The organism is Rhizobium sp. 2MFCol3.1, from assembly GCF_000377565.1.
Lineage (GTDB): Bacteria > Pseudomonadota > Alphaproteobacteria > Rhizobiales > Rhizobiaceae > Rhizobium.
Genome location: NZ_KB898360.1, coordinates 1 through 111,557 on the forward strand (window position 1 = coordinate 1; position 111,557 = coordinate 111,557).

At 62.7% G+C, this 111,557-nt stretch carries 115 protein-coding genes, 1 other RNA gene and 1 riboswitch (1 of these 117 running past the window's edge); of the genes, 59 read left to right on the plus strand and 57 right to left on the minus strand.

Annotation, left to right across the window (positions count from 1 at the left end; genetic code table 11):
- The coding region (locus tag D460_RS0116095; RefSeq protein ID WP_018899602.1) for an IS110 family transposase at positions 1-363 on the plus strand (363 nt) is incomplete at its 5' end.
- A 152-nt stretch (positions 364-515) separates the two neighbouring features.
- Here the strand turns inward: D460_RS0116095 and D460_RS0116100 are convergent.
- A complete protein-coding gene (locus D460_RS0116100) occupies positions 516-2,600 on the minus strand; it encodes a bifunctional diguanylate cyclase/phosphodiesterase (protein WP_018899603.1) in 2,085 nt (694 codons plus the stop codon).
- Positions 2,601-2,794: 194 nt separating this feature from the next.
- Positions 2,795-3,217, minus strand: coding sequence for a helix-turn-helix domain-containing protein (locus D460_RS0116105; protein WP_018899604.1), 423 nt, complete (start codon positions 3,215-3,217; stop codon positions 2,795-2,797).
- Between the two features lie 83 nt (positions 3,218-3,300).
- Between D460_RS0116105 and D460_RS0116110 the strand changes: the two genes are divergently transcribed.
- The 3 genes from D460_RS0116110 to D460_RS35990 all read left to right on the plus strand — a co-directional run bounded on the left by D460_RS0116110 (position 3,301) and on the right by D460_RS35990 (position 7,068).
- Positions 3,301-5,601 carry a heavy metal translocating P-type ATPase gene (locus D460_RS0116110; RefSeq protein WP_018899605.1) on the plus strand — a complete coding sequence of 767 codons (2,301 nt, stop codon included), beginning with the start codon at positions 3,301-3,303 and terminating at the stop codon, positions 5,599-5,601.
- A 213-nt stretch (positions 5,602-5,814) separates the two neighbouring features.
- Positions 5,815-6,588 (plus strand): hypothetical protein, encoded by a 774-nt coding sequence (locus D460_RS35985; RefSeq protein WP_026283218.1) that lies wholly within the window; start codon positions 5,815-5,817, stop codon positions 6,586-6,588.
- A 159-nt stretch (positions 6,589-6,747) separates the two neighbouring features.
- Entirely contained in the window at positions 6,748-7,068 is a 321-nt protein-coding gene (locus D460_RS35990; protein ID WP_155947768.1) for a dynamin, read from the plus strand.
- Between the two features lie 70 nt (positions 7,069-7,138).
- On the opposite strand, the gene D460_RS0116135 is transcribed toward D460_RS35990, so the two are convergent.
- From D460_RS0116135 to D460_RS0116150, 4 genes are all read right to left on the minus strand, one after another.
- Positions 7,139-7,291 carry a hypothetical protein gene (locus D460_RS0116135; RefSeq protein WP_018899610.1) on the minus strand — a complete coding sequence of 51 codons (153 nt, stop codon included), beginning with the start codon at positions 7,289-7,291 and terminating at the stop codon, positions 7,139-7,141.
- A 153-nt stretch (positions 7,292-7,444) separates the two neighbouring features.
- Positions 7,445-9,040: a phosphoglycerate dehydrogenase gene (serA, locus tag D460_RS0116140; RefSeq protein ID WP_018899611.1), complete on the minus strand. Its 1,596-nt coding sequence runs from the start codon at positions 9,038-9,040 to the stop codon at positions 7,445-7,447.
- Between the two features lie 85 nt (positions 9,041-9,125).
- Positions 9,126-10,307 carry a phosphoserine transaminase gene (locus D460_RS0116145; protein ID WP_018899612.1) on the minus strand — a complete coding sequence of 394 codons (1,182 nt, stop codon included), beginning with the start codon at positions 10,305-10,307 and terminating at the stop codon, positions 9,126-9,128.
- 207 nt (positions 10,308-10,514) lie between these two features.
- Positions 10,515-11,363 (minus strand): outer membrane protein, encoded by an 849-nt coding sequence (locus tag D460_RS0116150; protein ID WP_018899613.1) that lies wholly within the window; start codon positions 11,361-11,363, stop codon positions 10,515-10,517.
- Between the two features lie 376 nt (positions 11,364-11,739).
- Between D460_RS0116150 and D460_RS0116155 the strand changes: the two genes are divergently transcribed.
- Positions 11,740-11,943, plus strand: a complete 204-nt coding sequence (locus D460_RS0116155) for a hypothetical protein (RefSeq protein WP_018899614.1) — start codon at positions 11,740-11,742, stop codon at positions 11,941-11,943.
- A gap of 77 nt (positions 11,944-12,020) precedes the next feature.
- On the opposite strand, the gene glmM is transcribed toward D460_RS0116155, so the two are convergent.
- From glmM to ybgC, 12 genes are all read right to left on the minus strand, one after another.
- The gene (gene glmM / locus D460_RS0116160) at positions 12,021-13,373 is read right to left on the minus strand and encodes a phosphoglucosamine mutase (RefSeq protein ID WP_018899615.1); all 1,353 of its coding nucleotides are present in this window, start codon (positions 13,371-13,373) and stop codon (positions 12,021-12,023) included.
- Between the two features lie 240 nt (positions 13,374-13,613).
- Positions 13,614-15,542 carry an ATP-dependent zinc metalloprotease FtsH gene (gene ftsH / locus D460_RS0116165; RefSeq protein ID WP_026283219.1) on the minus strand — a complete coding sequence of 643 codons (1,929 nt, stop codon included), beginning with the start codon at positions 15,540-15,542 and terminating at the stop codon, positions 13,614-13,616.
- Between the two features lie 98 nt (positions 15,543-15,640).
- Positions 15,641-17,191, minus strand: a complete 1,551-nt coding sequence (gene tilS / locus D460_RS0116170; protein WP_018899617.1) for a tRNA lysidine(34) synthetase TilS — start codon at positions 17,189-17,191, stop codon at positions 15,641-15,643.
- Positions 17,192-17,203: 12 nt separating this feature from the next.
- Positions 17,204-18,250: a tol-pal system protein YbgF gene (gene ybgF, locus D460_RS0116175; RefSeq protein ID WP_018899618.1), complete on the minus strand. Its 1,047-nt coding sequence runs from the start codon at positions 18,248-18,250 to the stop codon at positions 17,204-17,206.
- Between the two features lie 180 nt (positions 18,251-18,430).
- Entirely contained in the window at positions 18,431-18,961 is a 531-nt protein-coding gene (pal, locus tag D460_RS0116180; RefSeq protein ID WP_026283220.1) for a peptidoglycan-associated lipoprotein Pal, read from the minus strand.
- Between the two features lie 156 nt (positions 18,962-19,117).
- Complete coding sequence (gene tolB, locus D460_RS0116185; RefSeq protein ID WP_018899620.1) at positions 19,118-20,428, minus strand: Tol-Pal system beta propeller repeat protein TolB; 1,311 nt, start codon at positions 20,426-20,428, stop codon at positions 19,118-19,120.
- 22 nt (positions 20,429-20,450) lie between these two features.
- Positions 20,451-21,578 carry a cell envelope integrity protein TolA gene (locus D460_RS0116190; RefSeq protein WP_018899621.1) on the minus strand — a complete coding sequence of 376 codons (1,128 nt, stop codon included), beginning with the start codon at positions 21,576-21,578 and terminating at the stop codon, positions 20,451-20,453.
- A gap of 7 nt (positions 21,579-21,585) precedes the next feature.
- Positions 21,586-22,044, minus strand: a complete 459-nt coding sequence (gene tolR, locus D460_RS0116195; protein ID WP_026283221.1) for a protein TolR — start codon at positions 22,042-22,044, stop codon at positions 21,586-21,588.
- 24 nt (positions 22,045-22,068) lie between these two features.
- Complete coding sequence (gene tolQ / locus D460_RS0116200; RefSeq protein ID WP_026283222.1) at positions 22,069-22,788, minus strand: protein TolQ; 720 nt, start codon at positions 22,786-22,788, stop codon at positions 22,069-22,071.
- 427 nt (positions 22,789-23,215) lie between these two features.
- Positions 23,216-23,623, minus strand: a complete 408-nt coding sequence (locus tag D460_RS0116205; RefSeq protein ID WP_018899624.1) for a type II toxin-antitoxin system MqsA family antitoxin — start codon at positions 23,621-23,623, stop codon at positions 23,216-23,218.
- Positions 23,620-23,928 carry a type II toxin-antitoxin system MqsR family toxin gene (locus tag D460_RS0116210; RefSeq protein ID WP_018899625.1) on the minus strand — a complete coding sequence of 103 codons (309 nt, stop codon included), beginning with the start codon at positions 23,926-23,928 and terminating at the stop codon, positions 23,620-23,622. The genes D460_RS0116205 and D460_RS0116210 overlap by 4 nt, the downstream gene beginning before the upstream one ends.
- A gap of 59 nt (positions 23,929-23,987) precedes the next feature.
- Positions 23,988-24,446 carry a tol-pal system-associated acyl-CoA thioesterase gene (ybgC, locus tag D460_RS0116215; RefSeq protein ID WP_018899626.1) on the minus strand — a complete coding sequence of 153 codons (459 nt, stop codon included), beginning with the start codon at positions 24,444-24,446 and terminating at the stop codon, positions 23,988-23,990.
- Positions 24,447-24,565: 119 nt separating this feature from the next.
- Here ybgC and D460_RS0116220 point away from each other — a divergent pair, with 119 nt between their 5' ends.
- From D460_RS0116220 to D460_RS0116245, 6 genes are all read left to right on the plus strand, one after another.
- Positions 24,566-25,786 carry an NAD-dependent epimerase/dehydratase family protein gene (locus tag D460_RS0116220; RefSeq protein ID WP_018899627.1) on the plus strand — a complete coding sequence of 407 codons (1,221 nt, stop codon included), beginning with the start codon at positions 24,566-24,568 and terminating at the stop codon, positions 25,784-25,786.
- Between the two features lie 275 nt (positions 25,787-26,061).
- Positions 26,062-26,880, plus strand: a complete 819-nt coding sequence (locus D460_RS0116225) for a glycosyltransferase (protein ID WP_018899628.1) — start codon at positions 26,062-26,064, stop codon at positions 26,878-26,880.
- Positions 26,877-27,767, plus strand: coding sequence for an NAD(P)-dependent oxidoreductase (locus tag D460_RS0116230; protein ID WP_018899629.1), 891 nt, complete (start codon positions 26,877-26,879; stop codon positions 27,765-27,767). Before D460_RS0116225 ends, D460_RS0116230 begins: the two co-directional genes overlap by 4 nt.
- Before the next feature lie 96 nt (positions 27,768-27,863).
- Positions 27,864-28,451, plus strand: coding sequence for a 5-formyltetrahydrofolate cyclo-ligase (locus D460_RS0116235; protein WP_026283223.1), 588 nt, complete (start codon positions 27,864-27,866; stop codon positions 28,449-28,451).
- Between the two features lie 2 nt (positions 28,452-28,453).
- Positions 28,454-29,278, plus strand: a complete 825-nt coding sequence (locus D460_RS0116240; RefSeq protein ID WP_026283224.1) for a TIGR00282 family metallophosphoesterase — start codon at positions 28,454-28,456, stop codon at positions 29,276-29,278.
- A 113-nt stretch (positions 29,279-29,391) separates the two neighbouring features.
- Positions 29,392-30,237 carry an MBL fold metallo-hydrolase gene (locus tag D460_RS0116245; RefSeq protein WP_018899632.1) on the plus strand — a complete coding sequence of 282 codons (846 nt, stop codon included), beginning with the start codon at positions 29,392-29,394 and terminating at the stop codon, positions 30,235-30,237.
- A gap of 17 nt (positions 30,238-30,254) precedes the next feature.
- Here the strand turns inward: D460_RS0116245 and D460_RS33185 are convergent, their stop codons facing one another.
- From D460_RS33185 to D460_RS0116260, 3 genes are all read right to left on the minus strand, one after another.
- A complete protein-coding gene (locus D460_RS33185) occupies positions 30,255-30,446 on the minus strand; it encodes a hypothetical protein (RefSeq protein ID WP_018899633.1) in 192 nt (63 codons plus the stop codon).
- Entirely contained in the window at positions 30,443-30,703 is a 261-nt protein-coding gene (locus D460_RS0116255) for a CopG family transcriptional regulator (protein WP_018899634.1), read from the minus strand. Before D460_RS0116255 ends, D460_RS33185 begins: the two co-directional genes overlap by 4 nt.
- 137 nt (positions 30,704-30,840) lie before the next feature.
- Positions 30,841-31,344: a pyridoxamine 5'-phosphate oxidase family protein gene (locus D460_RS0116260; protein ID WP_018899635.1), complete on the minus strand. Its 504-nt coding sequence runs from the start codon at positions 31,342-31,344 to the stop codon at positions 30,841-30,843.
- A gap of 115 nt (positions 31,345-31,459) precedes the next feature.
- On the opposite strand from D460_RS0116260, the gene D460_RS0116265 reads away from it, so the two are divergent.
- The 4 genes from D460_RS0116265 (at position 31,460) to D460_RS0116280 (ending at position 34,168) form a co-directional block, all read left to right on the plus strand.
- Complete coding sequence (locus D460_RS0116265) at positions 31,460-31,903, plus strand: DUF6636 domain-containing protein (RefSeq protein ID WP_018899636.1); 444 nt, start codon at positions 31,460-31,462, stop codon at positions 31,901-31,903.
- Positions 31,904-32,015: 112 nt separating this feature from the next.
- Positions 32,016-32,762: a YebC/PmpR family DNA-binding transcriptional regulator gene (locus D460_RS0116270; RefSeq protein ID WP_018899637.1), complete on the plus strand. Its 747-nt coding sequence runs from the start codon at positions 32,016-32,018 to the stop codon at positions 32,760-32,762.
- A gap of 236 nt (positions 32,763-32,998) precedes the next feature.
- Positions 32,999-33,505, plus strand: coding sequence for an invasion associated locus B family protein (locus D460_RS0116275; protein WP_018899638.1), 507 nt, complete (start codon positions 32,999-33,001; stop codon positions 33,503-33,505).
- 45 nt (positions 33,506-33,550) lie between these two features.
- Positions 33,551-34,168, plus strand: coding sequence for an SH3 domain-containing protein (locus D460_RS0116280; protein WP_018899639.1), 618 nt, complete (start codon positions 33,551-33,553; stop codon positions 34,166-34,168).
- Between the two features lie 50 nt (positions 34,169-34,218).
- On the opposite strand, the gene D460_RS0116285 is transcribed toward D460_RS0116280, so the two are convergent.
- On the minus strand, positions 34,219-35,214 hold the full coding sequence (locus tag D460_RS0116285) for an LLM class flavin-dependent oxidoreductase (protein ID WP_018899640.1): 996 nt from the start codon (positions 35,212-35,214) through the stop codon (positions 34,219-34,221).
- 260 nt (positions 35,215-35,474) lie between these two features.
- Between D460_RS0116285 and D460_RS0116290 the strand changes: the two genes are divergently transcribed.
- Positions 35,475-36,671 carry an MFS transporter gene (locus tag D460_RS0116290; protein WP_018899641.1) on the plus strand — a complete coding sequence of 399 codons (1,197 nt, stop codon included), beginning with the start codon at positions 35,475-35,477 and terminating at the stop codon, positions 36,669-36,671.
- Positions 36,672-36,734: 63 nt separating this feature from the next.
- Here D460_RS0116290 and D460_RS0116295 read toward each other — a convergent pair whose 3' ends face one another.
- From D460_RS0116295 to D460_RS0116305, 3 genes are all read right to left on the minus strand, one after another.
- The gene (locus D460_RS0116295; RefSeq protein WP_018899642.1) at positions 36,735-37,613 is read right to left on the minus strand and encodes an aldo/keto reductase family oxidoreductase; all 879 of its coding nucleotides are present in this window, start codon (positions 37,611-37,613) and stop codon (positions 36,735-36,737) included.
- Positions 37,614-37,724: 111 nt separating this feature from the next.
- Positions 37,725-38,927, minus strand: coding sequence for a tetracycline resistance MFS efflux pump (locus D460_RS0116300; RefSeq protein WP_026283226.1), 1,203 nt, complete (start codon positions 38,925-38,927; stop codon positions 37,725-37,727).
- Between the two features lie 426 nt (positions 38,928-39,353).
- Positions 39,354-41,666 (minus strand): methyl-accepting chemotaxis protein, encoded by a 2,313-nt coding sequence (locus tag D460_RS0116305; RefSeq protein WP_018899644.1) that lies wholly within the window; start codon positions 41,664-41,666, stop codon positions 39,354-39,356.
- A 243-nt stretch (positions 41,667-41,909) separates the two neighbouring features.
- Here D460_RS0116305 and ruvC point away from each other — a divergent pair, with 243 nt between their 5' ends.
- From ruvC to D460_RS0116360, 11 genes are all read left to right on the plus strand, one after another.
- Positions 41,910-42,422, plus strand: coding sequence for a crossover junction endodeoxyribonuclease RuvC (gene ruvC, locus D460_RS0116310; protein ID WP_018899645.1), 513 nt, complete (start codon positions 41,910-41,912; stop codon positions 42,420-42,422).
- Positions 42,423-42,476: 54 nt separating this feature from the next.
- Positions 42,477-42,740, plus strand: coding sequence for an AbrB/MazE/SpoVT family DNA-binding domain-containing protein (locus D460_RS0116315; protein WP_018899646.1), 264 nt, complete (start codon positions 42,477-42,479; stop codon positions 42,738-42,740).
- On the plus strand, positions 42,721-43,140 hold the full coding sequence (locus D460_RS0116320; protein WP_018899647.1) for a type II toxin-antitoxin system VapC family toxin: 420 nt from the start codon (positions 42,721-42,723) through the stop codon (positions 43,138-43,140). The genes D460_RS0116315 and D460_RS0116320 overlap by 20 nt, the downstream gene beginning before the upstream one ends.
- Before the next feature lie 25 nt (positions 43,141-43,165).
- Positions 43,166-43,783: a Holliday junction branch migration protein RuvA gene (gene ruvA, locus D460_RS0116325; RefSeq protein WP_018899648.1), complete on the plus strand. Its 618-nt coding sequence runs from the start codon at positions 43,166-43,168 to the stop codon at positions 43,781-43,783.
- A gap of 59 nt (positions 43,784-43,842) precedes the next feature.
- Positions 43,843-44,145 (plus strand): AbrB/MazE/SpoVT family DNA-binding domain-containing protein, encoded by a 303-nt coding sequence (locus tag D460_RS0116330; RefSeq protein ID WP_018899649.1) that lies wholly within the window; start codon positions 43,843-43,845, stop codon positions 44,143-44,145.
- Complete coding sequence (locus tag D460_RS0116335; protein ID WP_018899650.1) at positions 44,142-44,540, plus strand: PIN domain-containing protein; 399 nt, start codon at positions 44,142-44,144, stop codon at positions 44,538-44,540. Before D460_RS0116330 ends, D460_RS0116335 begins: the two co-directional genes overlap by 4 nt.
- Positions 44,541-44,672: 132 nt before the next feature.
- The gene (locus D460_RS0116340) at positions 44,673-44,951 is read left to right on the plus strand and encodes an AbrB/MazE/SpoVT family DNA-binding domain-containing protein (protein ID WP_018899651.1); all 279 of its coding nucleotides are present in this window, start codon (positions 44,673-44,675) and stop codon (positions 44,949-44,951) included.
- Positions 44,948-45,355, plus strand: a complete 408-nt coding sequence (locus D460_RS0116345; RefSeq protein ID WP_018899652.1) for a type II toxin-antitoxin system VapC family toxin — start codon at positions 44,948-44,950, stop codon at positions 45,353-45,355. The genes D460_RS0116340 and D460_RS0116345 overlap by 4 nt, the downstream gene beginning before the upstream one ends.
- A complete protein-coding gene (ruvB, locus tag D460_RS0116350) occupies positions 45,352-46,392 on the plus strand; it encodes a Holliday junction branch migration DNA helicase RuvB (RefSeq protein ID WP_018899653.1) in 1,041 nt (346 codons plus the stop codon). The genes D460_RS0116345 and ruvB overlap by 4 nt, the downstream gene beginning before the upstream one ends.
- A 48-nt stretch (positions 46,393-46,440) precedes the next feature.
- On the plus strand, positions 46,441-46,659 hold the full coding sequence (locus D460_RS0116355) for a DUF2945 domain-containing protein (RefSeq protein WP_018899654.1): 219 nt from the start codon (positions 46,441-46,443) through the stop codon (positions 46,657-46,659).
- Positions 46,660-46,712: 53 nt separating this feature from the next.
- The gene (locus tag D460_RS0116360) at positions 46,713-47,276 is read left to right on the plus strand and encodes a DinB family protein (RefSeq protein WP_018899655.1); all 564 of its coding nucleotides are present in this window, start codon (positions 46,713-46,715) and stop codon (positions 47,274-47,276) included.
- On the opposite strand, the gene D460_RS0116365 is transcribed toward D460_RS0116360, so the two are convergent.
- The 6 genes from D460_RS0116365 to D460_RS35170 form a co-directional block, all read right to left on the minus strand.
- Entirely contained in the window at positions 47,273-48,655 is a 1,383-nt protein-coding gene (locus D460_RS0116365) for an AcvB/VirJ family lysyl-phosphatidylglycerol hydrolase (RefSeq protein ID WP_026283227.1), read from the minus strand. The genes D460_RS0116360 and D460_RS0116365 overlap by 4 nt on opposite strands.
- Complete coding sequence (gene mprF / locus D460_RS0116370) at positions 48,652-51,255, minus strand: bifunctional lysylphosphatidylglycerol flippase/synthetase MprF (protein WP_018899657.1); 2,604 nt, start codon at positions 51,253-51,255, stop codon at positions 48,652-48,654. The genes D460_RS0116365 and mprF overlap by 4 nt, the downstream gene beginning before the upstream one ends.
- A 248-nt stretch (positions 51,256-51,503) precedes the next feature.
- Positions 51,504-53,657: a mechanosensitive ion channel family protein gene (locus D460_RS0116375; protein ID WP_245267763.1), complete on the minus strand. Its 2,154-nt coding sequence runs from the start codon at positions 53,655-53,657 to the stop codon at positions 51,504-51,506.
- 134 nt (positions 53,658-53,791) lie between these two features.
- Positions 53,792-54,811, minus strand: coding sequence for a phosphogluconate dehydrogenase (NAD(+)-dependent, decarboxylating) (gene gnd, locus D460_RS0116380; RefSeq protein ID WP_018899659.1), 1,020 nt, complete (start codon positions 54,809-54,811; stop codon positions 53,792-53,794).
- Between the two features lie 221 nt (positions 54,812-55,032).
- Positions 55,033-55,620, minus strand: coding sequence for a YigZ family protein (locus tag D460_RS0116385; RefSeq protein WP_026283228.1), 588 nt, complete (start codon positions 55,618-55,620; stop codon positions 55,033-55,035).
- A gap of 177 nt (positions 55,621-55,797) precedes the next feature.
- Positions 55,798-55,941 (minus strand): DUF1127 domain-containing protein, encoded by a 144-nt coding sequence (locus tag D460_RS35170; RefSeq protein WP_018899661.1) that lies wholly within the window; start codon positions 55,939-55,941, stop codon positions 55,798-55,800.
- A 554-nt stretch (positions 55,942-56,495) separates the two neighbouring features.
- On the opposite strand from D460_RS35170, the gene D460_RS0116400 reads away from it, so the two are divergent.
- Positions 56,496-56,954 (plus strand): hypothetical protein, encoded by a 459-nt coding sequence (locus D460_RS0116400; protein WP_018899662.1) that lies wholly within the window; start codon positions 56,496-56,498, stop codon positions 56,952-56,954.
- Positions 56,955-57,012: 58 nt separating this feature from the next.
- Here the strand turns inward: D460_RS0116400 and ssrS are convergent.
- The 3 genes from ssrS to D460_RS0116415 form a co-directional block, all read right to left on the minus strand.
- Positions 57,013-57,171: non-coding RNA, 6S RNA (gene ssrS / locus D460_RS35175), on the minus strand.
- Between the two features lie 87 nt (positions 57,172-57,258).
- On the minus strand, positions 57,259-57,636 hold the full coding sequence (gene zapA / locus D460_RS0116410) for a cell division protein ZapA (protein ID WP_018899663.1): 378 nt from the start codon (positions 57,634-57,636) through the stop codon (positions 57,259-57,261).
- A gap of 15 nt (positions 57,637-57,651) precedes the next feature.
- The gene (locus D460_RS0116415) at positions 57,652-57,927 is read right to left on the minus strand and encodes a DUF4164 domain-containing protein (RefSeq protein WP_018899664.1); all 276 of its coding nucleotides are present in this window, start codon (positions 57,925-57,927) and stop codon (positions 57,652-57,654) included.
- A gap of 360 nt (positions 57,928-58,287) precedes the next feature.
- On the opposite strand from D460_RS0116415, the gene tkt reads away from it, so the two are divergent.
- From tkt to D460_RS0116460, 9 genes are all read left to right on the plus strand, one after another.
- Complete coding sequence (gene tkt / locus D460_RS0116420; RefSeq protein ID WP_026283231.1) at positions 58,288-60,261, plus strand: transketolase; 1,974 nt, start codon at positions 58,288-58,290, stop codon at positions 60,259-60,261.
- A 72-nt stretch (positions 60,262-60,333) separates the two neighbouring features.
- A complete protein-coding gene (gene gap / locus D460_RS0116425) occupies positions 60,334-61,344 on the plus strand; it encodes a type I glyceraldehyde-3-phosphate dehydrogenase (protein ID WP_018899666.1) in 1,011 nt (336 codons plus the stop codon).
- 195 nt (positions 61,345-61,539) lie between these two features.
- Positions 61,540-61,668: a hypothetical protein gene (locus D460_RS37085; RefSeq protein ID WP_018899667.1), complete on the plus strand. Its 129-nt coding sequence runs from the start codon at positions 61,540-61,542 to the stop codon at positions 61,666-61,668.
- Between the two features lie 82 nt (positions 61,669-61,750).
- Entirely contained in the window at positions 61,751-62,065 is a 315-nt protein-coding gene (locus D460_RS0116435; RefSeq protein ID WP_018899668.1) for a hypothetical protein, read from the plus strand.
- A 319-nt stretch (positions 62,066-62,384) separates the two neighbouring features.
- On the plus strand, positions 62,385-64,235 hold the full coding sequence (locus D460_RS0116440; RefSeq protein WP_018899669.1) for a potassium/proton antiporter: 1,851 nt from the start codon (positions 62,385-62,387) through the stop codon (positions 64,233-64,235).
- Positions 64,236-64,307: 72 nt separating this feature from the next.
- Positions 64,308-65,510, plus strand: coding sequence for a phosphoglycerate kinase (locus D460_RS0116445; RefSeq protein ID WP_018899670.1), 1,203 nt, complete (start codon positions 64,308-64,310; stop codon positions 65,508-65,510).
- 318 nt (positions 65,511-65,828) lie between these two features.
- Positions 65,829-66,725 (plus strand): fructose bisphosphate aldolase, encoded by an 897-nt coding sequence (locus tag D460_RS0116450; RefSeq protein ID WP_018899671.1) that lies wholly within the window; start codon positions 65,829-65,831, stop codon positions 66,723-66,725.
- A gap of 142 nt (positions 66,726-66,867) precedes the next feature.
- Positions 66,868-67,785, plus strand: a complete 918-nt coding sequence (locus D460_RS0116455; RefSeq protein WP_018899672.1) for a PhzF family phenazine biosynthesis protein — start codon at positions 66,868-66,870, stop codon at positions 67,783-67,785.
- A 71-nt stretch (positions 67,786-67,856) separates the two neighbouring features.
- A riboswitch (Fluoride riboswitch) is annotated at positions 67,857-67,937 on the plus strand.
- A 90-nt stretch (positions 67,938-68,027) separates the two neighbouring features.
- Positions 68,028-69,386 carry a voltage-gated chloride channel family protein gene (locus D460_RS0116460; RefSeq protein WP_018899673.1) on the plus strand — a complete coding sequence of 453 codons (1,359 nt, stop codon included), beginning with the start codon at positions 68,028-68,030 and terminating at the stop codon, positions 69,384-69,386.
- 54 nt (positions 69,387-69,440) lie between these two features.
- On the opposite strand, the gene D460_RS0116465 is transcribed toward D460_RS0116460, so the two are convergent.
- Positions 69,441-71,243: a chloride channel protein gene (locus tag D460_RS0116465; protein ID WP_018899674.1), complete on the minus strand. Its 1,803-nt coding sequence runs from the start codon at positions 71,241-71,243 to the stop codon at positions 69,441-69,443.
- Positions 71,244-71,399: 156 nt separating this feature from the next.
- Between D460_RS0116465 and D460_RS33190 the strand changes: the two genes are divergently transcribed.
- Positions 71,400-71,843 (plus strand): helix-turn-helix domain-containing protein, encoded by a 444-nt coding sequence (locus D460_RS33190; protein WP_018899675.1) that lies wholly within the window; start codon positions 71,400-71,402, stop codon positions 71,841-71,843.
- A 27-nt stretch (positions 71,844-71,870) separates the two neighbouring features.
- Here D460_RS33190 and D460_RS0116475 read toward each other — a convergent pair whose 3' ends face one another.
- Positions 71,871-72,269 (minus strand): VOC family protein, encoded by a 399-nt coding sequence (locus tag D460_RS0116475; RefSeq protein ID WP_018899676.1) that lies wholly within the window; start codon positions 72,267-72,269, stop codon positions 71,871-71,873.
- 115 nt (positions 72,270-72,384) lie between these two features.
- Positions 72,385-72,549 carry a hypothetical protein gene (locus D460_RS36425; RefSeq protein ID WP_018899677.1) on the minus strand — a complete coding sequence of 55 codons (165 nt, stop codon included), beginning with the start codon at positions 72,547-72,549 and terminating at the stop codon, positions 72,385-72,387.
- 175 nt (positions 72,550-72,724) lie between these two features.
- Between D460_RS36425 and D460_RS0116485 the strand changes: the two genes are divergently transcribed.
- From D460_RS0116485 to D460_RS0116495, 3 genes are all read left to right on the plus strand, one after another.
- Positions 72,725-74,002, plus strand: coding sequence for an MFS transporter (locus D460_RS0116485; RefSeq protein WP_018899678.1), 1,278 nt, complete (start codon positions 72,725-72,727; stop codon positions 74,000-74,002).
- 57 nt (positions 74,003-74,059) lie between these two features.
- Positions 74,060-74,251 carry a DUF1192 domain-containing protein gene (locus tag D460_RS0116490; protein WP_018899679.1) on the plus strand — a complete coding sequence of 64 codons (192 nt, stop codon included), beginning with the start codon at positions 74,060-74,062 and terminating at the stop codon, positions 74,249-74,251.
- Positions 74,252-74,631: 380 nt separating this feature from the next.
- The gene (locus D460_RS0116495; RefSeq protein WP_026283232.1) at positions 74,632-75,147 is read left to right on the plus strand and encodes a DUF1465 family protein; all 516 of its coding nucleotides are present in this window, start codon (positions 74,632-74,634) and stop codon (positions 75,145-75,147) included.
- A 161-nt stretch (positions 75,148-75,308) separates the two neighbouring features.
- Here D460_RS0116495 and rpmE read toward each other — a convergent pair whose 3' ends face one another.
- Positions 75,309-75,530 carry a 50S ribosomal protein L31 gene (rpmE, locus tag D460_RS0116500; RefSeq protein ID WP_018899681.1) on the minus strand — a complete coding sequence of 74 codons (222 nt, stop codon included), beginning with the start codon at positions 75,528-75,530 and terminating at the stop codon, positions 75,309-75,311.
- A gap of 203 nt (positions 75,531-75,733) precedes the next feature.
- On the opposite strand from rpmE, the gene D460_RS0116505 reads away from it, so the two are divergent.
- The 4 genes from D460_RS0116505 to D460_RS0116520 all read left to right on the plus strand — a co-directional run bounded on the left by D460_RS0116505 (position 75,734) and on the right by D460_RS0116520 (position 78,508).
- The gene (locus D460_RS0116505; protein ID WP_018899682.1) at positions 75,734-77,524 is read left to right on the plus strand and encodes an ABC transporter transmembrane domain-containing protein; all 1,791 of its coding nucleotides are present in this window, start codon (positions 75,734-75,736) and stop codon (positions 77,522-77,524) included.
- 79 nt (positions 77,525-77,603) lie between these two features.
- Positions 77,604-77,897, plus strand: a complete 294-nt coding sequence (locus D460_RS0116510; protein WP_018899683.1) for a BrnT family toxin — start codon at positions 77,604-77,606, stop codon at positions 77,895-77,897.
- The gene (locus tag D460_RS33195) at positions 77,878-78,219 is read left to right on the plus strand and encodes a CopG family antitoxin (RefSeq protein WP_018899684.1); all 342 of its coding nucleotides are present in this window, start codon (positions 77,878-77,880) and stop codon (positions 78,217-78,219) included. The genes D460_RS0116510 and D460_RS33195 overlap by 20 nt, the downstream gene beginning before the upstream one ends.
- 97 nt (positions 78,220-78,316) lie before the next feature.
- Positions 78,317-78,508, plus strand: a complete 192-nt coding sequence (locus D460_RS0116520) for a YegP family protein (RefSeq protein WP_018899685.1) — start codon at positions 78,317-78,319, stop codon at positions 78,506-78,508.
- A gap of 105 nt (positions 78,509-78,613) precedes the next feature.
- Here the strand turns inward: D460_RS0116520 and D460_RS0116525 are convergent, their stop codons facing one another.
- The 3 genes from D460_RS0116525 to D460_RS0116535 all read right to left on the minus strand — a co-directional run bounded on the left by D460_RS0116525 (position 78,614) and on the right by D460_RS0116535 (position 81,647).
- Positions 78,614-79,645 (minus strand): peptidoglycan -binding protein, encoded by a 1,032-nt coding sequence (locus D460_RS0116525; RefSeq protein WP_018899686.1) that lies wholly within the window; start codon positions 79,643-79,645, stop codon positions 78,614-78,616.
- A 3-nt stretch (positions 79,646-79,648) separates the two neighbouring features.
- Positions 79,649-80,746 carry a hypothetical protein gene (locus tag D460_RS0116530; RefSeq protein WP_018899687.1) on the minus strand — a complete coding sequence of 366 codons (1,098 nt, stop codon included), beginning with the start codon at positions 80,744-80,746 and terminating at the stop codon, positions 79,649-79,651.
- Positions 80,747-80,846: 100 nt separating this feature from the next.
- On the minus strand, positions 80,847-81,647 hold the full coding sequence (locus tag D460_RS0116535) for an inositol monophosphatase family protein (RefSeq protein ID WP_018899688.1): 801 nt from the start codon (positions 81,645-81,647) through the stop codon (positions 80,847-80,849).
- Positions 81,648-81,858: 211 nt separating this feature from the next.
- Between D460_RS0116535 and D460_RS0116540 the strand changes: the two genes are divergently transcribed.
- The gene (locus tag D460_RS0116540) at positions 81,859-82,437 is read left to right on the plus strand and encodes a TetR family transcriptional regulator (RefSeq protein WP_018899689.1); all 579 of its coding nucleotides are present in this window, start codon (positions 81,859-81,861) and stop codon (positions 82,435-82,437) included.
- A gap of 76 nt (positions 82,438-82,513) precedes the next feature.
- Positions 82,514-83,254 (plus strand): 3-oxoacyl-ACP reductase family protein, encoded by a 741-nt coding sequence (locus tag D460_RS0116545; RefSeq protein ID WP_018899690.1) that lies wholly within the window; start codon positions 82,514-82,516, stop codon positions 83,252-83,254.
- Between the two features lie 58 nt (positions 83,255-83,312).
- Here the strand turns inward: D460_RS0116545 and D460_RS0116550 are convergent, their stop codons facing one another.
- The 10 genes from D460_RS0116550 to D460_RS0116595 form a co-directional block, all read right to left on the minus strand.
- Positions 83,313-84,407 (minus strand): chemotaxis response regulator protein-glutamate methylesterase, encoded by a 1,095-nt coding sequence (locus D460_RS0116550; protein ID WP_018899691.1) that lies wholly within the window; start codon positions 84,405-84,407, stop codon positions 83,313-83,315.
- A gap of 12 nt (positions 84,408-84,419) precedes the next feature.
- Entirely contained in the window at positions 84,420-85,274 is an 855-nt protein-coding gene (locus tag D460_RS0116555; protein ID WP_026283234.1) for a CheR family methyltransferase, read from the minus strand.
- Positions 85,275-85,300: 26 nt separating this feature from the next.
- Positions 85,301-85,777: a chemotaxis protein CheW gene (locus D460_RS0116560; protein WP_018899693.1), complete on the minus strand. Its 477-nt coding sequence runs from the start codon at positions 85,775-85,777 to the stop codon at positions 85,301-85,303.
- A gap of 1 nt (position 85,778) precedes the next feature.
- Positions 85,779-87,617, minus strand: a complete 1,839-nt coding sequence (locus tag D460_RS0116565; RefSeq protein ID WP_018899694.1) for a methyl-accepting chemotaxis protein — start codon at positions 87,615-87,617, stop codon at positions 85,779-85,781.
- Between the two features lie 181 nt (positions 87,618-87,798).
- The gene (locus D460_RS0116570; protein ID WP_018899695.1) at positions 87,799-89,736 is read right to left on the minus strand and encodes a methyl-accepting chemotaxis protein; all 1,938 of its coding nucleotides are present in this window, start codon (positions 89,734-89,736) and stop codon (positions 87,799-87,801) included.
- A gap of 219 nt (positions 89,737-89,955) precedes the next feature.
- Positions 89,956-91,650 (minus strand): methyl-accepting chemotaxis protein, encoded by a 1,695-nt coding sequence (locus D460_RS0116575; RefSeq protein ID WP_026283235.1) that lies wholly within the window; start codon positions 91,648-91,650, stop codon positions 89,956-89,958.
- A 30-nt stretch (positions 91,651-91,680) separates the two neighbouring features.
- Positions 91,681-92,181 (minus strand): chemotaxis protein CheW, encoded by a 501-nt coding sequence (locus D460_RS0116580; RefSeq protein WP_018899697.1) that lies wholly within the window; start codon positions 92,179-92,181, stop codon positions 91,681-91,683.
- On the minus strand, positions 92,178-94,253 hold the full coding sequence (locus D460_RS0116585) for a chemotaxis protein CheA (protein ID WP_018899698.1): 2,076 nt from the start codon (positions 94,251-94,253) through the stop codon (positions 92,178-92,180). The genes D460_RS0116580 and D460_RS0116585 overlap by 4 nt, the downstream gene beginning before the upstream one ends.
- A complete protein-coding gene (locus D460_RS0116590; RefSeq protein ID WP_018899699.1) occupies positions 94,250-94,618 on the minus strand; it encodes a response regulator in 369 nt (122 codons plus the stop codon). Before D460_RS0116590 ends, D460_RS0116585 begins: the two co-directional genes overlap by 4 nt.
- Positions 94,615-94,944 (minus strand): STAS domain-containing protein, encoded by a 330-nt coding sequence (locus D460_RS0116595; RefSeq protein ID WP_018899700.1) that lies wholly within the window; start codon positions 94,942-94,944, stop codon positions 94,615-94,617. The genes D460_RS0116590 and D460_RS0116595 overlap by 4 nt, the downstream gene beginning before the upstream one ends.
- A gap of 344 nt (positions 94,945-95,288) precedes the next feature.
- On the opposite strand from D460_RS0116595, the gene D460_RS0116600 reads away from it, so the two are divergent.
- Positions 95,289-97,025 (plus strand): hypothetical protein, encoded by a 1,737-nt coding sequence (locus D460_RS0116600; RefSeq protein ID WP_018899701.1) that lies wholly within the window; start codon positions 95,289-95,291, stop codon positions 97,023-97,025.
- A gap of 15 nt (positions 97,026-97,040) precedes the next feature.
- Here the strand turns inward: D460_RS0116600 and D460_RS0116605 are convergent, their stop codons facing one another.
- Positions 97,041-98,123: a tetratricopeptide repeat protein gene (locus D460_RS0116605; RefSeq protein WP_018899702.1), complete on the minus strand. Its 1,083-nt coding sequence runs from the start codon at positions 98,121-98,123 to the stop codon at positions 97,041-97,043.
- Positions 98,124-98,133: 10 nt separating this feature from the next.
- Positions 98,134-98,787 (minus strand): thiamine phosphate synthase, encoded by a 654-nt coding sequence (locus D460_RS0116610; protein WP_018899703.1) that lies wholly within the window; start codon positions 98,785-98,787, stop codon positions 98,134-98,136.
- Between the two features lie 107 nt (positions 98,788-98,894).
- Between D460_RS0116610 and D460_RS0116615 the strand changes: the two genes are divergently transcribed.
- Both D460_RS0116615 and D460_RS0116620 read left to right on the plus strand, forming a co-directional pair.
- Entirely contained in the window at positions 98,895-99,659 is a 765-nt protein-coding gene (locus D460_RS0116615) for a sulfite exporter TauE/SafE family protein (RefSeq protein WP_018899704.1), read from the plus strand.
- Positions 99,660-99,727: 68 nt separating this feature from the next.
- On the plus strand, positions 99,728-99,988 hold the full coding sequence (locus tag D460_RS0116620) for a metalloregulator ArsR/SmtB family transcription factor (RefSeq protein ID WP_018899705.1): 261 nt from the start codon (positions 99,728-99,730) through the stop codon (positions 99,986-99,988).
- 156 nt (positions 99,989-100,144) lie between these two features.
- Here D460_RS0116620 and D460_RS35180 read toward each other — a convergent pair whose 3' ends face one another.
- The gene (locus D460_RS35180) at positions 100,145-100,318 is read right to left on the minus strand and encodes a DUF465 domain-containing protein (RefSeq protein ID WP_018899706.1); all 174 of its coding nucleotides are present in this window, start codon (positions 100,316-100,318) and stop codon (positions 100,145-100,147) included.
- Between the two features lie 229 nt (positions 100,319-100,547).
- Between D460_RS35180 and D460_RS0116630 the strand changes: the two genes are divergently transcribed.
- The 7 genes from D460_RS0116630 to ggt all read left to right on the plus strand — a co-directional run bounded on the left by D460_RS0116630 (position 100,548) and on the right by ggt (position 106,375).
- Positions 100,548-100,751 carry a YdcH family protein gene (locus tag D460_RS0116630; RefSeq protein ID WP_018899707.1) on the plus strand — a complete coding sequence of 68 codons (204 nt, stop codon included), beginning with the start codon at positions 100,548-100,550 and terminating at the stop codon, positions 100,749-100,751.
- Between the two features lie 16 nt (positions 100,752-100,767).
- Complete coding sequence (purE, locus tag D460_RS0116635) at positions 100,768-101,262, plus strand: 5-(carboxyamino)imidazole ribonucleotide mutase (RefSeq protein WP_018899708.1); 495 nt, start codon at positions 100,768-100,770, stop codon at positions 101,260-101,262.
- On the plus strand, positions 101,259-102,332 hold the full coding sequence (locus D460_RS0116640) for a 5-(carboxyamino)imidazole ribonucleotide synthase (RefSeq protein WP_018899709.1): 1,074 nt from the start codon (positions 101,259-101,261) through the stop codon (positions 102,330-102,332). The genes purE and D460_RS0116640 overlap by 4 nt, the downstream gene beginning before the upstream one ends.
- Before the next feature lie 177 nt (positions 102,333-102,509).
- Entirely contained in the window at positions 102,510-102,635 is a 126-nt protein-coding gene (gene ykgO, locus D460_RS0116645; RefSeq protein WP_003566454.1) for a type B 50S ribosomal protein L36, read from the plus strand.
- A 107-nt stretch (positions 102,636-102,742) separates the two neighbouring features.
- Positions 102,743-103,375 (plus strand): hypothetical protein, encoded by a 633-nt coding sequence (locus tag D460_RS0116650; RefSeq protein WP_018899710.1) that lies wholly within the window; start codon positions 102,743-102,745, stop codon positions 103,373-103,375.
- 93 nt (positions 103,376-103,468) lie between these two features.
- A complete protein-coding gene (locus D460_RS33205; protein ID WP_018899711.1) occupies positions 103,469-104,557 on the plus strand; it encodes an alpha/beta hydrolase in 1,089 nt (362 codons plus the stop codon).
- Between the two features lie 72 nt (positions 104,558-104,629).
- Positions 104,630-106,375 carry a gamma-glutamyltransferase gene (gene ggt / locus D460_RS0116660; protein WP_018899712.1) on the plus strand — a complete coding sequence of 582 codons (1,746 nt, stop codon included), beginning with the start codon at positions 104,630-104,632 and terminating at the stop codon, positions 106,373-106,375.
- A 29-nt stretch (positions 106,376-106,404) separates the two neighbouring features.
- Here the strand turns inward: ggt and D460_RS0116665 are convergent, their stop codons facing one another.
- Positions 106,405-107,112: a hypothetical protein gene (locus D460_RS0116665; RefSeq protein WP_018899713.1), complete on the minus strand. Its 708-nt coding sequence runs from the start codon at positions 107,110-107,112 to the stop codon at positions 106,405-106,407.
- 158 nt (positions 107,113-107,270) lie between these two features.
- Here D460_RS0116665 and D460_RS33210 point away from each other — a divergent pair, with 158 nt between their 5' ends.
- Together D460_RS33210 and D460_RS0116675 are read left to right on the plus strand one after the other, a co-directional pair.
- Positions 107,271-108,380, plus strand: a complete 1,110-nt coding sequence (locus D460_RS33210) for an AraC family transcriptional regulator (RefSeq protein ID WP_018899714.1) — start codon at positions 107,271-107,273, stop codon at positions 108,378-108,380.
- 69 nt (positions 108,381-108,449) lie between these two features.
- The gene (locus tag D460_RS0116675) at positions 108,450-109,424 is read left to right on the plus strand and encodes a threonine/serine dehydratase (RefSeq protein ID WP_018899715.1); all 975 of its coding nucleotides are present in this window, start codon (positions 108,450-108,452) and stop codon (positions 109,422-109,424) included.
- Positions 109,425-109,698: 274 nt separating this feature from the next.
- Here D460_RS0116675 and D460_RS0116680 read toward each other — a convergent pair whose 3' ends face one another.
- Together D460_RS0116680 and D460_RS0116685 are read right to left on the minus strand one after the other, a co-directional pair.
- Positions 109,699-110,511, minus strand: a complete 813-nt coding sequence (locus D460_RS0116680; RefSeq protein ID WP_018899716.1) for a phytanoyl-CoA dioxygenase family protein — start codon at positions 110,509-110,511, stop codon at positions 109,699-109,701.
- Positions 110,512-110,727: 216 nt separating this feature from the next.
- Positions 110,728-111,557, minus strand: partial view of a LysR substrate-binding domain-containing protein gene (locus tag D460_RS0116685; protein WP_018899717.1) — the 3' portion only. 112 nt of this gene lie beyond the right edge of the window; 830 of the gene's 942 nt are visible here — the last part of the coding sequence; its start codon lies off the right edge, out of view; it ends in the stop codon at positions 110,728-110,730.

Genomic DNA, 111,557 nt, shown 5'->3' on the forward strand with positions numbered 1-111,557 from the left:
ATCAAGGGGATCGGGGTGCGCAGCGCGCTTTGCCTCGTCATCCGCATGCCCGAGCTCGGCCATGCCGGCCGCAACGAGGTCGCCGCTCTTGCCGGTGTCGCACCCTATGATGACGACAGCGGCAAGCATCGCGGCAGGCGCAGGATCCAGGGCGGTCGCGAAAGGCTGCGCAAGAGCCTGTTCATGTGCGCCTTCACCGCCCGCCGGCACAATCCGGATCTGGCGGCCTTCTACAAGCGGTTGCGCGGCAACGGCAAGGAGCACCTGTGCGCGGTCATCGCGGTGGCCAGAAAACTCGTCATTCTCGCCAACACAATCCTCACCAGGCAGACCGAATGGACGCCGAAATATGTGAAAGGATGAGACATGGTTGCTCCCCGCTGGGGCGAAGGGAAGATGGAGCGAGTGGCCGGCTCCGAGTCTCTTCTCCCCAGCGGGGAGAAGGTGCCGGCAGGCGGATGAGGGGGCCACTCGGCACACCCTCTCCAAAACCACACCGAACTCACCACTCCCCCTCAAGCCGCCGTCGAAGCCACCAAGCCCCCGCCCGCAATCAACCGCTCCGCCTCCGCAAGCGGCATCGGCTTGCCCAGCAGATACCCCTGAACCTCGTGAAACCCCTCCTGGCGCAACCGCAGCAGTTGCGCGTCTGTCTCGATCCCTTCGGCCAGCGTCGTCGCGTTGAAGCCGGAGCCGATGCCGACAACGGCGCGCACGATCGCCAGGTTGCCGGGATCGGTGTCGATGCCGGCGATGAAGCTGCGATCGAGCTTGATCTTGTCGAAGGCAAAGGCGCGCAGGTAGCTGAAGGAGGAATAGCCGGTGCCGAAATCGTCGATGGCGATGCGGATGCCGAGTTCCTTCAGCGCCTTCAAGAGCGGCAGGCTCTGGCCGACATCGGCGAGGAAAACCGATTCCGTGATCTCGATCTCCAGCCGCTCCGGCCGCAACCCGCTCTCGTCGAGCGCCGAGACGACGCTGGCAAGCAGGCTGGTGTGGCGAAACTGGCTGACCGAGAGATTGACGGCCACCTTGAGCTCAGACGGCCAGCGCGCCGCCGTGCGGCAGGCCTCGCGCAGCACCCATTCGCCGATCGCGACGATCAGCCCGGTCTCTTCCGCAACGGGAATGAACTCCATCGGCGGCACCAGCCCGCGCTCCGGATGGTTCCAGCGGATCAGCGCCTCGAAGCCGCCGAGCCCGTCATTTTCCAGCTGCACGATCGGCTGGTAGTAGAGCTCGAACTGGTTCCTCTGCAGCGCCTCGCGCAGCTCCACCGTCAGCATGTGCCGGCGCTCGGCCTCGAGCCGCATCGAGGGCTCGTAGAAGCGATAGGTCGAGCGGCCGCTTTCCTTGGCGGCGTAGAGCGCGAGGTCGGCATGGCGCATGAGAACATCGTCGTCTTCCGCATGATCGGGCGCCAGCGCGATGCCGATGCTGCAGGTCACATGCTCGTTGACGCCATCGAGATCGAAGGGCGAAGACAGCGACGCAAGCAGCCGCTCGGCGAACCGCTCGATGCAACCGGCCTCCCGGAAGCCGACCACCAGCGCGAACTCGTCGCCGCCGAGACGCGCCACGAGATCGCCGTCGTCGGCAAGACCGGTCAGCCGCGCGGCCACCTGGCAGAGCAGCGCATCGCCGGCCGCATGGCCCTTGCTGTCATTGATATGCTTGAAGTGATCGACATCCAGATAAAGCAGAGCAACCGGCTTGTCGGCGGTGGCAAGCGAAGAGACGCGCTTGATGTGGTCGGCGAAGAAGGCGCGGTTCGGCAGGCCGGTCAGAACGTCGTGCATGGCCATATAGGCGAGCCGCGCCTCGACCGAGCGTTCCTCGGTTACATCCTGCGAGATGCCGAGCAGGTAGCGTGGGGCGCTGCCATCCGGCGACGGCAGAGCGCGCTTGACGGTTCTGAGGATACGCTGCTGACCATCTGAGCGCTGCATCGTCTCTTCGAAACTGATCGCCGCAGGCGCCGCGAAGGCCCGGGCATCCTGCTCGCGAAACGCTTCGGTCTGTTCGTCGTCGAAAAAGGTGCGATCGCTGCGGCCGACCACGTCGAGAGAATGGCGGCCGATGATGTCGCCGCAGGCTTCGTTGAAGAGAATATAAAGACCATCCGCGTCCATGTCCTTGACGAACACGCCGACCGGCAGGTTGTCGACGATGCTGTCCAGGAGCGAGCGCGTGTCGCTGACCTCGCGATGCGCGGCATTCACCTCGGTCTGGTCCTGCACGATGGCAAGGATCGCATCACGGCCGTTGAAGCGCACGCCGCGGCCATAAGTCAGCACCTCGAGCATCGTGCCATCGGCCTTCAGATGCGTCCAGCGCTCGGCCCGCTCCATGTCGGACCGCGCATGCACGGCTGTCAGCATTCGCTGGCGCTCATGCGCAGGACGGATGTCGAGCACGGTCATGCCTTCATAGGCCTCCCGTGAATAGCCATAGAGATCGATGGCGGCATTGTTGACGATCAGGAAGCGCAACGTGTCGGGGTCGTAGACCCACATCGGCGACGGATGGGTTGCGAAGAGAGACTGGAAATCATCATTGGGAGTATCGGTCGAAACGAATGCTCTCTGAATACCTGTCATAGGCAATATCACAATCACATGAATCTGATGGCTGATTCCGACGACTATAGTGAAAAAAACTAAATAAAATCAGAATCATAGTTCGCACAAACTTTAGGCGAACCGCCTTCGCTGTGTGCAGTACTAACCGCTTGTTATGATGTTTCGCGGCTTTTCTTCACACACTGGAAAGGTCTGCACAAAGATCGGCCAGATCAGTGATGGTTATGCGCGCACTGCCCGTGGTCGGCCAGAACCTCGATCACCCGGCACTGATCGACCCGCCCGTGACCGCACCCGGCGACCATCGCCTCCAGTTCCACCTTCAGCGCCATCAGGCTGCGGATGCGCTGCTCGACATCGATAAGCCGCGCCTTGGCGATCGCGTCGGCCGAGGCGCAGGACTGGTTCGGATCGTCCTGCAGGATGAGAAGCGTGCGGATGGCATCGACTTCGAAGCCAAGTTCGCGGGCGTGGCGGATGAACACCAGGCGGCTGATGTCGGTGGGCTCGTAGGAGCGCTGATTGCCCTCGCTGCGACTTGGCGCGCTCAGCAGGCCGATGCCCTCGTAATAGCGGATCGTCGGCACCTTCACGCCGCTTTGGCGCGATGCTTCGCCGATGGTGATTTTTTTCATCATTTCCCCCTTGCACCTCTAGTCGCTAGAGGATGTAGGAAGGATGCTCGTCAATGACAAGGAAGCCCATAAGGAAGCCGATGATGAGCGACAGGATCGAGAAGCGCTACAGGGTCGAAGGCATGGATTGCGCCAGCTGCGCGGCCAAGATCGATACCGCCGTGCGCCGCGTCTCCGGCGTCGAGGACGTCTCGGTGTCGGTAACCTCTGGCACCATGACCGTGCGCCACGACGGCAGCAGCGACCTTGCCGCGATCGAAAAGAAGGTCATCGGCCTCGGCTACGGCCTGCGCCCGTTGGCGACCACCGAGACACCCCGCCCGAGCGGCCACGGCGCCGAGCATGTGCACGGACCGGACTGCGGCCATGATCACGGACACAGCCACGCGCGGGACCACGTGCATGACGACCACGATCATGATCACCATGACCACGCACACGATCATGGCCACGACAGCCAAGGCGCCCCCGCCGAAATCGAAGGCCTGCATGGTCACGACCACGCGCCCATGTCCGGCCCATGGTGGCAGAGCCGCAAGGGCCGCCTGACGATCCTCTCGGGCGCCGCCCTCGTCATCGCCTACATCGTCGGCCATCTCGTCCCATCGATCGCGCCCTATGCCTTTATCGCCGCGATGCTGGTCGGCCTCGTCCCGATCGCTCGCCGCGCGGTCATGGCCGCGCTGTCGGGCACGCCCTTCTCGATCGAGATGCTGATGACCATCGCCGCCGTCGGCGCCGTCATCATCCATGCCGGCGAGGAAGCCGCGACCGTGGTCTTCCTGTTCCTGGTCGGCGAACTGCTGGAAGGTGTGGCATCAGGCAAGGCGCGCGCCAGCATCCAGTCGCTAACGACGCTGGTGCCGAAAAGCGCCCTTCTCGAAGAGGGCGGCGCAACCCGTGAGGTGCCGGCCGAAACGCTTGCCGTCGGCTCGACCATTCTCGTGCGCCCCGGCGACCGCATCTCCGCCGATGGCATCATCCTCTCCGGCGAAAGCACGATCGACGAGGCACCGGTAACAGGCGAAAGCACGCCGGTGCGCAAGGGCGAAGGCGACGTCGTCTTCGCGGGAACGGTCAATGGCGACGCGGCATTGCGCGTCACGGTGACGGCCGCCGCCGCCGACAACACCATCGCCCGCGTCGTGCGCCTCGTGGAGGAAGCGCAGGAGAAGAAGGCGCCGACCGAGCGCTTCATCGACCGCTTCTCGCGCTATTACACGCCAGGCGTGGTCGTCGTTGCCGCCCTCGTCGCCATCCTGCCGCCGCTGGTTATGGGCGGCGCATGGGACGAGTGGATCTACAAGGGCCTTGCGATCCTATTGATCGGCTGCCCCTGTGCGCTCGTCATCTCCACGCCCGCCGCCATCGCCGCCTCGCTGTCATCAGGCGCGCGGCGCGGCCTGCTGCTCAAGGGCGGCGCGGTTCTTGAGACGCTGGGCAAGATCAACGCCGTGGCGCTCGACAAGACCGGCACGCTGACCGAGGGCAAGCCTGTTGTCACCGACATATTGAGCTTCGGAAAGCCCGAGGCCGAGGTGCTGACCTATGCCGCGGCACTCGAGACCGGCTCCAGCCACCCGCTGGCGCTCGCCATCCTCGGCAGGGCCGCGCGCGACGCCATCGCCATTCCGCAGGCAACCGACGCCAAGGCGCTGGGCGGCAAGGGCGTGATCGCCACTGTGGCCGGCCAGCCGGTCTTCCTCGGCTCCCCCAAGGCCGCCGCCGAAATCGCGACACTCTCAGACGAGCAGCAGGCGCGCATCACGGGGCTCAACGACGAAGGCAAGACCGTCTCCGTGCTTGTCGTCGGCAACCAATTGGCCGGTGCCATCGCCATGCGCGACGAGCCGCGTGACGACGCCAAATCGGGCCTGAAGGCGCTGACCGACGCCGGCGTCAGGATCGTCATGCTGACGGGCGACAACGCCCGCACCGCCAACGCCATCGGCAAGGAGCTCGGCATCGAGGTCCGCGCCGAGCTGATGCCCGAGGACAAGCAGCGCATCGTCGGCGAGTTGCAGAAGAGCGGCCTGAAGGTCGCCAAGGTCGGCGACGGCATCAACGACGCGCCGGCGCTGGCTGCTGCCGATGTCGGCATCGCCATGGGCGGCGGCACGGATGTGGCGCTGGAAACCGCCGACGCCGCGATCCTTCACGGCCGCGTCTCCGACATCGCCGCCATGATCGCGCTGTCGAAACGCACCATGCGCAACATCGGCGAAAACATCTCGATCGCGCTCGGCCTGAAGGCCGTCTTCCTGGTCACGACGATTGCCGGCATCACCGGCCTCTGGCCCGCCATCCTCGCCGACACCGGCGCCACGGTGCTGGTGACGATCAACGCATTGCGATTGCTGCGGCCGGTTTCATCACAGGCTTAAGACTATGTTAACAGCACGCGTGGCGCGCATTTTCCCTTGAATTTTGAGGAGTGAAGAGCGCCACGCTCCGCAGGGCGTGTATTCGCTATGCAATTCAACGAGATACAATTTTAGATCATTAAATTTTTCTTAAAGAGCGACGGCTGTTTGAGAGATTTTCGCAACGGGTTGCCTCTATCCGGCGCGAGTCATTCAATTTTCAAGGCTTCGCATATGTTACTAGACGGCATATTTTATCCCAATCAATCCTCCGGAGCATCGAGTTCCACCACAAGCCCATCGCAAAGCGCCTCGGAAACATCGCCCCCATCCGAGCAATCCGCCTCCCCTTCCCCGGCAAGCAATGAGCCTATCAGCTACCCGCCGGAGGAAACGGACGACCAGACCTACACCGCCCAGCCGCAGACCGAGCCTGAGCCCGAAGCATCGGCTCCGGCCGAACCTGACGCGCAGCCAGCACCCGCGCCTCAGGCATCGGCTGCCGACGATACGCAGCAGGCAGCCTCCACGAAGCCAGCAAGCGATCCGGTGACCACAGCCAAGGCCAGCGAGCCGGCTGGACAACCGGCACCGGAAAGCCAACCGGCTTCCGCCGCCGAGCCCACACCGACAGAGCCGCAGCAGAACGCGGCCGCCACGCCCGCCAACGACAACAGTGCCTCGGCACCGGCTTCCGGTACCGGCGCGACCAGCGGCACTGCTCCCGTTGCAACACCGTTGCCGACGTCTCCGACGCACACCGCAAGCGCCTCGGCCTCGAAGGCATCGACGACACCATCAAGCACCGCCACCAAGGGCGACGATATCGACCTCACCGATCTGCTGAAGAAGCAGGCGGAACAGACAAGCCAATCCGAGCGGCTCCGGTCGATGTTCGCGGACGGTTCGACCGGCGCGGCCTCGCCATTCCTGTCGCTCTTCGGCGTCGAAGCAGGCAGCGAGCAGAGCCGCGTCAACGCCGTCACGCTTCTCTACCAGCAGTTTTGACGGTTTAGCCGCGGGCTCCCGCCGCCACCGATGACAAAGCCCGGCGCAGCCTTCCGCGCCGGGCTTTCGCGTTTCGGCGCTGCAACCGGAAAGTGGCGCCTGCCACATTCTGGAACCTATCTCTTCTTCACGCGTTAGTGATTGAGGAGGAGAAGCACCATGACCAATGATTTCAATCGTCCGAATGCCGCGAACACCCCACCGGCGAAGAGTTCGTCGAAGACGATGTGGGTTGCAATCGCACTTCTGGTCGTCATCGTCGCCCTGGCGGCAACCTATTGGCCAAGGGGCGCTTCGGCTCCCACGGCAACCGCGCCGAGCGTAACGGCACCCGTGACCAAACCCGCGGCACCGGCAACGCCGCCCGCCTCGCAGGCCACCCCGCCGGCTGCAACACCGCCGGCAGCGACACCTGCCCCGGCAACACCAGCGCCCACGACCCCGGCTCCCGCAACGCCGGCTCCCGCGAACCCGCAGTAAAGCCGGTTCGATCGCAGATAACGAAAAGCCCGCCAGTTCAGGCGGGCTTTTTTGCATGCGTGACCGATGCTTAGTTCTGGCCGGCCTTCAGCACCCGGTGCGTGCTGTCATCGACGGCATTACCCATCTGGCGGCCGTCCTTTGCAAGGCCGTTGGCGGTGTTGGCGCAGGACGACAGCGCCAGCAGCGAGGTGAGCGCAATGGCAACGGCAAATCGTGTCATGAAAATCTCCCTAATGATCGGCCGGAGCGGCACGCGATCAGGTAGATAGCGCCGGCCCGCCTGTGATCAACGCCGCCACGCAAGCCTCAAAACAGAAAACCCGGCACAGTCGCCTGCGTCGGGTCTCTTCACATCTTCCCTGGGAGGAAAGCCTCAATCAACAGCAAATACGAGCGGCTTGGCCTGTCGGATTGCTGGGTTGGCGGTCAATTTTCCAAGCACGTCGTCGCTGACGGGGCCATCGACGTAAAGCAGCGCGATCGCGTCACCGCCCTGCTCGCCACGGCCGAGCTGGAAGTTGGCGATGTTGACGCCGGCCGCACCCAGCGTCGTGCCGATGAAGCCGATCATGCCGGGAACGTCGGTGTTGGAGATGTAGACCATGTTCGCGCCGACATCGCCGTCGAGGTTGATGCCCTTGATCTGGATGAAGCGCGGCTTGCCGTCGGAGAAGACGGTGCCGGCAACCGAGCGCGTCTGCTTGTCGGTCTTGACCGTCAGCTTGATGTAGCCGTCGTAAACGCCGGTCTTGTCGCGCTTGACCTCGGAAAGAACGATGCCCTTTTCCTTGATCATGATCGGAGCCGAAACCATGTTGACGTCGGCGACCTGGTTGCGGATGAGGCCGGCGAGCAGCGCAGACGTCAGCGCCTTGGTGTTCATCGTCGCGGTCGCGCCGTCGAACAGGATCTCGATTTCCTTGATCGGGTCTTCCGAGACCTGGCCGACGAACGCGCCGAGAACGTCGGCGAGCTTGATGAACGGCTTCAGGATCGGCGCTTCTTCAGCGGTGATCGAGGGCATGTTGATGGCGTTGGAAACGGCACCCTTGACGAGGTAGTCCGACATCTGCTCGGCAACCTGCAGGGCGACGTTTTCCTGCGCTTCCGTGGTCGATGCGCCCAGATGCGGCGTGCAGACGACGTTGGGCAGGCCGAACAGCGGGCTTTCCTTGGCGGGCTCGACTTCGAAGACGTCGAAGCCGGCGCCGGCGACGTGGCCGGACTTGATGGCTTCGGCAAGCGCTGCTTCGTCAACCAGGCCGCCACGGGCGCAGTTGATGATGCGAACGCCGGGCTTGGTCTTGGCGAGGTTTTCCTTGCCGAGAATGCCGCGCGTCTTGTCCGTCATCGGAACGTGCAGGGTGATGAAGTCGGCCTTGGCGAGCAGCTCGTCGAGCTCGACCTTGGTGACGCCCATCTCCTGAGCGCGCTCGGCCGAGAGGAAGGGGTCGTAGGCGAGAACATGCATGCCGAGGCCAATGGCCTTCTTGCAGACGATGCCGCCGATGTTGCCGGCGCCGATGACGCCGAGCGTCTTGCCGGTGATCTCGACACCCATGAACTTCGACTTTTCCCACTTGCCGGCCTGCGTGGAGGCATCGGCTGCAGGCAGCTGGCGGGCAACGGCGAACATCAGAGCGATCGCGTGTTCAGCGGTTGTGATCGAGTTGCCGAACGGGGTGTTCATGACGATGATACCGCGGCGCGAGGCGGCCGGGATATCGACGTTGTCAACGCCGATGCCGGCGCGGCCGATGACCTTGAGGTTGGTCGCAGCCGCGATCAGCTTTTCCGTCGCCTTGGTGGCGGAGCGGATGGCGAGACCGTCGTAATTGCCGATGATTTCGGCGAGCTTGTCCTTGTCCTTGCCGAGCTGCGGCTGGAAATCGACTTCGACGCCGCGATCACGGAAGATCTGGACGGCGGTTTCCGACAGTTCGTCGGATACGAGAACGCGAGGTGCCATTGGGGGCTTCCTTCAAAAGGTTCAACGATGGAATGTATCGGGATTGCGAGGCTCCGCCTTTTCAGCGGAGCCGGATGCGATCAACTCAGGCAGCGGCCTGGGAAAGCGTTGCCTTCTGGGTCGCAAACGCCCAGGAGAGCCACGGCATCAGCTTCTGCATGTCTGCAGTTTCGATCGTGGCGCCGGCCCAGATGCGCAGGCCCGACGGCGCGTCGCGGTAATGGCCGATGTCGTAGGCGACACCTTCCTTGTCGAGCAGGCTGACGATGCCCTTGGCGAAGTTCGCCTGGCCGTCGGCGTCGAGCGCCAGAACGTCCTTGTCGGTGATCTTCAGGCAGACCGAGGTGTTGGAAGCCGTCTCGGCCTTGACGGCCAGGTTGGCGATCCAGTCATTGGCGGCAACGAAGTCGGCGATGACCTTGGCGTTGGCGTCGGCGCGGGCCATCAGGCCCTTCAGGCCGCCAACGTCCTTCGACCACAGCAGCGCATCGATATAGTCCTCGACGCAGAGCATGGACGGCGTGTTGATGGTTTCGCCGGTGAATATGCCCTCGATCAGCTTGCCGCCCGAGGTCATGCGGAAGATCTTCGGCAGCGGCCAGGCCGGTGCGTAGGTGGTGAGACGCTCGACAGCACGCGGCGACAGGATGATGACGCCATGAGCGCCCTCGCCGCCGAGAACCTTCTGCCAGGAGAAGGTGACGACATCGAGCTTGGCGAAATCAAGGTTCTGCGCGAAGGCGGCAGAGGTCGCATCGCAGATCGTCAGACCCTTGCGGTCGGCGGGAATGAAATCGCCGTTCGGGACGCGAACGCCCGAGGTGGTGCCGTTCCATGTGAAGACGACGTCGCGGTCGAAATCGATGGTCGAGAGATCGGGCAGTTCGCCGTAGCCAGCTTCGATCTTGCGAACGTCTTTCAGCTTCAGCTGCTTGACGACGTCGGTGACCCAACCGGCGCCAAAGCTTTCCCAGGCGACCATGTCGACGCCGCGCTCGCCGAGCAGTGACCAGAGCGCCATTTCGACGGCGCCGGTATCGGAAGCGGGCACGATGCCGATGCGGTAATCCGCCGGCACTTCGAGAACTTCGCGCGTGAGATCAATGGCTTGCTTGAGCTTCGTCTTTCCGATTTTCGCACGATGCGAACGGCCGAGCGGCGCGTCGGAAAGGGCTTCGAGCGACCAACCGGGGCGCTTCGAGCAAGGACCAGACGAAAAATGGGTGTTGTTCGGACGTACGTCCGGCTTCGCGGTGGCAGTGGCCATATGTATACCCTTCCAGGTAATTAGCCTCTCGTTGGGGAGAGGTGTCCCGCCGCCGTTGATACAGATGTGGCCAGATATCGTCAACTTACAAATGTCGCGCTTTGAGGAATTATTGACGCAGGAGCGACGTGGCGGGAAACGAGAAAAGCCGCCCCAAGGGACGGCTTTCCAAGATGTGGAGACAATGTCTCGTTTGAATACAGGCGCTTACTTATAGACCGGCTGCTGCAGCGGAATTTCCGGAGCAGGCTCGTAGGACGCCGTCTGGCAACCGCCGAACAGGTAGCGAGCGCCGACGCGTGCTTCATGAACGTTGAAGCCCTTGTCGCGGCCCGGGCCGCCGTTTTCGTTGTAGCCGAACATGTCGCCGCCGTTGACGTGCAGGAAGCGGTAGCCGACGTCGGCCTTGACGTTGCAGGTCACGTCGATCGACGCACCGGCCATCAGGCCGTAGCTGAAGCGCCAGCCGCCCTTGCCGCCGTGGATGACCGTGTCATCGCAACCATTGCCGCTGCCGCTGGTGTCGCAAGACGTGTTGCTCAGGTCCTTCCACTTGACGTAGGTGCCGCCGATGCCGGCGCCGACGTAAGGCGTGACGTAGCCGTAGGTGCCGAGATCGACATAGGCGTTGGCCATCAGCGACCATGCGGTCAGCGAGGAAAGATCGGTCGAGGAGCAGGTAACCTGGCAGGCGCCGAATTGCGAGCCGCCGCCATTGGTCGAACCGTGGAAGTCGGACTTGCCGAGATAATCCAGCGTCACGTCGGTGCGCAGATAGTTGTTGATCTGGTAACCGACACCGCCGCCGATGGTCCAGGCGTCATCGAGATCGGCGCGGTCGAAGCTGGCTTCGCTTGCGCTGCTGCCGCCCTGGAAGAATTTCGCGCCACGCAGGTCGTTGAAGCCGTAGCCGACATCGCCGCGCAGATACCAGCCGGTCGCTTCGGTCACGGTGACCTCGGGAGCGGCGATCGGTTCGGCGGGCATGAGGTCCGCGGCATAAGCATTCGAGGTAATGAGCAATGCGGCGAAGACGCCAGACAAGCTTCTCTTCATGGATCCCACTCCAAGGTTCGACGCCTGGCAGGATCGAGCTCCGCCAGTTGAATACGTTTCGGTAAGGATAATGAAGTGGAAACGTTAAGCGCTGCTTAACTGTAATTGTCAAACATCGCCTTTTACTCAAAGGCACTGGCAAACCGCTGATTTGGTTCGGATTTTATTGCCTGAACACGCATCGGGCGGGTGCGGTCAAAGCCTGCGGATATCACCGTCCGCGCGTCGCTGCCACGCTAATAAAAAGCGCCCGACTTAACAAAGTTAATAGCGGTTCTGGCCGTAAGCGCGTAGGGTGCATTGTCGGTCAGGACTTTTAAGGCAATGACCGCTTGGGAGTTACTAAGCGCTTCCGCCCCTTTATGGAGGTGCGCCCATGTCCAAGCTCAACAGAGCTATTTCGTTCGAAGAAGATCTATCGCCCGTTTTCGAGGCCCTGTCGCTTTGGTGCAGGGAGCAGAGATTCGGGCCCGACAGCCTGCAAGGCTGTGCAGCCGCATCGAGGCTGCTCGACTTCTTCGAAGACGGTGCCATCACGACACCAGCGCTTCTCGACCTCATGCGTCGAGAGGTGATCTGACAAAATCGCGATGTACGAATGAGAATGCCCAGCCAAAGGCTGGGCATTGGAAGCTTGTGGACGGTGCCTGACGAAAATCAGGCGGCCGTGCGCACGCTTGAGATCGTGCCGATCAGGTCGTTAACGATGCGCTCGATCTGGCTGCGATCGTCGCCTTCCGCCATCACGCGGATGAGCGGCTCGGTGCCGGACGGGCGAATGACCAGACGGCCGCTCTTGGCAAGCTCGGCTTCGGCCTCGGCGATCGCCTGCTGCACATGCAGGTCTTCCAGCGGCTTGCCGCCGGAATAGCGCACGTTGCGCAGGAGCTGCGGCACAGGCTCGAAACGGCGGCAGATTTCGCTGACCGTCTTGCCGGTGCGCTTGACCGCGACCAGGATCTGCAGCGCGGCCACGAGGCCATCGCCGGTCGTGCCGTAATCCGACAACACGATATGGCCCGACTGCTCCCCACCGACATTGTAATTGTTGTTGCGCATGTGCTCGACAACATAGCGGTCGCCGACAGCCGTGCGCACGAGACCGAGACCCTTGCCCTGCAGGAAGCGCTCAAGCCCGAGATTGGACATGACGGTGGCGACGATGCCATCGCCGCGCAGCTGCTGGCTCTCGGCATAGCTCTCAGCGATGACGGCCATCAGCTGGTCGCCATCGACGATCGCGCCGTTCTCATCGACGATGATCACGCGGTCGGCGTCGCCGTCGAGCGCGATGCCGATATCGGCGCGCACTTCATCGACCTTCTTCTGCAGAGCTACCGGGCTGGTGGAGCCGCAGTTGAGATTGATGTTGGTACCATTCGGCTCGTTGCCGATGACGACGACATCGGCGCCCAGTTCCCAGAGCACGGCCGGTGCCACCTTGTAGGCTGCGCCGTTGGCGCAATCGATCGCGATCCTGAGCCCCTGCAACGTCACGTCGCGCGGCAGCGTGCGCTTGGCATGCTCGATATAGCGGTCATGAACGCCATCGACGCGCTTGGCGCGGCCGATATCGTCGGACTTGGCGAGCTGCGCGCTCATGTCCTTCTCGAGCAGATCCTCGATCTGCATTTCCAGATCATCCGACAGCTTGTAGCCATCGGGACCGAAGAGCTTGATGCCGTTGTCTTCGTATGGATTGTGCGAGGCGGAGATCATCACGCCAATATCGGCGCGCAGCGAGCGCGTCAGCATGGCGACGGCAGGCGTCGGGATCGGGCCGAGAACGAAGGCATCGAGGCCGGCGGCGGTGAAGCCCGCGACCATGGCGTTTTCGAGCATGTAGCCGGAAAGCCGGGTGTCCTTGCCGATAACGACCCGGTGGCGGTGGTTGCCGCGGCGGAAGATCGTGCCTGCCGCGATACCGACCCGCATCGCGAGATCCGGCGTCATCGGAAACACATTGGACTGACCGCGAATACCATCAGTGCCGAAATAGCGTCTTTTCATATGCACCCCTGTGCCTTGAGCGCGCGTTACGCTGCGCATCGTCGTGTCTTGCAAATTGCACGCCTGCGCGTGTTCCCTCGCCAGAGAGGCCTTCATTGAGGCCACCTTATGTCAGCGGAATGCCACAAAACGCGGCAACCATCACGTCAATTAACGAGAAAATCGATTATATCCCGTTACCAACGAAAAAGGCCGGACACCATTTCGGGTGTCCGGCCTTTTCATGATTTCCAAAGAAAATCAGTGCGGTTGCGGCTCCATGCCACCTTCGGCCTCATCGCCCTTGGCAGGACGCGTGCCGGTCTTCGGCACGGCCGAACCACGGCTCGGAGGCGTATCGTCACCGAGATCACGCGACGGCTTTTCACCGCGAATCAACGCCTTGATCTCTTCGCCGGTCAGCGTCTCGTATTCGAGCAGGCCTTCGGCGATGGCCACGAACGCGTCATGGTCGTCGGTCAGGATGCGGCGCGCTTCGGCATAGGCTTCGTCGATCAGCTTGCGAACTTCCGAATCGATGGTCATGGCCGTCGCTTCGGACACGTTCTTCGACTGCGAAACCGAGTGGCCGAGGAAGACTTCCTGCTGGTTTTCACCATAGGAAACCTGGCCGAGCTTGTCGGAGAAGCCCCACTGGGTGACCATCGCACGGGCAAGCTTGGTGGCCTGCTCGATGTCGGACGATGCGCCCGATGTGATGTTCTCCTTGCCGAAGGTCAGTTCTTCGGCAACGCGACCGCCCATCATGATGACGAGGCGCGAGACCATCCACTTGTAGCTCATCGAGTAGCGGTCGCCCTCGGGAAGCTGCATGACCATGCCGAGTGCACGGCCGCGCGGAATGATCGTCGCCTTGTGCAGCGGATCGGCCACCGGAACCTTGAGCGCCGTGATGGCGTGGCCGGCTTCGTGGTAGGCGGTCAGCTTCTTTTCGGCTTCGGTCATGGCGGACGAGCGGCGCTCGGCGCCCATCATGATCTTGTCCTTGGCGTCTTCGAATTCCTGCATGGTGACGACGCGCTTGTTGCGACGCGCGGCCATCAGGGCAGCTTCGTTGACGAGGTTCATCAGGTCGGCACCGGAGAAGCCGGGCGTACCGCGAGCCAGAACCTTGAGATCGACATTCGGCGCCAGCGGCACGTTGCGGGCGTGAACCTTGAGGATGCGCTCACGACCGACGATATCGGGGTTCGGAACGACGACCTGGCGGTCGAAACGGCCCGGACGCAGCAGCGCCGGATCGAGAACGTCGGGACGGTTGGTCGCCGCGATCAGGATGATGCCTTCGTTTGCTTCGAAGCCGTCCATCTCGACCAGCAGCTGGTTCAGCGTCTGCTCGCGTTCGTCGTTACCGCCGCCGAGACCGGCGCCACGATGGCGGCCGACGGCGTCGATTTCGTCGATGAAGATGATGCACGGCGCGTTCTTCTTGGCCTGCTCGAACATGTCGCGGACGCGGCTTGCGCCGACACCGACGAACATTTCGACGAAGTCGGAACCCGAGATCGTGAAGAACGGAACGTTTGCCTCGCCTGCGACGGAGCGTGCGAGCAGCGTCTTACCGGTACCGGGAGGGCCGACCAGAAGCACGCCGCGCGGAATCTTGCCGCCGAGACGCTGGAACTTCTGCGGATCACGCAGAAATTCGACGATTTCCTCAAGGTCCTGCTTGGCTTCGTCGACGCCGGCGACGTCATCGAACGTGACGCGGCCATGCGCTTCGGTAAGCAGCTTGGCCTTCGACTTGCCGAAGCCCATCGCGCCGCGCGAACCACCCTGCATCTGCCGCATGAAGAACAGCCAGACGCCGAGGATGAGAAGCATCGGCAGCAAGGTGCCGAGATAGCTCAGGAAACCGGAAGAACCGTCGGTTTCGGGACGTGCCGAAACGAGAACATTCTTCGTCTGCAGGCGATCGAGCAGATTGTCGTCGACCACAGGCGTATAGGTTTGGAAGGTGGTGCCATTTTCAACATAGCTGCCGGAGACGCGGTTACCCGTGACGACGACTTCCTTGACGCGGCCCGCATCCACTTCACGCAGGAACTGCGAATAAGGGATATCGCGGGAGCTGGTCTGCGCCGGCGACGTCTGGAACATACTGAAGAGGGCAATCAGCAAAAGCGCTATGATTGCCCACAAGGCGAAATTACGTAAGTTAGGGTTCATCGAACTCCCCAGCACTGGAACGACCGCCTCATGGCGACCGCTTTATTTGGCTTCTAACATAGGATTGCGTCAGGCGGTTGCCAAGGCAAACCCATCAGTTAGATGGTTTTTCCGTCAATAAGACCTAAAGGCGGTTTTGGATAGGGGCGTGTTCCAAAGGCTGCCGCGAGGCTGGTCGCGAACTTGACGTCCAATCGTGTCAAAAAACGGTCGAAGGGCGCGAAATATGGCACGACGTCGATGTCATCGGCGAGATCGGGCGACGGGTCGGCGGCGACGATGCGCGCTTGCGCCGCACGGGCTCGGGCGAGCGTGCTTTTGGGGAGGTTTTCGGGTGTTGGCATGGCGGCAGGTCCATCGCCGGCTCTGCCATTGCTTTCTTGGCGTCTAGCTGTTTCGGCGCCGCCCTCCTGTCCACCCTCATTCCTGTGCTTGTCACAGGAATCCAGCGTGCCCAAGTCCTTGGGCACAAAAGAGTCCCTCACGGCGCGGACGCGCCGTTGCTGGATTCCTGTGACAAGCACAGGAATGAGGGAGTGTGAGTTAGGCGCTTGGTGCCCTACTGCAGCGTCGGCACTCGTCCCCGCAGCCCCAACGGTCACCTCAACCTCAGACCTGTTCACCACCACATACCGCCCATCCCACACACCACGCTCGCCGGCGCCGACCGTCAGCGGCACCAGCCCCCGCGTCTCCCGCGCCAGATACAGCCCATCGCGCCTTAGATCGAACACCACCCGCCCCGCCGTCATCCGACCAGGCCGGCCCGCTTCGACAAACTCGACCACCGCGCCGATCTGCTCCGCCCCCAGCGCAAACGCCTGCCCACCGATCACAGCCGCCAGCCGCGCAAGCCCATGCCCAAGCACCGCCCGATCAACTGAAAGACCAGCAACGCCAACCCGCAACAGCATTCCCTCATGCACATCGACATGCGCATCAAGCCACCCGGCCGCAGCCTCATCGAGCGCCATCCGCGAAGCCGTCATCGCCTCAATCTCGCCGACCGAGATCCCCTCGCCCGCCAGCGCCTGGCGCGTCCGCACCCGCTCGTATTTCACATCCTCGTTGCTCGGATCATCGCTCCACCCGATACCGCGCAGCTTAAGCATCGCGCGAATATCCGCCCGCAGCGAAGACAGCAGCGGCCGGGCGACCCAGATGCGACGATCGAACAGAACCAGATCGGCGATCCCAGTCGTGGTGGCGGCCGAGCGTTGGCCGCGCATGGCAAATGTCTCGCGCTGATCGTCGAGCGTATGGCCGGTCACGATAATGTCAGCGCCGAGCTCGACTGCTGCCTCGGCAAGCAGCCCGTAGCGGGCATCGCGCGCGGCGGCCATGATGCCGGCCTTCGGCTTGGTGCCCTGCCAGATCTTGGTGACGTGAGGAATATCGAGCGATCGGCAAAGAGCAGCAACATCGCGCGCTTCATCGGCCGATTGTGGGCGCAGCGCGTGGTCGACGGTCGCGGCGCAGAGGGAAATTTGGGGATTGGGCTCGGCCTTCAGCGCATCGTAGAGCGCGATCAGCAGGCCAGTGGAATCACTGCCGCCCGAAATCGCGACGAGAATGCGCGAGGGCTGGTCAAGCGAGGAGAGAAAGCGGCGTGTCGCCGTCTCTGGGGAGAGGATGCCGTCCGGGCGCAAGACCGGAAAGCCTTAGCAGGAGAGACGCTTCTGTTCACTCGCGACCTTGGATATGACGGCGCGGGAAGCCTTGGGATAACGCTTCGGCACTTCGCGCAGCGTTGCGCAGGCGGTTTCCGTATTGTCGAGCGCGGCCAGCGACATGCCGAGCTTCAAGAGCATTTCCGGCGCCTTTTCCGACGTGCCGTACTTCTGGTGCGCGTTCAGGAAGGTCTTGGCCGATTCGTTGAACTTGCCCTGCGAATAGAGCGCTTCGCCAAGCCAGAAATTGGCATCCGCCGCGCGCGCGCTGTTCGGATACTGGCCGATATAGGCGTTGAATTCCTTTTCGGCGGTCGAGTAGTCGCCTGACAGCACATGGCCGTAAGCAGCCTTGTACTGATCGGCTTCGCTGCCGAGCGACGCGGTCTGCGAGCCTGCGGCACCGACCGGCGGCAGCGGGCTGGAGCCGACTTCGGCGCCCGGATTGACCGAGCCACCGATCGGATTGCCGTTCTGGTCGAACTGCATGGAGCCGAGCTGCTGCGGCGGCTGGCCGAGACCGGTGTTCTCAGGGACGTCGGTCGAGGGCGACGTTTCAGGTGCCCTCGAGGTCTGGATGGCGCGGGCGACATCGTCGCCACCGCCCTGTCCCATTGCCTGACCTTGGCCCATTCCCTGACCTTGCGCCGTCTGGTTGGAAGCCGGGATATCGGCTTCGCTCTTCTTCATCGGCTTGGATGCACCACCGGCGCTGCCGCCACCGCCGCCGCTCTTTTCCAGTTCCTGAAAGCGGAATTCATTGTCTTCCTGTGCCTTGCGGATGGTCTCCTGCATCTGCAGCAGCTGGAAGCTCATTTCCTCGATGCGGCCGTTCAGCTGGCGCAGCTGATCTTCGAGCTGCTGGATGCGCACTTCCGCGCCGCCGGCCTGCACGTTGACGACGGGCGCCTGCGCCGGTGCCTGGCTGGCCGTCTTGTTTCCGAAATGCAATCCGAATAGCGACGACGCGTTCGCCGATTGGCCAACCCCGGCCACCGTTGCGAGGCAGAGCATGCCCGCCACGACAAATTTCTTCATTTGGTTCGTCCTGTCCCAGTGATTCTTCGCGCCTCGATGGCACGAACAGGAGATTTTTCCAATTGCTTTCAAAAAGCAACGGAGTTCGGCCAAAGTGTGTTCAAAAAGAAAAGGCGGCCCGCGATGGAGCCGCCTTTCCAATTTGTAATAAAACCCGGCTTTTTATCGCCGGATCGGCAATTACATGCCGGCGCCACCGAGAACGGTAACGGCGCGGCGGTTCTGCGACCAGCAGGAGATGTCGTCGCAAACGGCGACCGGACGTTCCTTGCCGTAGGAGATCGTCTTCATGCGCTGAGCCGGAACGCCGCGCGAAGCGAGGTAGTCCTTGGTGGCAGCCGCACGGCGAGCGCCGAGAGCGAGGTTGTATTCGCGCGTGCCGCGTTCGTCGGCATGGCCTTCGATCGTGATTGCGTACTTCGGATAGCGGCCGAGCCACTGCGCCTGACGATCGAGCGTCTGGGCGGCGTCGGCGCGAACCGAGGTCGAGTCGGTGTCGAAGAAGATGCGGTCGCCAACGTTGACGGTGAAGTCCTGGGCCGAACCCGGGGTCGCAGCGCCGGCACCGAGGCCGAGATCACCGGCGCTGTTGGCCATGTTCTTCTTGTTGGCGCAGCCTGCGAGTGCGAGACCGGCGACGAGCGCGATCATGACCGGGTTGCGGGCGAAGTTCTGCATGCGGCTCATTGCCGGGGTATGAATTCGGCTCATGGCCGGTCTCCTTGCGACTTGATTAAGGTTGCCGGACTGTAACCGTTCTCGGTTAATCGGCTTTCAAGAACTATGGTTAACGAATGGTTGATTTGGCCCTCTGTCGCCCCATTCGTAGATTTTTGAGGCGACAAGAAGGCAGGCATGCGGACTTCCCTACTCCAGAAGCGGCGACCAGGCCGGGTCGGAAGCGTAAGCGGGGGTCTTGATCATCTGCTCGTTGTAACCGCTCAGATCGATCGAATAGAGCTGTGGGCCACCTGCACCCGCCGCCTGGCGGAAGAACATGATGACGCGGCCGTTCGGCGCCCAGGTCGGGCCTTCATTGTGGAAGCCCGTGGTCAGGATGCGCTCGCCCGAACCATCAGGTTTCATCACGCCGATCGAGAACTTGCCGCCCGACTGCTTGGTGAAGGCGATCAGATCGCCGCGCGGAGACCAGACCGGCGTGGAGTAGGAACCGTCGCCGAAGGAGATACGCGTCTGGCCGGAACCGTCGGCGCTCATCTTGTAGAGCTGCTGGCGGCCGCCGCGGTCGCTTTCGAACACGATCTGGCTGCCATCAGGCGAATAGGACGGCGAGGTATCGATTGCGGCCGTGGACGTCAGGCGTGTCGTGGTGCGCGAACGCAGGTCCATCGTGTAGATATTGGCATTGCCTTCCTGCTGCAGGCTCATCACCACCTTCTGGCCATCAGGCGAGAAGCGCGGCGAGAAGGTCATGCCCGGGAAGTTGCCGACCACTTCGCGCTGTCCTGTTTCCAGCTGCAGCAGGTAGACGCGCGGCTGCTGGTTGGCGAAGGACATGTAGGTGACTTCCTGCCGGTTCGGCGAGAAGCGCGGGGTCAGAACGAGGTCGCTGCCATTGGTGAGCATGCGCACGTTGAAGCCGTCCTGGTCCATGATGGCGAGCTGGCGCTTGCGCTCCTGCTTGCTGCCGGATTCGGACACGAAGACGACGCGGGTGTCGAAGTAGCCCTCTTCACCGGTGATCTGCTTGTAGATCGCGTCGGCGATGATGTGGGCCACGCGGCGCCAGTTTTCAGGCTGCGTGTAGAACTGCTGGCCGGTCATCTGGCTGCCGGCAAACGTGTCCCACAGGCGGAACTCGGCGCGAAGACGACCATCGGCCTCCTGCGTGACGCGGCCGGTGACCAGCGCCTGCGCGTTGATGACCTTCCAGTCCTCGAAGCGCGGAGCGGCATCCGGGTTGGAGATCTTCTCGATGAAGGCATTCTTGGCGATAGGCTTGAACAGGCCAGAGCGCTGCAGATCCGCGGCGATAACCTGCGAGACCTGGGCGCCCATGTCGCCCTGCAGGAAGTCGGTGATCGCGATCGGCAGGGGCTCGACATTGCCCTTGTTGATGTTGATTTCGACAAGCGCATGCGCCGGCGTGGCGATGACCGCGGTGGTCATCATGCCAACGGCGACCATCAGGGCGCGGAAAAGGGAACACTTGGACATAGAGGACAAGCCTTTCAGCATTTTAAAGGGCTAGATCGCTGGGGTCGAAATTGACGATGACTTCGCCCCAGGCGTCGTATTTGTCTTTCGGCAGATTGGTGAACGGCGACGACTTCATGACGGCGCGCTTGGCGCCGCTGGCGAGCGCCATGCGGGTCGATTCGTTGGTGCCGCCGATGGCTTCCACTTCGGGAGCGCCAATGATGTTGCCGTCAGGGTCGAGCTTCATGTGGACCCTGATGCGGACTTCGCTGGCGCCTTCCATGCCGGGAATGACCGACCAGTTGCCGGCGATCGCGCTGCGCAGTGCATCCATTTCGCTCATCGACAGCTTGGAGCCGCCGGTCGCCTTCTTGGCGCCGAGCGAGGCAACTTCGGTCGAGCTCTTGGCGCCGCCATTCGACGGATCCTGCTTGTTCAAGAGTGCGGCGATGTCATCGGCGTTGAAGTCGCTCTTCTGCGCGGAAGAGGCTTTGGCCTTTTCCTGCTTCTTGTCGGACTTCTTCTTGTCAGACGGCTTCTCGTCGGTCTGCGCCTTGTCTTCCGTCTTCTTCTCCGCGGGCTTTTCAGCCGGCTTCTGTTCCGGCGGCTTCGGCTGCGGCTTGATTACGGGTGTCGGCACCTTGTCCGGCAATGCTTCCGCATCCGGCTTCGGCGGCTCGGGCATGTCCTGCGGCTTCTCTTCAGCCTTCGGAGGCGTCGGCGCGATTTCCGGCTTCGGCGGCGTGATCGACGCGACCTGGCTCGGCTCCACCGCCGTATCTTCCTTCATGATGTCCTTCACCTCGTTGGGCACGGGATCATTGTCCGGAAGCGGCTTTTCGGAGGCCTTCGGTGCTGCGGCCGACTCGTTGTTGTTTGGCTTGGCGTTCGGGATCGGCGGCGTCTTCAGGTCGACCTTGTTCTCGCCCATGTTCTCGGCGTTGGCCACATTGGTCGGCTTGGAGGTCGGCTTCGGCGCCGGCTTGTCGCTCGGCTTGGCCGTCTTGTCTCCCTGCTGCAACTGCGTCAGGTCCTCGACAGGCACGAGGTTGACGGGCATGGCCTCGAAATCCTCGACCTTGAACTCCGACGGGGAGCCGATCGAAATCAGCGCCCAGGCGAGCAGAGCACAGTGCAGTACAGCAGATGAGACAATACTGGCCTTCATAGCTCTACTACGGGCCCTTCTTCTCTTGGGTGACGAGACCGATGTTCTTGAAGCCCGCACCCTGGATGCGTGCCATGACATCGGCGATCACGCCGTAAGGCGCGGCCGAATCGCCACGAACGAAGATGCGCTCATTGTAGCCGGTGGTGGCGATCGCCTCGAGCTTGGCGGCGATTTCCTCGACCGGGATCGGCGTTTCCTGCAGGAACGCGGTACCGTCGTTCTTGACGGAGATCGTGATCGGCTGCGTTTCGGAATTCAGCGCCTTGGCCTGCGTTTCCGGCAGGTCGATCGGCACGCCGACCGTCATCATCGGAGCTGCGACCATGAAGATGATCAAAAGCACGAGCATGACGTCGACCAGCGGCGTCACGTTGATTTCGGAAATGGCGCCACCTCTGTGGCCACCGCGACGACGCCGACGGTTTCCACCGCCTCCGCCACCGCTTGGAGCACCCATACCCATGTCGTTCTCTCCGTTTCCGTCGGATTACTGCGCGGCCTGACGCGGCTGCAGCTTCTCGTCGATTTGGCGCGAAAGAATGGCGGAGAATTCGTCCGCGAAGCCTTCCATGCGTGCCGAGAGCTTGCCCGCATCGGCGGAGAACTTGTTGTAGGCGATAACCGCCGGGATAGCGGCGACAAGGCCGATTGCTGTTGCGAGCAGCGCTTCGGCGATACCCGGCGCGACGACCGCGAGGTTGGTCGACTTCGAGCCGGCGATTGCCTGGAACGAGGTCATGATACCGACGACGGTACCGAACAGACCGATGAACGGGCCGGCAGAGCCGATCGTCGCCAGCGAGCCGAGACGGGCCGAGAGCCCTTCGGATTCGCGAGCAAGCGTCACGTCCATGGCGCGGTCGATACGCATCTGCAGGCCGATCGGCGAACGTGCGCCGCGCTCGAACGACTTCTTCCACTCGCGCATGGCGGCGACGAAGATTGAGGCGAGGCCCGTGTTGTTACGCTCCGACAGCGAGCGGTAGAGTTCTTCCAGCGACTGGCCCGACCAGAATACCTGCTCGAACTTGTCGAACTGCCGGCGCGCGCGGCCGAAGGCCAGATATTTGTCGATGACGATCGCCCAGGTCCAGACGGACGCTGCGATAAGACCGAGCATAACGAGCTTGACGACGAGGCCAGCCTGCATGAAGAGCGACCAGAGACTGACGTCCGTGTGAGCCGCTGCCAAACCTACTTGTTCCATTGATCCAAAATCCCCGAATCCAAACGCCCGGCACTTGACCGGGCGGCACAAAGTGATCTCGCAAGATATGTCTGGCTGCCGCCGCCCAAAGCCCTGGTCAAGCTTCCAAGCTCTTATCCGCCTTCCTTGCCGTCAAATTTGGTCAAAGGAAGGCGTGCACCGCACAAACTCTGACAATCCGAGTAAGACACTATTATCGTTAATAGTTCGTTAGCGCCGGATCATAAAAGGCTGACTATTGGCGAGAGGTTGATCCCTTGGAATACTTGGCCAGATCTCAGATCGATGACCAAAACAGCACAAACCTTGCGCGCGGCAATTCCTTCACATGAAAGTCATGTTTTTGCAAGGGCTGGTTGGCCATATCCGTGCATGGCGGCAATGCGGTAACGGAAGAGCTCTTCACGAATACCAGTTAGCAGGACGATCACGCCCGCTTCAATTCCTTGATCGCACCGGGATCGCGATCGAGCAAACGGAAGAGATTGACGACGGCGGGCGTCGGCATGACTTTGCCGGTCTCGTAGCGCGAAAAGGCATTGTGCCCCCCACCCGTCAGCTCGGACGCTTCGACCTGATTGATGCGGAGTTTCTTGCGGATGCGACGCAACTCGCTGCCGAGCGCTTTGCGCGCCTCAAGCAACAAGGCGTCGCCGGCGGCCGCATAACGCTCGGCGCTTTCCTGATCATATTCAATCTCACCGCAGGCGCCGCAGCGGAAACCGGACAGGCCCTCCACATCAACCTTCAGATCCCGAAAGACGACCTGATGTGTTTCATTGGCAAAGGGCACCATCTCGCGCTCGGCCTCGCAGCAAACACACAGCTTGGTCATGAACCCAACTCCTTGAACTGTATCACCGGCGCGCCATCGGCCCGAAGCGTCACCTTCACATAGGCCATGCCGGCCGGCGTGTCGGCATGGTAGACGTCCTGCCATACGGAACTGTCGGCGTAGGTGGTCATCGACTTGTAGAGATCTTTTCTCTTCAGACCGCAGATCACATCGATCATCTCCGAGATCGTCAGACCCATCGCTCTGCCGCCGTCGATCGCGGTCTTGGTGAAAGCTGCAGCGCGGCGGGCTCTCACCACCACGACAATCGCCGCAAGATCGTAATGCGCCGTCCGTTTCTCCATACCCAATATTACCCTTTGAGGGTAAAAATTCAAGGATGCCGCCGGGCGATTGGCCTAGACTAGACCTCGATCATCATCTGCTTCGCCAACCCTTCCGGCAGCCGCCGGGGACGACCGCTGGCATTGATGACGGCGATGATCACCTTGGCGGCGATCAGCAGCGTGTCGTCGCGGCGAATCTCCTGCGTGAGCACCATCTTGGCGCCGCCGGCCTTTTCCGTACGCGTCGTTACTGTCAGGATATCGTCCATGCGCGCCGGCGACTTGAAATCGATCTCCATGCGATGGACGACGAAGACGAGGCCCTCTTCATCGGCGGTAATCAGCTCGCGCTGCTCGACGCCGAGGCAGCGCAGATAGTCGGTGCGGCCGCGCTCGAGGAAGTGCAGGTAGCGGGCGTGGTAGACGAGGCCGGAGAAATCGGTGTCCTCGTAATAGACCCGCTGCAGCAGGCGATGGCCCGCTTCCGTCAGTTCGCCCGAGATCGAATGAGAGATCGAATGCACACCGTCCGCCATAATTTTCTCCAAAGTCGCGCGCCCTCTTTGGCTGAAGACATTCCGCCTTGCAAGCATTGAACAATTGTCACGCTTTCTAAGTAATCCTCGATAGCGAAGGCCAACAAGGAGACGACACCATGAAGATTGCGGTGATGGGCGGAGATGGATTTATCGGCTGGCCAACATCATTGCATCTGTCGGACGCCGGCCACGATATTCACATTCTCGACAACCTCTCGAGACGCTGGATCGACACCGAACTCGGCGTACAGTCGCTGACCCCGATGGACTCGATCCAGGAGCGCACCCGCATCTGGCACGCCGAGACCGGCCGCCGCATCCACTTCAATCTGATCGACCTCGCGAGGGATTACGAGCTCCTGAAGAAATGGCTCGCCGAAAACCGGCCCGACGCCATCATCCACTTCGCTGAGCAGCGCGCCGCGCCCTATTCGATGAAGAGCGACCGCCACAAGAACTACACGGTCAACAACAACATCAACGCCACCCACAATCTCTTGAACGCACTCGTCGAACTGCAGCTCGACGCGCATCTGATCCACCTCGGCACCATGGGCGTCTACGGCTATTCGACGGTCGGCGCCGCCATACCCGAGGGGTATCTCCCCGTCGGCATCGAGACGACGAGTGGCGAAACAGTAAGCCAGGAAATCCTCTACCCGGCCAATCCCGGCTCGATCTACCACATGACCAAGTGCCTGGATCAGACGCTTTTCCACTTCTACGCCAAGAACGACGGCCTCCGGATCACCGACCTGCACCAGGGCATCGTCTGGGGCACCCACACGGAGCAGACACGCCGGCACGAGCAACTGGTCAACCGCTTCGACTATGACGGCGACTACGGCACCGTTCTGAACCGCTTCCTGATCCAAGCCGCGATCGGCTATCCGCTGACCGTCCACGGCACCGGCGGCCAGACCCGCGCCTTCATCCACATCCAGGATTCCGTGCGCTGCATCGAGCTGGCCTTGAAGAACCCGCCGACCCGCGGCGCCCGCGTCGAGATCTTCAACCAGATGACCGAAACCCACCGCGTCCGCGACCTCGCCGAGATGATTGCGAAGCTGACCGGCGCCGAGATCGCCTGGCTCCCCAATCCGCGCAAGGAAGCGCCGGAAAACGAGCTGATCGTGAAGAACGACAAGTTCCGCAATCTCGGCCTTGATCCGATCACGCTGAAGACGGGGCTGATGGGCGAGATCGTCGACGTCGCGAAGAAATTCGCCTACCGCGTCGATCGCAGCCGCGTACCGGCGGTGTCGGCATGGACGAGGGATATCGCGCCGACGATCAACCACGATCCCGAGGGCAAGCGATTGAAGTCGGTGTCGTGAGACGTGGCGAGACATGGGAAGCCTAGAGCGGTGAGCCCCCTCATCCGCCTGCCGGCACCTTCTCCCCGTTGGGGAGAAGAGACTCGTTGCACCCTCTCGACCTCGTCTAACCTCACCGTTCCTGCGATAGGGCAGAAAGCCCACCACCTGCCCCTTCTCCCCAACGGGGAGAAGTGCCGGAGCGCCAGCGAGGCGATGAGGGGGGCGAGGTCCGCCGAGCGGCCTGAGCGGCAAGCGAAGGCCAACATCACAGCCCTCCCCGAGACCCACGCAAGATGACCTCCCGCAACGCCTACGTCACCCTCGTCACCAACGCCGACTACGCCATGGGCGCCACCGCGCTCGCCCGCTCGCTGCGCATGACCCACACCACCGCCGACATCGTCGTCCTCCACACCGGCGGCGTCACCGAAGCTGACCTCGCGCCCTTGAGCACCCTCGGCTGCCGTCTCATCCCCGTCGAACATCTGCCGCTGTCGGACGCGTTCAACGAACGCCACGCGCGCGGCCAACTCCACGCGGCAGCCCCCTTCACCAAGGGCCGCAAGCCGCTCTTCCACTCGCCGCTCGACAATTTCTGCAAGCTGCGCCTCTGGGAACTGACCGAATACGCAAGCTGCGTCTTCATCGACGCCGATGCCATCGTGCTGCGCAATATCGACCGGCTCTTCGCCTATCCCGAATTCTCCGCCGCCCCGAATGTTTACGAATCGCTCGCCGATTTTCACCGCATGAACTCCGGCGTCTTCGTCGCAAAGCCCTCGAGGGAAACATTCAGCGCCATGCTGGAGCGCCTGGATCAGCCGGAAATCCTGTGGAAACGCACCGACCAGACCTTCCTGCAGGCGTTTTTCCCGGAATGGCATGGTCTACCGGTCTATTTCAACATGCTACAATATGTCTGGTTTACCATGCCTGCGCTTTGGGACTGGAACAGTATTTCCGTCCTGCACTACCAGTATGAAAAGCCATGGGAAACAGATCATCCGAAGGCGGAAAGCCTGAGGCCGCTGATCGACCTGTGGCAGGCATTCTACATGGGCAAGGACGTGCCGGACATATCGGCCATGGCCAATCCGAAAGGGGCAGCATGAAGGTACTGGTATCGGGTGGAACAGGACTTGTCGGTCGCTATATCGTCGAGGAACTGCTTGCAGCCGGATATTCGGTCATCATCGGTGGCCGCCATGCCCCGCTGCCGCGCGCCTTCTCCCGCCCCGTCGACTTCGCGCCGCTGTCGCTTGACCCCGAAAAGGACCATGTCGAGGCCTTCGACGACGCCTATTTCTTCGTGCACGCCGCCTTCCATCATGCGCCCGGCAAATATCGCGGCGGCGAAGGCGACGATCCCGAGACCTTCAAGCGCTTCAATCTCGACGGCACCGTGCGTCTGTTCGAGGCCGCCAAACGCGCCGGTACGCGCCGCTGCATCTTCATCTCCAGCCGTGCCGCCTATGGCGAGCATCCGCCGGGAACCACGCTGACGGAGGCGACGCAGGAGAAGCCGGAAACGCTTTACGGCCAAACCAAGCTCGACGCCGAACGCAGCCTAGCGCATCTGGCCGCCCCCGGCTTCGCCACCGCCAGCCTGCGCCTCACCGGCGTCTACGGCAATCTGCGCCCCAACAAATGGGACAAGCTGTTCGGCGATTACCTGAGCGGCCGACCGATCCCCGCACGGGCCGGAACCGAAGTGCACGGCCAGGATGTCGGCAAGGCCGTGCGCGTCATGCTCGAGGCCGATGCCGGTCGCATCTCGGGCGAGACCTTCAACGTCTCCGATCTCGCGCTGGACACCTGGGATATTCTCGAGCCGATCCGCTGGGAGCACGATTGCGCCAACCGCCTGCCTGTCGCCGCCGACAAATCGCTGCTGACGCCGATGGACACGACCAAGCTGCAAGCGCTGGGCTGGCAGCCAGGCGGACTGCCGCTCTTCGAAGAAACCATCCACGCGCTCGCGACACAGCCGGCGGCCTGACGCACGAACGTCGCATTCGCGCGTTGCTTTTGCATACGCGCGTTGCATTGCGCGCCCGGCGTTCTATTGTCCCGCCACAAGAGCAAGGCGGACATCATGAACGCAAAAGACATCAAGGCCGGCATGCGCGCCGAAAGGCTGGCGCTGAGAGATGCCATTCCCATGGAGACCAGGGCCGCGATGAGCCTCGCCATGGCCGAACACGCCGGCGAGGCCATCGCGTTTGCGCCCGGCACCATCATCTCCGGCTTCCTGCCGATCCGATCGGAAGCGGACCTTCGCCCGCTGATGGCGCGGTTTCGCGCACGCGGCGCTAGGCTCTGCGTCCCCGCCATTCTCGACCGCCAGACCATCGTGTTTCGCGAACTCGTCGATGGCGCGCCACTGGTCTCCACCGGCTTCGGCACATCCGGCCCCGGCCCTGACGCACCGGTTCTCGACCCCGAGATCCTGCTGGTGCCGTTGTCCGCCTTCGACGGACGCGGCCACCGGATCGGCTACGGCGCCGGTCATTATGACCGCGCGATCGACCGTTTGAGGCAAAAAGGCATGCATCCGAAACTCATCGGCATTGCATTCGACTGCCAGGAAGTGGCACATGTGCCCGACGAGCCGCACGATGTAAGCCTGGATGCCATCCTGACAGAAAGCGGCCTGCGCTTTTTTGCCTCTTGGATTGGATAGCAATGCGACTGCTTTTTTTGGGTGACATGGTCGGCAAGACGGGACGCACGGCGGTGTGGGATCGCCTCCCCGGCCTGATATCGGACCTGAAGCTCGACTTCGTCGTCGTCAACGGCGAAAACGCCGCCGGCGGCTTCGGCATCACCGAGGACATCTTTCTCGAGACCATCAACGCCGGCGCCGACGTGGTGACGACCGGCAATCACGTCTGGGACCAGAAGGAAGCGGTCGCCTTCGCCGGCCGTAACGACCAGTTCCTGCGCCCCGCCAACTATCCCCAGGGCACGCCCGGTCGCGGATCGGGCCTGTTCTACGCCCGCAATGGTGCCCGCGTGCTGGTTGCCAACGTCATGGGCCGCGTCTTCATGCATCCGGAACTCGACGACCCCTTCAAGGCGGCCGAGACCATTCTGGACGCCTGCCCGCTGAAGGAGCAGGCCGATGCGATCATCTTCGATTTCCACGCGGAAGCCACCAGCGAGAAGCAGTGCTTCGGCCACTTCGTCGATGGCCGCGCCTCCTTCGTCGTCGGCACCCACACGCATGTGCCCACCGCCGACCACCAGATCCTGAACGGCGGCACCGCCTATCTCTCCGATGCCGGCATGTGCGGCGACTATGACAGTTCACTCGGCATGGACAAGGAAGAGCCGCTGAACCGCTTCATCTCGAAGATGCCGAAGGGCCGCATGGAGGCCGCCACCGGCCCCGCCACCATCTGCGGCGTCGGCGTCGAGATCTCGGATGCGACGGGTCTTGCGGAAAAGATCGCGCCGCTGCGCCTCGGCCCGAGACTGTCGGAAACCATCCCGGAATTCTGGCGCTAAACCGGGCATTTGTCTGCCATGACGTAAAAGTGAGCATCGCGGTCCGGATTTGATCTGGACCGCTGCCGACCCTTGCCGCATCCTTTTGCCAGTGAAAGCGCTGGGGACGTGGCATGAAGCTGCATTTTCTTGTCTTCGCAATGACCACACTCTCCGGCCTGCTGCCGGGCTGGCTGGGTTCTGACGCCGCGCAAGCACAGGAAGCGCGCCGCAACGTCAGCCAATGCCAGGCGATCGCGCAATCCATTCCCAAGGCGACATTCGCGAGCTTCTCCGGTGCCGTCCCGATCGCGGGCGCCGCGGACAACGAGACGGTGACGCTCACCTACATCGGCCACTCGACCTTCCTGATTGAGACGCCCGGCGGCGTCAGCATCGCCACCGATTACAGCGGCTGGTATACGCCGCCGCGCATGCCGATGGTGGCGACGATGAACCGCGCCCACTCCTCGCACTACACGCTGACCCCTGATCCGGCGATCAAATACGTCCTGCATGGCTGGAGCGATGTGCCGGGCGAGAAGGCCAAGATCGATTTGACGGTCGGCGACACCTACATCCGCAATGTCACCACCGATATCAGGGGCGGCTATGGCGCGCCGCAGGCCGACGGCAATTCCATCTTCATCTTCGAGGTCGCAGGCCTCTGCATCGGCCATCTCGGCCACCTGCACTACGAACTGACCGACGCCCATTACACCGAGATCGGCCGGCTCGACATCGTCATGGTTCCCGTCGACGGCGGGCTGACCATGGGCGCCGACAGCATGAGCCGCATCATCAAGCGCCTGCGCTCCTCGCTGGTGCTACCGATGCACCAGCCACGCCCGCTCGCCAACTTCCTCTCCATGTTCGGCCCCGACTTCGACGTCGTCTACGCCTCGGGCAACAGCATCGACGTCTCGATGCGCACCCTGCCGAAGAAGCCGCAGATCTATGTGGCGAAGGGGATGCAGTAGAGGGGTGCCTGCGTCACTCAAGGCGACGGGAATATTGGGCGGTTCTTTTCGTCATAGGCTTCGACAAGATCGCCCATGCGCGACGCTAGCAAGGCGAGCGGATGATCCTCGTCATCACCGACCTCCGCAAGGATTTCGTCGAGTTGGCCGACAAGACGATCATACTCTGTCTCGTTCGCCGGCATCGTGAGAAGCGGCGCTACCTTCACGTGACGGCACCTTTCACGATGGCATCAACCTCGTCGATCACATCGTCCAGGTCATGTCCAAGGCCTGCGTCGATATCCTTGCGTGCCTGATCCAACTCAATGATTTGTCGGCCTTCCGACGCGAGATAGGATTTCAGAGCGCGCACGAACACCCAGCTGCTTTTCCGGTCACAAATACCAGCGATCTGCTCGATCCCCGCGAGCACATCGGCAGGCAGACGCATGGTGATCGGGTCTGAAAGCTCATGACTGCTCATCGCCTTACCTCCGATTGCAATGCAAGCTACGTCACACCAGTAGACGCGTCAAACCTCCCACCCATGCAGCCTAAGCAACAAAAAAGCCCAGGAGCCAAAGCTCCCGGGCCTCGATCGACCTCGCTACAAGGCCCAACTCAAGCAAACTGCAGATGCTGACGCACGCCGACGTCGGGCATCTTGTCCTCGTCGAGATTGGCCTTGGCGATTTCCCAGCCGAATTTCAACTTGCTGCCGGTCGACACCCAGATTTCGGCGTCGTCGACATGCATAGCGAGCATCGTGAGTTTCGGGTCCTTCTTGCCATCCTCGTACCAGGCGGCCACGACCGAGTTCCAGTATTCCTCGATCTTGGAGGCATCCTGGCGAACCTCGATCTTGCCGGCGAGGCAAGCGTGATAGTCATGATCCTTGCCGACCACGCAGAAATGCGCCCGCGTTCCGGGCTTGATCGCCCGCACGATCTCCGCGTCCGACTTGGTGTAGAACCAGATGGTATTGGTCTTGGGATCGGCGTTCGGCGCCATGGGCTGCATGTGCATGTCGGCGCCATCGACGCCGAGCATACCGGCATGAATGTCGTTGACCTGATCCCAGAGCTGGCGTGCCGGGTGTTCCCGTGCCTCGTTGAAACTAGCCATAGCGCTTCCTTCCGTTTCGAATGGTCCGTGTTTGAAACGTCATCTCGCGGGCTTTGTTCCCCAAAGTGAAAACAGATGCTACGCTCCTGGTATCGTGGGGATATGGGGGATCGTCATGCGCATAGCGGCATTGGTCACGCTGGGCTTCGCCTCGGCATTGTCTCTGGCATCGGCCTTGCCCGCCGACGCCGCCGACCGCAGCTTCATGCCCGACGAGAACGGCCAGATCGTCTTCGTCACCCCATCGAGAAACATCGGCTGCACCTATATCCCGAAGGGCGGCACGGAGATGTATAAGCCCGATGACGGCGGCCCCGAGCTCGGCTGCGACCGCATCGAGCCGAAATATATCCGACTGATCTTGTCGGCCACGGGCAAGGCCTTCGTCTTCGAGATGGAGGGCGACACCGCCTGCTGCGACGATGTCAACGTGCTGAACTACGGCGATCGCTGGAAGGCGGGACCGTTTACCTGCATGTCCGATGAAAGCGGCCTCACCTGCCGCCGCAAGGACGGCCACGGCTTCTTCGCGAGCCGCAACAAATACACCGTCGATTGACGCCACGCCCCGACGCCGCGGCCATCCGGCACGCCTGTTTTCCCTTGAACGCGCCCCGTTTCACTCTTATAAGGCGGCCCATTCCCAACAATAAGACGTGAACAGGGGTGCCATGGCTGGCCATTCACAGTTTAAAAACATCATGCATCGCAAGGGCCGTCAGGATGCCGTGCGGTCGAAAATGTTCTCCAAGCTCGCGCGCGAAATCACCGTTGCCGCCAAGGCCGGTCTGCCCGACCCGACGATGAACGCCCGCCTGCGCCTGGCGATCCAGAACGCCAAGGCCCAGTCGATGCCGAAGGACAACATCGACCGCGCCATCAAGAAGGCTGCCGGCGCCGACGGCGAGAACTACGACGAAGTGCGCTACGAAGGCTACGGCCCGGGCGGCACCGCGATCATCGTCGAAGCGCTGACCGACAACCGCAACCGCACCGCCTCCAACGTCCGCTCGATCTTCACCAAGGCCGGCGGCGCACTGGGCGAAACCGGCTCGGTTTCCTTCTCCTTCGACCATGTCGGCGAGATCACCTACAAGCTCTCTGCCGGCGATGCCGACAAGATGATGGAAGCGGCGATCGAAGCCGGTGCCGACGACGTCGAGACCGACGAGGAAGGCCACTACATCACCTGCGGTTTCGAAGCGCTCGGCGAAGTCGCCAAGGCGCTGGAAGCTTCGCTCGGTGAAGCTGAAACCGTCAAGGCCGTCTGGCGCGCCCAGAATAACGTGCCTGTCGACGAAGAGCGCGCCCAGTCGCTGCTGAAGCTGATCGACAGCCTCGAGGACGACGACGACGTGCAGAACGTCTATTCGAACTTCGAAGTCTCGGAAGAAGTTCTGGCCAAGCTCTCGGCCTGATCGCTTCCGATCGCAATCTGAAAAAAACCGGCCCCGGAAACGCGGCCGGTTTTTTGTTGTCCACAGGTCTATCCGCGTGAGCCCTCACATACTGCCCCCAGGCGGTAACACGTCCGTGAACACGGGGTGTTTGTTAAGGCCTCGGTAACCCTGGCCGCTTTGAATGCCGCCCATTCGCTCCAGCCGGTCTGCCTCAAGGCCAGCCTCACTTCATACTCTCGGCGGGAAAACGACCCATGAAAAGACTATCCCTTTCGCTCTCCATCGCACTTGCAGGCACGCTCGCAGGCGCGGTCACGGCTCATGCGCAGCCATCCATGGTCAAGCAGTTCGACGATTGGGGTGTCTATTCCTACGACCGCTCGGGCAAGACGGTGTGCTATATTCTGACAGTGCCGAAGACCATGCAGCCCGCCGCCGTCGATCATGGCCGCAACTATTTCGTGGTCGGCCGCGCGCCGGGCCGTGGCACGAACTACGAGCCGCAGGCGATCATGGGCTATGATCTGAAGCCCGGCTCGCGCGCCAAGGTGGAGATCGGCGGCAAGGAATTCACCATGTTCACCAAGGGCTCCTCGGCCTGGGTGCTGGAAGAGACCAAGGAGCCAGACCTGATCGACTCCATGCGCGGCGGCAGCGACATGACCGTCGACGCCGTCTCGCGCCGCGGCACCGCCACCAGCTACACCTACTCGCTGAACGGCGTCACCGCCGCGCTGAAGCGCATGGCCCAGTGCAACTGAGCCGATCGCAATGTGTAAGACAAAACTGACGAAGCGCATCTCGGCATGAGGCGCGCTCGAAAGGACGGCATCCGCGTGCCGTCCCCTGCCCGCCTTGCCCGCGGCTGGAAGCGCACGGCCGCGATCTGCCTTGCGGGCATGGCGTTGGCCTGCACCTCGATCGCCGCCAATCCGCTGCTGTCGCAGCCCGCGCCCGTTGCGGCCAAGGCCGACAATGGTCCCAAGGGCCGCGAGACCGGGCTGAAGGTTCCTCGCTTCGTGTCGCTGCGGTCGCGCGAGGCCCGCATGCGCGTCGGCCCCTCGCTCGATTACGGCATCGCCTGGATCTACCGCGTTCCCGGCCTGCCGCTGGAGATCACCGCCGAATACGGCAACTGGCGCCAGGTGCGCGACAGCGACGGCGTCTCCGGCTGGATGCACCGCGCGCTGCTGTCGAGCAACCGCACCGCGATCGTCGGGCCGTGGCTATCAGCACACGTGCCCCTTCGCGACGGACCGAGCAGTTCGGCTCGCAAGCTGGCCTCGCTGACCCCTCGCGTGCGCGTCGCGATCAGCGATTGCGACGGTAGTTGGTGCAAGGTGGATGTGACCGGCCACGATCTGGACGGCTTCATCAGGCAATCGGCGCTCTGGGGTGTCTATCCCAATGAGACGATCAAGTAGAGGCTCAGACCACCGCCCTCAGGCGGCGACCTGCATCCCGGTTGCTGCCGTCAGGCAGCAGCCTGCATCAACGTGTTGAGCCCCGCGAACAACTCGACCGACTTCAGCCGCGCCTCGATATCGTGGATCGGCATCGAGATGATCAGCTCGTCGGCCTGCGTGTCGCGCAGGAATTCCGCGAGCTTCGCCTCAGCCGTCTTCGGTGACCCGACCACGGCGTAGCGCAGCGTATGCTCGACCGTCATCTTCTCCATCGGCGACCAGAAGCTCTCCATATCCTGGAGCGGCCTTGGGAACTGGCCGCGCACGTTGCGGCGCAGGTTCACGAACTGCTGCTGCGCCGAGGTGAAATGATACGCGGCCTCCTCGTCGGTCTCCGCCACCGATCCCATGACGCCGACCATCGCATAGGGCTTGTCGAGCACGGCGGATGGCTGGAACCGGTCGCGATAGATATCGAGCGCCTCCATCAGCGAATCCGGCGCGAAGTGCGAGGCGAACGCATAGGGAAGGCCGAGCATGCCGGCGAGCTGCGCGCTGTAGAGACTGGAGCCGAGCAGCCAGATCGGCACGTTGCTGTTCATCCCAGGCACGGAGAGGATCGCCTGGTTTTCGACCGGCGCGCCGAGCAGCTGCTGCAATTCGACGACATCGTTGGGGAAGCTGCTGGCATCGAGATTGCGCCTCAGTGCCTGCGCCGTGCGCATGTCGGTGCCCGGCGCCCGCCCGAGCCCAAGATCGACGCGCCCCGGAAACAGCGCCTCCAGCGTGCCGAACTGCTCGGCAATCACGAGCGGCGAATGGTTTGGCAGCATGATGCCGCCCGATCCGATCCTGATCCTTTTCGTCGCCGCCCCGACATGCCCGATGACCACGGCGGTGGCGGCACTGGCGATCCCCGGCATGCCGTGGTGTTCGGCCAGCCAGAAGCGGTTATAGCCGAACGCTTCGGCCCGCTGCGCCATCCGCGCCGAACTCTCCAGCGACTGCCTGATGGTGCTGCCTTCGGCAACCGGTGAGAGATCGAGGATCGAGAAGGGAACCATGGCGCGGCCTGTCGGTGGTTGGATTGGACACCCTATGTAGGTGCTTGGATGAGCGCCCCAAAGGGCCGCAGGCGAAAAACACCGACCGCAACACGGAGAGGCAGCGCTCGCATTGACAGCCCGCCGGCGGTTGTCTAAGCATGCCTCATACCGGCTGACCGGTCGTAAGCGTCTAACGTCAAGCAACGCACTTATCGATCCTCGTCGGTCGGAGTGCGTTTTTTTGTGCCCGTTGGACGAGGAATAGCCAGGAGGTTACCGTGGCTTTCCAGACTTTTCGTGATCCGCAGCAGCGCCGGCTGTATCTGCTGGCAGCGATCCTCTTCATCTCCTATCTCTGCATCGCGATCGCGCTTCCCGTGATCCCTGTTTACGTCACCGGCACGCTCAAGCTTGGAAACATGTGGGCTGGCCTCGGCGTCGGCATTGCATTCCTCTCGACCATCGTCAGCCGCGGCTATGCCGGCGGAATGAGCGACCAGCGTGGCACCAAGGTTGCCGTGCAGCGCGGGCTTGCGCTCTACGTGGTTGGTGCGCTGGTGTCACTGATCTCGGGCCTGCTGTCGCAAATGCCGTCCGCCGCTTATCTTGTGCTCATTGCCGGGCGGCTGCTGCTCGGGCTTGGCGAAAGTCTCGTCGCGGTCGGTATCATCTCTTGGGGTATCGGCATCGTCGGGCCGCAGCGCTCCGGCAAGGTGCTCGCCCTCGTCGGCGCCGCCATCTATGGCGCGCTGGCCGTCGGCGGCCCCATCGGCCTGCTGCTGCTCGCCCATCTCGGCTTTGCCGGAACCATGGCGGTCGGCGCGATCCTGCCCCTGCTCGGGCTTATCGCCATCAGCAGGGTTCCAGCAGTTCCGGTGCACGCCGCACAGCAGCGCCCTCCCCTCCTCAGCGTGATCGGCCGCATCTGGCTGCATGGCGCGGTCATCTGCCTGCAGGGCATCGGCTTTGCCGCGATCGGCGCATTCTTCACGCTCTACTTCCAGAGCAAAGGCTGGGCGTTCGCCGGCCTCGGTCTGACGGCCTTCGGCGTCGGCTTCGTCATGGTGCGCATTCTCTTCGGCCACCTGCCGGATCGGTTTGGCGGACTTGCCGTGGCCATGGTGTCGCTTGCCGTCGAGGCGGTCGGCCAGACTTTGATCTGGAGCGCCGGCGACCCCAGCGTCGCGCTGATCGGCGCCTTCATGACCGGCCTCGGCTGCTCGATGATCTTTCCGGCCATGGGCCGCGAGGTCGTCCATCTCGTCGCGCCGCATCTGCGCGGAACGGCGCTCGGCGGCTTCTCGGCATTCCAGGATGCGTCTTACGGGCTGACGGGACCGCTTGCCGGTCTCCTCGCCGACCGGGCCGGCTATGACAGCATCTTCCTAGTCGGCGGCACCACCGCCACCTTCGGATTGCTGATCGCCACCGCCCTGCGCCGCAGAACGGCCCGCGCGGCGCTGCCCGAGGGATAATGACCCGACCGACCCCGCTCATGCCGGCGCCAACGCCGGCATGAGCCTGTTGTGGTCGAGAGATCAACCAGCCTTCGCCGATCCGATACCGTCAAGCTTGGCGACGGCATCGGCGGGCAGCACGAGATCGGCGACCGCGAGGTTTTCCCGCAGATGCCCGCGCGACGAGGTGCCGGGGATCAGCAGGATGTTCGGCGCGCGCTGCAGCAGCCAGGCCAGCGCCACCTGCAACGGCGAGGCACCCAGCTCGGTCGCAACATCCGACAGCGTCGAGGACTGCAGCGGCGAGAAGCCGCCGAGCGGGAAGAAGGGCACATAGGCCGTCCCCTCGCTCGCAAGCTTTTCGATCAGCGCATCGTCCTCGCGATGGGCGAGATTGTACTGGTTCTGCACGCAGACGATCTCGGTGATCTTGCGCCCGTCTGCGATCTGCCTAGCTGTGACGTTGGAAAGGCCGATATGCTTGACGAGGCCCTGGCGCTGCAGATCCGCCAGTACGGTGAGCGGCTCTTCCAGCGAGCCCTCGGCCGGGCCGTGCACATCGAACATGGCGCGCAGGTTGACCACCTCGATCGCATCGAGGCCGAGGTTCTTGAGGTTGTCGTGGATAGCCTGCGTCAGCGCCTCCTTCGAAAAGGCAGGGTTCCAGGACGCATCCGCCCCACGCACCGCCCCGATCTTGGTGACGATCACGAGGTCGTCTTTATAGGGATGCAGCGCTTCCTTGATGATCTGGTTGGTGACGTGCGGGCCGTAGAAATCGCTAGTGTCGATATGATCGACACCGCTCTCGACGGCCTCACGCAGCACCGCCACCGCTTCCGCGCGATCCCTCGGCGGCCCGAAGACGCCCTTGCCGGCGAGCTGCATGGCCCCATAGCCGAGCCGTTTGACGATGCGGTTGCCGAGTTTGAATGTTCCAGACTTTTCAAGATTGGACATGATCTTTCTCCGTTTCGATCAAGACGAGAAATAGGTCAGTCTGGTTCCATCGATAAGCCAAGACAATCCGCACGGGCTGTTCGGAATCTCGGACAGTGACTTGGCATCCGCTCATGTCGAAGCCGGAACGGGGGCAGCCTCAGGCTTGCCGAACCGCAATCCGCAGACAAGCGGCACGCTGACCGCGTAGACGACGATGACGGACAACCAGATCGCGCCCGGCCATTGCGCCCTGACCAGAAAATAGACGCTGGAGAAACCGAGCGGCGTGACGATCGAGGCAAGGCTCACCGCCGAGGACAATACGCCCTGAAACCGCCCCTGCTGGCTCTCGTCGACCTGCCGCGTCGCCAGCGATTGCAACGCCGGAACGCCGATGCCGCCGAGCGCGAAGAGCGGCATGATCGCAAAGATCATCCATCCCCGCGTGGCAAACGCCATGACGACGAGCGAGAGACAGGCGCTGGCGACACCGGTGAGGATGGCGCTGCGTTCGCCGAGCAGCTTGACGGCGGGCCCCGGAAGGAAGGCCTGGGCGAGCGTCTGGCAGACACCGAAGGCGCCGAGCGAGAGGCCGACCCAGAGACCGTTCCACTGGAAACTGTCCGCGCCCCAGAGCGCCCAGCAGGTGCCGTAGACCTCGCCCGTGGCGCTGAAGATGAAGAAGATGACGACGATGGGCAGCAGGCTCTTCATGGAAAAGAGCCAATGAAGCGGCCGCAGCGGGTTCAGTGCCGCGAGATCGACCTTCTCCCGGCTGGGCTTGCGCGATTCCGGCAGCATGAGGAAAGCGAGAAGCAGGTTGCAGCCATTCAGCACCGCCGCCGCGATGAAGGGTAGCCGCAGCCAGTAATCGCCCAGCGCGCCGCCGAGCACCGGGCCGACAATGAAGCCGGCCCCGAACATCGCATTGATGAGGCCGAAGCGGCGGGCGCGTTTGTCCTCCGGCGATATGTCGGTGATATAGGCCGACGCGACGGAGACATTGGCGCTGGTGAGCCCGGCGATGGCGCGGCCGAGAAGCAGCATCCAGAGGCTGGGTGCGAAGGCGAGGAACAGATAATTGATGGCCGCACCGCCAAGCGAGATCAAAAGCACCGGCCGCCGGCCGAGCAGGTCGCTCAGCGAGCCGAGTACAGGGGCAAAGATGAATTGCATGGCCGCGTAAAGCGCGGTCATGATGCCGATGGTGGAGGCGACGTTGTCGGCGTGGGTGACGTCCTTGAGCAGTGCGGGAAGAATGGGAAAGATAAGCCCGATGCCGACGGCATCGAGAACGATGGCAGTGAAGATGACGAGAAGTGGTCTAGTCACAGATGGCGTGGTCATGGATTGTGTAGGCATGGCGTGTTCCGATCGAACGCGAGCGCACGAACGCACGCGGCGCCGATGGCTCACGATAGGGCCTGGCGATGCAGGCGATGATGTTTGGGAACGCTGGCCGATCGATGCCTGAGGCGGCATGGATGGCGTGTGCTTGACCGCATGGACGACAATTCGTCCACCTGTTTTACTCCGCCACTGAGCGGATCAAGGAAAGCGGTCGCTTTTCGCGATGCGCTTATTTACGCCAATCGCGCGCTGGCGGCAAGTGGCGTGCTGTTGGCTTCAGCCGGACGGCTGGCTGACTGGAGAAGAACATTCGCGATAGCGCTGATATCGCCCGCAGCCGACCCTTGAGCATACGCAGGTCCGGCACCGCCGCTTCAACCATGAGAAGCGGCGGCCTCGATGCGTGTCTTATCCACGCCGCCGCAGCACATGCACTTCGGCGCTGTGCTGATGCTCACCCTGCGCCAGCGTGAAATTGGCGAGCTGGCGATCCATCTCGACCGCTTCGGTGGCGAGCAGATGGATGGCGGCCGTGCTTTCTTCAACCATCGCCGCGTTCTGCTGCGTCATCTGATCAAGCTCGGCAACCGCCGTATTGATCTGGCGCAGCGTCTCCGCCTCCTCGCGGGTGGCGTCCATGATCTCGCTGATCTGGCCGTTGATCGCCTCGACATGACCGCCGATCCCCGTCAGCGCCACGCCGGCCCGCTCGACCAGCGACACGCCGGCCTCGACCTCATGCGTGGATTTCTGCAGGAGATGCGAGATCTCCTTGGCAGCACCCGACGAGCGCTGGGCAAGCTCGCGCACTTCGTGGGCAACGACCGCAAATCCCTTGCCGGCTTCCCCGGCGCGCGCCGCCTCGACGCCGGCATTCAGCGCGAGAAGGTTGGTCTGGAAGGCGATGGAATCGATGACCGAGATGATCGAATTGATCTGACGCGACGAAGACTGGATCGCCTCCATCGCTGCGATCGTATCGCGCATGATCTGGCCGGAGCCCGATGTCTCGCGCTTGGCGTCGCGGGCGATCCGCTCGGCCTCTTCGGCGCGCGCAAGCTGCGAGCGGACCGACTGGGTGATCGCGTCGATGGCGCTCGCCGTCTCGGTGATCGACGCCGCCTGCCGCTCGGTGCGGCCGGCAAGATCGTCCGAACCGGCGCGCATCTCTTCCGAGCCCGAACGCACCGCCGCCGAATTGCCGCCGATCGCCGTCATCGTGTCGCTGAGCGTTGCCAGCGCCTGATTGAAATTGTGGCGCAGCCCCTCGAGCTCGTTCGGGAAGCGCCGGTCGATCTGATAGGCGAGATCGCCGTTCGCCAGATGCAGCAGCCCTTCGTCGATCGCCTCGACCACTTCCTGCAACGTCTTCGCCTCCGCCTCGCGCTCGGCCATGTGTTGCTGTCGGTCGCGGTCGGCGCGTTCGCGCGTCTCCGCGCTTGCCGCTTCCAGCGTGCGGCTGTCGATGAGCGACTGCTTGAAGCGCGCAAGCGCCTTGGCCATAGTGCCGATCTCGTCGTGGCGGTTCTGGCTGCCGATCTCGACCTCAAGATCGCCATCGGCCACCGCGCGGGTGACGCCCGCAAGCTTGGCGAGCGGCGAAAACAACATCTTGGTGATGATCCCGGTCGCGATAGCCATGACCACGAGCACGCCGCAGCCGATCATCGTCAACAGCATCGCGATTTCGAGCGATCCGGCATTGATCTCGCTGAGACGCATGCTCTCGACCACCAGATAGCGCGCACCCTCATAGTCAACGGGCTTCACATAGGCCCGCGCGGCGCCATCGGCGCGGCTGAAATCGTTGACCGACATCGCGGGATTGGCAAACGCGTCCTTCAGGAAGGTGAAGGGCGCGGTATCAAGCGTCGCCAGCCGGCCGGCTTCGTTGACCGTGACGGCCGACCCATCCTCGGAAACGATCGCCGCCTGCGCCGTGCTGCCGGCAACGATACCCTTGGAGAGGATGCTGGCGACGACATCGTCGCGCACCTTAAACAGCATCACGCCCTTCGGCTGGCCGAGCTTGACGATAGGCACGGCATAGAAGATCGCCGATGCACTGTTCGCGTCTACCCGCAGGCCGGAGAAACCGGCGGGCGCGCCATCGTCGGTCGCCTTGGCGGTGTTTTCGATCGCCTTGGCAAACGCCAGACCGGCGCCGGTCGATTTCCACGCATCCGACTTCAGGTTTTCGGCGAAATCGTCGTTCTTCTTGTAGGAATAGAGCACGAAGCCATCGAGATCGGCGATCAGGAGGTCGCTGAACGGCGTATTCTGCAGATCGCGCGCGACTTCGCCTTGGGTTTTCTCATGGTTGGAATAATAAAAGCCGCTCGGCGCATCCGGCTTCACCAGCTTCTCGCGCTCGCCGGCCGGGTTTGGATTGTCGGTGATGAACACCTTCTTGAGCTCGGCGCGCACATCGCCCGAGGTCTTCTCGATCGTCTTCCAGCCGCTCTTCAGGCTGGTGATCGACATCTGCAGCGCCTCGATGCGGGCGATCGAATTGGCCTGATTTTCCAGCTGCGCCAGCTGATCATGCAGCATGTCGCCGCGAAAGATCAGCACGCTCTCCTTGGCCTTCAGCGCCTGCTCGCCGGAAATGCGGCTGCTGGCGAAATAGGCGAGACAGTTGATGGCGGCGATGGAAAGCGCCGTCAGCAGAATGAAAGTAGCAATGACCTTGAAGGACAGCGACTGGAATCTCTGAACCATGAAAAAACTCGAACCCCTTCCGGAACAGCTGATACCGACGGGGCTGGCGCCCCACAGGCAGGCCTGAAAACAGAACACGGGAAGCCTTCGCTCAAGAAAGCTGGCTCCTCTCATCTCTTGTGGATCATAAGTTACCGAGGGAATTTAAATTCCCGTAAATATGGTCCATCAAAAACGATGGCATGTTTTTGTTTTGTTCACATATCGATGGCAGTTATCGCTGATCTGCAATAGGATTACCGCATGCAAAGCGCGATTCGTATCATCGGCATCGACCCCGGCCTGCGCCGCACCGGCTGGGGCGTCATCGAGACGCTCGGCAATTCGTTGCGCTTCGTCGCCTCCGGTACGGTCACGTCCGATGGCGACATGGACCTCGCCTCGCGCCTTTGCCAGCTGCATGACGGCCTTGCCGACGTCGTCCACGTGCATCAGCCCGATGAAGCCGCCGTCGAGGAGACCTTCGTCAACAAGGACGCCGTCGCCACGCTGAAGCTTGGCCAGGCCCGAGGCATCGCCATGCTCGTTCCCGCTCGCGCCGGCCTGCACGTCTCGGAATACGCACCGAACGCAGTGAAGAAGGCTGTCATCGGCGTCGGCCACGCCGAGAAGAAGCAGATCCACATGATGCTGAAGATCCTGATGCCGAAGGCCGAGTTCAAGGGCGACGACGCCGCCGACGCACTCGCCATCGCCATCTGCCACGCCCACAACCGCGGCGGCGCTCGCATGCGCATGGCCGCGCTTGCCGGCTAGCTTGTTCTTGACTTGTTCTCGTTTCGTGGTAAGTAATACCCGAGAGGTATTACCATGCGTGTAACCGAAAAAGGCCAGGTGACGATCCCCAAGGAGATCCGCGACCGATTGAACATCGGCCCGGGGTCGGAGGTGGATTTTGTCGCAGACGAGAAAGGCGCTCGGCTTGTGGTCGTCGCCGAAGGTAAATCCACATCGGACGAAGAATTCGCGACGTGGCTGAAAAGTGTGTCCGGTACATTCGACACGCTCGGCATGACCACGGATGAATATATGGAATGGCTGAGGGGGCCGCGCGATGACCTCGGTCCTCGTTGATACCAACGTTTTCATCGACGTTTTTGGGCCGGAAACGCAATTCAAGGAGTGGTCGTCGGAGATGATCTTGAGGCTGCGCCCGCAAGCGCAGTTCATTCTCACACCGATCGTCTGGGCTGAATTGTCAAGCATGGCGCCGAGCGAGGATCAGCTCATGTTCATGCTGGCGCGTCTCAATCTGGTGCGCGAAGCGGTACCCTTTCCTGCAGCCTATCAGGCCGGACTGGCCCACATCGCCTACCGCCGCGCCGGCGGCGCGCGCGAACGCACACTCCCCGATTTCCTGATCGGCGCCCATGCGTTCGTTCGCTCCCATCGCCTACTCACCCGCGATCCCGGGCGCTACCGAGCCTACTTCCCGGCGCTCGACCTTATCACGCCCGAAACCCACCCCATCTGAACTCTTAACCGGCGGACCACCAAACATGATCGGCAAGCTCAAAGGCACCATCGACGAAATCGGCGACGACTATGTGCTCGTCGACGTGCACGGCGTCTGCTACGTGGCCCATTGCTCGGCGCGCACCCTGTCGCGCATCGGCTCGGTGGGCGAAGCCTGCATTCTCTTTATCGAGACCTATGTGCGCGAAGACCAATTGAAGCTCTTCGGCTTCATGAGCGCGCTCGAGCGTGAATGGTTCAACCTGCTGCAGAGCGTCCAGGGCGTCGGCGCCAAGGTGGCGCTCGCAGTGCTTTCAACCCTGACGCCGGGCGAACTCGCCAATGCCATCGCCCTGCAGGACAAGACATCGATCTCCCGCGCCAACGGCGTCGGCCCCAAGGTTGCCGTCCGCATCGTCACCGAACTGAAGAACAAGGCCCCCGCCTTCGCCGGTGAGGCATCCGCCAATATTGGCCTGAAACAGGAACTCGGCGAAGGCGTCGCCTCCGCCCCTGTCGCCGACGCCGTCTCGGCCCTCACCAACCTCGGCTACAGCAGAGACCAGGCCGCCAACGCGGTTGCCGCCGCGATGAAGACGGCGGGAGAAGGCGCTGACAGCGCCAAGCTGATCCGGCTGGGGTTGAAGGAGCTGTCGCGGTGATTGGCTGGAAGCCGGTTTGGAACTACTATTGATGCACTCGACCGAAAGAGGCTTCAACGATGAGCGCTTTGACAAAATTGAGTTCGAAAGGACAGCTTACGATCCCAAAGGGAATTCAGGAGAAACTGGACATCGCGCCGGGCACCGAATTTTACCTGACGGTTGAAGACGGCAAGCTATTGGCAACACCGAAACGCACATCGATGTCGGCAACGAAGCGGCTGATGGATTTTGCAGGAATTCTCGGCAAGCCTCCCAATGGCAGGAGCTTGAGCTCGGAGGACATCGATGAAGCCATCATGGACGCGGTTGTAGAGGATGAGGAGCGTATTCAACGGGAATGGCACGAAGGCCGTAAATGATCGGGATCGACACGAACATCCTGCTGCGGTTTCTTCTCGATGATGAACCGACCCAAGGCGCGATCGCCCGGCAGTTCATGTCCGAGCGGACCACTGACGACCCGGCATATGTGAGCGCAGTCGTGCTCGCGGAAACCATCTGGTTGCTCAACCGACGCCTTGGTTACTCCAAGCCCGAGATCGCCAACGTATTGGCGCAGCTTGCGCAAGCAGATGAAATCGTTATCGAGCATTCGGAGGAGTTGAAGCTTTTGACCGTCGACGCATCCCGACCGATCGCCGATATCGCGGATTATCTTGTCGTCTGGGCCGCTGCGAATGCGGGCTGCGCCAAAACCTTTACCTTCGACCGCAAGGCCGCCCGCAAAATTCCCGGAATGGAACTTCTCGCATGACCGACACCGCTCGCCTCATCACCCCGGAAAAACGTGATGGAGACCTCAAGGAACTGTCGCGGTAAGCGCAATTGCCAGGGCGGTCACGCCTTACTATTATGCAAACGTAAGGCGGAGCGACAGAGCGAGACCATGGGCTTCAACATCACGATCACATCCAAGGGACAAATGACGATCCCCAAGGATCTGCGCGATCAGCTGAACGTCAAAGCCGGCGACAAATGCTATGCTTGGGTCCGAAACGGTGAACTGATCATGGTCCCCCGCAACAAACCGCTCAGCGAGCTTGCAGGCATCCTCGGCAAGCCGCCGGTTGATGCGCCGCTGTCTCAGGAGGGCATCGATGAGGCGATAATGGACGCCGCCGTCGAGCGCTACGAAAATGCGATTGGAAAGAGCGAGCGCGAATGAATGAGCGCTTCGGCATCGACACGAACGTGCTCTTGCGCGTCGCCATGGCCGATGACGCCAGGCAAGCCGATGCCGTGGCGGCTCTCCTGGGCCGGCTGGGGCAGGACGACGTGCTCTTCGTCAATGTCTCCGTCGTTCTCGAAGCCTATTGGGTGTTGAACCGCATGTATCGCTATCCGAGAGAGCGTATTCTCGATTTCATCCAGGCAGTCCTCGAACGACGAGAATTCGAGGTGGCCGCTTATGAAGCCGTGGGCAATGCCGTCTATCTCTGCAGAACCGCCAACGTCGATTTCGCCGATGTGCTGCTCAGTGAAATGAACCGGCTCGACGGCTGCGCCAAAACCTTTACCTTCGACCGCAAGGCCGCCCGCAAAATTCCCGGAATGGAACTTCTCGCATGACCGACACCGCCCGCCTCATCACCCCGGAAAAACGTGGAGAGGACTTCGACGCGACGCTGCGGCCGCAATCGCTCGACGAGTTCACCGGCCAGGCCGAGGCTCGCGCCAATCTCAAGATCTTCATTGAGGCGGCGAAGAACCGTGGCGAGGCGCTTGATCACGTTCTCTTCGTCGGGCCGCCCGGCCTCGGCAAGACGACGCTGGCGCAGATCATGGCCAAGGAGCTCGGCGTCAATTTCCGCTCGACATCCGGCCCTGTTATCGCCAAGGCCGGTGATCTCGCGGCGCTGCTCACCAATCTCGAGGAGCGCGACGTGCTCTTCATCGACGAAATCCATCGCCTCAGCCCCGCCGTCGAGGAAATCCTCTATCCTGCCATGGAGGACTTCCAGCTCGATCTCATCATCGGCGAAGGCCCGGCCGCGCGCTCGGTGAAGATCGACCTGTCGAAGTTCACGCTGGTCGCCGCCACCACCCGTCTCGGCCTTCTGACGACACCGCTGCGCGACCGCTTCGGCATCCCGGTGCGGCTCTCCTTTTACACCGTCGACGAACTGGAGTTGATCGTGCGCCGCGGCGCGCGGCTGATGAACCTGCCGATGACGGACGAAGGCGCCCGTGAGATCGCCCGCCGCGCCCGCGGCACCCCGCGTATCGCCGGCCGCCTGCTGCGCCGCGTGCGTGATTTCGCCGAGGTCGCGAGAGCCGAGGCCGTCACCCGCGAGATCGCCGACGAAGCGCTGACCCGGCTGCTGGTCGACAATCTCGGCCTCGACCAGCTCGACAAGCGCTATCTCAACATGATCGCGGTGAATTTCGGCGGCGGCCCCGTCGGCATCGAGACGATCGCGGCCGGGCTGTCCGAGCCGCGCGACGCGATCGAGGATATCATCGAGCCCTACATGATCCAGCAAGGCTTCATCCAGCGCACCCCGCGCGGCCGCGTACTGACGGCCACCGCGTGGAAGCATCTCGGCATGCAGCCGCCCAAGGATCTCGAAGCCGCCCAGTTCCGCCTGTTCCAGCAGGACGATTGAGGAACCCCTACCCCGCTTCGCGCATTGGCATCTCGAAAGGAGATCGTCATGCGCAAGTACCGCATCGGCACTGATGTCGAATGGAAATGGGGCAAGGGAACCGGGACCGGCAAGATCAAAGAGAGCTTCACCGACGACGTCGAGCGTACGATCGAAGGTGCGGTCATCAAGCGGAAGGCGAACACCGAGGAGCCGGCCTATCTGATCGAGCAGGAAGACGGCGGCAAGGTGCTGAAAAGCCATTCCGAGCTGAAGAAATCCGGCTGACGGCGGCCTGAAGCGCCTGCATGATCCAGCCGCCGCAAAGAGGAGGACATGCCGTGACTGATTTTGACCCCATCCGATCCTTCCGCAAGCTCGCCTATAACAACGCGCTCGCCAACCATCGCCTGCACATGGCCTGCGCGCTGCTGCAGCCCGGCGAGTTCGAAGCGCCGCGCGTCAGCTTCTTCCCGTCGATCAAGGCGACACTGAATCATATCCTGACGGTGGACTGGTTCTATGTCGATGCGCTGGAGGGTGGCACACTGGGGCCGCAGGCCTGGGCGGTCGAGGAGCCCTGCCCGGATATCGCAAGCCTTGCCGCCGAGCAGAAGGCCGTCGATGCAAGATTGGTGACGCTCGCCGAAGCGCTCTCGCCGCAGAAGCTGGTCTCGACCGTCGAGATCCATCGCGGCGAACGTATCCAGCGGGAGCGGATGGAGGATGTGCTCAACCATCTCTTCCAGCACCAGACGCATCATCGCGGCCAGGCGCATGCCATGCTGGCGGGCACCGGCGTGAGGCCGCCGCAACTCGATGAATTCATCGTAGCCGACGATGCCAGGTTCCGGGGCGACGAGATCGCCGCCCTCGGATGGAGCGAAGTACGGATTATGGACTAATCCTGCAGCCGCGCCTTCAGCCCGTCGATGATCGTCTTGCTGAGCAGCGCGTAGTTTTCGTCGAAGTGATGGTCGCCGGCGAGCGCGATGACATCGACGCCGCTGTCCTTCAGATCAGGGCAGGCTACCTCGTCGTCGTCTTCCTTGCCGTAGACGCATTGCACGATCTTCGGATCAACGGCCTTCAGATCGGCCACCGGGTCGCCGCCGGCGCCTTCGGTCTTGGCGCCGAGCCAGCCCATGACGGAGATCTGGTAATCCACCTCGTGCGACAGCGACAGCAGCGAGATCTGCGCGACGGCGCTCTTTGCCGCCGGCTTCAGCCGTGAGAAGGCGGCCGGCACGACGTCGGCGCCGAAAGAATAGCCGACCAAGAGAACATGCTTGACCTTCCACTGCTTGCGGTAGAGCTCGATGATCTTGCCGAGATCGTCCGCCGTTTCTTGTGGCTGGCGTTCGGACCAGAAGTAATGCAGCGAATCCACGCCAACGACGGGAATACCCTGCTTCTGCAGCGCCGCACCCACTTCCTTGTCGATATCGCGCCAGCCGCCATCGCCGGAATAGATGATCGCCATCGTGTCGAAGGCGGGCTTGGCGTCGAGGATCGTCAGCGGCAGCCCGAGCGGATTGTCGGCATTGCCGGATGCGGCGATCAGGTCGTCAAGCGTGCTGCTAAGCGTCGTCTGCGCATCATCCTGGGAGTCGCGAATGTCGATGTCGGAATGCGCCTTCTTCAGCTCATCCGCATGCGCGCGCCCATCCTTGTCGGCATTGGGCGTGAAGGCGGCGATGATGGGATCGGGCAGCGCGATGTCGCTAAGGCCATAGATCATCCGGTCACCGACCGTCTTCTTCTTGGCCGGCGTGCAGAGCTGCTGCGTCAGCGGGATACCGGCCAGCGGATCGATCGCCAGTGTCTGGCCGATGGTCGCATCCGGCGTCTGCGCGGCGATTGCCAGCGCCAGCGCCCCACCCTCGCCGATACCGGCCACGATCGGTAGATGGTATGGGCTGTTGCCGGCGGCGCGCTGCACCTGCTGGCTGAGCGACTCGATATCGGAGACCAGATAGATGCAGCCGTCATTGTCGCTGACATCGTATTTACGCAGAGCATCGATATAGGATGGGAAGTCGACGCCGATCACCACGGCTCCCTCACCCACCAGACGATCGGCTTCCGTCTTCTCCTTGTCGCCCCAGCCGCCAGCGTCCGAGATCAGCATCACGGCGCCCTTGACGTCGCCGTCAGGCAGGAAGATGTGCGGCGACGGGATGAGCCCGGTCTCGAACTCCTGCGTCGTCTCGTCGGCCGCATGTGCGGCGGGAATGGAGAGCGCCAGCGCACAGGCGGCGGCCAGAATGTGTCTTTTCATCATTTCCTCACGACCCCTTTCAATCCGCCGCCGATCAGGAGTGTCGCGTCCATCAAAGCGATCATCGGATTGCCTCCTCCGGACACCGCAAGATAGCGCGGATGCCATTGAGGGTGAAACTTGGATTTGAAGGCCCTCAGGCCCTTGAAGTTGTAGAAGCGCTCGCCGTGCTCGAACACGGTGCTGCCGATGCGATCCCACACAGGTGCCGTTTCGCGCTTCGACATGCCAGAAAGCGGGGCCATGCCGAGGTTGAAGTGCGAGAAGCCTTCGGCGCGCAGATATTCCATGATCTGCACGAACAGGAAGTCCATGGAGCCCTTCGGCGCATCCGGCGAGAAGCGCATCAGGTCGATCGTCCCCTCATCCTTGGCGCCGGTGATCAGAATGTTTGCGAAGGCAACGATCTTGCCCTCGAGCTTCAGGATGCCGACCGGCTGAGCCAGGATGTAGTCGGGCGTGAACGCACCAAGCGAAAAGCCCTTCTCCTTGGCGTTGTGGTCGGCAAGCCATGCGTCAGAAACCGCCGCCAGCTCGTCCATCACAGCAGGCACGTCTTCCGCCGCGATCACCTCGAAGCTCAACCCGTCGCGCTGGGCGCGGCTCGCGGTCTGGCGCAGGTTCGCCCACTTGCCGCCCTTCATCTCGAAGGTCGAAAGGTCGGAGACGGCAAGTTCGCCGAGCTTGAAGGCCCTAAGGCCCGCATCGGCGCAATGCGAAAGCAGCGCCGGCGAGATCTGGTAGAACACCGCACGGCAACCGGCGGCGCGCGCCGTCTCGACGAAGCGCCACACGAGTTCCGGCATGGCGCTGCGGTCGCCGATCGGATCGAACAGCGCGATCCACGAGCGCCCCTGGCGGCCATACATGATGAAAGCGTCGCCCTTGTCGGAGAACATCACGCTCTTGTCGCCCATGCGCACCAGATTGGCGTCGGCGTAGCGCTGCTTCTCGACGATATCGACGGCGCGCTCCAGCGCCTCGTCCGTTGCCGGCTCAAGCCGGGTCGTCGCCGGCCGCAGCAGGCTGAAGACGGCGATGGCGGTCGAGATGATGGTGATCCCTAGCACGGCGCGCAGACCCCGCGGCGCCTCGTCGGCGAATTCGAACTGCCACCACAGCTCGTTGCTGTAATCGACGTCGCGATAGACGAAGAGCAGGATGACCACGGCGCCGACGCAGACGACGGCGATCGCGGTCAGCCAGGATGCCGTCAGCGTCTGGTTGAGCAGCGAGGCGCGGCGACGGAACAGGCGCCGGCTGACGAAGAGACCGAAGATCAGGAAGGCGAGGAACGCGGCTTCGACCAGCGCCACGGCCTTCAGCAGCGACAGCATCAGTGCTGCGGCGGCCGAGAAGATGGTGATCCACCATGCGCCGTCGAGCTTCTGGCCAAGACCGCGCGCGGCGACCACGAGCGCCAGCCCGGCAAGGCTCGCAAGGAAGTGCGCGCCTTCCACGATCGGCAGCGGCAGATAGTTGGAGAGGAACTCCAGATTGGAATCCGGCGTCGGCGTGACGCTCGAAAAGATCAGCATGACGCCGAGCAGCAGCGATAGCGCCGAAAGGAGCTGCGGCATAAGCCGGATGCCGATCCGGCGGAAGCCTGAAGCGACGGGATGGTCGGCAAAGCGGCGAAGCTCTGTCGCCGAGACCGCGAGAACAGCAAGCAGCAGCGGAACGACGTGGTAGATAAGGCGGTAGAGCACCAGCGAGCCGAGCACTGCGTCGATATTAACAGCACTGCCGAGCGCCGCGATGATGACGGTTTCGAACACGCCGAGACCCGCCGGCACATGGCTGAGCACGCCGAGACCGACGGCAATCGCGTAGACAGCGAGAAACACCGGCCAGCTGATCGCCGTCTGCGGCAGGAGCACATAGAGAACGGTGGCGGACGCCGCGATATCGAAGGCGGCGACCAGAAACTGACGCGACCATGTGGCGGAATCAGGCAGCCGCAGCGAGAAGCGGCCGATGCTGACTGCGCGGCCGCCACGGCCGAGCACGACACCCGCCGCCAACACCAGCACGATCGATCCGCCGAGGAGACGCAGAACCCAGCTGCTGACATCGATGAGCGGCGCGATCTCGTCAGCAATCGCCAGAAGCGCGATGGAGCCGACGCCGGCCAGGCCGAGGCCGAAGGCGATGGTGACGAAAGCGATGACGCGGCCGATATCCTCCGGCGTCAGTCCGAGCCTGGAATAGGCGCGGTAGCGAATGGCGCCACCGCTGAGCGCGCCGAAGCCCGCCGTGTTGCCGACGGCATAGGCGGCAAAGGCGGTCAGCGCGACCTGCGGGAACGGCAGCTTTTTGCCGACGTAATCGATAGCGTTCACGTCGTAGAACACCAGCGCGAGGAAGCTCAGCGCCGTGAAGAACAGCGCCAGCACGATCGAGCTGATCTTGGTGTCGGCCAGCGCCTGCACCACGTCGTCATAGCGCACCTCGGTCGTCAGCTGCTCGATCGCGAAACCGACCATGCAGAACACGGCCAGCGTGGCGAGCGCCGTCAGATGCGTCCGGTACCGGCTGAAAAACCGCGAAATGGCGGATTCTTCTATGACTTCAATCTCTTCCAAATTGGCGTGCTTCGACATTACGAACCGTCGTAAACCTACATATTAGCGGGAATCATGTCTTGGACATCTAACATAACCTGCATGTAAGTTCTTGGACGCAAGCCCGCGAATACATGCCAACACTACCCCAATGCCGCTTAACGACGCCTGCTTCATCCCCAATTGGGGCATTTTTGGCGCGGGGACAGGGGTTTGAATATTGTATTTTCGTAAGGTTAAAGCCTTCGATGCGCCAATACCGGCATCCGGGGATGCCGGTATGCCGGCTAAGCCGCCGGCTCCGCGCCCTGGTTGTTCCTCTGCGCGGCATAGCGCGCAGCCGCGGCACTGGCGTCGGCATCATGCGTCTCGCTGGATACCTGTAGCGTCGGCACGGCGAATTCGATGCCGTTTTCCTTGAAGGCCGTGCGGATCATCGCCAGCGCGTTGCGGCGGATGACGAATTGCTCGCCGGGCTTCGTCATCATCGCCAGGCGGATGACGATCGCGAACTCGCCAAATTGCTCGACGCCCTTCATCTTCATCGTCTCGATGATGTGGGGCGCGTAATCGGGGTTTTCGAGCAGCTTCTGGCCGATCTGCTTGATGACCTTCTTCGCCAGCACGAGATCGGTGTCGTAGGTGACGTTCAGCGTGATCTTGTCGATCGTCCAGTCGCGGTTGAGGTTCTTGACCGCCCCGAGTTCGCCGAACGGCACCGTTGTCAACGGCCCGCGATGATGGCGCAGCCTCACGGATCGCAGGCTGAAGGCCTCGACCACGCCCTTGTGGCTGCCGCTCTCGATATACTCGCCGACACGGAAGGCATCGTCCCAGAGGTAGAACATGCCGCTGATGACATCCTTGACGATGGTCTGCGCCCCGAAGCCGACCGCGACGCCGACAACACCGGCGCCCGCAATCAGCGGCCCGATCTCGACGCCGAGGCCGGAGAGCACCATCAGCACGGCAATCACGGCGATGACGACCGCGAGGATGTTGCGGAAGATCGGCAGCAGCGTCTGCAGCCGCGCCCGCCTTGCCTTCTCCTCATCGTTGATCGAGCCTTCGAGAGGCGAGTCCTCCAGCCTGCCGTTGATATAGGCGCGCGCGAGGTGCCAGAGCAGATCGGCGGCAAGCAGGATGACGATACCGCCGACCGAGCCGCGCACGATCCGGTCGATCATCGTCTCGCCCGCCGCCATCCGTTCGGCCGCGAAGCCGAGAATGCGGCCGAGCCAGAGGGCCGCGATGGTGATGATGACTGCGCGCACGCCGCGATCAAGCAGCACCGCCGCGATCCGCTTCTTGGCAAGGAACCCGGCCTCGGCCTTGTGCAGCGCCCGCACGGCGAGTGTTGAGACGCGTAGAACGCGCGGCAACGCCACGAGATAGATGCCGATCCACAGGATGAGATTGAAGCCCGCCACCCACAGCAGCCAGAGCGCTGCGAAATAGATGGTCAGCATCCAGGAGGCCGTCGTGCTCTTCTGCCCCTCCTCCGCCGGGCGCGACCACACGGCTTCGGTTGCGATGGCGAGCAGCCCGAGCCCGAGCGTATAGCCGACGAGATAGCGCGACCCCGGCGAGAAACCGAGCGGCGCCATCAGCTGGATCAGCACCCAGCCGAACACGAAATAGATGATGAACACGCAGCTGCGCTTGAACCAGAACATCGCGGTGACGCGCGAGACGTCCCTTTCACCGCCGACATGCGGCAGCGTCACCAGCGCCACGATGAGACGGCCGACCGAAATGGTGACGCGCGAGACGATCAGTGCGATGGCAACAGCGATCGCCAGCGATTGCGTGATCGGCGGCCAGTTGAAGAGTACAAGCGGTACGAGCGTCGCGACACAGAACACCAGCGCAGGCACAATACGGTAGCTCAGATTGTTCGCCGCATGGTGTGCGACCGTGACGACGGCGCCATCCTCGAGTTTGACGCGCGGGCGCGGCACGATCATCCGGAACAGGAGTTCCGCCACCACCCCGGCCAGGAACAGTGCCAGCAGCTCGATGGTCACGAATGCCCAGCCACTCGGCTGCACCTCGCGCTCGACGATCTCCGATGCGTTCTCGACTTCATCGGGCAGCGTCATCGCTGCACCGGAGACGAGATCGAAGTGACGGCGCGCGTGGCCGAGAAAATCGGAAAGCACCGACATCTGCTCGCCGGACATCTCGCCGCTAGGTGCTGCCGGTTGTGCCGGGGTGCTCGCCGGCTGCGCTGCCGCCGGGGCCTGTCCTGTCGGGCTTTGCGTCTGCGCCTGCGTCGCCATCCACTGCTTGACGGCGGGCGTTTCCATGAGCTGCAGCATCTGCCGCACCTCGGTGGGCGGTGGCGCTGCCGGTGTCGGGCTGGGTGTTGCCGCTGGCGTTTGTGCCGCGGCACTCGAAACGATCATGCCAAATGCAAGGAGCGGCAGAAGCCGCTTCATGACGCGCGCACCAAACCCCAGACCCATGCCAGCCCCTCCAATATATATAGCGTAGCTTATATTGAAGCGCGGGAAAGAAAAGCCCGCGCAGCTTGTGGCTGCGCGGGCTTGGATAACCATTATTGCTGAATGGTTTACGCCTTCGGTTTTTCGACGTGGCCGCCGAAGCCGGCGCGCATGGCCGAGAGCACCTTGTTGGCGAACTCGTCATTGTCGCGCGACGAGAAGCGGCTGTAGAGCGCAGCGCTCAGAACCGGCGTCGGAACGCTTTCGTCGATGGCGGCCATGATCGTCCAGCGGCCTTCGCCCGAATCCGAAACGCGGCCGGCATAGGCGCCGAGCGCGGGATCGGCATGCAGCGCATCCGAGGTCAGGTCGAGCAGCCAGGAGGTGATGACGCTGCCGCGACGCCACACTTCGGCGACATCCTGCAGGTTGAAGTCATACTGGTAGTGCTCAGGATGCGCTATCGGCGCCGTCTCGGCGTCGACTTCATGATTATCGGCACCGATATTGGCGCGCTTCAGGATGTTGAAGCCTTCGGCGTAAGCCGCCATCAGGCCGTATTCGATGCCGTTGTGCACCATCTTGACGAAGTGGCCGGCGCCGTGCGGGCCGCAATGCAGATAGCCCTGCTCGGCCGTGCTGCCGGCCTGATCGGGGCGATGCGCCGAGGGAACCACATTGCCGACGCCGGGCGCCAGCGACTTGAAGATCGGCGACAGCGATTCGACCACGGCCTTTTCGCCGCCGATCATCAGGCAATAGCCGCGCTCGAGACCGAACACGCCGCCGCTGGTGCCGACGTCGACATAGTGCAGGCCCTTGGTGATCAGCTCGCCGCCACGGCGAATGTCGTCGTGATAATAGGAGTTGCCGCCATCGATGATGATATCGTCGCTGTCGAGCAGCGGCGTGATCTGTGCGATCACCTTGTCGGTGATGGCCGCCGGCAGCATCAGCCACACGGCGCGCGGGCGCGAAAGCTTGGAAACGAACTCTTCCAGCGAGGCGCTGCCGATGGCGCCCTTGCCGACCAGATCGTTCACGCTTTCCGTCTTCGCATCATAGACCACGCATTCATGGCCATCACGCATCAAGCGCTGGACCATGAAGCTGCCCATACGGCCCAAGCCAACCATGCCAAGCTGCATCTCATAATCTCCTGAGAATTGAGAATCTAATCGATATTATGCGCGAATACCTATCACTCGCACTGCAGCACGCAAGCGAAGTCTCCGTCACAATAGCGGGAACGGCACCGCATCTGGCTCCGATGAACGCGAGAACCGCGAGCCCGCAAGGCCTTCCGCCGAATCTGAAAACTAAAAAAATATTTCGAATGTCAACCGCAAACCGCCAATAAGGCTGCGGCTCATTGCTGCACCGCAAGAATAACGCGCCCGCTGGTGGCATCGCTGAGCATCCGCGCGGTGTCGGAGAACACGGCTTCCGGCACGGAAAGCGTCAACAACGCACCCGCATCGACGAACACCTCTGCCACGACGCGCACGCCGGCCGAGCCCGCAAGCCGCGCCTTCACCAAAGCCAGATCCGAGAAGTTCACTGCGATCTCGGCCTCGATGGTCGCGACCAGCTCAACCGTCGCCGCGGCCCTGAGGCACGCGGCAGCGGTGCCGCCATAGGCGCGGATCAGGCCGCCGGTTCCAAGCAGCACGCCGCCGAACCAGCGGGTGACGACGACCGCAACCCGGTCGAGCGACTGCCCGTCGATCGCCTGCAGGATCGGCTTGCCGGCGGTGCCGTTCGGCTCGCCATCATCGTTGAAGCGATAGTTCTGGCCGATCCGCCATGCCCAGCAATTGTGATTGGCGGCGGGATCGCCGTGCGCGGCCAGAAACGCCCGGGCATCGTCTTCGGCGCCGATCGGTGCGGCGACCGCCAGAAACCGGCTCTTCTTGACGATCTGCTCCAGGGTCTCGGTGCGGGTGAGTGAAAACATGGCCATTGCCATATCGCCAGCACCGCGCGCTTCGCAAGCAAAACCGGCTTGAAGCCCCAGCCCCGCTCGCAAATCCCAGCCCCGCTCGCAAATCAAAGGCCACAAAAGCAAAACGCCCGCAGCTGGAAGCAACGGGCGTTTGAAATCTATATGCTCATAGAGAGCAGCGATCGCTTGTTAGCGAGTGGCGTCGCGAGCAACGCGCTGGATCTCGGAGCGGTCGATACCGAGGTCGTTCAGCGCACGGTTGGACATGCGGCCAAGTTCGCTAACGGTCTGACGATACTTGCGCCAGTTATTGAAGGAGCGTGCTACGTTCATGATGATCCCCTTTCCTAGGGCTTTCAGCGCTTGGCAGCGTGCTTGCTGCCCGTGTCTCTCTGTTGATGCGAATATATGCATGAAGGCCGACAACGAACAGCGCTAAAGCATCAGAACACCCATGCACCAAGTGCATAACTAAAACCGTGCTGCTTAATATTTTTGCCCTCAAAAAAGCCGTAAACGTTTTAGTAAAGCGCCGTTTTGTGGCTATTTCGCCCGAATTTGCGATATGGCAATTGGCTCAACCACAATCGTTAAAGTGTTTTAACCGTTTTAATCGGCCGATATCGGCTCCAGGCTTCGAAAAATCAGCAATTCCTGCGTGAGAAAGACCCGAAACGCATCCCGTGCACTGAGCGCATGCTTTATTGGCAAGCCTGCGACACCGCGCCGGATAGCCCGTAAACACTCGCGACACGCCAGTTTTTCGCCGCCGACAGCCCACGACCCCATTGCCAGCAAACCCGGCATACGGCAGTAGAAGCGCGCCGGCGGGATCGAATGCGCGACATCAGGCGGCCGTGCCAGCACCCGCGTAACAAGGACGTCACATGAAGCATATCCTCGCCGCGGCCACGCTCGTAACGACCACCCTGCTCTCGGTCGCCGCCACCCGCGCCGCCGATTTCGGCGTCACCCCGATGACGGATGGCGACACGTTCATTGGCTGCCTTGCACAGAACAACCACACCGGCATCGGCTACCTCGCCGTCGGCGACAAGCTGGCGCTGTTTGCCAATGCCGACGCCTTCGCGATCACCAAGGATGAGCGCGTCAACGGGACATGGTCGGTGGATGGGGCGACCGCCGCGGATTTCTCGTCGACCGCCGACAGCGACAAGACCGTGACGATCGACGTTCCGAACGATGCCGAGGCCGTCACCGCCTTGACCACGGGCAAGGAGTTGACCGTCACCGCCAACGGCATCGACGTCATCCTGCCGCTGACCGGCACAGAGGAGGCATTTGCCGCGCTGACGACCTGCATGAAGGAAAACGGCGCCGAATAGCGCCTGATATCAGGACGCTCGAAGCGCGATACGATTGCCGGAGATGAGAAGGAAGAGAGTGCGATCCGCGGCAACCGATGGAGGTTTACGATCCTGGGTGCCTACAAACGTAGGTGGGCGCCATATGTCCAAGCCCACGGGCCTGGCCAGGGACAGCTCCCTTTGGATCGAGTATGGCCCCAGGGATTGTGGTTCCTGTCGAGAGGCGCAGATCGCAACTGCTATATAAGACCGATCCATGACGCGCGCCAGAGGCTGACGCGGGCGTCCCGGATTTAATTCAAGCGCTTCAGTTGAGCCCGCTTCAGTTCAGAGCCGCTGGCGCCCGGCCGTTCAGCTTGTCGGTGATCCCGCGCAGCTGGCTGCTGACCTCGACGATGGCAGCCGCGATGCTCTCTTCGGTGCGGCTGGTTGCGGCGAGCACCGTGTCGCGGTTGCTGCGCAGGCTGTTAAGTTCATCTTCCAGGCTGGCGACGCGCCGCGTCAGCTCCGAGATCTCGTCCATGATCATGATGCCGGCCATGACGGTGATCCTGAGATCGCCGATTTCGCCGAACTGATCCTTGAGATGGCCGACATAGCGGTCGAAACGGGTGGCGAGATCGGTCAGGTGATCTTCCTGCCCCTCTTCGCAGGCCATGCGATAGGCCTTGCCGTCGATCGTTACCGTTACCTGCGCCATGTCCTAAGCCCTTTATTAGCGGTCGAGAACCGCGCGGATCGTCTCCATCGCCGTCACCAGACGACGCGAGACCTCGCGATTGACCTCTTCCAGCCGGTTCGCGCGGAACTCCGCCTGGTCGAGCTCCTGCGCCAGCTTGGAGCGATCGGCATGCACGCGGCGAACCTCGCCCTCGATCTCGCCGGTCTCGCGCTGCCGCTCGATCCGGGCGTCGACGGCGCTGTCGAGCGCCGAAATCGCCTGCCGGAGCTCGAGGAGCGCTGCATCGATGCTGTTGCCTGTGGATGTCATGTCTTTCCGGTTCCCCGCGCAAGACCCGCGAATCGGTATTGAGGCCCGACGCGATGTTTTCAAAAGGATATGCAGCTCGCCAACTGCCCGTCAATAAAGGCTGGAAGGCGGCAGGCGAGCTAGTTGTGGATGACTGAAATCGGCAACTCTGTCGACAGCCTCCTCGGCGCCTCTGTCACACGCCTGTCAACTTTTGTTAAAATCGTTGGTCAAATGTCAAAAATCGTCATTCCGAGCTCTCTAATAGGGCTTCGATTTATTGACTTGCCTGCTCCAACTGCTATTTGTGCACCCGCTCTCATTGATGGTCTCCGCAGGCTTGAGGCCATCCCCCGACACCCCGGAACAAGCGGAATAGCGATGATTTCTCCTGAACAACACGACCGGATGGCAAACGCGATCCGTTTCCTCTCAATGGATGCAGTCGAGAAGGCGAATTCCGGCCATCCGGGCATGCCGATGGGTATGGCCGATGTCGCCACCGTCCTGTTCTCGAAGTATCTGAAGTTCGACCCGTTGAAGCCGCATTGGCCAGACCGCGACCGCTTCGTGCTGTCGGCCGGCCACGGCTCGATGCTGCTCTACTCGCTGCTTTATCTAACCGGCTACCCCGACATGTCGGTCGATGACCTCCAGCAGTTCCGCCAGCTCGGCTCCAAGACCGCCGGCCACCCGGAATACGGCCATGCCACGGGCATCGAAACCACCACCGGCCCGCTCGGCCAGGGCATTGCCAATGCCGTCGGCATGGCGATTGCCGAACGCAAGCTGCGCGAGGAATTCGGCGCCGACCTGCAGGATCACTACACCTACGTGATCAACGGCGACGGCTGCCTGATGGAAGGCATCAGCCATGAAGCCATCGCGCTCGCCGGCCACCTGAAGCTCAACAAGCTCATCCTCTTCTGGGACAACAACTCGATCACCATCGACGGCGCTGTCTCGCTCTCGGATTCGACCGACCAGATCATGCGCTTCAAGGCTGTTCACTGGCACACGATCGAAGTCGACGGCCACGACCAGGCTGCGATTGCCGCTGCCATCGAAGAAGCCCACAAGTCCGACAAGCCGACCTTCATCGCTTGCAAGACGGTGATCGGCTTCGGCGCTCCGAACAAGCAGGGCAGCCACAAGGTTCACGGTTCGCCGCTCGGCGCCGAGGAAATCGCAGCCACCCGCAAGGCACTGAACTGGGAATACGCACCCTTCGTCATCCCGAACGACGTTCTCTCCGATTGGCGCGCCGCCGGCACCCGTTCGGCTGAAGCCGTCAAGGCATGGGAAGGCCGCCTCGAAAAGGCAGCGACCAAGGCCGAGTTTACCCGCCGCTTCGCGGGCGACCTGCCTGAGGGCTTCGACGCCGCCATCAGCGACTACAAGAAGAAGCTCGCCGAGACCAAGCCGACCGTTGCAACCCGCAAGGCTTCCGAAGACGCGCTTGAAGTCATCAACGGCTTCCTGCCCGAGACGATCGGCGGCTCCGCCGACCTGACGCCGTCGAACAACACCAAGACCAGCCAGATGCATTCGATCACGCCGACGGACTTCGCCGGTCGTTACATGCACTGGGGCATCCGCGAGCACGGCATGGCGTCTGCCATGAACGGTATCGCGCTGCACGGCGGCCTGATCCCCTACGGCGGCGGCTTCATGATCTTCTCGGATTACTGCCGTCCTCCGATCCGCCTCGCTTCGCTGATGGGCATCCGCGTCGTCCACGTTCTCACGCACGACTCGATCGGCGTTGGCGAAGACGGCCCGACCCACCAGCCGGTCGAGCAGATGGCCTCGCTGCGCGCCATCCCGAACCTCATGATGTTCCGCCCGGCCGACGCAGTCGAAACCGCCGAGTGCTGGCAGATCGCGCTGAACACCAAGGACCGTCCGTCGGGCCTGGCGCTCACCCGCCAGAACCTCACCACGGTTCGTACCGAGTACAGCGAGAAGAACCTCTGCGAACTCGGCGCCTACACGCTGGCAGGCAATGCCGATGCCAAGGTGACGATCTTCGCTTCGGGCTCCGAAGTCGAGCTGGCGGTTGCCGCCCGCAAGACGCTTGAAGAAAAGGGCGTTACCGTCCGCGTCGTCTCGGTCCCCTCGACCGAACTGTTCTTCGAGCAGCCGGATGCCTACCGCGCCGAAATCCTCGGCAAGTCGCCGATCAAGATCGCCGTCGAAGCCGCCGTCCGCGAAGGCTGGGATGCGTTCATCGGACCGGAAGGCACCTTCATCGGCATGAAGGGCTTCGGCGCTTCGGGTCCTGCCAAGGATGTCTTCAAGAAGTTCGGCATCACGACGGAAGCCGTCGTCGCCGCAGTTGAAGCCAAGCTTTGATCTGATACAAGGAGCGCCTCAGGGCGCTCCTCTTTGCTTATAAACCAAGCCCTACTCTCGGGAGAGACACACATGACTGTAAAGGTTGCCATTAACGGCTTCGGTCGTATCGGCCGCAATGTTCTCCGCGCCATCGTTGAATCCGGCCGCACGGACATCGAAGTCGTTGCCATCAACGACCTCGGCCCGGTCGAGACCAACGCGCACCTGCTGCGTTACGACTCGATCCACGGCAAGTTCCCGGCCGAAGTAAAGGTCGAAGGCGACACGATCACCGTTGGCGGCGGCAAGCCGATCAAGGTCACCGCCGTTCGCGACCCGGCACAGCTGCCGCACGGCGAACTCGGCGTCGATATCGCCATGGAATGCACGGGCATCTTCACCTCGCGCGACAAGGCTGCCGCCCACCTGACGGCTGGCGCCAAGCGCGTCATCGTTTCGGCGCCTGCCGATGGTGCCGACCTGACCGTCGTCTTCGGCGTCAACCACGATCAGCTGACCAAGGAACACCTGGTCATCTCCAACGCATCCTGCACGACGAACTGCCTCGTGCCGGTCGTCAAGGTTCTCGACGACGCCGTCGGCATCGATCATGGCTTCATGACCACGATCCACTCCTACACGGGTGACCAGCCGACGCTCGACACCATGCACAAGGACCTGTACCGCGCCCGCGCCGCAGCCCTGTCCATGATCCCGACCTCGACCGGCGCTGCCAAGGCCGTTGGCCTGGTTCTGCCGCACCTGAAGGGCAAGCTCGACGGCACCTCGATCCGCGTTCCGACCCCGAACGTCTCGGTCGTCGACTTCAAGTTCGTCGCCAAGAAGGCCACCTCGGTTGCCGAAATCAACGAAGCCATCAAGTCTGCCGCCAACGGCAAGCTGAAGGGCATCCTCGGCTTCACCGACGAGCCGCTGGTGTCGCGCGACTTCAACCACGACAGCCACTCGTCGATCTTCGCGACCGACCAGACCAAGGTCATGGAAGGCAACTTCGTTCGTATCCTCACCTGGTACGACAACGAATGGGGCTTCTCCAGCCGCATGTCCGACACGGCCGTCGCCTTCGCCAAGACCATCTAAGGTCGGCGATATCGATTTCGGAAAGCGGCTCGGGAAACCGGGCCGCTTTTCGTTTGCTAGACTAAGGGCGAGCCGCGACGGTCGAACGCGCTTGCCCGCATCCGGCAGGATGCGGTAAATTCGGCCGCAAGCTGCAACGCGGTCGCGCAACGAGACACCGGACCTGCAACAGGCGGATTACCCATGAGAATGCTGATGTTGGCAATCCTACTCCTCATGATCGCCGGCGTGCTCAGCCTGACCGTCGTCGGCGGCGGCTCCAAGCAGCTTGCCAAGGGTCAGCCGCTGCTGGCCTCCTCCTCGCGATTGATGGGACCGCGATAATTGCACGCATGCCGGCGACGGGGCTGGCGTGGCGTGAACGAACGCAATAGTGTCGGGAAACCGAGAAACGAAAGAGAATTCAATGGACTACTTCACCATCGAGATATCAGGCAAAGCCATCGCGAGTTTCCGCTCGGAAAACGCCGAAGACGCCCAGCACTTCATTGAGGCCGAGGATTTCCGCGAGGATCTGACGGTGCTCGAGACGGAAGGCGAGCCGGTATGGGACGGCAAGACGCCGCTCACCCTTCGCAAGGCGACGCCTGATGAGGCAAGCGAAGTCGAGCACGCGTATGAGTTCGACGACGACCCCTCGCGGACCATCGACGACGAATTCGTCGTCTTCCTCATCCCGATCTCGGACGCGGATGAAGACGACAGCGACGACGAGGCGTAAGGCCAAAGAGAAATACGCGACGATTGTCCAAGAAAAGGACAGGGCAGCGATTTCTGCCCTGCTCTCGCCTGATTTGATCCTACACTTTACTCAGGATCACTCTCCAACCGTTCATTTGATTTGCCGTCGGGCGAACCACTCAGCAGCATGATGCAGCAAAGCGCAAGGATAGCCCTTTAGGTCTACCCTTCGTTCGGATTTTGCCGTTTACTGGCAGGCATCGGACCGGAACTGGAGGCGCGATACCATAGTTTTAGACAGCCGCATGCGACGGGGGGCGACACTGCGGCGATTGATATTTGCATAAAGGGGTTCGGGCATGGAAGCATTCTACATCGTCGTACTGGTATCGACGGCGCTCGTGCTTCTTGCGGCTTTTTCCAGCCTGCTCGCCTTCCGCTTCGGCGCCCCCCTTCTGCTGCTTTTCCTCGGTATCGGCCTGCTTGCCGGCAGCGACGGCCTCGGCATCGAATTCACCAACAACTACCTCGCCTACATCCTCGGCTCGATCGCCCTTGCGATCATCCTCTTCGATTCCGGCTTCGGCACGCCGGTGCAGGCCTTCAAGCTCGCCGCCGTCCCCTCGATAACGCTGGCTTCGGTCGGCGTGCTGATGACAGCATCCCTGTTTGCCGTCGCTGCCATGTGGCTTTTGAACTTCACCTGGCTCGAGGGCATGCTGCTCGGCTCGATCGTCGCCTCCACCGACGCCGCGGCCGTCTTCTTCCTGCTGCGCATCGGCGGCATCAACATCCGCGACAAGGTGCGCTCAACGCTCGAAGTCGAATCCGGCACCAACGACCCGATGGCGATCTTTCTGACCATCGCGCTCGTCGAAGTCCTGGCATCGGGCGAGCGCTATCACGGCATCAACATCGGCATGCTCGCCATGTTCGTGCAGCAGATGGGCCTCGGCGTCATCCTCGGCCTGCTCGGCGGCATGATGATCGTGCTGATCGTCGGCAGGCTGGAGACCGATCGCGGCCTGACGCCGATCTTCGTTCTGGCGCTGGCGCTCCTGGTCTTCTCGTTCACCGGCGCCGTCGGCGGCAGTGGCTTCCTCGCGGTCTACGTCGCCGGCATCTATGCTGGCAACCGCAAGCTGCCCGGCTATGCCTCAATCAAGCGCTTCCAGGACGGCATGACCTGGCTGGCGCAGATCATCATGTTCCTGGTGCTCGGCCTTCTGGCGACGCCGTCGCAGTTCGGCGCGATCGCCATCCCCGCGGTGCTGCTCGCGCTTTTCCTGATCTTCATCGCCCGGCCGCTGGCGATCTGGCTGTCGCTGCTGCCCTTCGACTACACGCAGCAGGAGATCGGCTTCGTCGCTTGGGTCGGCCTGCGTGGCGCCGTCTCCATCCTGCTTGCCATCATGCCGATCCTCGGCGGGCTGGAAAACGGCCAGGTCTATTTCAACACCGCCTTCATCATCGTGCTCGTCTCGCTGCTGCTGCAGGGCTGGACCATCAAGCCGGTCGCCAAGAAGCTCGGCCTGATCATTCCGCCGCGCATCGGCGCCGTCGACAAGGTGGAGGTCGACCTGCCGGGCGCGGCCAACCACGAGCTCCTCTCCTATCGCGTCGTCAAGGACAGCCCCGTGCTGCGCGGCGAGCGCATTCCGCGCTGGGCGACACCCTCGCTCGTCATCCGCGACGGCAAGTCGATGCGCTATCAATATGCCGGCCGCCTGCGCGAGAACGATCTGGTCTACCTCTTCATCGTTCCCTCCTACTCGCGCCTGCTCGACAAGCTGTTCGCAAGCCGCGTGCCGGTGGAGGAAGACGACACCGATTTCTTCGGCGCCTTCGCCCTTTCCCCCAGCCGCCCGGCGACCGATCTCGACGCCGCCTATGGCCCCGGTCTGCTGAACGAAAACGAGAAGGGTCTGACCATCGCCGAGCTGATGAAGCAGCGCCTCGGCGGCAAGGCGGAATATGCGGACCGCGTGCGCCTCGGCTCCATCATCCTCATCGTCCGCGACCTCGACGACCACGATCATATCAGCGCGATCGGCATGTCGCTGGAGGCCGTCGAGCCGGCCGTGACGCTGCCGATCTTCATCAACATGCGCGATATCATCGACCGCGTGCATGACCGCTTCAAGAGCCGCAAGAACAAGGAGGCGGCAGCCGCCGCGGCGGGTGGAAAAGCCGACGAAAACCCGCGCTGAACGCCTTGCGTCCGCGATGATCCTTGCTATGGTCCCCGCATCTTTTCAGGCAATAAACGAACGGATTTCCCAATGCCTTCCTTCAAGACACTCGACGATCTTAACGACATTGCCGGAAAGCGCGTTCTCGTCCGCGTCGACCTCAACGTCCCGGTAAAGGACGGCAAGGTGACGGACGTGACCCGCATCGAGCGCGTCGCCCCGACCATCAAGGAACTCTCCAAGAAGGGTGCCAAGGTTATCCTTCTCGCGCACTTCGGCCGCCCCAAGGATGGCCCCTCGCCGGACCTGTCGCTGACCCTGATCGCCCCTTCGGTTGAGGCCGTTCTCGATCATCCCGTGCAGACGGCGACCGACGTCATCGGCGAAGTCGCCGCCGGCGCCGTGGCCGCCATGAAGGACGGCGATATCCTGCTTCTCGAAAACACCCGCTTCCACAAGGGCGAAGAAAAGAACGACCCCGACTTCGTCAAGGCGCTGGTCGCCAATGGCGACATCTACGTCAACGACGCCTTCTCGGCCGCGCACCGCGCCCATGCCTCGACCGAAGGCCTCGCTCGTCACCTTCCCGCTTACGCCGGCCGCACCATGCAGGCTGAACTGGAAGCGCTGGAAAAGGGCCTCGGCCAGCCGGTCCGTCCCGTTGTTGCCATCGTCGGCGGCGCCAAGGTCTCGACCAAGATCGACCTCCTCATGAACCTCGTGAAGAAGGTCGACGCCCTCGTCATCGGCGGCGGCATGGCCAACACCTTCATCGCCGCGCGCGGCACCAGCGTCGGCAAGTCGCTGTGCGAGCATGACCTCGCCGACACCGCCCGCCAGATCATGATCGAAGCCGCAACGGCCGGCTGCGCGATCGTTCTGCCCGAAGACGGCGTCGTCGCCCGCGAGTTCAAGGCCGGTGCCGCCAACGAGATCGTCGCCATCGACGCCATCCCCGATGACGCCATGATGCTCGACGTCGGCCCGAAGTCGGTCGAAGCCGTGAAGGCCTGGATCGAACGCGCCAACACGCTGGTCTGGAACGGCCCGCTCGGCGCCTTCGAAATCGAGCCCTTCGACAAGGCAACCGTTGCCGCCGCGCAATATGCGGCAGAGCGCACCAAGGCCGGCAAGCTCACCTCGGTCGCCGGTGGCGGCGATACCGTCTCGGCGTTGAACCATGCCGGCGTTGCCGATGACTTCACCTACGTCTCGACCGCGGGCGGCGCATTCCTCGAATGGATGGAAGGCAAGGTCCTTCCTGGCGTCGAGGTTCTGACCAAGGCCAAGTAAGTCAAACCGGGCTTTTGGCCTGTTTGCACCGTTTGATATGAGACCGCGAAAGCAAGCGCTTTCGCGGTCTTTTAGTTGATGCTAGAATAAGCCTTAACTTTCAAACGTTTGAAATGATTTCAATCGTTTCAATAGCTTAACCCAGGATTTTCCTTTTAAAATTCTTCTGATATCGCAGATCCAGTGCTTCGACAGCGTGTAGGGACCTGACATTTTTCAAATGTCGATCCGTTGATTGATCGATCGGGCGTTGCCGATCGGTTTCGAGATAGAAGAAAATCCGCGCGCGAGGCGCCGGTTTGTGGGAAGGAGTGACCTATGGTGGACGCGAAGATGTTGAACAAGATCAGCTCGGCGCCAGGATTCATTGCAGCGCTGGACCAGAGCGGTGGTTCGACACCCGGAGCGTTGCGCCTCTACGGCATTGCCGACAGCGATTACCAGGGCGATGAGGAAATGTTCCGCCTGATGCACGCCATGCGCGTTCGCATCATGAGCGCGCCCGCCTTCACCGGCGACAAGATCATCGCCGCCATCCTCTTCGAGCGCACCATGGACGGCGACGTCGATGGCCAGCCGGTTCCCTCCTATCTCTGGGAAAAGCGCGGCGTCGTGCCACTTCTCAAAGTCGACAAGGGCCTTGCTGCCGAGGAAAACGGCGTCCAGGTCATGAAGCCGATGCCCGATCTCGACACGCTCCTGGCGCGCGGCCGCGACAAGGGAATTTTCGGCACCAAGATGCGCTCGGTGATCGCCAATGCCGACAAGGCGGGCATCGCAGCCGTCGTCAAGCAGCAGTTCGAAGTGGCCCGCCAGATCATCGGCAACGGCCTCGTTCCGATCGTCGAGCCTGAAGTCTCGATCAAGAGCCCGACGAAGCAGGAGGCCGAGGCCATCCTGCGCGACGAGATCGCAAATCAGCTCGACCTTCTGCCGGCGAGCGAAAAGGTGGTGCTGAAACTGACGATCCCGACGGTTCCCGATTTCTACGCGCCGCTGATCGCCCACAAGCAGGTCGTGCGCGTTGTAGCACTCTCCGGCGGCTACAGCCGCGTCGATGCCTGCGAAAAGCTCAGCCACAACCATGGTATGATCGCCAGCTTCTCGCGCGCGCTGACCGAAAACCTGCGCGTTTCGATGAGCGATGCGGAGTTCGACACGAGCCTCGCCGAAACGATCAACGAGATCTACGCGGCCAGCGTCAACAAGGCCTGATCCGCCCGCCTATCTCTACAAACCGGCTGCCTCTGGCGGCCGGTTTTTTGTTGCCGATTGATTGTCACGGCGACAAGAATTCCCCTTCTGCCAAGCGGCAGCGATAGCTACTGATTGCGCTCCTGAACCATCGGAGCACGCAATGACCGCCGTTTCCTTCACCACCGTCGATGTCTTCACTTCCACCCGCTTCGAAGGCAATCCGCTGGCTGTGATGACGGATGCCCGCGGCCTCTCCGATGATCAAATGCAGAAGATCGCCGCCGAGTTCGGCTATTCGGAAGTGACCTTCGTGCTGCCGCCAGAAAACCCCGAGAATACGGCCCGCGTGCGCATCTTCACGCCGACCACGGAAGTGCCCTTCGCCGGCCACCCCAATGTCGGCACCGCCTATGTGCTCGGCAACCTCGACGACATCTTCGGCCAACCGGTCGGCGACGTCATGCGCTTCGAGGAGAAGGCCGGGGTGGTTACCGTCGACGTGCGCCGCGAAGAAGACCGCGTGACCTCGACCGCGATCCGCGCGCCGAAGCCCCTATCGACTGGCTCGACTGTCGCTGTAGACACCATCTCCCGCTGCATCGCCATCGACAGCACAGAGGTCAGCACCCGCATCCATCAGCCGCTGACGACATCAGTCGGCCTGAGCTTCGTCGTCGCCGAACTCGCCGATCTCGACACGCTCGCCCGAGCCCGCCCCAATCTCGCTTACTTCCGCGATGCCGCCGGCCCGACGCTTGAGGGCAACCACGACTTCTCGCTCTTCGTCTATGTCCGCACGGCCGACAAGCCCTGGCATATCCGCGCCCGCATGTTCGCCCCGCTCGACAATGTTCCCGAAGACCCCGCCACCGGCAGCGCCTCGGCAGCCCTCGGCGCCTACCTAGTCTCGCTGGAGCCGGAACCCGACATGACGGTATCGCTGACCATCGAGCAGGGCGTCGAAATGGGCCGCCGCAGCCTCATCGGCATCGAGGTGACGAAGACCGGCGGCGTGGTCACCGACGTTGCGATCTCGGGCGCCTGCGTCGAGGTCATGCGCGGCGTAATCGACTGCTGATCGCCCCGCTTGAACAGGACGGATCCGCTCGCCGGCGCGCTTGACAGCAATCCGGCGCAAGCGATATCAAACTGGCTATCGGTAATGGATTCTGCCGAGGCCAGAAAAGGCTGAACCGCTTCCCCGACGAAGCCGATGACTCCTACTTCATTTGCCATCGCGCGAAAGGGTAGAGTCATGTTCGAAGTCTTCATTCCATCACACATCGCTGGCGATACCGCCCATCATCAGGGGGCAGCACAATGATCGCCTTTTCCGACATTTTCGGCATTCGCCTGCGCCAGCTTCGCGATATCGGCAAATGGATCGCCGTCATCGTTCCGATGGCAGCTGTCGTCGGCTCGCTCTGCGCATTCTTCCTCTGGGCGCTTGATCTTGCGACCAGGAGCCGCTTCGATCATCCCTGGCTGCTCTACGGCCTGCCTGCCGCCGGCTTCCTCATGGTGTTGATCTACCAGACATTCGGAAAGTCCGCCGAGGGCGGCAACAACCTGATCGTCGACCAGATCCACGAACCCGGCGCCGGCGTTCCCCTGCGCATGGCCCCGCTCATCCTCGTCTCCACCATCGCCACCCATCTCTTCGGCGGCTCGGCCGGCCGCGAGGGCACGGCGGTGCAGCTTGGAGGCAGCATCGCCAGCGCCGTGGCGAAACTTTTCCGCCTGTCGCCCGCCGACGTGAAAATCTTGCTCATGGGCGGCGTCGCGGCCGGTTTCGGCGCGGTATTCGGCACGCCGATCGCCGGCGCCATATTCGCGCTCGAAGTGCTGACCATCGGCCGCATGCAGTACGAAGCCCTCATCCCCTGCTTGATGGCAGCAGTCACCGGCGACTGGGCCTGCCATGCCTGGGGCATCGAGCACACGCATTACCACATCGCCTATCTCGCCGACGCGCCCGCCAATGTCTTCCACCTCGATGCGATCCTGCTCTCGAAGGTCGCCATTGCCGGCGTCATCTTCGGGCTCGCGGCGAAATCCTTCGCGGAACTCTCCCACGCAGCCTCGGCACTGTTCAAGAAGCTCCTGCCCTACGCCCCGCTGCGCCCCGTTCTGGCCGGGCTGATCCTGATCGGCCTCGTCCATCTGCTGGGCACCCGCGCCTATCTCGGCCTCGGCGTCTGGTCGCCCGATCCAGCCGACCCGACGATCGCGGGCTTCTTCGCACCCGGCGCCGTCGATTACTGGAGTTGGCTGTGGAAAGCGCTCTTCACCATCGTCACGCTCAGCGCCGGCTTCAAGGGCGGCGAGGTCACGCCGCTCTTCTTCATCGGCGCCGCACTCGGCAATGCGTTGGCAGCGCTCTTCGGCGCGCCGCCCGATCTCTTCGCCGGTCTCGGCTTCGTGGCGATCTTTGCCGGCGCCACCAACACGCCGCTTGCCTGCATGATCATGGGCATCGAGCTCTTCGGCGCCACCCACGCCGTCTACCTCGCGGTCGCCTGCTTCCTCGCCTATCTCTGCAGCGGCCATTCGAGCATCTATCTCGCCCAACGCCTCGGCGTCCCGAAACGCCGCGCCATGGGCTCCATCCCCTCAGGCGTCTCGCTCCGCCATATCAGGGAGCGGAAGGTGCCGGCTGTCGAAGGTGCCGAGAAGTAAGAAAATGAAAACGCCCGCCACGAGAACGCGGCGGGCGACTTGTTCTGCATCGGCCTAGGCAGCACTTGAAAACAGATAAGGCCGGCGCTCGGTCTCACTTGTCTTGAAGGAATGCCGCAAATGCAGCAGATCCTTGCGCGCGATCAGCCCGACCAGCCGCTTCGTCTGCGGATCGATGACGGGGATGCGTCCCTCACCCGAGTTCAGCATGATGTCCGTGACATGCCCGACCGTATCATCCGCAAGCGCATAGGCGATCTTGGAATTCGACACCGCGTCGACAATGCTGACATCATTTGCCACGGCCGCCTGATGCCACCGCAGCACATCGGCACGTGACACCAGGCCGAGCAGCACCCGCTGTTCGTCGACGACGGGATAGACGCGATGCGTCTTCTCGGCCGTCTCGAAGAAGGTCTTCACCTCACCCACGGTCTGCCCGGCAGAAAGCACGTCGACATCCACGATCATGATGTCACGGGCGCGTGTCAACTCGAACGGGTCGATGCCGTATTCGCGCGTGATGTGCTGGCCGCGCCGGGCGATCTTTTCCGTGAGGATCGAGCGCCGGAGCACGAGCACCGTCACCGCATAGGCCGACACCGTGGCGGCAAGCAGCGGCAGAAGCGCCGAGAGGTCTCCCGTCAGTTCCACCGCGAAGAACGTCCCAGTCAGCGGTGCACGCATCGTGCCACCCATCATCGCGGCCATGCCGATCAGCGCCCAGAAGCCCTGATCCCCAGGCAGAAACAACCCGGCCAGCCAGCCGATAGCCCCGCCGAAGATGAGCAGCGGCGCCAGCACGCCGCCAGAGGTGCCGGAGGAGAGCGCGATCAGCCAGATCGCCACCTTCACGGCGAGGATGGTGAGGACGGCGGCCGGAAGGACGTTGCTGTGCAGCAGATCCTCGATGATGTCGTAGCCGACACCGAGCGCGCGCGGCTCGATCAGCCCGCCGAGCCCGATAAACAGACCACCGATCGCCGGGCACCACATCCAGTGAACAGGCAAGGCCTCGAACAGGTCCTCGACCTTGTAGAGGAGCACGGTCAGAAGACCGGACGCGAAGCCGGTGAGAATGCCAAGCCCGGCGCAGAGCGCGATCCCCCACCAAGGCAGGCTCATGTCGAAATGCGCGGGAAACAGCGGACCGGCGCCGAACAGAAACGGCCGCCAGCAAGCCGACACGCAGGCAGCCACGGCAACCGGAATAAAGCTCCTCGGCTTCCATTCGAACAGAAGCAGTTCGACCGCCAGGAGAAGTGCCGCGATCGGGGTGCCGAAGATCGCGGTCATGCCGGCGGCAGCCCCCGCCACCAGCAGAGACTTGCGCTCCGCCGAGCTCATCTCGAAGCACTGCGCAAACAGCGAACCGATCGCGCCACCGGTCATGATGATCGGCCCTTCCGCCCCGAACGGACCACCGGTGCCGATCGAGATCGCCGACGATAGCGGCTTGAGCACGGCCACCTTCGGCGACATCCGGCTTCCGCCGATCAGGATCGCCTCGATGGCCTCAGGGATGCCGTGTCCCCTGATCTTCTCCGAGCCGAAGCGCGCCATCAGCCCGATGATCAGCCCGCCGATGACAGGCACCACAAGCATCCACAGCGACGGACGCGCATGCGCGACGCTCTCGGCAACGAGGCTGAACTTTCCGAACCAGACGATATTGGAGACGAGCGAGATCAGGCTGACCAGTAGCCACGCCGCGAAGGCGCCGCCGGTGCCGACGACGACGGCCATCGCGATCAGCGCCAGAACGCGCTTGTCAGTGGTGAAATCGCCCGCCGCGCGGCGCGGCAGCAGGGAAGCGGCATTGGGGGATGTATCGGGAGGAAGAGATTTTGGGGGCATGGTCGATCCTGTCTGGTTTTTATCTGCGCGCTCAAATATATCGTATTACGATATAAATCAAGAGAGCTGCCTCTCGCGCCGCGGCCTTTGCGGATGGCGGCGATAACGGCTACAGATCGCCGTGACTTTCATGGGCGTTGACGGAAGGATGTGGCGATGCGGGACGATCTGTCGGACGAGGATTACGAAGCTCTCGCGAACCTTCGCCACACGCTGCGCCGTTTCATGGATTTCAGCGCCTCGGCCGCGCTCGAAGCTGGCCTGCCCGCGCAGCAGCATCAGGCGCTGCTCGCCATCAAGGGGCACCGCGCCCCCGATCCGATGACCGTCGGCCTACTGGCAGAGCGACTGATCATCGCGCCGCATACCGCCACCGAACTGGTGGGCCGTCTGGAGGCAGCCGGCTACGTCAGCCGCCGCCCCGACCCCAACGACCGCCGCCGCCAGACGCTCATCCTGACGGACCAGGCCGAAGCCGTCCTCAAACAGCTGACGACCATCCACCTCAAGGAAATCCGCGAAATGGCACCGCGCCTGATCGGCATCCTACAGAGCATCCAGCAGGAAACGCCACTGCCGGATGACCCGTGGTCGGCATAAGATGTCGACGACGCCTCGGACAGCCCTTCAGGGCGCTCCGTTGATCTCGACGATGTTGAGATCAGGATCGCGAAGATAAAGCTGCGGGAACCCGGCCGGCCCGGTGCGGAAAACCAGCATGTGCTTGGGATCGCCTTCAGGCAGGTCCGCGCTAAAGCCTAACGCGGCTAAGCGTTCGAGAACGCCCTCGAAGTCATCGGTCCGAAATGCGAAGTGCCAGTCGTTGCGATCGATGACCGGCCGTTGCCGAAAGGTGCCCTCGGGATGGACGACGAGATGGACCTGCAGACTGCCGCAGGCGAGCCATGCGCCTCCGACAGGAAAGTCCGGCCGAGGAATTTCGGAAAGACCAAAGACATCGCGGTAAAACGGAAGAGATGTCTCCAGGTCATCAGTGATGATCGACACGTGATGCAGGGCAAGCATGTCCTCTCCCCCCAAGAAGCGTCCAAGCAACCCTCACAATAGCCGAAACAGCAGCCTGACGCCATCTGAGGGGGAACCCCCTTCCCGCGACCGGCGTCTCTACAACCAATTGCGCTTAAACAAACAGATCCCGCCCAAGCAGCGCAACCGCCCATATCGCGAAGGCAAACAGCGCGATCTTCCAGAAATCCGCACGCTTCCTGAGGCCCGGCAGACCAAGCGGCTTGATCAGGTGCACCACCATCGCAAGCATCAGGAGAAGCGCGATCAGCTTCGTCATGTCTTTATTTTTCCATATGTTCTTGATGTCACAGGACGGACATTATTTCGCGCAACCACTGCTTCTAAACATGCCGTAAAGGCATTCGGGGAGACAATCAACATTGCAAAGACTGGGCAGCATCGTGTGCTGCCATATGTCTTTGTGCATGTAAGCTGAGTTGCATGGGGGGCCAATGAAACGAAATCTTCTATCCGTCGCCGCACTTCTGTTCGGCACGCTCTTTCTGTTCATGGGCAATGGCCTGCAAGGCATCCTCCTCCCCGTCCGCGGCAATCTCGAAGGTTATGCGACCACCACGCTCGGCCTGCTCGGCACATCCTGGGCCGCCGGCTTCGTCATCGGTTGCCTGGTTGCGCCGAAGATGGTCAGCCGCGTCGGCCATGTGCGCGCCTTCTCCGGCTTCATCTCGATCATTGCCATCATCGCGCTGGTGAGCGGCATCGCCGTTCATCCGGTCTGGTGGGTGCTGTTGCGCGCCGTCACCGGCTTTGCCACGGCCGGCACCTCGATGATCATCGAGAGCTGGCTGAACGAACGCGCCACCAATGAAAGCCGCGGCGCGATCTTCTCGCTCTATATCGCCATCACCCTGATCGGCGTCGTCGCCGGCCAGATGATGATCCCGCTTGAGGACGTCCGCACGCCCATCCTCTTCATGATCTGCGGCATCTTCTATTGCATCGCCATGCTGCCGACGCTGCTGTCGACTGCAGCCTCTCCGCAGCCGCTGAAGGCCGTGAAACTCGATCTCAAGGCGCTCTATCGCAATTCGCCGGTCTCCTGCCTCGGCATTCTCCTGGTTGGCATCGCCAATGGCGCCTATGGCACGCTGGGCGCCGTCTTCGGCGCCGGCGCCGGCCTGTCGGATACCTCAATCGCCATCATGATGAGCTCGACCATCTTTGCCGGCGCGGTCATGCAGCTACCGGCCGGCCGCCTCTCCGACCGCATCGACCGCCGCTACGTGCTGGCCGCCATGTCGGCGATCGCGGCGCTCGCCGGTCTCATGCTCGTCGTCCTCCACCCCTCCTCGCCCGCCTTCATCATCACGCTCGTGGTGCTCTATGGCGCGGTCGCCAACACCCTCTATCCGATCGCCGTCGCCCACGCCAACGACTACGCCTCCTCGGAAGACTTCGTGAAGGTCTCCGGCGGCCTGCTGCTGCTCTACGGCATCGGCACCATCATCGGCCCGACGATCGGCGGCCCCGTCATGTCGATGGCAAGCCCGCACGCACTGTTCCTGGTGACCGCACTCGCCCACGTGCTGATCACGGCTTACGCGATCATCCGCAGCCGCGCGCGCGCCGCCATTCCGGCAAGCGACCGCGACGCCTTCACCACCATCCCGACGGCCACATCGCAGATGATGACGCCGGAGGGCATGACGCTTGCCGATCGCGGGCAGAACAAGACGCCCGAGCCGCCGATGGAGCCGGCAACCCGATAGACTTGAAGCGGAGACGGCCGGGCGCTTGCCCGCCGACACGAGGACGGAGGACCGAACATGAGCTTCATGGATGACGACCGGCCGCAGAAGAAACCGAATCACGAGATCGGGATGGACCTCTCGATGATGTCGGTGGACGAGCTGAACGCGCGTATCGACATGCTCAAGGCCGAGATTTCGCGCATCGAGCAGGAAGCGGCGCGCAAGGCATCGGGAAGATTGGCCGCAGAAAACCTCTTCAAATCCTGAGCCGGCAAAACCCCGGATTTGATTTATAGCCGCCGCGCAAGTGTTAATTCGGCACACACTTAATGAGGCGTTAAGCTTTCTAATGTATTGATGTGCTCATCCGGACTTGCTCTGGATCTCAGACAGTTTCCCATGCGGTGAATTGGTCTGATTTTTCTCCCTGTTTTACCTTGAGAGCCGCTTTTGCGGCTCTCCTTTTTCGCATTGGCTGGGGACGAAAACCACGAAACTGTGGAAGTTAACCCTTTATTAAGAAACGCCTTGCGCTATTAGGCTAAAACTACCATCTTTAAAGTCATTAAGGCCGACCGGTGAAACCTTTTGGGACCGGCCTGCGTTACCTGATCAATAAGTAGATGCGTGCAACAGGGACCCTTTAAATGTCAGAGCTTGGATTGAACACGATCAGTTTTGCAGGACGCGCTGCCGCATCGTCGCAGTTTAAGACATTGTACTCCGAGGGCATGTCGCTGGTCGAAGAGACCGCCGCCTATCTGGATGGCAATGGCCGCACCGCATCCAAGGTTCTGCCGCGCATGGCGTCGGTTCTCTACGCAGCGGAATCCATGCGCCTCACCACCCGCCTGATGCAGATGGCCTCCTGGCTCCTCCTGCAGCGCGCCGTCAACAATGGCGAAATGTCGCGCGATCAGGTTCTGGCCGAAAAGAACAAGGTTCGCCTCGACGGCTTCAACGTCGACCGCAACGCTCCTGGCTGGGGCGACCTGCCTGAAGCCTTCCGCGACCTGATCGAACGCTCGCTGCGCCTGCAGAACCGCGTAGCCCTGCTCGACCGCGAAATCTATCGCCCGAACGAGGCAGCGATCGTTCCCGACAACCAGAACAGCGTCCAGGCTCAGCTCAGCCTGCTGCAGACGGCCTTCGGCAACAACTGATCCATTCAAAGTAGACTGCATAAACCGGCTGCGTTCCCTGCGCGGCCGGTTTTTTGTTGTCCAGACCTCAGCCGCTGACCGGCGTTCAGCTCAAGCATGGCCCAAACGCAAAAAAGCCCCGCTTTCGCAGGGCTCCTTCGAAATCAGTGCAACAGCAGCGATTAGAGGCCGAGGCCGCCGAAACGCTTGTTGAACTTGGAAACGCGGCCACCGCGGTCCATGAGCTGCTGGTTGCCGCCCGTCCAGGCCGGGTGCGACTTGGAATCGATTTCGAGGTTCATTACAGCGCCTTCAGAACCCCAGGTCGAGCGGGTTTCGTATTCGGTGCCGTCGGTCATCACTACCTTGATGGTGTGATAAGCGGGATGGATTTCAGCCTTCATAACAATCTTCCTGCGATGTCACGTCCATTTGACGCACCACGTTGCGACAAGAGGACCGATTGAATAAATGAAGCCGCAGTCGCTACTGGCTACGGCTTCCCATTAGGATGCGGTGCCTATACATGAAGGCCATTAGGATAACAAGAGCCATCGACCGTGTTGCACGGTGTTGAAGGCTGCTGGAGATTGAATTGACAGACGCAATGCAGACCGAGAAGAAAAAGTCCCGCTCGCTGAAACCTCTCGGCAGACTGACGCCTTACGTCATGCGTTATCGCGGCCTCGTCACCGGCGCCCTCTTCTCGCTGGCGCTTGCCGCCGTCACCTCGTTAGCGCTGCCGCTTGCCGTGCGCCGCATGATCGACCATGGCTTCAGCCATTCCGACGGCCGCTTCATCAACAGCTACTTCGTCATGCTCATGGTCATGGCGGTCGTTCTCGCCATATCGAGCGCGCTGCGATACTTCTTTGTCATCACGCTCGGCGAGCGCATCGTCTCGGATCTCCGCCGCGACGTCTTCGCGCATGTGACGCGGTTGTCCGCCTCCTTCTTCGACGTCAACCAGTCCGGCGAGATCGTCTCGCGTCTGACGGCCGATACCACGCAGATCAAGTCCGCCGTCGGCGCCACTGCCTCAGTCGCGCTACGCAACATGATCCTGTGTCTCGGCGCCATCGTCATGATGGTCGTCACCTCGCCGAAGCTCGCCAGCCTCGTGCTGTTGGCCATACCCCTTATCGTCTTCCCGCTCGTCGCCTTCGGCCGCTCGGTGCGCAAGCGCTCGCGCGCGGCACAGGACACGCTGGCCGAGGCATCCGCCTTCGCCAACGAAACCATCGCCGCCACCCGCACCGTCCAGGCCTTCGGTGGCGAAACGGCAGCGGCAAGCCGCTATGGAGCAGCCGTCGAAGCAGCCTTCACCGCCGCCCGTGCCGCCATCCGCTCGCGCTCGCTGCTGACGGGCATCGCCATCACGCTGATCTTCGGCAGCGTCGTCGCCGTCCTTTGGGTCGGCGCGCACAATGTGCTCGAAGGCACGCTGTCTGCCGGCACGCTCGGCCAGTTCCTGCTCTATTCCGTCATCGCCGCCGGCTCGCTCGGCGCGCTCTCGGAAGTCTGGGGCGAGCTCTCGCAGGCAGCCGGCGCCGCCGATCGCCTGACCGAACTGCTCGACGAAGTCTCCCCGATCGTAACCCCGGCATCCCCCATCGCCCTGCCCGACCCGAGCCTCGGCCGCGTCGAGTTCACAGACGTACATTTCGCCTACCCCTCGCGCCCCGATACATCGGCGCTGCATGGCCTGAGCTTCGCGGTCAAGCCGGGCGAGACCGTCGCCATCGTCGGACCCTCAGGCGCCGGCAAGACCACCATCTTCTCGCTGCTGCTACGCTTCTACGATCCGCAGCAGGGCGCCGTCATGATCGATGGCGTCGACGCGCGCCAAGCCGACACCGACGGCCTGCGCAAGCGCATCGCCATCGTCCCCCAGGACGTCACCATCTTCGCCGCCTCCATCCATGATAACATCGCCTTCGGCCGCCCCAGCGCCACGCGCGAGGAAGTCCGCGCCGCCGCCATCGCCGCCCAGGCCGACGAGTTCATCGCAAGATTGGAGCAGGGCTACGACACCACGGTCGGCGAACGCGGCATCATGCTGTCGGGCGGCCAGCGCCAGCGCATCGCCATCGCCCGCGCCATACTCAAGAACGCGCCGATCCTGCTGCTCGACGAAGCCACCTCGGCGCTCGATGCCGAAAGCGAAACCCTCGTGCAGCGCGCCCTTGATGGCCTCATGGAAGGCCGCACCACCCTGATCATCGCCCACCGCCTGGCAACCGTCTTGAAGGCCGACCGCATCCTGGTCCTCGACCAGGGCCGCGTCGTCGAGGAAGGCACCCACCAGAGCCTGGTGCGCCACGGCGGCATCTACGCCAAACTGGCCCGGCTGCAGTTTGATGCTGGTGCCGAGGAGCTTCTCGCTGCGGTGAAGTGACGGTGGGGCAGTACTTCCACTAGGGATTGCAATCCCAAAGGTGCTGCAATACCGTTGAACCGTATCCAGGGCGCGGGTGATGCGGTTCAACGGCTTCGATTGGGATGATGGCAACTGGCCGAAGTGCGGCAGGCATGGCCTGTCCATCCGGACGATCGAATCCGTGTTCGAACGCCCAGTCACCATCTTCGGCGATCCCTTCGACCCCGGATTGGAAACGAGGATGCGAGCGATCGGCAAGGATGAGCACGGGCGTTACGTCTTCGTCGTCTTTTGCCTGCGCGTCAGAAACGGTGTAACTTTGCTGCGTCCCATCAGCGCGCGCCACATGCACGCAAAGGAAGTGAGGCACTATGAACAGCAAAAGTCTTAAGCCGCTTCCACGTTTCACCTCTGACCGGCAGGCCGAGGATTTCGTCGCCGATGCCGACCTGACCGAATTCGATCTCTCCACCGGTCGTGACATGTTGTTCGAGAAGATCCCGCCAGAACATGTGGCGGCGGACGATTACGTCTTCGTAATCACGAAGGACTCACAAAACCGCTTTCATTTCGACGTGAAGCAATCGAGCGGCAAAATCCTGTTCTCGTCCGCGCCCCTGAGCTCGAGAGAAGCGGCGCTAAAGGCAATCGATGCGTTCAAGGCGGGCATATCCACGGCCGCGACCAAAGATGCCCCGGACGCCGCCGCCTGAGCTAAGACGGCGCAAACATCCCGATGGAATAATTGAATTTTTTGTTTTAGGCTGCGCTTGCAGATTTAAACAACATCCTGATTCCGGGAGACAATCGATGTATAAGTTCGAAGTTTATAAGGACAAGGCAGGCGAATTCCGTTTCCGTTTCAAGGCATCGAACGGCGAAGCGATGTTCGGCTCCGAAGGCTACAAGGCCAAGGCGTCGGCGCTGAGCGCGATCGAATCCATCAAGAAAAACGCTCCCGGAGCCATCGTCGACGACACCACCAAGGCGGCTGACGCCTGATACATCAAAGGCGGCACCTCAGGGCGCCGCCTTTTTCTTTTGTGCTGCTGGGCCATGAATAGTGCGGTATGCCGCGCCGTTACTTGCGCAACCGCAACGACCCCGTCACTTCTCCGTCAGCTTCAGCTCGATCCGTCGGTTGGTCGCCCGCGCCTCAGGCGTATCGCCCGGCGCAATCGGCTGATACTCGCCGAAGCCGGCCGCGACCAGTCGGTCGGCCGGCACGCCCTGCGCGATCAGGAACTTGACCACCGAGATCGCGCGCGCCGAAGACAGCTGCCAGTTGTCGGCGAAGCGGCCGGTGCCGGCGAGCGGCACGTTGTCGGTGTGGCCATCGACGCGCAGCACCCAGTTGATCTCCGGCGGAATTTCCTTGGCGACGTCGAGCAGCGCTGCCGCAAGCTTGGCCATCTCCGTCTGCCCGTCGGGATTGAGATCGGCGCCGCCGGAGGGGAAGAGCACTTCCGACTGGAACACGAAGCGATCGCCGACGATGCGGATGTTCTCGCGGTCAGACAAAATCTCACGCAGGCGCCCGAAGAAATCCGAGCGATAACGGTTGAGCTCCTGCACCCGCGCGGCAAGCGCCACGTTGAGGCGGCGGCCGAGATCGGCGATCTTCGTCTGCGACTGCTGGTCCTTCTGCTCGGAGGCCTGCAGCGCCACCTCGACGGCGGCGATCTGGTTGCGCAGCGCCGCGATCTGCTGGTTGAGCAACTCGACCTGGCTCATCGCCCGGTCGCTCATCTGCTTCTGCTCGTCTAGCTCCTTGGTGAGCGAGCCGATCCGCTGCTGCGCCGCGTCCTGGCCACCGGAGCCGGCCGACAGCAGCGACTGCAGCCGCGAGCGTTCGCCCTCGGCGGTCGCAAGCGAGGCCTGCAGGTTGGCGACGCTGTCCTCGAGATCCTGCTTGCTGCCCTTTTCGAGCGCCAAGAGCTGCGTCAGCTCGTTGATCTGGCTGTTCAGCCGGTTCATCACCTCGTCGCGGCCGGATATTTCGCGGCTCAGAATAAACTGCCCGACGACGAACACCGTGAGCAGGAACATCACCGCGATCAGAAGCGTCGAGAGCGCATCGACGAAGCCGGGCCAGTAGTCGACCGTGCGTTCGCGGCGACGGTTTCGGGCAAGAGCCATGGCTTACTTGCCCTCGCTCTTTTCGGTCTGCGGCATGCGCGGGCGCTCAGTCGAGGCATGCTTTTCCTGTGCGCCGATCCGCTCGGCCAGCCGGTCGAGCGTGCGGCGCATAGCCTTCGCCTCGTCCTGCTGCGCCTCGATCCAGTCGCGCAGCATCTGCTGCTCGTTGCGCATGTTCTTGACCAGCCCCTGAATGCCCTCGGCGAGATTGGCCATGGCCGCGACCGAGCGCTGGCTGCCGCCGCCCTCTTCCGAGACCTTCTGCATGTATTCAGACAGCGCGCGAATTTCTTCCGGCGAAACGCCGCCCTTGGTGTCGATCACAGGGGCTGCGAGGTCGGAGCCGACATCGGTCACCGAAGACAGCCAGTTTTCGAGCTCCGTATAGAAGCGGTTCTGCGCGCGGCCGGCCTGCAGGTCGAGGAAACCGAGGATGAGCGAACCGGAAAGACCAAGCAGCGAAGACGAGAACGCCTGCCCCATGCCGGAAAGCGGCTGCGACAGCCCCTCTTTCAGCGAGGTCAGAACATCGGAAGACCCGCTCGTGCCGGCATCCAGCGACTGGATGACCGAACTGATCGAACCGATTGTCCCGATCAAGCCCCAGAAGGTGCCGAGCAGGCCGAGGAAGACCAGAAGCCCGATCAGATAGCGCGAGACGTCGCGGGATTCGTCCAGGCGGTTGGCGATCGAATCGAGAATGGAGCGGAAGGCCGTGGTCGAGATGCCGGCGGCCGAGGAGGTGCGGCTGCCGATCAGCGTGCGCATCGGCGCGAGCAGCTTCGGGTTGCGGTTCACCTTGTCGGCGCTGCCGGCGGCGCGGAACGAATTGAACCAGCGCACCTCAGGCCGCAGCGACAGCACATGGCTGAACACTAGGATGATGCCGATGCCGAGAACGCCGAGAATGAGGCCGTTCAGCCCCGGATTGTGCATGAAGGCCGTCTGCGCCTGGCGGAACAGGATGGATGCTATGAACCCGACGATGACGAGGAACAGCACCATCGTCCACAGAAAGGGCATTGGGCTGGATAGCTTATAGCTGTAATTTCCCGTGGTTTTTTCGGTCGAGCCGAACTCCGCCACATTCACATTTTCCATAGATTCCGCAGCCTCCGGCCTCATCACAGCCGGAGACTAGATCATCATTGTGCCGAATTGAAGTATGCGGAACGAAAAAGCCTGTCTTTATAACAAAGACTTACCGGCTGGGCACAGGACGCTTGGCAACTTCCATCAGCGCCTTCTGGATGTACTCGTTGCCGGCCACGACGTTGCCGGTCTCCAGAATAGAGTTACCGCCATCCCAGTCACTGACATAGCCGCCGGCTTCGCGGATGAGCAGGATGCCGGCCGCGATATCCCAGGCCGAAAGGTCGGTTTCCCACAAACCGTCGAAACGGCCGGCCGCGACATAAGCGAGATCGAGCGAGGCCGCGCCCATGCCGCGCACACCGGCGACTTCGCCCATGACGTGCCGAAGTTCGACGAGGAATTTGCCATGGTTGCCACGGCCAAGATGCGGAACGCCGCAGGCGACGACTGAGTCAGAGAGCACGCGACGCGCGCCGACGCGCAGGCGGCGATCGTTGAGGAAGGCGCCGCCGCCACGCTCGGTGGTGTAGAGCTCGTCGGTCGCCGGGTTGAAGATGACGCCGGCGACGATCTCGTTGTTGCGCTCGAGCGCGATCGAGACGGCGAACATCGGAATGCCGTGCAGGAAGTTGGTGGTGCCGTCGAGCGGATCGACGATCCAGCGGTGCGCACCGTCGGTGCCCTTGATCTCTTCGCCTTCCTCGCCGAGGAAGCCATAGGTCGGACGTGCCTTCAGAAGCTCTTCGCGCACGATCTTCTCGGCCTTGCGGTCGGCGGACGAAACGAAATCGCCCGGTCCCTTGACCGAGACCTGCAGGTTCTGCACTTCGCCGAAATCACGCCCCAGCGACTTGCCTGCCTTGAGGGCAGCCTGAACCATGACATTGAGAAGAGCTGAACGGGCCATGTGGGCGGTTTTCCTTGGGCTAAATAGGTGCGCGTTGTCAGGGCGGGGATGGTCCCTGATCGCCGGTAGAGGCTGCGCTTTATAAGATTGGCGGCTTCAAGACCACAAAATCAGGGAAATTTCAAGAGCGGCGCCGCATGGCTGCATTGAATCGCCAGAAGGCCGCAAATTAATTATGGACAGATCAGTCTGTAATTCCTATATCTCCGCCATGGCAAGACACAAGGAATTCGACCGCGACCTGGCGCTTGGCGCCGCCATCAACGTTTTCTCCGAGCACGGCTATGAAGGCACGTCGACGGATCAGTTGCTGACGGCAATGAAGATCAGCCGCCAGAGCATGTATGATACCTTCGGCGACAAGCGAGGCCTCTATCTGGAAGCCTTGCAGCGCTACAACGCCGACAGCACCGCGAGATTGATCGACGACCTGAAGCGCCAGGCATCGCCCGTCGAGGCGCTGGAGGGCGCGCTCGTCGCCTTTGCCTCGCGGCCGGCGGCGGAAGCCAGCCGCGGCTGCCTCGGCGTCAGCGCCGTCTGCGAATTCGGCCGCACGGACGTTGAGATCGCCACGCTGACCGATAGCGCGTCGCGCACCCTGTCCACGGCGCTGAAGACGATCGTCGAAGACGGCCGCAAGAGTGGCGGCATCGCATCCGACATCGACCCCGACGAGGCTGTCCACTTCCTCGGCGCGACCCTATCAGGCATGAAAGTCAGCGCCCGCAACGGCGCCTCCCCCGAAACCCTTCGCGGCATCGCCCGCATGGCCATCCGCAGCCTTCGCTAAGAGCACCACAAGGCCGCACCACCTTCTGGCATCCAATTCTAGACTGAATGATCCGGAAAACAGAAAGGAAATCCAAATGTCTCACTCTCTCACCGACAAGGTCGCCCTCATCACCGGCGGCTCGCGCGGCATCGGCGCGGCGATCGTCCGCAGGCTGGCGCAAGACGGCGCGGCCGTGGCCTTCACCTATGCCAGCAGCGATGACCGGGCGAAGGCGCTGACCACGGAGATCGAAGCCAAAGGCGGCAAGGCGCTGGCGATCAAGGCGGACAGCGCCGATCCCGAAGCCGTGCGCAATGCCGTCGCCACGACAATCAGCCGCTTCAGCGCGCTCGACATTCTGGTCAACAATGCCGGCATCCTGATGCTCGCCCCACTCGATGAATTCGCGCTGGAGGATTTCGACCGCATGTTCGCCGTCAACGTCCGCGCCGTCTTCGTCGGCACCCAGGCAGCGGCAAGGCACATGCAGGCAGGTAGTCGCATCATCAATATCGGCAGCGTCGTTGCCGACCGCAGCGGCTTTCCAACATCCTCGGTCTACAGCATGACCAAGGGCGCCATCGCCTCGATGACCCGCGGCCTGGCGCGCGATCTCGGCCCGCGCGGGATCACCGTCAACACCATCCAGCCGGGACCAACGGCCACCGACATGAACGGCGCGTCGGGCACGGAGGAGCACCTGTCGCCGCTGATGGCGCTGGGCCGCATGGGCGAAGACAACGAAATCGCCAGCCTTGCGGCCTATCTCGCGAGCCCCGAGGCATCCTTCGTCACCGGCTCCGCGCTCACCATCGACGGCGGCTACCTCGCCTGAACGCAAAAAGCCGGCGGTGCTCGCACACCGCCGGCTCTCATCTGTGTATCGTCGCGCCTCAGAACTTCTGCTGCGTGATCAGGACTTCGCGGGCGATCTGCTCCAGCGGCAGGATACGATCCACCCCGCCCTTGGCGATCGCCTCCTTCGGCATGCCGAAGACCACCGACGTCGCCTCGTCCTGCGCCACCGTGTAGGCGCCGGCCTGGTGCATCTCCAGCATGCCCTTGGCGCCATCGTCGCCCATTCCGGTCATGATGATGCCCATGGCGTTGGAGCCCGCCGAACGCGCCGCCGAGCGGAACAACACATCGACCGATGGCCGGTGGCGCGAGACCAGCGGGCCGCTCTTGACCGCAACGTGATAGCGCGCGCCGCGCCGCTCGAGCAGCATGTGGCTGTCGCCGGGCGCGATCAGCACATGGCCGCGCAGCACGGGATCGCCATCGACGGCTTCCTTGACCTCGACCTCGCACAGGCTGTTCAGCCGCTTGGCGAAGGCGGCGGTGAATTTCTCCGGCATGTGCTGGACGATGACAATACCGGGCGCATTGGCCGGCAGCGCCTCCAGAAACTCGCGCAACGCCTCGGTTCCACCGGTGGACGCGCCGACGCAGACCACCATCTCGGTCGTCTTCGCCATGGCTTTCCCTGATGGCGGCGGCAGCATCGCATCCGCCGTCAGCTTCTGCGCCGGCATTGGCGCGCCGGGCCGCAGGCTGTTGACGTTGCGTCTGACATTGCCGAGACGTGCATGCGAGGCGCTTTTCACCGCCTCGCGGATGCGGACGGCATCGTCGGCCAGACTGTCGGCAGCGCCGATCTTCGACTTCAGGATCACGTCGACGGCGCCGGCCTCCAGCGCCTGCATCAGCGTTTCCGACCCCGCCTCCGTCAGCGACGAGCACATGACGACGGGGATCGGCCGCTGCGACATCAGCTTGCGCAGGAAGGTGATGCCATCCATGCGCGGCATCTCGACATCGAGCGTGATGACATCAGGGATTTCTTCCTGGATCTTCTTCGCCGCCATGAAGGGATCGGTCGCGACCCCCATGATCTCGATATCGGGATCCTCCTGCAGCACGCGAACGAGCGTCTGGCGAACGCTTGCGGAATCGTCGATGACGAGAACGCGGATCTTCTTGCCCATATGCTCTTTGACCTAGATGCGCTGGAACACAGTGTTGGAAACCTGCTTCAGGGGCAGGTCGATACCGGTGATGGATTCGGAGTGGCCGATGAACATGTAGCCGCCCGGCAGGAGCCGCGCGCACAAGCGCTTCAGAACGCCTGATTGCGTCGGCTTGTCGAAGTAGATCAGCACGTTGCGGCAGAAGATCATGTGCATCCCCTCGCCGACGGGATAATTCTCGTCCATCAGGTTCATGCGGGCGAAGCCGACGCGGCTACGCAGATCGGCCGAGATGCGGACCTCACGACGATCCTTCTGCTTGGCGACCATCACATATTTCCGCAGCAGCTCACGCGGCACCGGATGCACCAGATCCTCGGAATAGATGCCGCGCCGCGCCGTCGCCAGCACGTCGGTGCTGAGATCGGTCGCGAGGATGCTGTAATTCAGGTCGCGCCGGTCGGCGACGAACTCTTCGAGCACCATGGCCATCGTATAGGGCTCGGCCCCCGTGGAGCAGGCGGAACTCCAGGTGCGGATGGTGCGGACGCCGCTCGAGACGAGTGCGGGAAGCGCCACCTGCTGCATGTATTCGAAGTGGCGCGCCTCGCGGAAAAAGTCGGTCTTGTTCGTCGTCACCGCGTCGATCAGATAGACCGTCTCCTGCTCCAGCCCGTCGTCGTGGAACAGGAAGTCGCAATAGTCGTCGAAGGTCGCGTGCTGCGTTGCCCGCAGCCGGCGGCGAAGCCGGCCTTCGAGCATCGTCAGCTTCGTCGGCGGCATCTTGATGCCGCTATAGTCATATATGAACTGTGCAAGCTTCTCGAAATTCCGCTTGCTGATCCTGTCGCCCACCATTTGGGTCTCAACGGCAGCCATGCTCATAAGTCAAAATACTCCAGCGTGTCCGCTCAGGCGGCCGATTGCAGGGCGGAGGCATCCTCGCGCGACAGAAGCCGCGCGAGATCGACGATGACGACGAAGCCGGTTTCGCGGCGCACGACGCCGGAAATGTAATCCGAGCGCCAGCGCACGCCGATATCAGGCGCCGCCTCGATCTGGTCGCGCCTGAACGGCGTGACTTCGAAGACCCGGTCGGCGACGAGGCCGAGCGTGAGAAGCCGGCTCTCCATCGGGATGTCGAGGACGAGAACCCGCGTGTGCGACGTGGGCACCGTCTTCGACATGCCAAGCTTCAGCCTGAGATCGATGGTCGGGACGCCCTGGCCGCGCACGTCGCGCAGGCCAAGGAGATAGTCGGGACCATTCGGGATCTTGAAGGCCTCGGCATAGTCGAGGATCTCGCGGACCACCTCCACAGGCACGGCGAAGATTTCCTCGCCGAGGCTGAAGGTGACGAACTGCGCTTCCTGGGAGGTGGTTGGCATATTATGCGCTTTCCTTGAAATCGGCGTCGCCGTCATCGGGTCCGCCCATGGCCATGTCGAGTGCGAAGCCCTTGGCGCGTGCCTGCTGCGCCGTGACCGAATTGGCAACGGGCTTGGATGCAGGTTTGCGAGCGGCAGGTGCCGGGCTGCGAACACTGATGCGAGCGGCAGGTGCCGGGCTGCGAACACTGATGCGGGCGGCAGGCTTGCGGCTGTCGCGGCTGCCGGCCATGTCGACCTTGAAGAAGGCGATCGAGGTCTGCAGTTCTTCCGCCTGGCTCGCCAGCTCTTCCGAGGTTGCTGACATCTCTTCCGATGCGCCGGCGTTCTGCTGGGTCACCTTGTCGAGCTGCTGGATCGCTTCGTTGATCTGCGAGGCACCGATATCCTGCTCGCGGCAGGCGGCGCTGATCTCGGAGACCAGTTCCGCCGTCTTGCGGATGTCTGGAACCAGACGACCAAGCATGTCGCCGGCTTCGCTGGCAGCCTTGACGGTATCGCCAGACATGGCGCTGATTTCAGCCGCTGCGGACTGGCTGCGTTCCGCAAGCTTGCGAACTTCGGAAGCCACGACTGCAAAGCCCTTGCCATGCTCGCCGGCACGCGCTGCCTCGACAGCGGCGTTCAGCGCAAGCAGGTCGGTCTGGCGAGCGATTTCCTGGACGATACCGATCTTCTCGGCGATCGTGCGCATGGCCTCGACGGCGCGGGTTACAGCGTCACCGGAAGCCTCGGCATCCTTGGCGGACTGGCGCGCGATCTTCTCGGTCTGGGCTGCGTTATCGGCATTCTGCTTGATGTTGGCGGCCATCTCTTCCATCGAAGCCGAGGCTTCTTCGGCGGATGCTGCCTGTTCGGTGGCACCCTGCGACACCTGCTCGGAGCTCGCCGACAGTTCCTGGCTGCCAGCCGAGACGTTTTCAGCGGCTGCGATCGCATCGGCAACGACGCCGCGCAGGCGCTCGACCATCTGCTCCAGCGCGAGACCAAGCGTATCCTTGTCCGACAGCGGCTTCGGCGCGACGGTCAGGTCGCCGTTCGAAATCTGCGTGGCGATGTTGGCGGTGTTGCGCAGGTTTGCGGTCATGATGTTCAGCGTGTCGACCAGATCCTTGATTTCGTCGTTGGTCTTGACGAGGACGTCCTGATCGAGATCGCCGATGGCAACTGCGCTAACGGCGGCCTTCGCCTTGTTGAGACCGGCGCTGATGCCGAGTGCGATCCAGAGAGCGGCAGCGATGGCCATGAGCAGCGCAACACCAGCGACAGCGAAGATGAAATTGCGCGTCGTCAGATACTGCGCAGTCGTGTCTTCATCGGCCTTCTGCATCGCGGCGCGGTTTGCGTCGATGCGGGCCTGGGTCAGCGTTTCGATGTCGTCGACAATCGTGCGACCCTCGTTCGTGGCCAGACGAACGGCTTCCGCGCCATTGCCGTCCTGAGCGAGCTGGTGAATGCGATCATCGAGTGCATAGAGCTTCGTCTCAAGCTCGCCAACATCCTGCCAGCCCTTCTTGCCGGCTTCGCTGGTGTTGTTGTCGAGCAGCCACTGGCGGGTTTCGGAGAACTGCTTGCGGTTGCTGTTGCTGGCGTCGATGTACTTGGCGACATCTTCAGGCTTGGTGGCGGTCGCCATGTTCATCTGCGCGCGAACGATGCGCAGCTGGAAGTTACCGAGGTTCTGTGCCTGCTCAAGACGCTTGGCCGGACCGGCGATCACATCGCTGATCGCGTTGTTGAGATTGGAGAGGCTGTAGATGCCGTAGCCGGCCGTCGCCAGCAGCAGAACGATCATCAGGCCAAAGGCAATGGCCAGTTTCAATTTGATGGTAAACCGCATTTCTTCATGTCCTTGAAATCGCAGTATTAAAGGCGCCGCCATTGGGGAAATGGAGGCATGACAGGCGCAGGAAGACTGTACATCCACCCTTCTGCGATCTCCGGAACCCGGATATTTCAACCGACGTATTCACACTTCGGGTGTCGCACCCGGCCACCGGCCCGGTGCGACGGAACTCAAATCAAGCGCTTTCGAGAAAATCGTCGTCGCCGGCGTCAGGGCCACCCATCGACATGTCGAGAGCAAACCCCTTGGCACGCGCCTGCTGGGCCGAAACCGAGCGGGCACTGAAATTCTTGTTGCCGGCCGCCGTCGGGCGGGAAGCTCCGGCCTGAGCGGACCGTGTCGCCGCGGGCTTGGCCGCGACGGTCCGCACACCTGCCCGCATGCCCGACATGTCGACCTTGAAGAAGGCGATCGAGGCCTGCAGCTCCTCGGCCTGGGCCGCGAGTTCTTCGGAGGTCGCCGACATCTGCTCGGAAGCACCGGCGTTCTGCTGCGTCACCTTGTCGAGCTGCTGGATCGCCTCATTGATCTGCGATGCGCCGATATCCTGTTCGCGGCAGGCAGCGCTGATCTCGGAGACGAGTTCGGCCGTCTTGCGGATATCGGGCACCAGGCGACCGAGCATGTCGCCCGCTTCGCTTGCCACCTTCACGGTGTCACCCGACATGGCGCTGATCTCGGCGGCAGCGGACTGGCTGCGCTCCGCAAGCTTGCGCACTTCGGAAGCAACGACCGCAAAACCCTTGCCATGCTCGCCGGCACGCGCTGCCTCGACGGCGGCGTTGAGTGCAAGCAGGTCCGTCTGGCGCGCGATTTCCTGCACGATGACGATCTTGTCGGCGATCGTGCGCATGGCGATCACGGCGCGGGTAACCGCTGCACCGCTCTCCTCGGCATCCTTTGCCGACTGGCGAGCGATCTTCTCGGTCTGTGCAGCGTTATCGGCGTTCTGCTTGATGTTGGCCGCCATCTCTTCCATCGAAGCAGACGCTTCTTCAGCCGATGCTGCCTGTTCGCTCGCACCCTGCGACACCTGCTCGGAGCTTGCGGAGAGTTCCTGGCTGCCTGCGGAAACATTCTCGGAAGCAGAAAGCGCATCGGCGACGACGCCGCGCAACCGCTCGACCATCTGTTCCAGCGCGATGCCGAGCGTGTCCTTGTCCGACAGCGGCTTCGGCGAAACGGTCAGGTCGCCATTGGCGATGCGGTCGGCGATCGCAGACGTGGCGCGCAGGTTGGTGACCATGTCCTTCATGGCGATGCCGAGCACGTCCTTCTCCGACAGCGGGCGTGGATCGATGGAGAGATCGCCCTGCGCGACCTGGTCGGCAATCCCGGCCGTCTGGCGCAGATTGGCGGTCATGATGTTGATCGTGTCGACAAGGTCCTTGATCTCGTCATTGCTCTTGATCTCAATGTTCTGGTTGAGATCGCCGATCGCCACCGCGTCGGCCACCGTCTTCACCTTGCGCAGACCCGAGCTGATCGTCGTTGCGATCCAGATGGTCGCGCCGATGGCGATGACGAGCGCGACGCCAGCCACGACCAGCAGCATGGTGAAGGTCGTATCATAGGCCTTGTCGCCCACGGCATCGGCATCGGTCACGGCCTGCTTGGTCAGCGCCATCAGCGCGGCGGTCATGCCATCAAGCTTCTGCCGGGCGGTGACGCCATCGGTATCGTTGAGCTGCAGGCCCATTTCTTTCTGGCCGGAGGTGATGAGGCCGCGAATGCGGTCGTTCAAGACGACGTAGCCGGTCCAGAACTCGCGGATCTGGTTCCACTCATCCTTGAATTCCGGCGGCGCATGCTGCTCGCCCTCGTCGAGCGTCTTTTCAAAAGCCTTGCGTTCCGCATCGATCGCGGCATTTGCCCGCGCCGTGAATTCGGGGCTGTTGGCAACGAGCAGGTCGCCCACGGCAAGGCCGAGACCATCGAAAGCGGATGTCAGGCTGCTGGCGTAGTGATCCTGCTCTACCGGACCTTCCAGTAGCTCGTTGCGCAGCGTGTTCATCGACTGCAGGCCGTGGATGCCAAGCCCGACGGAGCCGATGATGAGCAGGATCAGCAGTGAGAATGCGAATGAAAGTTTCAGCTTAAGCGTAATGCGCATGTGAAAACTCCGGCCTTTAAAAAATCGCTGGGTGAAACCGCGATGGCGATCCTGGCTTTCCGATCATCCAGGCGATTTCGGACCACGCGATTTCGGAAATAAGATGGGAGCTTTTCATCTGCTCGTGGCCGGCGGCTGTCGCGCGCCCCGCCTCCAACGATCCATTCGTTGGCAGTCTTGATGTCGTGGCCGGCTATCCGGCCACGACATGTTTCTTGATCACGCGCTTTCGCGGAAATCGTCGTCGCTGGCGTCCGGACCGCCCATCGACATGTCGAGAGCAAAGCCCTTGGCGCGTGCCTGCTGGGCGGCAACCGAGCGAGTGGCGACGTTCTTGTTGCTGACGACCGCAGCGGGCCGGGCAGTAGGAGCCTTGGCGGCCGGCTTGGCCACGGGCTTCTTGAAGCCGGCCTTGCTGCCCGCGCCGTCAACCTTGAAGAAGGCGATCGAGGCCTGAAGTTCCTCGGCCTGCGCCGCGAGTTCTTCAGAGGTGGCCGACATCTGCTCGGAGGCACCGGCGTTCTGCTGGGTCACCTTGTCGAGCTGCTGGATCGCTTCGTTGATCTGGGCGGCACCGATATCCTGCTCGCGGCAGGCGGCGCTGATCTCGGAGACGAGCTCGGCTGTCTTGCGGATATCGGGAACCAGGCGGCCGAGCATGTCGCCGGCGTTGCTGGCGGCCTTGACCGTATCGCCCGACATGGCGCTGATCTCGGCGGCTGCCGACTGGCTGCGTTCGGCAAGCTTGCGAACTTCCGAAGCAACAACCGCGAAGCCCTTGCCATGTTCGCCGGCACGCGCTGCCTCGACGGCGGCGTTGAGTGCGAGCAGATCGGTCTGGCGTGCGATTTCCTGCACGATGACGATCTTGTCGGCGATGGTGCGCATGGCTTCGACGGCACGGCTGACGGCAGCGCCGCTTTCTTCCGCATCCTTGGCCGACTGGCGAGCGATCTTCTCGGTCTGCGCGGCATTGTCGGCGTTCTGCTTGATGTTCGCGGCCATTTCTTCCATCGAAGCCGAAGCTTCTTCAGCAGATGCCGCCTGCTCGGTCGCGCCCTGCGAGACCTGCTCGGAGCTGGCGGACAGCTCTTGGCTGCCGGCAGAGACGTTCTCGGAAGCCGAGAGCGCATCACCGACCACGCCACGCAGACGCTCGATCATCACGTTGACATTGCCGAGCAGCTCACCGATCTCGTCGCGATTGGTGATCTCTGCCATCTTCGTGAGATCGCCCTCGGCAACTTCGCGCACCACGTTGTTGGCGCGGTTCAGACCCTTGGAGATCGTGCTTGCGATCCAGTAAGCGGTAATGGCGGCAAACAGCAGAGCAGCGGCGACGGCGACGATCATCGTCGTGCGCGTTGCGAGATAGCTTGCTTCCGCATCATCATCGGCAACGCTCATGCGCTCCTTCTCAAGCTTGAGAATTTCCGCCAGCGCCGTATCGATCTGGTTGGCGGCGGCGCGTGCCGTGGTGACCGAGATATTGTTGGCCGCTTCGGCGTTGCCCGCCTTCACAAATTCGCGGATCTGGTCGTCAGCCTGGAAGAACTGCTTGGAAAGTTCGGAAACCTGTTCCCAGCGCGGGCGGCCCTGTTCGGTGGCGATCTGCAGCACGGATGCCAGCGCCTGGGCGAATTCCTTGCGCCCGACATCGCCCTTGGCGATGGAATTGTTCACTTCGGCCTGATCCTTGGCCATCAGCAGGTTCTTCTGCTGGCGGATCGCTTCGAGCTGGCCGATATTGATGGTCTGCGCCAGTTCCAGGCGCGCGGCCGGGCCGGCCAGCACGGCGCCGATGGAATCATTCAAACCGCTGAGGCTGATGATCGAATAGGTCGATGTGCCCAGCAACATGAGGATGATGAAGGCAAACGCCGACACCAGTTTCGTCTTGATCGTCAATCGCATCTCTAACCCCTTACCCCTAGATGACGCAGCCTAACCGGCGGTCGATGTCTCGTGTCGTGAAGAAAACAGTGCTTGCAGATTGGGCAGGATGATGAACTCGCCCCCGCGCTTCACCAGGCAGTTGATGTAGTCGGCGCGCCAGCGCATGCCGACGCTCGGTGGCGGTTCGCTGGCTGCCCGTGCCAGCGTCGTCACCTCGTTGACCTTGTCGGTGCGAAGGCCGACCAGCGTCGCCTCGCCATCGAGATCGAGCTCGATGACGATGATGCGGCTGTCGATCGTCGCTTCCGTGCCGTCCATCCCGAAGGCGAGGCGCAGGTCCGCCAGCGGAATGACCTTGCCGCGAAAATTGATGACGCTGGCGACGAAAGGCTGCGCGCCCGGCACCGCCGTCTCCGGCAGCAGGTCCAGGATTTCCTGGACGATCACCGCCTCGAGCGCGAAGGTCTCGCCGTTCATGTCGAAGGTCAGCACCTCGACTTCGTCGGCATAGTTCCAATGATGGTCGATCTTCTCGGCTGCCGCGCTCATCCTGCCACCCGCATCTGTGTTTCCTGTTGCTGACCGGCGGCCACGAGATGGCCGACGTCGAGAATGAGGGCGACGCTGCCGTCGCCGAGAATGGTGGCGCCCGAGAAGGTGGACACGTCGTTGTGCAGTTTCGACATCGACTTGATGACCGTTTGGTGATCGCCGATGATCTGGTCGACGACCAGGCCGACACGCTCAGTGCCGGTGGAGATGACCACGACCTTCTGGTGCACGTCGGGCTTGGTGCCGGTGCGGAAGAGATCGCGAAGTCTCAAGAATGGCACGAGGCTGTCGCGCAGCGAGATGAAGCTGCGGCCGCGCGAACGCAGGTCCTCTTCCAGCGACAGCTCCAGGCATTCCTCGACAGCCGAAAGCGGAATGACGTAGCTGCCATTGCCGACCCGCACGAGCAGGCCGTCGATGATGGCAAGCGTCAGCGGAATGCGCAGCGACACTTCCGAACCCTGGCCGTTCAGGCTGGTGATATCGATCGCGCCACGCAGCGCCTCGACCGTCTTCTTGACCACATCCATGCCGACGCCACGGCCGGAAAGATTGGTGATCGCCGCAGCCGTGGAGAAGCCCGGCGCGAAGATCAGCTGCAGCAGCTCGGAATCGGTGAGCGGCTGGCCCGGCGCGATGAGGCCGGAGGATTCCGCCTTGGCGCGGACCCGATCGCGATTGATGCCGCGGCCGTCGTCCTTGATCGAGATGATCACCTCGCCGCCGGCCTGGCGTGCGGACAGCGTCACCGTGCCGGCTTCGCTCTTGCCTGCAGCCAGACGCTCGGCCGGTGTCTCAAGACCGTGGTCGATCGAGTTGCGCACCAGATGCACCAGCGGATCGGCGAGACGCTCGATCACGGTCTTGTCGACCTCGGTGCTTTCGCCCTCGGTCACCAGCTCGATCACCTTGCCCGTTTCGCGGGCGAGGTCGTGAACGAGGCGGCGGAAGCGTGAGAACAGCGTCGCGACAGGCACCATGCGGAGCACCATCATCGTGTCGCGCAGTTCGCCCGACAGGCGCTCGATTTCCTCAGACACCGAGCGAAGCGCGATATCGGCGCTGGCGCTCGCCAGCTGGCTGAGGCGCGACTGGGCGATGACGAGCTCGCCGACACGGTCCATCAGTTCGTCGAGACGTTCGGCCGGAACGCGAACGTTTTCGGCAGCCTTCGCCTGACGCTGGTCGGCCTGTGCAGCACTCTCGCGCTTGGCCGGGACCGCCTCGACAGGCTTGAATTCCGGCACGGCGGCGACTGCGGGCGCAGCCGCGACGGGCGCTGCGACGACAGGCTCAGCCTTCACTTCTGCCACGACGGCGACGGGTTCGGCCTTGGCTTCGTGGGCTACCGGAGCGGCGATCTCCTCGACCTCGAGCTCCATGTCGTCCATGACGAAGATGAACACGTCGTCGATCGCTGAGCGGTCCTGCGTGCTGGTGAGGATGACGTCCCAGGTGACGTAGAGATCGGTCGGAACCATCTCGTCGAGGACAGGAATGGCGGAGAGGTTGGCCTTGACGCTGCATTCGCCGAGATCCCGCAATTCGTCGAGCAGGCCGAGCGGATTGGTGCCGTTCGCCATCGAATTCGAGGGAAGGCTGAAGCGGATGCGCCAGGTGGTGGTCTTGGCGGCGGCTGCGGCGGGAGCGGCAACCGGGGCCGGTTGAGCAGCAGGAGCAGCAGCGCCGCCCGATGTCTCGCCGACGGCGGCCTGAAGCTGGGCCAGCAACCGCTGGCCGGTGTCACCGTGATCGGCGTCCGGCCGATCGACGAGAGCACGCATGTGATCCTGAGCGGCAAGCACGGCGGCGACGAGCTCGGCTGTCGCCGGCACCTCGCCCTTGCGAACCCGGTCGAACGCCGTTTCGCAATGATGCGTAAAGGCGGCCAGCGCATCGAAGCCGAACATCGAGCCCGAGCCCTTCAGCGTGTGAAGGCCGCGGAAGACGGCATCGACGACGTCCTTGTCGTCGAGCTTGTGCGTCAGATCGAGAAGACCCGTCTCGATGGCTTCGAGGCATTCGGCCGCCTCGGTGCGAAAGACCGCTACAGGATCGAGAGAGCTCATCTGCCGAGCACCTTCCTGGCGATCTTGACGAGGTTTTCAGGATCGAACGGCTTGGTCAGCCAGCCGGTGGCGCCGGCGGCCTTGGCGCGGGCCTTGAGGTCGGCGTCGGATTCGGTGGTGAGGAAGATGATCGGCACGCCGGTATGCTCCGGCAGCTTGCGCAGCTCCTCGATCATCGTCAGGCCGTCCATGACGGGCATGTTGAGATCAGTGATGATCAGGTCGTAATTGCCGGCCTTCGCGGCCGCCAGTCCCTGCGCGCCATCGGCCGCCTCGCTAACGGTGTAGCCCGCATTGGTCAGCGTGACCTTGGTCGTCAGTCGAATGCTTGCGGAATCGTCGACGGTGAGAATGTTGGCGCTCATGGCTTTACCTCTTCATGCAACCAGAATTTTGTATCTTCGCTGTTGAAGGCTTCCACGAAGCCGGCGCGCTCCAGCACCTTGAGGACCTGACCGCGGGCGGGAGCCGCGAGTGCGAGCGCTTTGTCGTTGGTTTCAGCGTGCCGGCGGACAGCTTCGATCAGCTGCACAAAACTCAAGTCGGCCTCAGCTTTTTCGGGAATATCGAGAACAACGGAACTGTTATTCTTAAATAAAGACGCAATTTTCGAGAAGATATCCGAGATATTCCTGATCGTTAGAACTTCCGGCAGGGATATAGACTCGGAATACTGTTCACGCACACTCACTTCGGCCTCCTAGGGCGGAGAAATACTTTTTCAACCCTTTGAGGAATCTCACGGCACGCTTAACAACACGTAAAAGTAGGTTGCAGCAAAATGCAATTGAGACGAGTCCCGACTCCCTGAAATATCACCCTGCAGAAATAATAATTAGCATTCTATCATATCCTATAATTGCATTAATATCATACAGTTATGGAAATTTAGCGGAACCGAACGCAATTCGGGCCATGCAATTCACGCTATGTTAAGCACAACGTTGACGAGTCTGGCGTGTTTACTCGCCGTTTCCATGATGCCCGTAAAAATAGTCCCGAACCTTGCTGAGGTTTTAAGTAAAGGACAATAAAATGACGAACGGGGCGACATCGGCGGCGACTGCATTCCAGGCATCTGGATCAGCCATCAGCCAAACACTGGAAGCGGCGCGCAGCAAGGTCGAGGAGCGCTTTCTCGAAGGCGGCACCGTCCTGCTTTCGGTCATGGACGTCCTCAACCGATTGTTGAGCTCGCTCGACAACATCACCAAGGCGCTTGATGCCGGCGAGAATGGTGATGCAGGTGCGGAACTGCGCTCCACGGTCAAGAGCCTCAGCGATCTCCCGACCGCCGAAAAGTCGCGCCGCGACGCGCTCTCGTCGCTCGCCGAGACCGGATATTCGCTGCGCCGGCACGTCTCGGACATGCAGGAAACCATGCGCTACCTGCGCACCTTCGCCGTCACCGTGAAGATCACCGGCGCCGGCCTTGCCGAGTTCGCGGGCTTCGCGCAGGAAATTCTCGAGCGCATCTATTCCGGCACCGATGAGGTCAATCGCTTCGCCGGCCGGATCGAGGAACTGGAAAAGGAAGTCAAGCTCGCGCTGACCTTCGGCACCGACGTTTCCAAGAGCTACGCCGACACGGTTCCGGCCGTGGCGAGCGCCCTTGATGGCGATGCCCGCAAGATCGCCGAGCACCGCCAGAACTTGAGTGCCATTGCCCGCGACGTCGGCGCGGTCGCCAGAGGCGTGCAGAGCAAGGTCGCCTCGACCCTGTCGGCGCTGCAGATCGGCGACATCACCCGCCAGCGCATCGAGCATGTGCAGAGCACGTTTACGCTGCTGGACGAATTCCTCGACAGCGAAGACGGCCGCAGCCTGAACGCCGACGCCCGCGCACGCCTGCAAAACGTCATCCAGCATCTGACGGCGGCGCAGATGAACGAGATGTGCCGCGATTTTCACCGCGATTCCCAGAACGTCGTGAAGACGATCGCCAGCTTCGGCCACGACACGCAGGAAATCTTGCGGCTGCGCGACCAGATGAGCGGCGGCGGCCAGGGCAACTTCATCCGCGCGCTCGAATCCAGCGTCTCGGCCGCCCATGAGATCGTCAAGCAGGTCGACGCCGTCACCCTCAAGGCCGATCAGGTCAGCCAGTCGACGCGCGACACCACCGCCAAGCTTCTGGAAGCGATCGGCAACATCAAGGCGGTGAAGACAGACATCCATTACATGGCGCTGAACACCAATCTCCGCTGCAGCCGTCTTGGCGAGGCAGGCAAGTCGATCAACGTCGTCACCGCCGAGCTGCGCATCTTCGCCGGCAAGCTGGATGACAGCGCCGACGCCATCGTCAGCGGCCTGCCTGCGCTGGAGGAAGCCGCCGGTCGCGTGGCCCCATCAAGCGAGACGGCATCAGGCGGCCTCGCCGAGAACCTGACGACCGCCGTCGCCGATATCCGCACCGCCGCCGATACGATGGAAGCAGAGCTGAAGACGCTCTCCGAACACGGCCGCGAGGTCGCCGGCAAGATCAACCTCTTGATCGGCACGCTGGATTTCCAGAAGGACCTCGGCGATGTGTTGGCAGGCTGCGCCGATGCGCTGGAAGATGCAGCCGGCGCCGAGATCGCCGATATCTCGGACTTGGCCGAAGCCATCGCCCCGCTCGATCGCAAGATCTTCAAGCTGTATACGATGGTGCAGGAGCGCAACGTCCACCGCGACATCATCGCAGCGGTTGAAGAGACGGCAGCAGTAGAGCCAGAGCCGGCTAGCGCTGCGTCCAGCGACGAAGACCTGTTCGAGGACGCGCTCTTCTAAAACGTTAGAGCGCGGTCAGCGCAGGCGGCGGAACTTGTTGGCGGCTTCGATCCCCGCCTTCTGCTGCTCTTCCTCGATACCGAGGTAGAAATCCTCGAGCGCCGGGTCGGGCAGACCGGCACGGCGCGAGAGCACATACCACTTGGCAGCCTCGACAGGATCCGGCTTCGTGCCGAGCGCGTTGATATAGAGATGCGCCAGCTTGTTCTGCGCAACCACGTTGCCGTCATTGGCCGCGATCCTCAGCCACTGGAAGCCCTTTTCGAAATCGCGTGGCCCATTGGTCCCATTGACGAACCAGACGCCGAGATCGAGTTGCGCGGTGTCGAAACCGGCATGTGCGGCGCGCGCCATCCATTCGCGGGCAAGCTGCTTCTTTTCGGGAGGAAGGTCGGGCAGCGACGAGTAGATCTCGGCCACCGCGTATTGGGCGTCGGCGACGCCCTTCTCGGCTGATTTTTCGTAGAACGGCAGCGCCAGCTTCAGACCCTTGTCGCCGGGATTGTCGGCAACGAGGATCTGCCCCCAGTTGAACTCGGCCGATGCATTGCCGGCTTCCGCCGCCTTGCGCATGTAGGTGTCGGCAAGCGTCTTGTCGCGCTTGACGATGCGGCCTTCCATCAGGATGAGCGCGTATTTGAACATCGCCGCCGGATCACCGCCCTCGGCCGCCTTTCCGTACCAGAAGGCAGCACCCTTGGCGTCGCGCTTGACGCCGAGACCATCGGCCAGCAGCTCGCCCATCAGCGTCTGCGCCGCCGGATCGCCGAGCTGCGCGCGCGGCAGCGCAATCCCCATCGCCGTCAGGTAATAACCGCGCTGATAGGCGCCGTAGGCATCGTCGACCTTGCCGTGATAGTCCTTCTCGGCCGGCAGATCAGGGAGCTTCGCACCCATGCGGTCGAACACGCCGACACCGGTGGACGGTGTTACCCCGTCCGGCTGCGCACGGCCGGATTTCAGCGTCTCAGGCGCGCCGGTGAGCGGTCGCGTGACCATATTGTCGACCTGCTGGGCCGATGCGCCATGCGCGAAAACCGCCACACATGTGGCGGCGGCAAGAAGAGAAAGGCGCAAATGGCGTGTCAGCATGGGCATGAGGGCGATATCAACCCTCAAACCGTGGCGCTTTTTCGTCAAGAAGTGCGTTGATTTCGGCAACCACCAAGGCGGCGCGCGCCGGCTCGCCGAAAACGGCAAGACGCATGGCCACGAATTCAGCGCCGCTCTCGGCAACGGCAAGCGCCGAGGCCGGATCGGTGCCGCCCATGACGATGCACGGGATCTCGATCATCGAAGCCCACCATTCGGCAAGCGCCAGATTCTTCGGATGCGCCTCCGGCTTGATGTCGCCTTCGAGCTTGCCGAAGAAAACATATTCGGGGCGCTCCTCGCCGATCTCAAGCGCATGATGTCGGTCGGCCGCATTGCCGCCGCCGACGATCAGCTTGTCGGCATATTTCTCGACCGCCTCGGAAATCTCCGCCGCACCGCCAGTGATATGCAGGCCATCCGCCTTGGTGCGGCCGACGACACGGCTGTCGCCGGCAAGCAGCGCCGCAGCACCCGCGTTTTGCGCCAGCGGCACGATCTTTTCGGCGTGCTTCTGAAACTCACCGTCACCAAGCCCATATTGCGGCAGGATGATCGATGCGACATCGCCGCCCTTCAGCGCATCACCGACGATTTTCGCCTGCTCATCGGCATCGGCGATATCGGGCACGATCAGCACCAGGCGGCAGCGGTTTTCAGGTTCGCTCATGAACTCTTTCCATTTCCAGCGGATTTCGCCATCTGCCGGCCGATCCGCACTCGTTTTGTGTGAGTAATTCCGTTAGACCGGGCTGGCAAGGGGAGGACTTCAAAAGCATGCCGATGGACGTGTCATTTTACTACGCCGCCATTCCCGCCGTCATTCTGGTCGGCCTCGCGAAGGGCGGTATGGGCGACGCCTTGTCGCTGATTGGATTGCCTTTTCTGGCTCTCGTCGTCTCCCCCGTGCAGGCCGCCGCCATCCTGCTGCCGATCCTGATCTTCATGGACATGATCTCCCTCGTCATCTGGCGCAAGCATGGCGATTGGGCGACGCTGAGGATCATGCTTCCCGGCGCGCTGGCCGGCATCGCGCTTGGCTGGGCGACCTCAGCAATGGTTCCCGGCAGCGTCTTGCGCGTCGTCATCGGCGTCGTCACCATCCTCTTTTGCCTGCGCTATTTCTGGAACAACTTCGGCCCCGGCAGAGGAAAGATCGTGCCCCCGCACGGCCAGCGGCCGGTCCGTGCCACGCTCTGGGGCACCTTTTCCGGTTACGGCAGCTTCGTCGCACACGCCGGCGGCGCACCGTTCCAGATCTACGTGCTGCCGTTGCAGATGCCGCCGCGCGAATATACCGGCACCAGCGCCCGCTTCTTCGCGATCCTCAATGCCGTCAAGCTTATCCCCTATTTCGCGCTCGGCCAGCTCGACACCCAGAACCTCGCCGCCTCCGCCACGCTGCTCCCGTTCGCGCCGCTCGCCACCATCGCCGGCGCCTGGTGCGTGAAGCGCATGCAGCCGAAAATATTCTATCCGTTCATGTATGCGATGGCGCTGATCGCAGCCGTCCTGATTGCCCGCGAAGGCCTTGGATTTTAGGCCTTAAGGGCCTTGTTGCGGCGCACAATTCGCTTGCCCTAATTCTCCGATTGACGTAGCTTTTCGCCATGTCGAACGTGGACCCTTTCACTGCGATTGCCGACCCTCACCGGCGCTTCCTGCTGGAGGAGTTGCGGCGCTCGCCGCGCACCGTCAACGAGCTCGCCGAAGGCCTTCCGATCAGTCGTCCGGCCGTCTCGCAGCACCTCAAGGCCCTGCTCGATTGCGACCTCGTCTCGGTCACCGCCGATGGCACGAAGCGCATCTACGCGGTCAACAATCGCGGCTTCGACAGGCTCAATCTCTGGCTGGATCAGTTCTGGGCATAATGCCATCAGGACATGAAAACGCGCCGGCTGCGACCTTTTCGGCAACCGACGCGCAGGAACATTCCAACGGACGCGACAGACTACTAAACAACTGGTTATATTGCGATATTTACCCTTTGAATCGCATCGACCACGCCCTGTAACGTTCTATCCTGCTTAGTGTACGGATGATTTGAGACGCTCAATCTCGTCTTTGATGCGCAGCTTCCTGCGCTTGCACTCGGCAACCTCACGGTCGTCTCTGGAGGGGGATGCCATCAGTGAATGGAGCTCGTCTTCGAGAGCGCCATGCTTCTTCTGGAGTGATTCAAGATGAGCTTGAACAGTCATATGACCCTTCCTTCCTCTAGCCTTTCTCCAGCCAACACCGCCGGAGATCCAAGGCGTCAACCCTCAAACTGTGACACATTTTTGAAGGCTTGTCGAAGGCGAAAACAAGGAGAGAGCGTGGCAAATTCATGATCGAGACTAACTAGCCGTTACCGCTATTTGGTGATAGGAGCTTGCAAAAATTAGCGACAGACCGGAGAAGGTCTGAAGACGATCATGGGGAATGCGTATGCCGGATCAGGAACAGGCGGAAGTCAGGCTCATGGTGGCGCGCCTGCGCCAGGAGCATGAGGACTACGATGTCGCCATCAACGCCATGATCGCGACTGGCTGCGATGCGCTGCGCGTTCAGCGCATGAAGAAAAAGAAGCTTGTTATCAAGGACAAGCTGTCGAAGCTCGAAGACCAGATCATTCCTGACATCATCGCTTGAAGGAAGTGTCGTGACGATGACAGACAGACCGACCGTTGCCATCATCATGGGAAGCCAGTCCGATTGGGAGACCATGAAGAACGCCGCCGATACGCTGGAGGCGCTCGAGATCCCTTATGACGCGCGCATCATATCGGCACATCGCACGCCCGATCGCATGGTCGAGTTCGCAAAAGGCGCCAAGTCGGAAGGCTTCAAGGTCATCATCGCCGGCGCCGGTGGCGCTGCCCATCTTCCCGGCATGACCGCCGCGATGACCCCGCTTCCAGTCTTCGGCGTTCCCGTGCAGTCGAAAACGATGTCCGGCCAGGACAGCCTGCTGTCGATCGTGCAGATGCCCGGCGGCATCCCGGTTGGAACACTGGCGATCGGCAAGGCCGGCGCCATCAACGCGGCACTTCTGGCCGCAGCGGTTCTGGCGCTGTCGGACGAAGACCTTGCCGACCGGCTTGACGAATGGCGCGAGAGCCAAAGTGCGGCGATCGCCGAATACCCGATGGACGACCTATGAGCATGACAACGATCGGCATCATCGGCGGCGGCCAGCTTGGCCGCATGCTGGCCATGGCTGCCGCCCGCCTGAACTTCCGCACCATCATTCTCGAGCCGCAGGCCGATTGCCCGGCAGCGCAGGTCGCCAACCGGCAGATCGTCGCCGCCTATGACGATCCCGCCGCACTCGAGGAGCTGGCGACCGTCTGCGACGTTGTCACCTACGAATTCGAGAACGTCCCCGTCTCCGCAGCCGAAGCGTTGGCGCAGACCGTGCCGGTCTATCCGCCGCCGAAAGCGCTGGAAGCCGCCCAGGACCGTCTCGTCGAAAAGCGCTTCATCAATGATTGCGGCATTCCGACAGCGCGGTTCCACGCCGTCGACAGCCAGGCCGACCTCGAAGCCGCCCTCGCCGATTTCGGCGGCCAGGGTGTCTTGAAGACGCGCCGGCTCGGTTACGACGGCAAGGGACAGAAAGTCTTCCGTTCAGCCGCCGATAGCGCCGATGGCGCCTTTGCCGAGCTCGGCAGCGTGCCGCTGATCCTCGAGAGCTTCGTGGCTTTCGAGCGCGAGATCTCGGTCATCGCCGCCCGCGCCACCGATGGCAGCGTCGCCTGCTACGACCCGGCCGAAAACGTGCACCGCAACGGCATCCTGCACACATCGACCGTCCCGGCATCAATCACCGACGCCACGGCAGCAGCCGCGCGCGAGGCTGCAGAGAAGATCCTGACGACACTCGGCTATGTCGGCGTCATCGGCATCGAGTTCTTCGCGCTCGCCGACGGCAGCCTGATCGCAAACGAGATGGCGCCGCGCGTGCACAATTCCGGCCACTGGACGGAAGCAGCCTGCGTGATCTCGCAGTTCGAGCAGCACATTCGCGCCGTCGCAGGCCTGCCGCTCGGCAATGCCGATCGCCACTCCGACTGCGTGATGCAGAACCTGATCGGCGACGATATCCTTGATCTTCCGGACTGGCTAAAGCGGCGCGACACGCTGGTTCACCTCTATGGAAAGACGGAATCGAGACCCGGCCGCAAGATGGGTCACGTCACCACACTTGCCAGCGCACGGGCGGGCAAATAAGGGGTTTTCCCCTGACAAAACCGGCCACTGCCACGGGAAAAACACCTTCACGTGGTTGACACAGACAAGAGGCCGGGTTATCTGCACGCCCAACCTGAAGAGCGCGCCCTGAGCGCGCTTTTGAATGTAATAGATACGGGCGAATGTGAATTCCCCCCAACATCGCGGATCAAAACAATGAAGATCAAGAATTCGCTCAAGTCGCTCAAGGCTCGTCACCGTGACAACCGCCTGGTTCGCCGCAAGGGCCGCATCTACATCATCAACAAGCTGAACCCACGCTTCAAGGCTCGTCAGGGCTGATTTGCTGGCCGGATGGCTCGGCAGCGTTTGCGCGCCTGAGCCTGTCCGGAAGGGTCCTTTTTGTGATCCCGTTAAAGTGTTTTGATCTTTCGCGTTGGCGGGCTATTATGCCCGCCATGCGTTTTTTGGCCATGACCTGCGCGGCACTGCCGCTCTCCCTCGCCCTGCTCTCAGTTGCCTTGCCTGCCCATGCGCAGGAACCCGCACCCGCGCGGGACAAGGAAAAGATCGTCGAGCAGCAGGCCGCGAACCTCTCGCCCAAAGAACATCTCGATCAGCTTTTCGCAGCACTGAAGCGCGAGCGCGACGCCGACAAGGCCGATAACATCGCCAACGAGATCCGCGCCGAATGGAACGATTCGGGCAGCGCCACCGTCAACCTGTTGATGCAATGGGCCGACAAGGCGATCGAGGAGAAGCGCAATAGCGCCGCACTCGATTTCCTCGACCAGGCGATCGCGCTGAAGCCCGGCTACTCCGAGAGCTGGAACCGCCGCGCCACGCTGAACTACACCAACGGCGCGATGCGCAAGTCGATGTCCGATATCGAACATGTGCTGGACATCGAGCCGCGCCATTTCGGCGCGCTTGCCGGCATGGCGTCCATTCTTGGTGACAGCGGCAACGACCAGTTGGCGCTGAAGGCATGGGAACGTTTCCTCGAAATCTACCCCGCCAACCGCAATGCGCAGGAACAGCTGAACACGCTCTCCGAAAAGCTCGCCGGCAGCCGCACCTGACGTAACGTCATAGCGCGACCTCTGACCTCTTGAAGGTGAACCGCGCGAGCCAATCTAACGTATGGTCCGTTAGTCCCTGCCGCAGGTCGCACCATGCTTACCCTCTTCTCCGCCCTTCTCGCCCCTCTAGCCGCAGCAATCGGCTACTCCTCCTATAAGGCCCGCCAGTTCGAGCAGGCCTATCCCAACATTGGCGAGCTGACCGACATTGGCGGCTACCGCATGAACGCCGTCCACATCGAGCGCCCCGAAACCGCCGACCTGCCGGCGCTCGTCTTCATCCATGGCGCCAGCGGCAACCTGCTCGACCAGATCGGCGCCTTTCTGGAGCCCTTGCGTGGCCGTGCCGAAATGCTCTTCGTCGATCGCCCCGGCCACGGCTATTCCGAACGCGGCGGACCGGATAACGCCCTGCCCTCAGGCCAAGCGGATGCCATCGCGGCGCTTATGGAAAAGCGCGGCATAGAAAAGGCAATCATCGTCGGCCATTCCTTCGGCGGCGCCATCGCCGCCGCATTCGGCGTGCGGCATCCGGAAAAGACGGCCGGCCTGCTCTTCCTGGCGCCCGCCACGCATCCGTGGCCCGGCGGCATCGACTGGTACTATCACGTCTCGACGGCCCCGGTGATCGGCTGGCTCTTCAACCACGCCCTCGTCGTGCCGCTTGGCCTCCGGCGCCTTGAACGCGGCACTCTCAACGTCTTCCGCCCCAATCCACGGCCGGACGATTACATCCTGAAAACCGGCCCCTCGCTGGTGCTGCGCCCCGCCACCTTCCACAACAACGCCGCCGACTTCGTACGCCTGCTCGATTACTTCAAGACGCAGTCGCATCTCTATACCAAGATATCGGCGCCTACCGTCATCATCACTGGCGATAGCGACGACATCGTTTGGGAGCACCTGCACTCGCAGGGCCTTGCCCGCGACATCGCCGGCTCCGAACTGGTCAAGATCAAGGGCGTCGGCCACAAGCCCGACTACCTCGCCACCGACGTCGCCATCGCGGCAATAGAGAAGATGTCAGGCTACGACCGCGACCTGCAGGCCGCCGCGCGGATCGCCGAGGCAAGGCTGGCCGCGACCACACCGCCAGCGCCAGAAGCCAAATTGCCGTCCACCCCGCAGCCGACCTCGGCGCCAAAGCCTGCCGCCACCCCGGACCTGCAGGGCACCACATAGCGCCCGCCGCGCATTGCCTGCCACGCCAGCAACCCCATATGTTCCCCATGTCAGTCCAACGAGGGGAACATCATGGACCGCCTTCCCACGAAATCCGCAGCCCTCATCGCTGCCCTGTCGCTGACGCTGGCGCCAATCGCACCGGCACTTGCCGCCTCACCCGCGCCGGTCGAGGCTGAGCATGGGATGGTCGTCACCGCCCAGCATCTGGCGACCGATGTCGGCGTCGAGGTGCTGAAGAACGGCGGCAATGCCGTGGATGCGGCGGTCGCAGTCGGCTATGCGCTCGCCGTGGTCTATCCGACCGCCGGCAATATCGGCGGCGGCGGTTTCATGACCATCCGCATGAAGGACGGCAAGACCAGCTTCCTCGATTTCCGCGAACGCGCGCCGCTCGCCGCCACCAAGACCATGTATCTCGACGCCAAGGGCGATATCGTCCCCCGCGCCAGCCTCGATGGCTATCTGGCCGTTGGCGTGCCGGGCTCCGTCATGGGCTTCGAGACCGCCCGCGAGAAATACGGCACCAAGTCGCGCCAGGATCTCCTTGCCCCCGCCATCCGCTACGCCAAGGATGGCTTTACGCTCGAACAGGGCGACGTCGCCTCGATCGAGAACAGCGCCAAGCGGCTGGCCAAGGACGAGGCAGCCAAAAAGATCTTCCTCAAGCCCGACGGCAAGCTCTTCACCTCGGGCGAAAAGCTGGTGCAGCCGGAACTGGCCTCCGTGCTGTCGAGCATATCCGACAAGGGCACCGACGCCTTCTATAAGAGCATGCCGGCGGATGCGATCGTCAAGGCCAGCCAGGCCAAGGGCGGCATTCTCGCCAAAGAGGACTTCGAGCAATATCAGGTGCGCGAACTGAAGCCGGTGGAATGCAGCTATCGCGGCTATGACATCATCTCCTCGCCCCCGCCCTCCTCCGGCGGCGTCATCATCTGCGAGATCCTGAACATCCTGGAAGGCTATCCGCTCTCCTTCCTCGGCTATGGCTCGGCCGAGACCGTTCACCTCATGACCGAGGCCATGCGCTACGCCTATGTCGACCGCAACGCCGCCCTCGGTGATCCCGATTTCGTCGACAACCCGGTCACCACCCTTCTCGACAAGAGCTATGCCAAGGCTATCCGCGCCAAGATCGACATCAACAAATCAGGCACATCGGCCGACCTGAAGCCGCTCGGCGCCAAGGAAAGCACCGAGACCACGCATTATTCGATCATCGACGACGAGGGCAATGCGGTCGCCGTTACCTACACGCTGAACGGCAATTTCGGCGCCGGCGTCGTGGCACCAGGCACCGGCATCCTTCTCAACAACGAGATGGACGACTTCACCTCCAAGCCCGGCGTCCCCAATCTCTACGGCCTCGTCCAGGGCGAAGCCAACGCCATCGCGCCGAAGAAGACCCCGCTCTCGTCGATGAGCCCCACCATCGTCATCAAGGACGGCAAGCCCTTCATGGTGATCGGCAGCCCCGGCGGCTCGCGCATCATCACGATTACGCTGGAAGCCATTCTGAATGTCGTCGATTTCGGCATGGACATCAGCCAGGCCGTCAACGCCCCGCGCATCCACCACCAGTGGCAGCCCGACAAGATCTATTTCGAGCCTTACGCGCTCTCGCCCGACACGATCCGCGCGCTGATCGCGATGGGTCACACCATGGACGACGGCAGCGGCACGCCCGTCTGGGGCCAGGCCGCCGGCATCCTCGTCGGCGGCAAGAGCCTGAAAGATATAGAGAAAGGCGGCGGCGCCCGCTACAACGGCGCCATGGACAGCCGCTCGACCGAGGGCTCGGCCGGCGGCTATTAGGCAATCGCAGCAGGAAGGCTCCAGGCCCCTCAGCGGATCGTCGTATGCGCGTATTCCGCCTTGATGGTGACCACGGGCTTTGCACCGACCACACTCGGCCGGGGGCTATCGATCAGCGACGCCTTGGCCGTGACGGTGTAATCGACAGGCACGTCCTTGCCGAAGTCGAGATAGCTGTCCACCGAATGCGCCTTCACGTCGATCGTCTCATCGGCGTTGAGCTTGTCGTAAGTCAGATGCGCCCTGAGCGCCGCACTATCGATGGCGACGTTCGAGGCATGCCCCAGCAAGGTCACGTCGGCGGCCTTGCTCGACAGGCCGAGCTTCGCAAACTCGCCGTCGAACCGAGCCATCACGGCCTGCTGGTTGACCTCAATCGACCCGCCCGGCGGAATATTGGCGACGACTTCGGGTGAGCAATCGGAGAGATCGAACCACTTCGTCGAGGCGACCGCGATCGACAGCGTGGTGCCATCGATCACCATCCGGCTCTGGTCCTCGCAACCGCTGAAGAACCAGCTTGAATACCAGCGGCTGAACCAGCCGTCGCGCCGACCGCGCGTCTCGGCCCGATAGGGCTCATCTGAATTCGCGCTGATCCGGATCGAGCTGGCGTCGCCTGTTATCACGATCGAGCGGATCGACGAGACGTCGATCGTCTCTCCCGTCCGCCAGCCATCGGCATAGCTTGAAACCAGCGTGAACAGGAGCAGAGGTATCGTTATGATGATCATCATGGCAGTCTCCTTGCGTGACACCGCTCCCATCGAGCGGCGGATCCAAGGTCGCTGAGAACACAGGAAATCGAGACCTCGATCGCGATCCGGGTCGCCCGCGATTGCGATCGAGGTCATTGTCGTGCTCATATCGCTCTTCTGTTGCTGGATCCGCACCCATGATCTTCGTGCCGCTGCCCTTCGTCGTCACACTGCTGCTCGCGATCCTGCTTGTCCGCATGGTCAGGCAAAGCGATGGACTGGCGCCCGAGCGGCGTCCCTTCCTGATCCTGATCGGGCTCTACGCGCTGCAATCGGTGCTGCTCGGCCTGCGCTGGGGCTATGACATCATCGCCCTGATGCCCGGCCAGGCGGTACTTGCCGCCCTGATTGCCGCCTTCGCCTGGATCAGCTTCAGCAACCTCGCGCGCGACAACACCCTCTCCTGGCTGCGCCTTACGCCGCATCTCCTGCCAGCCGTCATCGTCCTCGCGCTGATGATCTTCTGGCGTGGCCCCGTCGGCATTTTCATCACCGCCACCTTTACGACCTATGGCGCAGCCCTCTTTTGGCTCGCCCGCCACGGCCCCGATGGCCTTGTCTCCTCGCGCCTCGACGGCGCGCTCTTGTCCTACCGCTCGCTGCTGATCACCGCTGCGGCACTCCTCGCCTCCGCCACCGCCGATATCGTCATCAGTTTCGATTTCTATAGAACCGGCGGCGCTCATGCCGGCGCCGTGGTCGCGATCGGCAATGTCATCTCGCTGCTGGCACTCGGCACCGCCGCCGCCATCGCCAGCAGCAGCCAGACCACCGAACCCGCGTCATTGCCACAGCCCCAGCCACAGCCACCGGCACCCGCATCCGGCCCGACGGAGGAAGACAGCGCCATCGCCAGGGCTCTGGACGAGCTCATGCAATCGCGCGAACTCTACCGCGACCCCGAGCTCAACCTCGGCCGCATCGCTCGCCGGATGAACCTGCCCGCCCGCCGCGTATCGATCGCGGTCAACCGCGTGCACGGGGCGAGCGTCTCCCAATATGTCAACGACTTCCGCATCCGCGCCGCCTGCCGGATGCTCGAAACAACCTATGAGCCCGTGACCCGACTGATGTTCGACTGCGGCTTCATCAGCAAGTCGAATTTCAACCGCGAATTCCTGCGCGTCACCGCCACCAGCCCCACCGAATACCGCAGGCGCCACCGGACCCGGCCGGTCAGCCCAAAGCCCGCGCCGGAACCCGAATTCCTGCTCGCGCCGCAAGAGCCGCTTTTCATGTCACCGTGACAAAGCAGCCGTTCACAACGCGAAGGCCGCGTCCTATTCATGACGGCATTATCATCCGAAAGAGCTCCCATGGTCAGCATTGAAATGATCGTCGCCGCCCGCGCCCGCCTGCGTGGACATGCCCGCCGCACCCCGCTTCTTTCCTCTCCGTTTCTCGATGAGATCGCCGGGCGCCGGCTGTTCATCAAGGCCGAATGCCTGCAGCACACCGGCTCCTTCAAGTTCCGCGGCGGCTGGTCGGCCGTCTCAGCGCTGGAGCCAGAGGTACGCGCCCGCGGCGTCATCGCGTTTTCCTCCGGCAACCACGCCCAGGGCGTGGCGCTTGCCGCCAAGCTGCACGGCGTCCCCTCCGTCATCATCATGCCTTCCGACGCCCCGAAGCTGAAGATTGCTAACACCCGCGCGCTCGGCGCCGAGGTCGTGCTCTACGACCGCGCCACCGAAGACCGCGACGCGATCGGCGCGCGCCTCTCCGAGGAGCGCCGCCTGACCCTGATCAAGCCCTTCGACGAACCGCAGGTCATCGCCGGCCAGGGCACGACAGGTCTCGAGATCGCCGAGCAGGCGGAAGAGGAAGGCGTGACCGCGGCCGAAGTGCTGGTCCCCTGCGGCGGCGGCGGCCTGACGTCGGGCATCGCGCTGGCGCTCGAAGCCCGCACTCCAAGCTTCCGCGTCCGCCCCTGCGAGCCCGAAGGCTTCGACGACACCACCCGCTCGCTGGCCTCGGGCAAGATCGAGCGCAACGCCAGGCTGTCAGGCTCGATCTGCGACGCCATCATCACCCCGCAGCCCGGCAACATCACCTTCCCGATCCTCAAACGCCTCGCCGGCCCGGGCCTCGTCGTCACCGACGAGGAAGCGCTGCGCGCCATGGCGCTTGCCTTCACCCGCCTGAAGATCGTCGTCGAACCCGGCGGCGCGGTCGCGCTGGCCGCCGCGCTGTTTCATGGCGATCAGCTGCAGGAGGATACCGCGATCGTGGTGACCTCGGGTGGCAATGTCGATGACGAGATGTTTGGCCGGGCGTTGGCGTTGCAGGGGTAGGATCGCGAGGTCGGCGCTGCGGGAGGTAGCTGCGAGACCGAGAGGTCGGAGGTTGTGTTACCCCCCTCTGCCCTGCCGGGCATCTCCCCCACAAGGGGGGAGATCGACCCGTGGATAGATCTCCGCCAAACAATCAAGGTGGAGCGAGCAGCCGCTCCCAGCCAATCTCCCCACCTGTGGGGGAGATGGCCGGCAGGCCAGAGGGGGGTATCCCGCCCTCCAAGCCAACGTCGAACTCACCTACCGCACGGCACCCAGCCAAGCGCACTCACGCTCACCCATCCCCCTCCGCAAGCCCCCGCCGTATCGCCACCTCCACCGGGCAATAATCCCCATCCGCCCGTTCCAGCAAAAACGGCTGCCGTAGCCCAAGCGGCGGCTGCGCCATGAAGCGCGGGGTCTTGCCACGATGCTTCTGCGCCGCATGCACCAGGAACGGATGGCACAAATAGACCGTGCCCGCTGCCCCCGTCGCCAGCGCCTGCGGCCGCTCCGCCCCCATCTGCTCCAGATACATATGCGACCGTCCCGCCTCGCCCGCCGGCGCCAGATAGCGCGCCATGTCCTTGTGCGATCCCACCCGGATACGCGTCGGCGCATCCTCCTCGCCGACATCGGAAAACAGAAAGAGCATCAACAACGCCCGGTCGCGCGAGGTGACATTCACCCGCCACGCCGAGAAGTCACTGCGCTCGTCGGGATCGCCCGTCTCCCCGGCGAAGCTCAGGTCCACATGCCATCCGGCATCCCCGGGATCATCGGGATGCGGAAACCGTACCGGAAAGCTGCCGAGCCCATCACGCGGCAGCCACCGCCCCTTGCCCACCAGCTGATCAAATGCCTGGTGCAGCACCGGCGTGTTGGCCGCCGCGGCGAAAGGTCCACCGCCATAGCCGGGAAGCCGGATGACAGGATGGGTCCAGGTCGAGGGGTCGTCGCGGTCGCAGGGAATATCGCGCCACATGATATCGCGCGCCTGCTTTGCCAGTTCGCGCGGAAAGGCATTGTCGATGCGGATGAAACCGCGCTCGATGAACAGCTCGATGTCGGCCGCGCTGAGCACAGGCGGATAGGTTTTGTCGGTCATGGAAATTGCTCCATCTGCGCCTCCCCGGAGCGTCGCTCGTCTGACAGGAAGCGGATTTCGGTCAAGCGCCGCTGCCGGCCGAAGGGCCGGACTGCGGTCGCGTCTTCAGGGCCACAGTGGTGGCAGAGCCTTTAGCGGCTCAAGAAGAAGACCGAAGCGATGTTGAGCGTGAGCGTCATCATGATGGGTGAAGGCTAACAGCGGCGGGCGATCGGGTCAACCGCGCCCCTGCCGCGCCATCCGCACCGCACTGACGGCAGCGGGCCTCGCAACCTCGCCAAGCACATCGGAAACCGACTGCCGCACCAACCCCGCCAACCTCGCCACCGCCGGCGCGCTCTCGGCCTCCGCGCGGTGCAGCACGAGGCCGAGCCCGGGCAACTCAGGCAGCGCTAAGTCTTCCGCCATGAGCGGTCGCACCTTCGCGGGCAGACCAACCGGCGTGCGCAGCGTGATGCCAAGCCCGGCCGCCGTCGCCGCCCACAGGCCGCCGAGGCTGGGGCTGACGAAGGCGAGCCGCCAGGAAATGCCCGCGGCATCCAGCGCCTTGGTCGCCGCGCTGCGCATCAGGCAGGGCGCCTCGAGTGCCGCGAGCGGCAGCGGCTCTCCGCTCGCGCGGTCCCACCCCGATGACACGGCGGCCGAGCCGATCCAGCGCATCGGCACCTCGCCGATCCGGTCGCAATGCGGCGTCAGCGTCCCGTCGCTCCAGGCAAGGGCGAGGTCGAGCTTGCCCGATGTCACCCGCTCGATCAGCTCGACGTTGCGCACCACCCGCGCCTCGATCCTGACCTTCGGATGCGCCCGCGCGAAACGGCCGAGCACATCAGGCAGCAGCGTCTCGCCAAAATCCTCCTGCAGTCCCAGCCGCACCCAGCCCTCCAGCTCGACGCTGTGCACGGCGGCCGCCGCCTCGTCGTTCAGCTCCAGCAAGCGCCGCGCATAGCCGAGCATGGTTTCGCCGGCATCGGTCAGCGCCAGGCCGCGGCCGGACTTGCGAAAGATCGGCGTGCCCGCCTGCTCCTCCAGCTTCTTGAGCTGCGCGC

Coding starts and splice junctions, on each gene's coding strand:
- D460_RS0116100 (WP_018899603.1), bottom strand. CDS start 2,600: ATGACAGGTATTCAGAGAGCATTCGTTTCGACCGATACTCCCAATGAT.
- D460_RS0116105 (WP_018899604.1), bottom strand. CDS start 3,217: ATGAAAAAAATCACCATCGGCGAAGCATCGCGCCAAAGCGGCGTGAAG.
- D460_RS0116110 (WP_018899605.1), top strand. CDS start 3,301: ATGAGCGACAGGATCGAGAAGCGCTACAGGGTCGAAGGCATGGATTGC.
- D460_RS35985 (WP_026283218.1), top strand. CDS start 5,815: ATGTTACTAGACGGCATATTTTATCCCAATCAATCCTCCGGAGCATCG.
- D460_RS35990 (WP_155947768.1), top strand. CDS start 6,748: ATGACCAATGATTTCAATCGTCCGAATGCCGCGAACACCCCACCGGCG.
- D460_RS0116135 (WP_018899610.1), bottom strand. CDS start 7,291: ATGACACGATTTGCCGTTGCCATTGCGCTCACCTCGCTGCTGGCGCTG.
- serA (WP_018899611.1), bottom strand. CDS start 9,040: ATGGCACCTCGCGTTCTCGTATCCGACGAACTGTCGGAAACCGCCGTC.
- D460_RS0116145 (WP_018899612.1), bottom strand. CDS start 10,307: ATGGCCACTGCCACCGCGAAGCCGGACGTACGTCCGAACAACACCCAT.
- D460_RS0116150 (WP_018899613.1), bottom strand. CDS start 11,363: ATGAAGAGAAGCTTGTCTGGCGTCTTCGCCGCATTGCTCATTACCTCG.
- D460_RS0116155 (WP_018899614.1), top strand. CDS start 11,740: ATGTCCAAGCTCAACAGAGCTATTTCGTTCGAAGAAGATCTATCGCCC.
- glmM (WP_018899615.1), bottom strand. CDS start 13,373: ATGAAAAGACGCTATTTCGGCACTGATGGTATTCGCGGTCAGTCCAAT.
- ftsH (WP_026283219.1), bottom strand. CDS start 15,542: ATGAACCCTAACTTACGTAATTTCGCCTTGTGGGCAATCATAGCGCTT.
- ybgF (WP_018899618.1), bottom strand. CDS start 18,250: ATGAAGAAATTTGTCGTGGCGGGCATGCTCTGCCTCGCAACGGTGGCC.
- pal (WP_026283220.1), bottom strand. CDS start 18,961: ATGAGCCGAATTCATACCCCGGCAATGAGCCGCATGCAGAACTTCGCC.
- tolB (WP_018899620.1), bottom strand. CDS start 20,428: ATGTCCAAGTGTTCCCTTTTCCGCGCCCTGATGGTCGCCGTTGGCATG.
- D460_RS0116190 (WP_018899621.1), bottom strand. CDS start 21,578: ATGAAGGCCAGTATTGTCTCATCTGCTGTACTGCACTGTGCTCTGCTC.
- tolR (WP_026283221.1), bottom strand. CDS start 22,044: ATGGGTATGGGTGCTCCAAGCGGTGGCGGAGGCGGTGGAAACCGTCGG.
- tolQ (WP_026283222.1), bottom strand. CDS start 22,788: ATGGAACAAGTAGGTTTGGCAGCGGCTCACACGGACGTCAGTCTCTGG.
- D460_RS0116205 (WP_018899624.1), bottom strand. CDS start 23,623: ATGACCAAGCTGTGTGTTTGCTGCGAGGCCGAGCGCGAGATGGTGCCC.
- D460_RS0116210 (WP_018899625.1), bottom strand. CDS start 23,928: ATGGAGAAACGGACGGCGCATTACGATCTTGCGGCGATTGTCGTGGTG.
- ybgC (WP_018899626.1), bottom strand. CDS start 24,446: ATGGCGGACGGTGTGCATTCGATCTCTCATTCGATCTCGGGCGAACTG.
- D460_RS0116220 (WP_018899627.1), top strand. CDS start 24,566: ATGAAGATTGCGGTGATGGGCGGAGATGGATTTATCGGCTGGCCAACA.
- D460_RS0116225 (WP_018899628.1), top strand. CDS start 26,062: ATGACCTCCCGCAACGCCTACGTCACCCTCGTCACCAACGCCGACTAC.
- D460_RS0116230 (WP_018899629.1), top strand. CDS start 26,877: ATGAAGGTACTGGTATCGGGTGGAACAGGACTTGTCGGTCGCTATATC.
- D460_RS0116235 (WP_026283223.1), top strand. CDS start 27,864: ATGAACGCAAAAGACATCAAGGCCGGCATGCGCGCCGAAAGGCTGGCG.
- D460_RS0116240 (WP_026283224.1), top strand. CDS start 28,454: ATGCGACTGCTTTTTTTGGGTGACATGGTCGGCAAGACGGGACGCACG.
- D460_RS0116245 (WP_018899632.1), top strand. CDS start 29,392: ATGAAGCTGCATTTTCTTGTCTTCGCAATGACCACACTCTCCGGCCTG.
- D460_RS0116255 (WP_018899634.1), bottom strand. CDS start 30,703: ATGAGCAGTCATGAGCTTTCAGACCCGATCACCATGCGTCTGCCTGCC.
- D460_RS0116260 (WP_018899635.1), bottom strand. CDS start 31,344: ATGGCTAGTTTCAACGAGGCACGGGAACACCCGGCACGCCAGCTCTGG.
- D460_RS0116265 (WP_018899636.1), top strand. CDS start 31,460: ATGCGCATAGCGGCATTGGTCACGCTGGGCTTCGCCTCGGCATTGTCT.
- D460_RS0116270 (WP_018899637.1), top strand. CDS start 32,016: ATGGCTGGCCATTCACAGTTTAAAAACATCATGCATCGCAAGGGCCGT.
- D460_RS0116275 (WP_018899638.1), top strand. CDS start 32,999: ATGAAAAGACTATCCCTTTCGCTCTCCATCGCACTTGCAGGCACGCTC.
- D460_RS0116280 (WP_018899639.1), top strand. CDS start 33,551: ATGAGGCGCGCTCGAAAGGACGGCATCCGCGTGCCGTCCCCTGCCCGC.
- D460_RS0116285 (WP_018899640.1), bottom strand. CDS start 35,214: ATGGTTCCCTTCTCGATCCTCGATCTCTCACCGGTTGCCGAAGGCAGC.
- D460_RS0116295 (WP_018899642.1), bottom strand. CDS start 37,613: ATGTCCAATCTTGAAAAGTCTGGAACATTCAAACTCGGCAACCGCATC.
- D460_RS0116305 (WP_018899644.1), bottom strand. CDS start 41,666: ATGGTTCAGAGATTCCAGTCGCTGTCCTTCAAGGTCATTGCTACTTTC.
- ruvC (WP_018899645.1), top strand. CDS start 41,910: ATGCAAAGCGCGATTCGTATCATCGGCATCGACCCCGGCCTGCGCCGC.
- D460_RS0116315 (WP_018899646.1), top strand. CDS start 42,477: ATGCGTGTAACCGAAAAAGGCCAGGTGACGATCCCCAAGGAGATCCGC.
- D460_RS0116320 (WP_018899647.1), top strand. CDS start 42,721: ATGACCTCGGTCCTCGTTGATACCAACGTTTTCATCGACGTTTTTGGG.
- ruvA (WP_018899648.1), top strand. CDS start 43,166: ATGATCGGCAAGCTCAAAGGCACCATCGACGAAATCGGCGACGACTAT.
- D460_RS0116330 (WP_018899649.1), top strand. CDS start 43,843: ATGAGCGCTTTGACAAAATTGAGTTCGAAAGGACAGCTTACGATCCCA.
- D460_RS0116335 (WP_018899650.1), top strand. CDS start 44,142: ATGATCGGGATCGACACGAACATCCTGCTGCGGTTTCTTCTCGATGAT.
- D460_RS0116340 (WP_018899651.1), top strand. CDS start 44,673: ATGGGCTTCAACATCACGATCACATCCAAGGGACAAATGACGATCCCC.
- D460_RS0116345 (WP_018899652.1), top strand. CDS start 44,948: ATGAATGAGCGCTTCGGCATCGACACGAACGTGCTCTTGCGCGTCGCC.
- ruvB (WP_018899653.1), top strand. CDS start 45,352: ATGACCGACACCGCCCGCCTCATCACCCCGGAAAAACGTGGAGAGGAC.
- D460_RS0116355 (WP_018899654.1), top strand. CDS start 46,441: ATGCGCAAGTACCGCATCGGCACTGATGTCGAATGGAAATGGGGCAAG.
- D460_RS0116365 (WP_026283227.1), bottom strand. CDS start 48,655: ATGATGAAAAGACACATTCTGGCCGCCGCCTGTGCGCTGGCGCTCTCC.
- mprF (WP_018899657.1), bottom strand. CDS start 51,255: ATGTCGAAGCACGCCAATTTGGAAGAGATTGAAGTCATAGAAGAATCC.
- D460_RS0116375 (WP_245267763.1), bottom strand. CDS start 53,657: ATGAAGCGGCTTCTGCCGCTCCTTGCATTTGGCATGATCGTTTCGAGT.
- gnd (WP_018899659.1), bottom strand. CDS start 54,811: ATGCAGCTTGGCATGGTTGGCTTGGGCCGTATGGGCAGCTTCATGGTC.
- D460_RS0116385 (WP_026283228.1), bottom strand. CDS start 55,620: ATGTTTTCACTCACCCGCACCGAGACCCTGGAGCAGATCGTCAAGAAG.
- D460_RS35170 (WP_018899661.1), bottom strand. CDS start 55,941: ATGAACGTAGCACGCTCCTTCAATAACTGGCGCAAGTATCGTCAGACC.
- D460_RS0116400 (WP_018899662.1), top strand. CDS start 56,496: ATGAAGCATATCCTCGCCGCGGCCACGCTCGTAACGACCACCCTGCTC.
- zapA (WP_018899663.1), bottom strand. CDS start 57,636: ATGGCGCAGGTAACGGTAACGATCGACGGCAAGGCCTATCGCATGGCC.
- D460_RS0116415 (WP_018899664.1), bottom strand. CDS start 57,927: ATGACATCCACAGGCAACAGCATCGATGCAGCGCTCCTCGAGCTCCGG.
- tkt (WP_026283231.1), top strand. CDS start 58,288: ATGATTTCTCCTGAACAACACGACCGGATGGCAAACGCGATCCGTTTC.
- gap (WP_018899666.1), top strand. CDS start 60,334: ATGACTGTAAAGGTTGCCATTAACGGCTTCGGTCGTATCGGCCGCAAT.
- D460_RS37085 (WP_018899667.1), top strand. CDS start 61,540: ATGTTGGCAATCCTACTCCTCATGATCGCCGGCGTGCTCAGCCTGACC.
- D460_RS0116435 (WP_018899668.1), top strand. CDS start 61,751: ATGGACTACTTCACCATCGAGATATCAGGCAAAGCCATCGCGAGTTTC.
- D460_RS0116440 (WP_018899669.1), top strand. CDS start 62,385: ATGGAAGCATTCTACATCGTCGTACTGGTATCGACGGCGCTCGTGCTT.
- D460_RS0116445 (WP_018899670.1), top strand. CDS start 64,308: ATGCCTTCCTTCAAGACACTCGACGATCTTAACGACATTGCCGGAAAG.
- D460_RS0116450 (WP_018899671.1), top strand. CDS start 65,829: ATGGTGGACGCGAAGATGTTGAACAAGATCAGCTCGGCGCCAGGATTC.
- D460_RS0116455 (WP_018899672.1), top strand. CDS start 66,868: ATGACCGCCGTTTCCTTCACCACCGTCGATGTCTTCACTTCCACCCGC.
- D460_RS0116460 (WP_018899673.1), top strand. CDS start 68,028: ATGATCGCCTTTTCCGACATTTTCGGCATTCGCCTGCGCCAGCTTCGC.
- D460_RS0116465 (WP_018899674.1), bottom strand. CDS start 71,243: ATGCCCCCAAAATCTCTTCCTCCCGATACATCCCCCAATGCCGCTTCC.
- D460_RS33190 (WP_018899675.1), top strand. CDS start 71,400: ATGCGGGACGATCTGTCGGACGAGGATTACGAAGCTCTCGCGAACCTT.
- D460_RS0116475 (WP_018899676.1), bottom strand. CDS start 72,269: ATGCTTGCCCTGCATCACGTGTCGATCATCACTGATGACCTGGAGACA.
- D460_RS36425 (WP_018899677.1), bottom strand. CDS start 72,549: ATGACGAAGCTGATCGCGCTTCTCCTGATGCTTGCGATGGTGGTGCAC.
- D460_RS0116485 (WP_018899678.1), top strand. CDS start 72,725: ATGAAACGAAATCTTCTATCCGTCGCCGCACTTCTGTTCGGCACGCTC.
- D460_RS0116490 (WP_018899679.1), top strand. CDS start 74,060: ATGAGCTTCATGGATGACGACCGGCCGCAGAAGAAACCGAATCACGAG.
- D460_RS0116495 (WP_026283232.1), top strand. CDS start 74,632: ATGTCAGAGCTTGGATTGAACACGATCAGTTTTGCAGGACGCGCTGCC.
- rpmE (WP_018899681.1), bottom strand. CDS start 75,530: ATGAAGGCTGAAATCCATCCCGCTTATCACACCATCAAGGTAGTGATG.
- D460_RS0116505 (WP_018899682.1), top strand. CDS start 75,734: ATGCAGACCGAGAAGAAAAAGTCCCGCTCGCTGAAACCTCTCGGCAGA.
- D460_RS0116510 (WP_018899683.1), top strand. CDS start 77,604: ATGCGGTTCAACGGCTTCGATTGGGATGATGGCAACTGGCCGAAGTGC.
- D460_RS33195 (WP_018899684.1), top strand. CDS start 77,878: ATGAACAGCAAAAGTCTTAAGCCGCTTCCACGTTTCACCTCTGACCGG.
- D460_RS0116520 (WP_018899685.1), top strand. CDS start 78,317: ATGTATAAGTTCGAAGTTTATAAGGACAAGGCAGGCGAATTCCGTTTC.
- D460_RS0116525 (WP_018899686.1), bottom strand. CDS start 79,645: ATGGCTCTTGCCCGAAACCGTCGCCGCGAACGCACGGTCGACTACTGG.
- D460_RS0116530 (WP_018899687.1), bottom strand. CDS start 80,746: ATGGAAAATGTGAATGTGGCGGAGTTCGGCTCGACCGAAAAAACCACG.
- D460_RS0116535 (WP_018899688.1), bottom strand. CDS start 81,647: ATGGCCCGTTCAGCTCTTCTCAATGTCATGGTTCAGGCTGCCCTCAAG.
- D460_RS0116540 (WP_018899689.1), top strand. CDS start 81,859: ATGGCAAGACACAAGGAATTCGACCGCGACCTGGCGCTTGGCGCCGCC.
- D460_RS0116545 (WP_018899690.1), top strand. CDS start 82,514: ATGTCTCACTCTCTCACCGACAAGGTCGCCCTCATCACCGGCGGCTCG.
- D460_RS0116550 (WP_018899691.1), bottom strand. CDS start 84,407: ATGGGCAAGAAGATCCGCGTTCTCGTCATCGACGATTCCGCAAGCGTT.
- D460_RS0116555 (WP_026283234.1), bottom strand. CDS start 85,274: ATGAGCATGGCTGCCGTTGAGACCCAAATGGTGGGCGACAGGATCAGC.
- D460_RS0116560 (WP_018899693.1), bottom strand. CDS start 85,777: ATGCCAACCACCTCCCAGGAAGCGCAGTTCGTCACCTTCAGCCTCGGC.
- D460_RS0116565 (WP_018899694.1), bottom strand. CDS start 87,617: ATGCGGTTTACCATCAAATTGAAACTGGCCATTGCCTTTGGCCTGATG.
- D460_RS0116570 (WP_018899695.1), bottom strand. CDS start 89,736: ATGCGCATTACGCTTAAGCTGAAACTTTCATTCGCATTCTCACTGCTG.
- D460_RS0116575 (WP_026283235.1), bottom strand. CDS start 91,650: ATGCGATTGACGATCAAGACGAAACTGGTGTCGGCGTTTGCCTTCATC.
- D460_RS0116580 (WP_018899697.1), bottom strand. CDS start 92,181: ATGAGCGCGGCAGCCGAGAAGATCGACCATCATTGGAACTATGCCGAC.
- D460_RS0116585 (WP_018899698.1), bottom strand. CDS start 94,253: ATGAGCTCTCTCGATCCTGTAGCGGTCTTTCGCACCGAGGCGGCCGAA.
- D460_RS0116590 (WP_018899699.1), bottom strand. CDS start 94,618: ATGAGCGCCAACATTCTCACCGTCGACGATTCCGCAAGCATTCGACTG.
- D460_RS0116600 (WP_018899701.1), top strand. CDS start 95,289: ATGACGAACGGGGCGACATCGGCGGCGACTGCATTCCAGGCATCTGGA.
- D460_RS0116605 (WP_018899702.1), bottom strand. CDS start 98,123: ATGCCCATGCTGACACGCCATTTGCGCCTTTCTCTTCTTGCCGCCGCC.
- D460_RS0116610 (WP_018899703.1), bottom strand. CDS start 98,787: ATGAGCGAACCTGAAAACCGCTGCCGCCTGGTGCTGATCGTGCCCGAT.
- D460_RS0116615 (WP_018899704.1), top strand. CDS start 98,895: ATGCCGATGGACGTGTCATTTTACTACGCCGCCATTCCCGCCGTCATT.
- D460_RS0116620 (WP_018899705.1), top strand. CDS start 99,728: ATGTCGAACGTGGACCCTTTCACTGCGATTGCCGACCCTCACCGGCGC.
- D460_RS35180 (WP_018899706.1), bottom strand. CDS start 100,318: ATGACTGTTCAAGCTCATCTTGAATCACTCCAGAAGAAGCATGGCGCT.
- D460_RS0116630 (WP_018899707.1), top strand. CDS start 100,548: ATGCCGGATCAGGAACAGGCGGAAGTCAGGCTCATGGTGGCGCGCCTG.
- purE (WP_018899708.1), top strand. CDS start 100,768: ATGACAGACAGACCGACCGTTGCCATCATCATGGGAAGCCAGTCCGAT.
- D460_RS0116640 (WP_018899709.1), top strand. CDS start 101,259: ATGAGCATGACAACGATCGGCATCATCGGCGGCGGCCAGCTTGGCCGC.
- ykgO (WP_003566454.1), top strand. CDS start 102,510: ATGAAGATCAAGAATTCGCTCAAGTCGCTCAAGGCTCGTCACCGTGAC.
- D460_RS0116650 (WP_018899710.1), top strand. CDS start 102,743: ATGCCCGCCATGCGTTTTTTGGCCATGACCTGCGCGGCACTGCCGCTC.
- D460_RS33205 (WP_018899711.1), top strand. CDS start 103,469: ATGCTTACCCTCTTCTCCGCCCTTCTCGCCCCTCTAGCCGCAGCAATC.
- ggt (WP_018899712.1), top strand. CDS start 104,630: ATGGACCGCCTTCCCACGAAATCCGCAGCCCTCATCGCTGCCCTGTCG.
- D460_RS0116665 (WP_018899713.1), bottom strand. CDS start 107,112: ATGATGATCATCATAACGATACCTCTGCTCCTGTTCACGCTGGTTTCA.
- D460_RS33210 (WP_018899714.1), top strand. CDS start 107,271: ATGATCTTCGTGCCGCTGCCCTTCGTCGTCACACTGCTGCTCGCGATC.
- D460_RS0116675 (WP_018899715.1), top strand. CDS start 108,450: ATGGTCAGCATTGAAATGATCGTCGCCGCCCGCGCCCGCCTGCGTGGA.
- D460_RS0116680 (WP_018899716.1), bottom strand. CDS start 110,511: ATGACCGACAAAACCTATCCGCCTGTGCTCAGCGCGGCCGACATCGAG.